At 67.4% G+C, this 112940-nt stretch carries 102 protein-coding genes and 1 other RNA gene (2 of these 103 only partly in view); 65 read left to right on the top strand and 38 right to left on the bottom strand.

Annotated elements, in window-relative coordinates; translation table 11 throughout:
• From C1932_RS15925 to C1932_RS15915, 3 genes are all read left to right on the top strand, one after another.
• A protein-coding gene (locus tag C1932_RS15925) for an NAD(P)-dependent oxidoreductase (protein ID WP_108763472.1) crosses the window boundary here: on the top strand, window positions 1-113 show its final stretch. The gene continues 706 nt to the left of window position 1, outside the view; only the last 113 of its 819 coding nucleotides appear in the window; its start codon lies beyond the left edge, outside the window; the stop codon is at window positions 111-113.
• A gap of 89 nt (window positions 114-202) precedes the next feature.
• Complete coding sequence (locus C1932_RS15920; RefSeq protein WP_108762814.1) at window positions 203-1192, top strand: YiiG family protein; 990 nt, start codon at window positions 203-205, stop codon at window positions 1190-1192.
• Window positions 1193-1227: 35 nt separating this feature from the next.
• Window positions 1228-2178 carry a YiiG family protein gene (locus C1932_RS15915; RefSeq protein ID WP_108762813.1) on the top strand — a complete coding sequence of 317 codons (951 nt, stop codon included), beginning with the start codon at window positions 1228-1230 and terminating at the stop codon, window positions 2176-2178.
• A gap of 63 nt (window positions 2179-2241) precedes the next feature.
• Here the strand turns inward: C1932_RS15915 and C1932_RS15910 are convergent, their stop codons facing one another.
• Window positions 2242-3114: an ion transporter gene (locus tag C1932_RS15910; protein WP_108762812.1), complete on the bottom strand. Its 873-nt coding sequence runs from the start codon at window positions 3112-3114 to the stop codon at window positions 2242-2244.
• Between the two features lie 63 nt (window positions 3115-3177).
• Here C1932_RS15910 and C1932_RS15905 point away from each other — a divergent pair, with 63 nt between their 5' ends.
• A complete protein-coding gene (locus C1932_RS15905) occupies window positions 3178-4404 on the top strand; it encodes an acetylornithine transaminase (RefSeq protein WP_108762811.1) in 1227 nt (408 codons plus the stop codon).
• Between the two features lie 114 nt (window positions 4405-4518).
• On the opposite strand, the gene C1932_RS15900 is transcribed toward C1932_RS15905, so the two are convergent.
• Entirely contained in the window at window positions 4519-5127 is a 609-nt protein-coding gene (locus C1932_RS15900; protein ID WP_108762810.1) for an HAD-IA family hydrolase, read from the bottom strand.
• A 103-nt stretch (window positions 5128-5230) separates the two neighbouring features.
• Here C1932_RS15900 and azu point away from each other — a divergent pair, with 103 nt between their 5' ends.
• Complete coding sequence (azu, locus tag C1932_RS15895) at window positions 5231-5680, top strand: azurin (protein ID WP_108750995.1); 450 nt, start codon at window positions 5231-5233, stop codon at window positions 5678-5680.
• Between the two features lie 123 nt (window positions 5681-5803).
• On the opposite strand, the gene hemL is transcribed toward azu, so the two are convergent.
• Both hemL and thiE read right to left on the bottom strand, forming a co-directional pair.
• Window positions 5804-7093 carry a glutamate-1-semialdehyde 2,1-aminomutase gene (gene hemL, locus C1932_RS15890; protein ID WP_108762809.1) on the bottom strand — a complete coding sequence of 430 codons (1290 nt, stop codon included), beginning with the start codon at window positions 7091-7093 and terminating at the stop codon, window positions 5804-5806.
• A gap of 16 nt (window positions 7094-7109) precedes the next feature.
• A complete protein-coding gene (gene thiE / locus C1932_RS15885; RefSeq protein ID WP_108754046.1) occupies window positions 7110-7736 on the bottom strand; it encodes a thiamine phosphate synthase in 627 nt (208 codons plus the stop codon).
• A gap of 34 nt (window positions 7737-7770) precedes the next feature.
• Here thiE and C1932_RS15880 point away from each other — a divergent pair, with 34 nt between their 5' ends.
• Window positions 7771-7995, top strand: coding sequence for a rubredoxin (locus C1932_RS15880; protein WP_108762808.1), 225 nt, complete (start codon window positions 7771-7773; stop codon window positions 7993-7995).
• Window positions 7996-8031: 36 nt separating this feature from the next.
• Here C1932_RS15880 and C1932_RS15875 read toward each other — a convergent pair whose 3' ends face one another.
• The 8 genes from C1932_RS15875 to C1932_RS15840 all read right to left on the bottom strand — a co-directional run bounded on the left by C1932_RS15875 (window position 8032) and on the right by C1932_RS15840 (window position 12338).
• Window positions 8032-8877 carry a SirB1 family protein gene (locus C1932_RS15875; protein ID WP_108762807.1) on the bottom strand — a complete coding sequence of 282 codons (846 nt, stop codon included), beginning with the start codon at window positions 8875-8877 and terminating at the stop codon, window positions 8032-8034.
• Between the two features lie 372 nt (window positions 8878-9249).
• Window positions 9250-9696 (bottom strand): DUF192 domain-containing protein, encoded by a 447-nt coding sequence (locus C1932_RS15870; protein WP_108750990.1) that lies wholly within the window; start codon window positions 9694-9696, stop codon window positions 9250-9252.
• 21 nt (window positions 9697-9717) lie between these two features.
• Window positions 9718-10365: a ribose-5-phosphate isomerase RpiA gene (rpiA, locus tag C1932_RS15865; RefSeq protein WP_108754044.1), complete on the bottom strand. Its 648-nt coding sequence runs from the start codon at window positions 10363-10365 to the stop codon at window positions 9718-9720.
• A gap of 22 nt (window positions 10366-10387) precedes the next feature.
• On the bottom strand, window positions 10388-10867 hold the full coding sequence (locus C1932_RS15860) for an EVE domain-containing protein (protein WP_108754043.1): 480 nt from the start codon (window positions 10865-10867) through the stop codon (window positions 10388-10390).
• The gene (locus tag C1932_RS15855) at window positions 10864-11457 is read right to left on the bottom strand and encodes a 5-formyltetrahydrofolate cyclo-ligase (protein ID WP_108762806.1); all 594 of its coding nucleotides are present in this window, start codon (window positions 11455-11457) and stop codon (window positions 10864-10866) included. The genes C1932_RS15860 and C1932_RS15855 overlap by 4 nt, the downstream gene beginning before the upstream one ends.
• An 83-nt stretch (window positions 11458-11540) precedes the next feature.
• Window positions 11541-11726: non-coding RNA, 6S RNA (gene ssrS / locus C1932_RS15850), on the bottom strand.
• A gap of 97 nt (window positions 11727-11823) precedes the next feature.
• Window positions 11824-12120 carry a cell division protein ZapA gene (locus C1932_RS15845; RefSeq protein ID WP_108750986.1) on the bottom strand — a complete coding sequence of 99 codons (297 nt, stop codon included), beginning with the start codon at window positions 12118-12120 and terminating at the stop codon, window positions 11824-11826.
• The gene (locus C1932_RS15840) at window positions 12117-12338 is read right to left on the bottom strand and encodes a TIGR02449 family protein (protein WP_079223080.1); all 222 of its coding nucleotides are present in this window, start codon (window positions 12336-12338) and stop codon (window positions 12117-12119) included. Before C1932_RS15840 ends, C1932_RS15845 begins: the two co-directional genes overlap by 4 nt.
• A gap of 151 nt (window positions 12339-12489) precedes the next feature.
• Here C1932_RS15840 and C1932_RS15835 point away from each other — a divergent pair, with 151 nt between their 5' ends.
• Entirely contained in the window at window positions 12490-13038 is a 549-nt protein-coding gene (locus C1932_RS15835) for a UPF0149 family protein (RefSeq protein WP_108750985.1), read from the top strand.
• A 5-nt stretch (window positions 13039-13043) separates the two neighbouring features.
• Window positions 13044-14366, top strand: coding sequence for an aminopeptidase P N-terminal domain-containing protein (locus C1932_RS15830; protein ID WP_108757791.1), 1323 nt, complete (start codon window positions 13044-13046; stop codon window positions 14364-14366).
• Between the two features lie 501 nt (window positions 14367-14867).
• Here C1932_RS15830 and pepQ read toward each other — a convergent pair.
• From pepQ to rph, 7 genes are all read right to left on the bottom strand, one after another.
• On the bottom strand, window positions 14868-16199 hold the full coding sequence (gene pepQ, locus C1932_RS15825; protein ID WP_108762805.1) for a Xaa-Pro dipeptidase: 1332 nt from the start codon (window positions 16197-16199) through the stop codon (window positions 14868-14870).
• A 75-nt stretch (window positions 16200-16274) separates the two neighbouring features.
• A complete protein-coding gene (locus tag C1932_RS15820) occupies window positions 16275-16649 on the bottom strand; it encodes a PilZ domain-containing protein (protein ID WP_108754040.1) in 375 nt (124 codons plus the stop codon).
• Complete coding sequence (locus C1932_RS15815) at window positions 16646-18931, bottom strand: DUF1631 family protein (protein WP_108762804.1); 2286 nt, start codon at window positions 18929-18931, stop codon at window positions 16646-16648. The genes C1932_RS15820 and C1932_RS15815 overlap by 4 nt, the downstream gene beginning before the upstream one ends.
• Before the next feature lie 105 nt (window positions 18932-19036).
• Complete coding sequence (gene hemW, locus C1932_RS15810) at window positions 19037-20269, bottom strand: radical SAM family heme chaperone HemW (RefSeq protein ID WP_108762803.1); 1233 nt, start codon at window positions 20267-20269, stop codon at window positions 19037-19039.
• A 27-nt stretch (window positions 20270-20296) separates the two neighbouring features.
• Entirely contained in the window at window positions 20297-20893 is a 597-nt protein-coding gene (gene rdgB, locus C1932_RS15805; RefSeq protein WP_108757066.1) for an RdgB/HAM1 family non-canonical purine NTP pyrophosphatase, read from the bottom strand.
• The gene (locus C1932_RS15800; RefSeq protein ID WP_108762802.1) at window positions 20890-21279 is read right to left on the bottom strand and encodes a VOC family protein; all 390 of its coding nucleotides are present in this window, start codon (window positions 21277-21279) and stop codon (window positions 20890-20892) included. Before C1932_RS15800 ends, rdgB begins: the two co-directional genes overlap by 4 nt.
• Entirely contained in the window at window positions 21276-22001 is a 726-nt protein-coding gene (gene rph / locus C1932_RS15795) for a ribonuclease PH (protein WP_108750979.1), read from the bottom strand. The genes C1932_RS15800 and rph overlap by 4 nt, the downstream gene beginning before the upstream one ends.
• A 128-nt stretch (window positions 22002-22129) precedes the next feature.
• Between rph and C1932_RS15790 the strand changes: the two genes are divergently transcribed.
• From C1932_RS15790 to recG, 6 genes are all read left to right on the top strand, one after another.
• Window positions 22130-22990, top strand: a complete 861-nt coding sequence (locus C1932_RS15790) for a YicC/YloC family endoribonuclease (RefSeq protein ID WP_108754035.1) — start codon at window positions 22130-22132, stop codon at window positions 22988-22990.
• Complete coding sequence (gmk, locus tag C1932_RS15785; RefSeq protein WP_108754034.1) at window positions 22987-23652, top strand: guanylate kinase; 666 nt, start codon at window positions 22987-22989, stop codon at window positions 23650-23652. Before C1932_RS15790 ends, gmk begins: the two co-directional genes overlap by 4 nt.
• A 110-nt stretch (window positions 23653-23762) precedes the next feature.
• Window positions 23763-24062, top strand: coding sequence for a DNA-directed RNA polymerase subunit omega (gene rpoZ / locus C1932_RS15780; RefSeq protein ID WP_108750976.1), 300 nt, complete (start codon window positions 23763-23765; stop codon window positions 24060-24062).
• 105 nt (window positions 24063-24167) lie between these two features.
• Window positions 24168-26324, top strand: a complete 2157-nt coding sequence (locus C1932_RS15775; RefSeq protein WP_108750975.1) for a bifunctional (p)ppGpp synthetase/guanosine-3',5'-bis(diphosphate) 3'-pyrophosphohydrolase — start codon at window positions 24168-24170, stop codon at window positions 26322-26324.
• Window positions 26325-26437: 113 nt separating this feature from the next.
• Complete coding sequence (locus tag C1932_RS15770) at window positions 26438-26824, top strand: RidA family protein (RefSeq protein WP_108750974.1); 387 nt, start codon at window positions 26438-26440, stop codon at window positions 26822-26824.
• A gap of 7 nt (window positions 26825-26831) precedes the next feature.
• The gene (gene recG / locus C1932_RS15765; RefSeq protein ID WP_108762801.1) at window positions 26832-28943 is read left to right on the top strand and encodes an ATP-dependent DNA helicase RecG; all 2112 of its coding nucleotides are present in this window, start codon (window positions 26832-26834) and stop codon (window positions 28941-28943) included.
• Between the two features lie 150 nt (window positions 28944-29093).
• Here the strand turns inward: recG and C1932_RS15760 are convergent, their stop codons facing one another.
• The gene (locus C1932_RS15760; RefSeq protein WP_108762800.1) at window positions 29094-29501 is read right to left on the bottom strand and encodes a hypothetical protein; all 408 of its coding nucleotides are present in this window, start codon (window positions 29499-29501) and stop codon (window positions 29094-29096) included.
• A 684-nt stretch (window positions 29502-30185) separates the two neighbouring features.
• Here C1932_RS15760 and C1932_RS15755 point away from each other — a divergent pair.
• The 11 genes from C1932_RS15755 to C1932_RS15705 all read left to right on the top strand — a co-directional run bounded on the left by C1932_RS15755 (window position 30186) and on the right by C1932_RS15705 (window position 45451).
• Window positions 30186-31124 (top strand): nucleoside hydrolase, encoded by a 939-nt coding sequence (locus tag C1932_RS15755; RefSeq protein WP_108762799.1) that lies wholly within the window; start codon window positions 30186-30188, stop codon window positions 31122-31124.
• An 88-nt stretch (window positions 31125-31212) separates the two neighbouring features.
• Window positions 31213-31455 carry a type B 50S ribosomal protein L31 gene (locus tag C1932_RS15750; RefSeq protein WP_079223041.1) on the top strand — a complete coding sequence of 81 codons (243 nt, stop codon included), beginning with the start codon at window positions 31213-31215 and terminating at the stop codon, window positions 31453-31455.
• Window positions 31456-31751: 296 nt separating this feature from the next.
• A complete protein-coding gene (locus C1932_RS15745; RefSeq protein ID WP_108754031.1) occupies window positions 31752-33029 on the top strand; it encodes a citrate synthase in 1278 nt (425 codons plus the stop codon).
• A gap of 177 nt (window positions 33030-33206) precedes the next feature.
• The gene (locus tag C1932_RS15740) at window positions 33207-33572 is read left to right on the top strand and encodes a NirD/YgiW/YdeI family stress tolerance protein (protein WP_108762798.1); all 366 of its coding nucleotides are present in this window, start codon (window positions 33207-33209) and stop codon (window positions 33570-33572) included.
• Between the two features lie 161 nt (window positions 33573-33733).
• On the top strand, window positions 33734-34798 hold the full coding sequence (locus C1932_RS15735; protein WP_108762797.1) for a hypothetical protein: 1065 nt from the start codon (window positions 33734-33736) through the stop codon (window positions 34796-34798).
• A gap of 424 nt (window positions 34799-35222) precedes the next feature.
• Entirely contained in the window at window positions 35223-35726 is a 504-nt protein-coding gene (locus tag C1932_RS15730) for a CS1 type fimbrial major subunit (protein ID WP_108762796.1), read from the top strand.
• A gap of 51 nt (window positions 35727-35777) precedes the next feature.
• Window positions 35778-38507, top strand: coding sequence for a TcfC E-set like domain-containing protein (locus C1932_RS15725; protein ID WP_108762795.1), 2730 nt, complete (start codon window positions 35778-35780; stop codon window positions 38505-38507).
• Window positions 38504-39637, top strand: a complete 1134-nt coding sequence (locus C1932_RS15720) for a CfaE/CblD family pilus tip adhesin (RefSeq protein ID WP_234412171.1) — start codon at window positions 38504-38506, stop codon at window positions 39635-39637. The genes C1932_RS15725 and C1932_RS15720 overlap by 4 nt, the downstream gene beginning before the upstream one ends.
• Window positions 39638-39651: 14 nt before the next feature.
• Window positions 39652-40356 (top strand): pilus assembly protein, encoded by a 705-nt coding sequence (locus tag C1932_RS15715; RefSeq protein ID WP_108762794.1) that lies wholly within the window; start codon window positions 39652-39654, stop codon window positions 40354-40356.
• A 58-nt stretch (window positions 40357-40414) separates the two neighbouring features.
• Complete coding sequence (locus C1932_RS15710; RefSeq protein WP_234412169.1) at window positions 40415-44644, top strand: YadA-like family protein; 4230 nt, start codon at window positions 40415-40417, stop codon at window positions 44642-44644.
• Window positions 44645-44647: 3 nt separating this feature from the next.
• Complete coding sequence (locus C1932_RS15705) at window positions 44648-45451, top strand: hypothetical protein (RefSeq protein WP_108762793.1); 804 nt, start codon at window positions 44648-44650, stop codon at window positions 45449-45451.
• Window positions 45452-45488: 37 nt separating this feature from the next.
• Here C1932_RS15705 and C1932_RS15700 read toward each other — a convergent pair whose 3' ends face one another.
• Both C1932_RS15700 and C1932_RS15690 read right to left on the bottom strand, forming a co-directional pair.
• Window positions 45489-46133 (bottom strand): hypothetical protein, encoded by a 645-nt coding sequence (locus tag C1932_RS15700; RefSeq protein ID WP_108762792.1) that lies wholly within the window; start codon window positions 46131-46133, stop codon window positions 45489-45491.
• 564 nt (window positions 46134-46697) lie between these two features.
• Window positions 46698-49118 carry a penicillin-binding protein 1A gene (locus C1932_RS15690; protein ID WP_108762791.1) on the bottom strand — a complete coding sequence of 807 codons (2421 nt, stop codon included), beginning with the start codon at window positions 49116-49118 and terminating at the stop codon, window positions 46698-46700.
• Between the two features lie 219 nt (window positions 49119-49337).
• Here C1932_RS15690 and C1932_RS15685 point away from each other — a divergent pair, with 219 nt between their 5' ends.
• The 16 genes from C1932_RS15685 to C1932_RS15610 all read left to right on the top strand — a co-directional run bounded on the left by C1932_RS15685 (window position 49338) and on the right by C1932_RS15610 (window position 66383).
• On the top strand, window positions 49338-50396 hold the full coding sequence (locus C1932_RS15685; protein WP_108754021.1) for a pilus assembly protein PilM: 1059 nt from the start codon (window positions 49338-49340) through the stop codon (window positions 50394-50396).
• Entirely contained in the window at window positions 50396-51298 is a 903-nt protein-coding gene (locus C1932_RS15680; RefSeq protein WP_108762790.1) for a PilN domain-containing protein, read from the top strand. Before C1932_RS15685 ends, C1932_RS15680 begins: the two co-directional genes overlap by 1 nt.
• On the top strand, window positions 51295-51960 hold the full coding sequence (pilO, locus tag C1932_RS15675; protein WP_108757055.1) for a type 4a pilus biogenesis protein PilO: 666 nt from the start codon (window positions 51295-51297) through the stop codon (window positions 51958-51960). Before C1932_RS15680 ends, pilO begins: the two co-directional genes overlap by 4 nt.
• Window positions 51957-52493, top strand: a complete 537-nt coding sequence (locus C1932_RS15670) for a pilus assembly protein PilP (protein WP_199911376.1) — start codon at window positions 51957-51959, stop codon at window positions 52491-52493. The genes pilO and C1932_RS15670 overlap by 4 nt, the downstream gene beginning before the upstream one ends.
• 21 nt (window positions 52494-52514) lie before the next feature.
• The gene (locus C1932_RS15665; protein ID WP_108762789.1) at window positions 52515-54491 is read left to right on the top strand and encodes a type IV pilus secretin PilQ family protein; all 1977 of its coding nucleotides are present in this window, start codon (window positions 52515-52517) and stop codon (window positions 54489-54491) included.
• Between the two features lie 165 nt (window positions 54492-54656).
• Entirely contained in the window at window positions 54657-55682 is a 1026-nt protein-coding gene (locus C1932_RS15660) for a MoxR family ATPase (RefSeq protein WP_108762788.1), read from the top strand.
• 8 nt (window positions 55683-55690) lie between these two features.
• Window positions 55691-56605, top strand: a complete 915-nt coding sequence (locus C1932_RS15655; RefSeq protein WP_108754016.1) for a DUF58 domain-containing protein — start codon at window positions 55691-55693, stop codon at window positions 56603-56605.
• Complete coding sequence (locus C1932_RS15650; RefSeq protein WP_108762787.1) at window positions 56602-57051, top strand: DUF4381 family protein; 450 nt, start codon at window positions 56602-56604, stop codon at window positions 57049-57051. Before C1932_RS15655 ends, C1932_RS15650 begins: the two co-directional genes overlap by 4 nt.
• Window positions 57048-58052 (top strand): VWA domain-containing protein, encoded by a 1005-nt coding sequence (locus C1932_RS15645; protein ID WP_108762786.1) that lies wholly within the window; start codon window positions 57048-57050, stop codon window positions 58050-58052. The genes C1932_RS15650 and C1932_RS15645 overlap by 4 nt, the downstream gene beginning before the upstream one ends.
• Complete coding sequence (locus C1932_RS15640; protein ID WP_108762785.1) at window positions 58049-59845, top strand: VWA domain-containing protein; 1797 nt, start codon at window positions 58049-58051, stop codon at window positions 59843-59845. Before C1932_RS15645 ends, C1932_RS15640 begins: the two co-directional genes overlap by 4 nt.
• On the top strand, window positions 59842-61542 hold the full coding sequence (locus C1932_RS15635) for a BatD family protein (protein ID WP_108762784.1): 1701 nt from the start codon (window positions 59842-59844) through the stop codon (window positions 61540-61542). The genes C1932_RS15640 and C1932_RS15635 overlap by 4 nt, the downstream gene beginning before the upstream one ends.
• A gap of 57 nt (window positions 61543-61599) precedes the next feature.
• Entirely contained in the window at window positions 61600-62919 is a 1320-nt protein-coding gene (locus tag C1932_RS15630; protein ID WP_108750951.1) for a dicarboxylate/amino acid:cation symporter, read from the top strand.
• Between the two features lie 77 nt (window positions 62920-62996).
• Window positions 62997-63419 carry a hypothetical protein gene (locus C1932_RS15625; RefSeq protein WP_233614725.1) on the top strand — a complete coding sequence of 141 codons (423 nt, stop codon included), beginning with the start codon at window positions 62997-62999 and terminating at the stop codon, window positions 63417-63419.
• Window positions 63420-63544: 125 nt separating this feature from the next.
• The gene (tkt, locus tag C1932_RS15620; RefSeq protein WP_108762783.1) at window positions 63545-65542 is read left to right on the top strand and encodes a transketolase; all 1998 of its coding nucleotides are present in this window, start codon (window positions 63545-63547) and stop codon (window positions 65540-65542) included.
• 245 nt (window positions 65543-65787) lie between these two features.
• A complete protein-coding gene (locus tag C1932_RS15615) occupies window positions 65788-66066 on the top strand; it encodes a type II toxin-antitoxin system RelE/ParE family toxin (protein WP_108757045.1) in 279 nt (92 codons plus the stop codon).
• Between the two features lie 11 nt (window positions 66067-66077).
• Window positions 66078-66383: a HigA family addiction module antitoxin gene (locus tag C1932_RS15610; RefSeq protein WP_108762782.1), complete on the top strand. Its 306-nt coding sequence runs from the start codon at window positions 66078-66080 to the stop codon at window positions 66381-66383.
• 24 nt (window positions 66384-66407) lie between these two features.
• On the opposite strand, the gene C1932_RS15605 is transcribed toward C1932_RS15610, so the two are convergent.
• From C1932_RS15605 to C1932_RS15595, 3 genes are all read right to left on the bottom strand, one after another.
• Window positions 66408-66956, bottom strand: coding sequence for an NADAR family protein (locus C1932_RS15605; RefSeq protein ID WP_108763469.1), 549 nt, complete (start codon window positions 66954-66956; stop codon window positions 66408-66410).
• A 151-nt stretch (window positions 66957-67107) separates the two neighbouring features.
• The gene (locus tag C1932_RS15600; RefSeq protein WP_108762781.1) at window positions 67108-69060 is read right to left on the bottom strand and encodes an acetyl-CoA hydrolase/transferase C-terminal domain-containing protein; all 1953 of its coding nucleotides are present in this window, start codon (window positions 69058-69060) and stop codon (window positions 67108-67110) included.
• Between the two features lie 34 nt (window positions 69061-69094).
• Entirely contained in the window at window positions 69095-69652 is a 558-nt protein-coding gene (locus tag C1932_RS15595; RefSeq protein ID WP_108762780.1) for a flavin reductase family protein, read from the bottom strand.
• Window positions 69653-69770: 118 nt separating this feature from the next.
• On the opposite strand from C1932_RS15595, the gene C1932_RS15590 reads away from it, so the two are divergent.
• From C1932_RS15590 to C1932_RS15580, 3 genes are read left to right on the top strand one after another with little or no spacing between them, the layout of a single operon-like run.
• Window positions 69771-70136: a BlaI/MecI/CopY family transcriptional regulator gene (locus tag C1932_RS15590; RefSeq protein WP_108762779.1), complete on the top strand. Its 366-nt coding sequence runs from the start codon at window positions 69771-69773 to the stop codon at window positions 70134-70136.
• Window positions 70129-71343: a TonB family protein gene (locus C1932_RS15585; RefSeq protein ID WP_108762778.1), complete on the top strand. Its 1215-nt coding sequence runs from the start codon at window positions 70129-70131 to the stop codon at window positions 71341-71343. Before C1932_RS15590 ends, C1932_RS15585 begins: the two co-directional genes overlap by 8 nt.
• Entirely contained in the window at window positions 71340-71903 is a 564-nt protein-coding gene (locus C1932_RS15580) for a hypothetical protein (RefSeq protein WP_108762777.1), read from the top strand. The genes C1932_RS15585 and C1932_RS15580 overlap by 4 nt, the downstream gene beginning before the upstream one ends.
• Before the next feature lie 57 nt (window positions 71904-71960).
• Here C1932_RS15580 and C1932_RS15575 read toward each other — a convergent pair whose 3' ends face one another.
• Complete coding sequence (locus C1932_RS15575) at window positions 71961-72761, bottom strand: MBL fold metallo-hydrolase (protein WP_108762776.1); 801 nt, start codon at window positions 72759-72761, stop codon at window positions 71961-71963.
• Between the two features lie 9 nt (window positions 72762-72770).
• Window positions 72771-73589, bottom strand: a complete 819-nt coding sequence (locus C1932_RS15570) for a S1/P1 nuclease (protein WP_108762775.1) — start codon at window positions 73587-73589, stop codon at window positions 72771-72773.
• 126 nt (window positions 73590-73715) lie between these two features.
• Between C1932_RS15570 and C1932_RS15565 the strand changes: the two genes are divergently transcribed.
• Window positions 73716-74843, top strand: a complete 1128-nt coding sequence (locus C1932_RS15565) for a GGDEF domain-containing protein (RefSeq protein WP_159094554.1) — start codon at window positions 73716-73718, stop codon at window positions 74841-74843.
• Between the two features lie 133 nt (window positions 74844-74976).
• On the opposite strand, the gene C1932_RS15560 is transcribed toward C1932_RS15565, so the two are convergent.
• Window positions 74977-75606: an OmpW family outer membrane protein gene (locus C1932_RS15560; RefSeq protein WP_108762773.1), complete on the bottom strand. Its 630-nt coding sequence runs from the start codon at window positions 75604-75606 to the stop codon at window positions 74977-74979.
• 193 nt (window positions 75607-75799) lie between these two features.
• Here C1932_RS15560 and gap point away from each other — a divergent pair, with 193 nt between their 5' ends.
• From gap to C1932_RS15520, 8 genes are all read left to right on the top strand, one after another.
• On the top strand, window positions 75800-76804 hold the full coding sequence (gene gap / locus C1932_RS15555) for a type I glyceraldehyde-3-phosphate dehydrogenase (RefSeq protein ID WP_108762772.1): 1005 nt from the start codon (window positions 75800-75802) through the stop codon (window positions 76802-76804).
• A 128-nt stretch (window positions 76805-76932) separates the two neighbouring features.
• Window positions 76933-79563, top strand: coding sequence for a DUF2339 domain-containing protein (locus C1932_RS15550; RefSeq protein ID WP_108762771.1), 2631 nt, complete (start codon window positions 76933-76935; stop codon window positions 79561-79563).
• The gene (locus C1932_RS15545) at window positions 79560-80936 is read left to right on the top strand and encodes a DUF3999 domain-containing protein (RefSeq protein WP_108762770.1); all 1377 of its coding nucleotides are present in this window, start codon (window positions 79560-79562) and stop codon (window positions 80934-80936) included. Before C1932_RS15550 ends, C1932_RS15545 begins: the two co-directional genes overlap by 4 nt.
• Before the next feature lie 636 nt (window positions 80937-81572).
• Entirely contained in the window at window positions 81573-82748 is a 1176-nt protein-coding gene (locus tag C1932_RS15540) for a phosphoglycerate kinase (RefSeq protein ID WP_108762769.1), read from the top strand.
• A complete protein-coding gene (locus C1932_RS15535; protein ID WP_108762768.1) occupies window positions 82748-83416 on the top strand; it encodes an HAD hydrolase-like protein in 669 nt (222 codons plus the stop codon). Before C1932_RS15540 ends, C1932_RS15535 begins: the two co-directional genes overlap by 1 nt.
• Window positions 83417-83628: 212 nt before the next feature.
• A complete protein-coding gene (gene pyk, locus C1932_RS15530; RefSeq protein WP_108753995.1) occupies window positions 83629-85095 on the top strand; it encodes a pyruvate kinase in 1467 nt (488 codons plus the stop codon).
• A gap of 188 nt (window positions 85096-85283) precedes the next feature.
• Entirely contained in the window at window positions 85284-86288 is a 1005-nt protein-coding gene (locus C1932_RS15525; RefSeq protein ID WP_108753994.1) for a class I fructose-bisphosphate aldolase, read from the top strand.
• A 124-nt stretch (window positions 86289-86412) separates the two neighbouring features.
• A complete protein-coding gene (locus tag C1932_RS15520) occupies window positions 86413-87453 on the top strand; it encodes an ABC transporter substrate-binding protein (RefSeq protein WP_108762767.1) in 1041 nt (346 codons plus the stop codon).
• Window positions 87454-87459: 6 nt separating this feature from the next.
• On the opposite strand, the gene C1932_RS15515 is transcribed toward C1932_RS15520, so the two are convergent.
• Together C1932_RS15515 and cysK are read right to left on the bottom strand one after the other, a co-directional pair.
• Window positions 87460-88056, bottom strand: a complete 597-nt coding sequence (locus tag C1932_RS15515; protein WP_108753992.1) for an O-acetyl-ADP-ribose deacetylase — start codon at window positions 88054-88056, stop codon at window positions 87460-87462.
• A gap of 395 nt (window positions 88057-88451) precedes the next feature.
• Window positions 88452-89411 carry a cysteine synthase A gene (cysK, locus tag C1932_RS15510; protein WP_108762766.1) on the bottom strand — a complete coding sequence of 320 codons (960 nt, stop codon included), beginning with the start codon at window positions 89409-89411 and terminating at the stop codon, window positions 88452-88454.
• Window positions 89412-89618: 207 nt separating this feature from the next.
• Between cysK and C1932_RS15505 the strand changes: the two genes are divergently transcribed.
• The 10 genes from C1932_RS15505 (at window position 89619) to C1932_RS15460 (ending at window position 104102) form a co-directional block, all read left to right on the top strand.
• The gene (locus C1932_RS15505) at window positions 89619-90602 is read left to right on the top strand and encodes a LysR family transcriptional regulator (protein WP_108762765.1); all 984 of its coding nucleotides are present in this window, start codon (window positions 89619-89621) and stop codon (window positions 90600-90602) included.
• Window positions 90603-91194: 592 nt separating this feature from the next.
• Window positions 91195-91632 carry a DUF2946 family protein gene (locus C1932_RS15500; protein ID WP_108762764.1) on the top strand — a complete coding sequence of 146 codons (438 nt, stop codon included), beginning with the start codon at window positions 91195-91197 and terminating at the stop codon, window positions 91630-91632.
• A gap of 71 nt (window positions 91633-91703) precedes the next feature.
• Window positions 91704-93770: a TonB-dependent copper receptor gene (locus C1932_RS15495; protein WP_108762763.1), complete on the top strand. Its 2067-nt coding sequence runs from the start codon at window positions 91704-91706 to the stop codon at window positions 93768-93770.
• Window positions 93771-94069: 299 nt separating this feature from the next.
• Window positions 94070-95176 (top strand): efflux RND transporter periplasmic adaptor subunit, encoded by a 1107-nt coding sequence (locus C1932_RS15490; protein WP_108762762.1) that lies wholly within the window; start codon window positions 94070-94072, stop codon window positions 95174-95176.
• Window positions 95173-98298 carry an efflux RND transporter permease subunit gene (locus C1932_RS15485; protein WP_108762761.1) on the top strand — a complete coding sequence of 1042 codons (3126 nt, stop codon included), beginning with the start codon at window positions 95173-95175 and terminating at the stop codon, window positions 98296-98298. Before C1932_RS15490 ends, C1932_RS15485 begins: the two co-directional genes overlap by 4 nt.
• Complete coding sequence (locus C1932_RS15480) at window positions 98291-98887, top strand: GNAT family protein (RefSeq protein WP_108762760.1); 597 nt, start codon at window positions 98291-98293, stop codon at window positions 98885-98887. The genes C1932_RS15485 and C1932_RS15480 overlap by 8 nt, the downstream gene beginning before the upstream one ends.
• 191 nt (window positions 98888-99078) lie before the next feature.
• The gene (locus tag C1932_RS15475) at window positions 99079-100587 is read left to right on the top strand and encodes an alanine/glycine:cation symporter family protein (RefSeq protein WP_108762759.1); all 1509 of its coding nucleotides are present in this window, start codon (window positions 99079-99081) and stop codon (window positions 100585-100587) included.
• The gene (locus tag C1932_RS15470; protein WP_108762758.1) at window positions 100588-101430 is read left to right on the top strand and encodes a TrmH family RNA methyltransferase; all 843 of its coding nucleotides are present in this window, start codon (window positions 100588-100590) and stop codon (window positions 101428-101430) included.
• A gap of 222 nt (window positions 101431-101652) precedes the next feature.
• Window positions 101653-102639 (top strand): hypothetical protein, encoded by a 987-nt coding sequence (locus C1932_RS15465; RefSeq protein ID WP_108762757.1) that lies wholly within the window; start codon window positions 101653-101655, stop codon window positions 102637-102639.
• An 11-nt stretch (window positions 102640-102650) separates the two neighbouring features.
• The gene (locus C1932_RS15460; RefSeq protein ID WP_108762756.1) at window positions 102651-104102 is read left to right on the top strand and encodes an alanine/glycine:cation symporter family protein; all 1452 of its coding nucleotides are present in this window, start codon (window positions 102651-102653) and stop codon (window positions 104100-104102) included.
• 107 nt (window positions 104103-104209) lie between these two features.
• On the opposite strand, the gene C1932_RS15455 is transcribed toward C1932_RS15460, so the two are convergent.
• The 4 genes from C1932_RS15455 to C1932_RS15440 form a co-directional block, all read right to left on the bottom strand.
• On the bottom strand, window positions 104210-105631 hold the full coding sequence (locus C1932_RS15455) for a M28 family peptidase (RefSeq protein ID WP_108757021.1): 1422 nt from the start codon (window positions 105629-105631) through the stop codon (window positions 104210-104212).
• Between the two features lie 257 nt (window positions 105632-105888).
• Entirely contained in the window at window positions 105889-106293 is a 405-nt protein-coding gene (mscL, locus tag C1932_RS15450) for a large-conductance mechanosensitive channel protein MscL (RefSeq protein WP_108762755.1), read from the bottom strand.
• A 53-nt stretch (window positions 106294-106346) separates the two neighbouring features.
• Window positions 106347-107063, bottom strand: a complete 717-nt coding sequence (locus tag C1932_RS15445) for a fumarylacetoacetate hydrolase family protein (RefSeq protein WP_108750915.1) — start codon at window positions 107061-107063, stop codon at window positions 106347-106349.
• 70 nt (window positions 107064-107133) lie between these two features.
• On the bottom strand, window positions 107134-107418 hold the full coding sequence (locus C1932_RS15440; RefSeq protein ID WP_108762754.1) for a hypothetical protein: 285 nt from the start codon (window positions 107416-107418) through the stop codon (window positions 107134-107136).
• A 180-nt stretch (window positions 107419-107598) separates the two neighbouring features.
• Here C1932_RS15440 and C1932_RS15435 point away from each other — a divergent pair, with 180 nt between their 5' ends.
• Complete coding sequence (locus C1932_RS15435) at window positions 107599-107934, top strand: Rieske (2Fe-2S) protein (RefSeq protein WP_108763468.1); 336 nt, start codon at window positions 107599-107601, stop codon at window positions 107932-107934.
• A 404-nt stretch (window positions 107935-108338) separates the two neighbouring features.
• Here the strand turns inward: C1932_RS15435 and C1932_RS15430 are convergent, their stop codons facing one another.
• From C1932_RS15430 to thiS, 4 genes are all read right to left on the bottom strand, one after another.
• Entirely contained in the window at window positions 108339-110186 is a 1848-nt protein-coding gene (locus C1932_RS15430) for an SLC13 family permease (protein ID WP_108762753.1), read from the bottom strand.
• A gap of 27 nt (window positions 110187-110213) precedes the next feature.
• Window positions 110214-110948 (bottom strand): tRNA (guanosine(46)-N7)-methyltransferase TrmB, encoded by a 735-nt coding sequence (trmB, locus tag C1932_RS15425; RefSeq protein WP_006387461.1) that lies wholly within the window; start codon window positions 110946-110948, stop codon window positions 110214-110216.
• Window positions 110948-111742 (bottom strand): thiazole synthase, encoded by a 795-nt coding sequence (locus C1932_RS15420; protein WP_108750910.1) that lies wholly within the window; start codon window positions 111740-111742, stop codon window positions 110948-110950. Before C1932_RS15420 ends, trmB begins: the two co-directional genes overlap by 1 nt.
• 134 nt (window positions 111743-111876) lie before the next feature.
• Window positions 111877-112077 (bottom strand): sulfur carrier protein ThiS, encoded by a 201-nt coding sequence (gene thiS, locus C1932_RS15415; protein ID WP_108753977.1) that lies wholly within the window; start codon window positions 112075-112077, stop codon window positions 111877-111879.
• Window positions 112078-112282: 205 nt separating this feature from the next.
• On the opposite strand from thiS, the gene C1932_RS15410 reads away from it, so the two are divergent.
• On the top strand, window positions 112283-112940 hold the beginning of the coding sequence (locus C1932_RS15410) for an autotransporter domain-containing protein (protein ID WP_108762752.1). The gene runs 1175 nt beyond the window's last position; the window shows 658 of its 1833 coding nt (coding positions 1-658); its start codon is at window positions 112283-112285; its stop codon lies beyond the right edge, outside the window.

Below are 112940 nucleotides of genomic sequence, written 5' to 3'. Positions count from 1 at the left end.
ACGGTCGCTTTCTGCTCGATGACGAGGTGCTGGCCGAAGCGGGCGTGACCGATCTGTCCGGCTATGCGGTCGATCCATCGCGCGCTCTGCTGCCGGACCTGTTCCTGGACTGACTGCGGTAGAAACACAGCGGGGTTGAGCCGGCCATCACGGCGGGCTCGGCTAGAATACGCGGCTGTAATCGTTTTCAAGGATGGTCCGCATGCCCCGTATTCTTTCTTCCACCGCGCTGGCTGCTGCGCTCGCGCTTGCCCTGTCTGCCTGCGGCAACACACCTGCTGGCGACCCGGCCACGACGGGCTCGGCCGAGCAGCGCGGTGCGACGGCTGCCGTGGACGCGCAGCAGCAGCTGACCGCCAAGCTCAACGCCTACATCGGCTGCTTCAACGCACTTGATTCAAAAACGCATGACAGCATCCAGTCCTACACGCGATGGATCAAAGATGTCGACGCAGGCCCCACCGGTCGCGAGTCGAGCATCTACGGGCCCTTCGAGATCAGCGATTACGACATCAAGCAGTGCGATGCGCCGCTGACGGAAGCGATCGCGGCCCAGCCTGCACTGGCCGAGCTCGATGACGCTGCCGGCCGCTACCAGCAGGCGCTGAAGGCGCTGGCGCCGGTCAGCAAGGAGGCCCACGACTATTACGAGCGGCAGGATTACGAAGACGACCAGTTTGCCAAGGGCAAGCAGATGCACGGCCCGCTGATGGCCGCGTTCAAGCAGTTTGTCGCAGCGAGCGAGCAGTTCAACGCTGAACTCGAACGCCAGAACGATGCCGCGCAGCGTGAGCAGCTGAAGGTGCTGGAGCAGGCCGAGGGCCGCACCCGCGAGTACTACCGCCTGGCGATGATGCTGGAAGCCAAGGCCATCGTGGAACTGATGACGCAGGACGCGTTCGACACGGCCAAGGCGCAGGAGCGTCTTGACGCCTTCAACCGTATTTCGGACGAAGCGCATGCCAAGGTGGCAGATCAGGAGCCCGGCAAATCCGATTGGGAAGGCTTCGAGCGCGAAGCGGAGAACTTCCGCCGCCAGGGCAAGGAACGACTGCAGCGTGTCAGCGAGAAAAGGGCCTACAGCAGGTTCGAACGCGGCATGCTCGATTCGCCGTCGATGGCGCCGCAGGGCTCGCCGGGCAAGCTGATGCAGGAATACAACGCGCTGGTCTTCCAGAGCAACCGCCAGTAAGGCGGCCTACTGTTTTTTGCAAGCAGGGAACTGAATTGAACGCTTCTGTAGGTGTACTGCCGGTGCTGCTGCTGGGCGCCGTGGCCGGTCTGGCCGGCTGCGACCAGTCCACCGGCCTGTCGCTGGCCGATCCCAGCCTGGCCAAGGTCAACGCCTATATCGAGTGCTACAACGGCGTCGAGCAGCCCATCCACGAGGGCTTCGAGAGGTACACCGGCTGGATCAAGGATATCGAGGCCGGCCCGACCGGCAAGGAAGCGCAGCCGCGCTCGCCGGGCAAGGTGCTGTCGCACCGCGTGGAGTACTGCGGCCAGCCGCTGACCGACGCGCTGGCGATAATGCCGGCGATGCCGATGGACGCGCCGGTGCGTGACTACCAGCAGGCCTTCCAGGCCCTGTACGCGAAGATCGAGCAGGCCGATGGCTACTTCAGCCGCGAGGAATTCCGCCGCGATGGTGGCGAAGGCATGCGCAGCCAGCACGCACCGCTGATGCAGGCCCATGCGGCCTTCTTCAAGGCCAGCGACGCACTGGACGTGGCACTGGAAAAGAACGAGGAAGACCGCCGTGCCGCGCAGCTGAAGCAGATCGAAGAGAGCGAGGGCCGTTCGCCGGCGTACTACCACCTGCGCCTGGTCGGCGACGGCAAGCAGCTTGCGGTGGCCTTCCAGGATGAAAAGCCGGACGTCGCCGCGCTGCGCACGCGCCTGGCGGATTACGAGGCGCTGGTTAAGGAAATGCAGGCCGCCGGCATCGGCAAGGACGACCCGATGTGGGGCCATGTGCAGCGCTCGGCCGACATGCTGATCCGCAAGGCCGGCCGTGGCATCGAACGCATCGAGCAGGGCAAGCCGATCAGCGCCGAAGGCCTGGCCGCCGAGCGCAAGGCTTCGGGCAGCTGGGTCACCTCGGCCCCGGAAGGCGCGCAGTCGGACATCCTGGACGCGTACAACGACCTGGTGACCACCAGCAACCGCATGCATTGACCGGCGCATCCACGCATGGCGTGGATCTACCGGGTAGCGCCGGGCCATGCCCGGCGTGTGCATTCAACGGTTGAACGTATCCGGCAACGGGCCGCCACATCTGCGGCAATGGCGCGCGTCGGGCTCGTGGCCTTCCAGCCCGCAGTGCGGGCAGCCGCGGCCGTCGCGGCGCGCGGCCAGTTCGGCTTCGCGCATGCTGCTGGCCAGTTCGGCGGTGTAGATGCCGGTGGGAACGGCGATGATGCTGTAGCCGATCAGGATCAGCACCGAGGTGACGAAACGTCCCAGCACGGTCTGCGGCACGATATCGCCGAAACCGACCGTGGCCATGGTCACCACCGCCCAGTACATGCTGGCCGGGATGTTGCTGAAGCCGTGCTCGGGGCCTTCGATCACGTACATCAGGGTGCCGGCGATGATCGTGATGGTGATGACCGTGAACAGGAACAGCAGGATCTTGCGCCGGCTGCGCCACAGCGACTGCAGCAGGATGCCGCTTTCTTCGATGTAGCGGGTCAGCTTCAGGATGCGGAACACGCGCAGGATGCGCAGCGCACGCACCACCAGCAGGCTCTGTGCGCCGGGCACGAACAGCGACAGGTAGGCGGGCAGGATCGAAAGCAGGTCGATGATTCCCCAGATGCTGACCGCATAGCGCAGCGGGCGCTTCACCACCGCCAGGCGCAATAGGTACTCGATCGTGAACAGGGCAGTGAAGACCCATTCGATCACGTACAGCCCATCGGACCAGGCCACGTGCAGGTGCTGCACGCTGTCGATCATCACCACCAGGATGCTGGCGATGATCGCCACCACCAGGATCAGGTCGAAATTGCGGGAGGGCCGGGTGTCGTGCCGGTAGATGATGTCGAACCAGGTGCGGCGCCAGCCGGACGCGGTGGCGGGGTTCAGTTGGGGGGCGGAAAACGGTCGCATCGGTGCATTGTGCCGCAGGGGCTGGGGGGCGAGAATGGGGGTTCCTGAATCCTGCCCACTGCCATGACCGCCGCTACCGATCCGCTGATCTCCCTTTCGCACTACTACCTGCCGGTCTACAAGCCCCGCCAGGTGGTGTTGGAGCGAGGCCAGGGCGCCCGCGTGTGGGACAGCCAGGGCCGTGAATTCATCGACCTGGCCGCCGGCATTGCCGTGTGCGGCCTGGGCCATAACGACCCTGACCTGACCGCCGCCCTGGTGGAACAGGCCAGCAAGCTCTGGCACACCAGCAACGTGTTCTACAGCGCACCGCCGCTGCACCTGGCCGAAGAACTGGTAAAGGCCAGCCGCTTCGCCGAGCGCGTGTTCCTGTGCAATTCCGGCGCCGAAGCCAATGAAGTGGCGATCAAGATGGTGCGCAAGTGGGCATCCAGCCAAGGCCGCCCGGCCGACAAGCGCGTCATCATCACCTTCCGCGGCAGCTTCCACGGCCGCACCCTGGGCGCGGTGACCGCCACCGCCCAGCCGAAGTACCAGGAAGGCTACGAGCCGCTGCCAGGTGGCTTCCGCTACATCGATTTCAACGATGAAGTTCAGTTGGAAACCGCGATGGCCGCCGGCGACGTGGCCGCGGTGATGCTCGAGCCGATCCAGGGCGAGGGCGGGGTGATGCCGGCCAAGTCCGGTTTCCTCAAGCGCGTGCGCGAGCTGTGCGACCAGCACAACGCGCTGCTGGTGCTGGACGAGATCCAGGCCGGCATGGGCCGCACCGGTACCCTGTTCGCGCATTGGCAGGACGATGTGGTGCCGGACATGGTCACCTTGGCCAAGGCCCTGGGCGGCGGCTTCCCGATCGGCGCCATGCTGGCCGGCCCGAAGGTGGCCGAAACCATGCAGTTCGGCGCCCACGGCACCACCTTCGGTGGCAACCCGCTGGCCGCTGCGGTGGCGCGGGTGGCGCTGCGCAAGCTGGGGTCGGCCGAGATCGCCGCCAACGTCAGCCGGCAGTCGAAGGCGCTGCGCGATGGGTTCGCCCGCATCAACGAAGAGTTCAACATCTTCAGCGATGTGCGCGGCCGTGGCCTGATGCTGGGCGCGGTGCTGAACACGGATTTCGCCGGCCAGGCCGGTGCCATCCTGGACCACGCCGCCGACCAAGGGCTGCTGACCCTGCAGGCCGGCCCGGACGTGCTGCGCTTCGTGCCGTCGCTGAACATCACCGATGAAGAAGTGGCCGAAGGCCTGAAGCGCCTGCGCGCGGCCATCGCCGCGTTCGTCGCCGCGCGCTGAGCTGCACGTCCTGATGATGGGGTCAGAGCCCTCTCGTACGAGAGGGATCTGACCCCGGATCATCGCAGTGCAGGGGTCGGATCCCTCTCCAGCGGAGAGGGCTCTGACCCCGGATCAGCGCACCCCGTAGCGCTTCAACACCTTCCCCAGGCCCCGCCCGTCGCGCACGGTTTCGGCATGCAGCCCGGCCGCGCGTGCGCCGCGCACGTTGACGAACAGGTCATCCACGAACAGGGTGTGGCCTGGATCGGCATCCAGCCGCTGCAATGCGCGCTTGAACACCGCCGGGTCCGGCTTGCGGCCGCCCAGCATGCCGCTGCACAGCACGCGCGGCTGCAGGCGCGCGTGCAGTTCCGGCAGCAGTTCCGGCAGCACCTGCGCCATCAGGGGGCCGTTATTGGTCAGCACCGCCAGCGGCAGGCCGTCGTCCAAGGCCAGCAAGCGCTGCACCACTGCCGCCTGCGGCCGGCACGCGGCCCGGCGTGCAGCGATCCAGGTCGGCACGTCGACGCTGACGTCCAGTGCGTGGCCGAGCTGTGCCAGATAGTCCTCGGTGCTGACCTGCCCGGCGTCGTAGGCGGTTTCCAGCCCACTGTCGAACAGTGCGGCCTGCACCTGCGCGGTACTGCGCTGCAGGGCCTGCGCCAGATACAGCACGCGCTGCGCGCGCTGGTACTGCAGCAGCACGCCATCCACATCCAGCAGCAACAGTCGTATCTCCATGCCTGCAGCATGCCTGAGCCTGCGCATCGCATGCGACACCCTGTCGCAGCACGTGCGCGCGGTCACTGCCTAGAATGAAGACGACTTGGCAGGAGATGCATTGATGAAGGCTTGGGGCGTGGCAATTGGACTGGGTGCGCTGCTGTTCGCACCGGCGGCAATGGCGCGGGTGTGTGCGGTGAGCATCGACAGCACCGACCAGATGACCTTCAGCAGCCGGCAGATCAAGGTGGCAGCCGACTGCAGCGAAGTGGACCTGACCCTGCGCCACACCGGCAAGCTGGCGGCCACCGCCATGGGCCACAACTGGGTGCTGACCCGCACGGCCGATTACCAGCCGGTGGCCCTGGCTGGCATGCGCATGAGCCTGGCCGACAGCTACCTGCCCAAGGCCGACAAGCGGGTGCTGGCGCATACCAAGGTGATCGGTGGCGGCGAGACGACGCGCGTGCGGTTTTCCACCAAGGGCCTGCAGAAGGGCGGTGATTACACCTTCTTCTGCTCGTTCCCGGGGCATTTCGCGATGATGAAGGGCAGCTTCGTCTTCGGTTGATGCCGTTTGTAGAGTCGAGCCATGCTCGACTGCGCGCGTGCCAACCAGGCCCAGGTAGATCCACGCCATGCGTGGATGGGTGCCCAAGGGTGCCAACCAAGGTCGGCACCCCCCGGAGGCCGCTTACCCCTTGGCGGCCTTGAACGCGATGCGTGCGGCGGCCAGCGTGGCCTCGATCACCGCATCGTCGTGCGCACTGGACATGAACCCGGCTTCGTACGCCGACGGCGCCAGGAATACGCCCTGGTCCAGCATGGCGTGGAAGAAGCGGTTGAACGCCGGAATATCGCAGGCGATGGCCTGGGCATAGGTCTCCACCTTTTCGCTGGTGAAGAACAGACCGAACATCGCGCCAACCTGGGTGGTGGTCACCGCCACGCCGGCTTCGGCGGCCGCTGCTTCCAGGCCGGCACACAGGCGCGCGGTGCGCTCGGCCAGGTCGGCATGGAAGCCCGGCTGCGATACCAGGTCGAGCATGGCCAGGCCGGCGGCCATCGCCACCGGATTGCCGCTGAGCGTGCCGGCCTGGTAGATCGGGCCGGCCGGTGCAATCTGCTGCATCAGGTCGCGGCGGCCACCATAGGCACCCACCGGCATGCCGCCGCCGATGATCTTGCCGAAGGTGGTCAGGTCCGGGGTGATGCCGTAGTGCGCCTGCGCGCCGCCCAGGGCCACGCGGAAACCGGTCATCACTTCGTCGAAGATCAGCAGCGCACCGTGCTGCGTGCACAGCGCGCGCAGGTGCTGCAGGTAGCCCTCGCGCGGCGGAATGCAGTTGGCGTTGCCCACCACCGGTTCGATGATGAGGCCGGCGATCTCGCTGCCCTGCGCCTCGAACAGCGCGGTGGCCGCTTCGAAATCGTTATAGGGCAGGGTCAGGGTCAGTTCGCTCAGGCCCGCCGGCACGCCCGGCGAGGTCGGCACGCCCAGGGTCAGCATGCCGCTGCCGGCCTTGACCAGGAACGAATCGCCGTGGCCGTGGTAGCAGCCTTCGAACTTCACGATACGGTTGCGGCCGGTGGCGCCGCGCGCCAGGCGGATGGCCGACAGCGTGGCTTCGGTGCCCGAATTGACCATGCGCACCATTTCGCACGACGGCACCAGCCGGGTGATGGTCTCGGCCATGGTCACTTCGGCCGCGCACGGCGCGCCGAAGGACAGGCCGTTGTCGATCGCCCGCTTCACCGCCTGGCGCACGGCCGGGTGGTTGTGGCCGACGATCATCGGGCCCCACGAGCCCACGTAGTCGATGTAGCGGTTGCCGTCCACGTCGTACAGGTAGGCGCCGTCGGCGCGTTCGACGAAGAACGGTTCGCCGCCCACCGACTTGAACGCGCGCACCGGCGAATTGACGCCGCCCGGCAGCAGCTGCTGGGCGCGGGAGAACAGGGCGTGGGACTGATCGTGGTTCATGGGGCTTTCCTGGGCATTACGCGAACTGGGCGAGGAAGGCGCGCTGGGTCGCGACCGGGTCCGGTGCGGCATAGATGCCGCTGACCACGGCCACCAGGTCGGCGCCGGCGTCGATGATGGGACCCACATTGTCCGGGGTCAGGCCACCAATGGCCACCCGCGGCACGCCCAGTGCGGCGGTTTGCCGCAGCAGGTCGGTGTGGGCGCGGCTGCTGGTGATCTTGGTGGTGGTGGGGAAGAAGGCGCCAAAGGCCACGTAGCTGGCGCCGGCGGCCACGGCCTTTTCGGCGTTAGCCACCTGGTCGTAGCAGGACGCACCGATGATGGCGGCCGGGCCGAGCAGGGCACGCGCGCTGGGAATGTCACCGTCGGTGCCGCCCAGGTGCACGCCGGCCGCGCCCACGGCCTGGGCCAGCGCCGGGTCGTCGTTGATGATCAGCGGCACGCCGTGTCCGGCGCACAGCGCCTGCAGGGCGGTGGCCTGTTCCAGGCGCAGCGCATCGCTGGCGGTCTTGTTGCGGTACTGCAGCCAGGTGGCGCCGGCGGCCAGCAGCGGCGCGGTGCGTGCCAGCAGGCGCGCAGTATCGGCCTCGTCCGGGGTGATCAGGTAGACGCCGCGGGGCGCCGGGGAAGCTGCGTTCATGGATGGCTACCGGTAGAAGGGCCGCGGTGGGACAATGACGGCCAGTGAATCCAGCGTTGATTATCCGATGAGCGATGCCACCCCCACCACCTTGCGCACCTGGATGTGCGTGGTCTGCGGCTTCATCTACCGTGAGGCGGACGGGCTGCCGGAGGAGGGCATTGTCCCGGGCACGCGCTGGCAGGACATTCCCGAGACCTGGACCTGCCCCGATTGCGGGGTGACCAAGGACGATTTCGAGATGGTCGAGATCGATTGAGTACAGAGGCCGCCGGGCATGGCCCGGCGCTACCGGTCAATGCAACCGCGGCATCGGCCCGCCCAGGTCGATCAGCTTCTCGCGCAGCCACTGCGCATCGCTGGCTTCCGGGTTGCGCTTCAGGTACTGCCCCAGGTCATGTCGGGCGCCGGCCAGGTACTCCAGCTGCAGATAGGCCAGGCCACGGTCGCGCAGGGCATCGTCCTGTTCCGGGGCCAGTTTCAGCAGGCGGTCGGCACTGCGCGCGGCACGGTCCCATTCGCCGGCTTCGGCATAGACCCCATGCAGGTTGCGCAGCATGCGGATCAGGATCGCCCGGCTCGGCGCCGGATCCAGGATCTGCGCCAGCACCTGGTCGTCCGGTGCCTGCCCGCCCAGGTGTGACTTGGCGCGTTCGCGCAGCTCGTCCACGTCCAGCGGGCGACCGCCATTGAACGGGTCCATCACCAGCACCCCGTCGTCTACGGGCAGGCGCACCAGGAAATGGCCGGGGAAGGACACCCCGTCCAGCGGAATGCCCAGCCGCCGGGCCACTTCCATCTGCACCAGGGCCAGCGAGATGGGATTGCCCAGGCGCCGTTCGAATACCTGGTTGAGGTAGCTGTTGCGGGGGTCGTAGTACTGCTGGTGGTCACCGCTGTAACCCAGCTCGTCGAACAGGTGGCGGTTCACCGCGGCCATCTTCATCGGCCAGCGCTCGATCGTGTCCACTTCGGCGCGCAGGTGATCGACATGGCTCTGCACCAGCGCCTCGTACACGCCGGGTTGAAGATCGGGGTATTCATCGCGCGCGATCAGCAGCGCGGTCGGCAACAGTGGCAGCGCCTCGTCATCGAGGTCGGCCAGTGCATCCCAGTCGGGGAGTGTGATCCGGTCCTGCATGGCCACAGACTGGCGGCAATCGCAGGCGGTTTCAAGCGGTGCGGCGTGAATTCCGCATGTCGTTGTTCCCCATCCACGCATGGCGTGGATCTACCGTCAGATATCGAAATCAATCTGGGGTCGGAGCCCGTTGCGCAGCAACGGGGTCCGACCCCGCGCCGTTCCAACAGATCGCGGCCAACCGTCGAAGGCGGGGTGGGTCGGGTGGCGGGGGTGTCCGCGGCATGGATGCCGCGGCCAAGGCTACAGGGACGTACTTGCGCCGTCCCCCGCCACCGGACCCACCCCGCCATTCCTCGAAATGCACGAATTTGACGTTGCCGTTGCCGTTGATGTTGATTCGGCGGGTGCCGGGCGCAGCCCGGCCGTCCCTCAGTTCTCGATGCCCGGGCCGAAGGTCAGTGCGGTGCCGTCCTTCAGCTTCAGCTTTTCCGCCTGGCCCGCATTGAGTTCCAGCACGTAGCGGGCCGGGCCGCTGCTGGGGTAGGGCGGGCACCGGTCGCCGGCCGAGCACGGCGGCACATCGCGCTGCTGGCTGACCAGCCGACGCTGGCTGTCGAAGTACAGGATGTCCAGCGCGATCCGGGTGTTCTTCATCCAGTACGCCTGCATCTCCTCCTGCTCGTGCACAAACAGCATGCCGTGGTCGGCCGGCATCTGGTCGCGGAACATCAGGCCGCGGGCGCGGGTGTCATCGTTGGTGGCCAGTTCGACCTTGTAACGGGCACCGTCCAGCTCAACCCAGTGGCGGGCGGCATCGGTGGCACAGCCGGTCAGGGCCAGCAGCGGAAGCATCAGCAGCGAACGCAACAGCGACATCGTCAGGGTCCTTCGCAGGGGTCAGAGCACGACCGGCGGTTCACCGCCGACAATCACCACATCGGCGCGGCGGCGCGCGAACAGGCCCACGCAGACCACGCCCGGCAGCTGGTTCAGCTCGCGCTCCAGCTTTTCCGGATCGGTGATCTGCAGGTTGTGGATGTCCAGGATCTGGTTGCCGTTGTCGGTCACCACACCCTCGCGCCAGGTCGGCTGGCCGCCGGTCATGTCGCGGATCTGTCGGGCCACCAGGCTGCGCGCCATCGGAATCACTTCCACCGGCAGCGGGAAGTTGCCCAGCACCGGCACCTGCTTGCTGGGATCGACGATGCAGACGAAACGCTCGCTGGCCTCGGCGATGATCTTCTCGCGGGTCAGCGCCGCGCCACCGCCCTTGATCAGGCACTTGCCCGGATCGCACTCATCGGCGCCGTCCACGTACAGCGACAGGTTGCCGGTGTGGTTCAGCTCGATCACCTCGATGCCGTGCTGCTTCAGGCGCGCGGTGCTCTGTTCCGAACTGGACACCGCGCCCTTGATGCGGTGCTGGATGCGGGCCAGCGCATCGATGAAGTAGGCCACGGTGGAACCGGTGCCGACCCCGACGATCATGCCGTCTTCGACGTATTCGATGGCTTTTTCAGCGGCCAGGCGCTTGGCTTCGGACATGGGAAAACTCTCAGGCAGGGAATCAGGATTTCTTTTCCAGCGACAGCAGCAGCTTCCACTGCGGGGCCGTCACCGGGAACACCGACAGGCGGTTGCCCTTGGCAACCAGCGGGAAACCTTCGCCAAGTTCGTCGGCGTGCAGCTTGATCTCGTCCAGCGCGATCACCTGCGGCAGCTTGCGGTCGAAGGCCACGTCCACCAGCATCCAGCGCGGATTCTCGCGCGTGCTCTTGGGGTCGTGGTAGTCGGATTCCGGGTCGAACTGGGTGTCGTCCGGGTAGGCCGGGCTGGCCACCGTGGCCAGGCCGACGATGCCGGGCACCTTGGTATTGGAGTGGTAGAACAGGATGCCGTCGCCTACCTGCATGCCGTCGCGCATGAAGTTGCGCGCCTGGTAGTTGCGCACGCCGTTCCAGGGCTCGACCTTCACCTTGGCCAGGTCATCGATGGAAAAAGCGTCCGGTTCGGACTTCATCAGCCAATAGCGCTTGCGGGCGGTCATGCGTTCACGGGGGCAGCGGAGGGGAACAGGGTGCCGTCTTCGGTGCAGATCGCATCCACCGGCACGTCCCACGACGCCACCGGCAAGGACTCGACCTGCTGCGCAGCGAACGCGGCACCCACCAGCCAGGGCGGTGCCGGCCGGTCGTGGCGGAAGGCGAAGCTGCGATCATACCAGCCGCCCCCCATGCCCAGCCGCCGGCACTGCGCGTCGAAGCCCACCAGCGGGGTCACCACCAGCGCCATCTGGCTGGCGTCCAGGGTGTCGGCCGCCGCCACATCGGGCTCGGGAATGCCGTAGCGGTTGCTGGTCAGGGGCTGGCCCGGCCGCCACGGCGCAAAGCGCAGCACATCGCCGGCCAGCACCGGCAGGCAATAGGCCACGGTGTCAGGCAACTGTAGTTGCCAGCGGTGCAGGGCGATCTCGCCATCCAGCGCCCAGTAGCCGGCCACGGCACCTTCGCGCGGGGCGAACGGCAGGGCCAGCAGGGCGTCGGCCAGCGATTCGGCAGCCGCAATGCGGATGGGCGCGGAAAGTGCGCGGCGGCGTTGCCGCAGGTCGTGGCGCAGGGCCTGGCGCGGGTCGGTCATGGCAGGTGGCGGCAGGAAACAGCGGCCATTGTGCCGGAAAGAACAAGGGCGACGCCCGAAGACGCCGCCCTTGCTGGAATATTGCATTCTCCGCAATGTCGATGCATGCGAAACGACCTTGAACCCGGGGGCTCAAGTGGGAACGCTGGAGAACCATCGGGCTTCCCGCTACAAGGCGGACCTGCACTCCCGGCGCTGTCGCGCTCCCGGTGTCGTTCTTAAGGGACAAGGCGAATGTTTGCACATGCCGTCGAGTACCGCAGAGAACGCGTGGCCATTATAGCCAGCGTGCACGATCTGGATAGGCCGTTCGTCGGCAACAGTCCGTGCCAATTCAGATATGAGAAGACGCGTTGTGCGCGTTGCTCACACGCTGCTATCGATCGCGCGGTCCAGGCGCCGGTTCAGATCGGCCAGCGTCTGCTGCAGGGCCACCGCCTGGCGCGCGTTCTCGTCGCGCAGCAGTTGCAGCTCGTGGGCCAGGTTCAGTGCGGCCAGCACCGCCACACGATCGACGGCGGCCATGCGGTTGCTGCCGCGGATTTCGCGCATGCGTGCATCCAGCAGGCGCGCGGCGGCCATCAGGCTGTCGCGTTCATCGCCGCCCACGCCCACGGTGTATTCACGATCGAGGATGCGGACACTGACCGGTTCTGCGCTCATGTGTGCTGCTCCAGGGATTTGAGCCGGCTGATCATCGCTTCCACCCGCGAGCGGGCCTGTTCGTTCTTGGCCAGCAGGGTGGACCGCTCGGCCACCAGTTGTTCCTGCTGGTGGCGCAGGCTGCGGTTCTCCTCGGCCAGGCGCTGGTTGCGCTCCAGCAGCGCTTCCACGCGGGCGGCAAAAGCCTGCAGCTGGGCAAGGGGGTCGGCGGGTTCCATGCCGCACGATAGGCAAGCCGGGTGATGGCGGTCAAGCGTTGTCGCAGCAGGGCCGGACTGCCACGAGGACGACCCGGTTGGGTTGCTACACTACAGGGATCACGGGCGCGCGCGTGCGCGCCCCGGGTTTCCCTTACGAACGAGCCGCACGATGACCGAACTTCCCTCCGTCGACGACGTTTCCCGCGCCAGCCAGGAACTGGGCCTGGGCGCCACCGCTGCCGAGCTGCATGGCGGCCTGTGCGGCTGGCTGGCCGCCGGCGGCGCCCCCGGCAACGACTGGCCGGCCCGGGTGCTGGCCGACGACAACCTGGCCCCGGTCGCCCCCGGCAGCGCGCTGGCGCAGCTGCTGGAAGCCACCATCAAGCAGCTGGAAGACCGTGATTTCGCCTTCGAGCTGCTGCTGACCGACAACGACGACGTGGCCGCGCAGGCCGATGCCATGTTCAGCTGGACCCGTTCGTTCCTGGGCGGCTTCGGCCTGGGCAGCGGCGGCCGCCGTCCCACCCTGTCCGAAGAGGGCGAGGAAGCGCTGACCGACATGGCCAGCCTGGCGCGTGCCTCCAGCGAGGATTTCGAGGCCGGCGGCGAGGACGATGACGAGGCGCTGTCGGAAATCGAGGAATTCATCCGCGTGGCGGTGCTGCTGCTGCACGGCGATGTGGTGCTGGCCGCGCGCCACCGCCAGCGCCTGAACTGATGGATATCAAGCAGCGCACCGGCATTGCCGCCGGCGAGTACAAGCGCCGCCGCCGCCAGCTGATGGACATGGCCGGCGACGATGCGATCCTGGTCCTGCCGGCGGCCTCGGAGAAGGTGCGCAGCCTGGATACCCATTTCCCGTTCCGCCAGGATTCGGATTTCCAGTACCTGAGCGGCTTCCCGGAACCGGAGGCCGTGCTGGTGCTGATTCCCGGCCGCCGCCACGGCGAAGCCATCCTGTTCTGCCGCGAACGCGATGCCGAGCGCGAGGCGTGGGATGGCAGCCGCGCGGGCCAGGACGGGGCGGTGGCGCACTACGGCATGGACGATGCCTACCCGATCGATGATCTGGACGACATCCTGCCGGGGCTGCTGGAAGGGCGCTCGCGCGTCTATTACCACTTCGGCCGCGAAGCGGATTTCGACCTGAAGCTGATCGGCTGGGTGAACCGCGTGCGTTCGCAGGTGCGCCACGGCGCGCAGCCGCCGCACGAGTTCCTGGAGCTGGGCCACCTGCTGCACGAGCAGCGCCTGTTCAAATCCGGTGCCGAAGTGGCGTTGATGCAGCATGCAGCGCAGATCAGCGTGCGTGCGCACCTGGCGGCGATGCACGCGGCCAAGGCGGGCATCCACGAGTATGAACTGCAGGCCGAACTGGAGCGGGTGTTCCGCGCCAGCGATGCCGTTCCCGCGTACTGCAGCATTGTCGGTGCCGGTCGCAACGGCTGCATCCTGCATTACCGCGACAACAACGCGCGTTCGCGCGACGGCGAACTGGTGCTGATCGATGCGGGTGCCGAGTACCGTGGCTACGCCAGCGACATCACCCGCACCTTCCCGGTGAACGGTCGCTTCACTGCCGAACAGCGTGCGCTGCACGATCTGGTCGGTCAGGCGCAGGCCGCCGCCATGGCGCAGGCGCGCCCGGGCGTGGCCTACGAGACCGGCCATCTGGCCGCCGTGCAGACCCTGACCGAGGGCCTGCTGCGGCTGGGCCTGCTGAAGGGCACGCTGGAAAAGAACCTGGCCGAAGGGCTGTACCAGCGCTTTTATCGGCACAAGACCGGGCACTGGATCGGCCTGGACGTACACGATGTGGGCGACTATCGGCTGGCCGGCGAATCGCGCCTGCTGGAACCGGGCATGGCCTTCACCATCGAGCCGGGCCTGTACATCGGCGTGGACGACACCACGGTGGAACCGCGCTGGCGCGGTATCGGCATCCGCACCGAGGATGACGTGCTGATCACCGACGACGGCCATCGCGTGCTGACCGAAGGCCTGGCGCGCAGCGCCGACGAGATCGAAGCGGTGATGGCGGGTTGAGCGGGACTGCGTAGAGTCGAGCTTGCTCGACTGAAGCAACGTCAACGTCAACGTCAAAAGCGTGCATTCCGTCGGATGGCGGGGCACTGCGGGTTTGCGGGGACGCCGTAAACCCGTCCATGGGGGCTTGGTCGCCGCATCCATGCGGCTCACACCCCGCAAACCCGCAGTGCCCCGCCTTCGACGGGTTCACGCGGCTGTTGGTAACGGCGATTCTTGGAACGTGCGGTGTTGGTTCACGCGGCTGTTGGTAGGTGTCGACCTTGGTCGACACAGAGCGAGCGCAGCGAGCGACCCGCTTTTGATTTTCTTCTTTCTTTTCCGTGGCTGGACGCGCACGGATATTGTCCGTGGCCGGGCGGATGGGTTGCGCTGGGGCGTGAGCCGCATGGATGCGGCGACCGAGCTTACATGGATGTACTTGCAGCGTCCCCTGCGCAGCCCATCCGCCCGGCCAGATATCAGTAATCCCACCGCACCCAGCGCCCAGCCACGAGGGGCTCAGCCGTTGGCTGCGGCAAACTCCGGGCGGGTCAGGTTGTCCGCGTCGCCTTCGGTGCACAGCACTTCGTCTTCGATGCGGATGCCACCGTAGGGGCGGAAGAAATCCACGCGGTCCCAGTTGATCGCATTGCCATGGCCGGCGGCCTTCACTTCGTTCAACAGCATGTCGATGAAGTACAGGCCCGGTTCGATGGTCACCACCATGCCCGGCTCCAGCACGCGGGTCAGGCGCAGGTAGGGGTGGCCGGCCGGGCGCTCGATGCGGCCGCCGTCTTCGCCAGCCGCGAAACCGGCTACGTCGTGCACCTGCAGGCCTATCAGATGGCCGATGCCGTGCGGGAAGAACGCGGCGCTGACGCCGGTTTCCAGTGCGGTCTGCGGCGAAACCTTGATCACGCCGAAGTCCTTCAGCACGCCCATCAGCGACAGGTGCGCGTCCACGTGCAGCTGCTTGTAGTCGAAGCCGGCACGCACGGCCGCGCACATCTGCTGCTGGGCCGCGTCCACCGCGTCGATCATCGCGGCGAACTCGTCGTGGCCGTGCGCGGCGTAGGTTCGAGTGATGTCGCTGGCGTAGCCGTGCGCGCTGGCGCCGGCATCGATCAGGAAGCTGCGCAGCGGCTGCGGTGCCTTGCGGCCCAGTTCGGTGTAATGCAGCACGGCGGCGTGTTCGTTCAGTGCCACGATGTTGCCGTAGGGCAGTTCGTTGGCATCCTGGCCGACGGCCTGGCAGTACGCCATGTGGATGTTGAATTCGTCGGCACCGTTGCGGAAGGCGGCCTCGGCGGCGCGGTGGCCGCGCACGCCCAGCACCTGCGCCTGGCGCATCAGGGCGATTTCATATGGCGTCTTGTAGGCGCGGTGCCATTCCAGATAGTTCAGCACCGGCGCCGGGTTGTTCGGCACGTAGGCGCCCAGCGCGCTCTGCGGCTCACCCAGGATCGCGCAGCGGGCCGGGTTGGCCGGCAGCAGGGCCAGCGCCTCGTCCGGCGTGCGGATGATGTGGATGTCGAAGTGCTCCACCCACCAGCCGCTGGGGGCATCGGGCACCACGTGCCAGTAGTCGAAGGGCTGGTGGAAGATCACCGCCGGGCGCTTGCCCGGGGTGAACACCACCCAGCTGTTGGGCACGCGGGTAAGCGGCAGCCAGGCCTTGAACTGCGGGTTCACCGCATACGGGTAGTCACGATCGTCGAACACCTGGTAATGCAGGGTGCCGCTGGGCACCACCAGATGGTCGAAACCGCCGCGCGCCAGCGCCTGCTCGGCGCGTCGGCACAGCACGGCCAGGTGGTCGGAATACAGGGCGCCGGGGTCTTGCTGGATCATTGCGGTGGCTCGACACGGAAAACGGCCTTAGATTCTGCCGCATACGGCGAAAAACCGCTGTGCCGGAACCGGCACTCAGCCTGTCGAAACCGGCGCCTGATCGTTGTCTTCGCCGATCCAGCCGCGCAGCAGCTGGCGGTGCTCGCGCGACAGGGTCAGGAAGCGGAAGCCGGCCCAGTGCTGGCCCGGCACGTGCGCCGGTTCGCTCCACAGCAGGTGCACGCCCACATCGATGGTTTCATTGCGGCCATCGCCCAGCGCCAACGGGAAGCGCAGCTGGTACAGCGCATCCTCGCGCAGGCCGGTGCTGGCCAGCATCAGCATGCCGGTTTCGGAAACATTGCCCAGCCGGCCGATCACGGCGTCGCGCATCTGATCGGTCACCGGCACCAGGTCGGCTACCTGCCGGCGCGGGGCGCGGCGGGTATCCACGGGCGGTTGCGTGCTCATGCCTTGGGCTCCGGGTTCAGGCGGCTGGCCAGCGAACGCAGCGCCGACAGGCTGGCCTGCCAGGCGCGGTCCACCAGGCGGCCCTTTTCTTCGGTGACCAGCTGGGCCTGGCCGCCGGCCATCTGCCGCGCCAGCGTATCCAACGTGGTTTCGCCGGTCTTCTGGCCACGGGCGTTCACCAGCAGCACGTGCCCGGTCAGCAGGCTGTACCAGGACAAGCGCTGGCGCCGTTGCGCACCGTCGCCCACGTCGATGTCGAACCAGCTGCCGAAGGGAAGGGTGACCAGCTGCTGGTAGCAGGCTTCCTCGCTGTCACTGCGCGCGCTGCGCCCGGCCTCGGCCTGGCTGTCGGCGCTGCCGTCGTTCTGTTCGCCCAGGCGGGCGCGCGCTTTCAGGCGCGCGCTCAGTTCCGTGCGCGAGGTGCTTTCGTCTTCGCCGCCCGGGGTCGCCAGGCGACGGGCCACGGCGGCCGCTTCGTCGGCGTGGTAGCCCACCTGCAGCAGCGCCGCTTCCACATCGGCGGCCAGCGGTGCGTCGATCATGCCGGCCGCGCTGGCCGGTGCGGCGGTGACCGTGGCGATGCGCTCGGTCTGCTGCAGGCGCTCGCGCCATTGCGGCGAATCTTCGCCGTGGCGCAGGCGGGTAAGGGTGAGGGCATCGGCCCAGGCCTGGCGCAGCAGGGTCTGCACGAAGCGCGGCGGCTGCGTGGCCTGGCACCACTGGTCGATATGGGTGGTGGCTTCGCGCCGCGCCAGTTCCAGCCGTTCCTTGCCGCGTGCGGCTTCCACGTGGCGGCGTTCGGCCAGTTCGGCGCGGTGTGCGGCGGCGCGCTGGTGCTGCTGGATTTCCTCGTTGGCGGCGGCAAACGCTTCCGGCGTGCGCGCATCCTGGCCCAGCAGGCCCTGCACGCTCTGCGCCAGCCGCTGCAGCAGCTGCGGGTCCACGTCGTCGTCGCCCAGCCAGCGTGCGCCGGCTTCGGCCACGGTGTTCAGCAGTTCGCGCGCCGGGTGTTCGTCGCGCACGAAGAAGGCCGGGTCGGCCATGGCCGCGCGGGCCAGCGGTACCTGCAGGCGCGCCAGCAGGGCCGCGGGCACCGGGTCGGGCCGCTGTTGCTGCTGCACCTGCTGCAGCAGCAGCCGCAGCAGGTCCAGGTTGTCTCGGTCGTGCCCGGCCAGTTGCGCCTGCGCGCCATGCTCGCTGCGAAGTTGTGCCAGCAGGGCGCCCTGCAGGTCGGTCACGCTGGTGGCGGCGCTGGCCTGGCCCTGCAGGCGCGCCAGCACGGCATCCACCGCGGCGGTGGGCAGCGCGGCCGGTTCCAGGGCCAGCGGCTGCGCTGGCAGGCGGCGGGCCTGCTGCAGCAGTTCGTGCAGTACGGTGTTGGCCGGTACGGTCAGCCCGGCGGCCGCTGCATCGGCGCCTGCAAAGGCGTCCTGCATCAGGTTCGACCACGAACCGGCCGGTGCCGAACCACCCCAGCCGGTCATCGGGGTCACCGTGCGCGGCGCGGGGCGTCCGCTGCGTTCGTGGCCGACCGAACGGGTGATCACCCGGCGGGTGGCCGACGAGCGTGCCAGATAGGGGGTGTAGACCAGCCCGGGCAGCACGCCGTGCTGGGCCAGCAGCGCGTTGGCGCGGTCCAGGGTATCGCCCAGGCGCTCCAGGCACTGGCGCTCGAAGCTGCGGTACAGCGCCAGCTGCACCTCCATGCTCAGGCCATCGCGTTCAGCCAGGCGGCGCACCATCGCGCACAGCGCCTGCGGTGCCAGCGGCAGCGTTTCCGCATCGAAGGCCGGCGCGGCGGCCAGCACGCCCATGCGCTGGCCCAGCAGGTTCAGCGCATTGGCCGAACGCAGGGTTTCCCTGCGTACCATTTCGACCAGCAGCAGGTCGCGGTCCACCTCATGTTCGGCAACCAGCGACAGGCCCATCATGGCCGGCAGCGGTGGCGGCGTTGCCGGCGCCGCGGGTGCTGCGGCCGGTTCGCGCAAGCGCACCAGTGCATCGGTCAGGGCATCGAGCATGCGCTCGCTGAAGTGCCCGGCGAAGGCGTGCAGTTGCCCGCGCTGGGCCAGCAGGTCGGCCTGCTGCTGCGGATTGCGCGCGTGGTCGGCGTCGTGCAGCAGGGTCTGTTCCAGCGCCTCCACCGTCAGGATCAACGGCGCGGTGAGGGTGTGGTGGCACAGGCCGATCAACGCGCCCAGCACCTCGCGTACCCGCGATGGCAGGTCGGCGGCGGCCAGGCGCGCGGTGTCCGCGCTGGACAATGAAAAAACGGCAGACATCGACGAGGGGTTCCGGATTCCCGCGGATCGTTACGGCAATCTACCGTGTCGGCAGGGCAGGGCGCCAGCCGCCGGGCACTGCCTGGCGCCATCCAGAGCGTCCGATCAATCTTCCAGGAACAGACTCACCACATCGTTGGTGAAGCGCCGGCCCAGCTCGGTGGGCTGCACATGGCCGTCGGCCACCTGCAGCCAGCCGCGCTGGCGGGCCTGGGCGAGCGGGGCGTCCAGTACGCTGCGTGGCAGGCCGGTGCGCGATTCGAAATCGCGCAGGCTGAAGCCTTCGTGCAGGCGCAGCAGGTTCAGCATGTACTCGAACGGCAGGCGCTCGGCAGCGATCACCTCGTCACCGCCGAACGAGGCCGGGGTGCCGGCGCTGTCCAGGTAGGCCTGCGGGTGCTTCACCTTCCAGCGCCGCAGCACGTGTTCTTCGGCGCCGGAACTGATCTTGCCGTGCGCGCCGGCACCGATGCCCAGGTAATCGCCGAAGCGCCAGTAGTTCAGGTTGTGCGCGCTTTGCCGGCCGGGGCGGGCATAGGCGCTGACCTCGTACTGGCCGTAACCGGCCTGGGCCAGCAAGGCCTGGCAGTGCTCCTGCATGTCCCAGGCGTTGTCTTCATCGGGAATGCCCTGCGGCGGCCGCGCGAAGAACACCGTGTTCGGTTCCAGGGTCAGCTGGTAGTGCGAGATGTGCGCCGGCTGCAGCGCGAACGCGCGTTCCAGGTCGGCCTCGGCACCGGCCAGGGTCTGTTCCGGCAGCGCGTACATCAGGTCGATGTTGTAGTTGTCGTAGCCCGCGTCCTGGGCCATCTTCACTGCGCGCTCGGCCTCGCCACTGTCGTGGATGCGGCCCAGCCGCTTCAGCGCGGCATCGTCGAAACTCTGGATGCCGAAGCTGAGCCGGTTCACGCCTGCCGCGCGGTAGCGGTCGAAGCGCCCGTGTTCGGCGGTGCCCGGGTTGGTTTCCAGGGTGATTTCGGCATTGGGCGCGAAACGCAGGCGCGCGCTGGCCTGCTGCAGGAAGCGGTCGATGGCCTCGGGCGGGAACAGGCTGGGCGTACCGCCGCCGAAGAACACGCTGTGCACCACCCGGCCCCAGACCAGCGGCAGATCCTGGTCCAGGTCGCGCAGCAGGGCGTCGATGTAGGCCTCGAACGGCAGCTCACCCTTGGCCTGGTGCGAGTTGAAATCGCAGTACGGGCATTTGCGCACGCACCAGGGCAGGTGCACGTACAGCGACAGCGGCGGCGGCACCAGCCGCACCGGTGCGGGGTGGCCGTGGTCGCCGTCGCAGGCTTCGCCGGGCAGGTGGTTGCAGTGATCGTGGGCGTGGGACATGACGGCGGAACTACGTGCGGGTGTGGGTCAGAGAGCGGCAGCCAGCTGCAGCTTCAGCTGCTGCAGGGCCAGTGCGCGGTGGCTGATCGCGTTCTTCAGCGCCGGCTCCATTTCCGCGGCGGTCAGGCCGTGGGTGGTGTCCAGGAACACCGGGTTGTAGCCAAAGCCATTCGTACCGCGCAGTTCGCGGATGATCTGCCCTTCCCAGCGGCCTTCGCAGATCAGCGGCTGCGGGTCGGTGGCGTGCCGCAGCAGCACGATCACCGCATAGAAACGCGCGCTGCGCTGGCCATCGGGCACCTCGGCCATGGCCTGCAGCAGCTTGGCATTGTTGGCCGCCGCGTTGGTCGGGTGGCCGGCATAGCGCGCGCTGTACAGGCCGGGCGCGCCGCCCAGGGCATCGACGATCAGGCCCGAATCATCGGCCAGCGCCGGCAGGCCGGTGGCCTCGCAGGCGGCGCGTGCCTTCAGCAGCGCGTTCTCGACGAAGGTCAGGCCGGTTTCGTCCACATCGCCCAGGCCCAGCTCGGCCGCCGAGGTGATCTGCAGCGGCAGGTCGGCCAGGATCTCCTGCATTTCCACCAGTTTGCCGGCGTTGTGGCTGGCAAGCACGAGCGTCTTCATGCGCGGGGCTCCAGCAGGTCCCAGGTGTTGCCGTACAGGTCGCGGAACACCGCAACGGTGGCATAGGGTTCTTCGCGCGGGGCCTCCAGGAATTCCACCCCGGCGGCCAGCATGGCGGTGTGGTCGCGGCGGAAATCGTCGGTGTTCAGGAAGAAGCCGACGCGGCCGCCGGTCTGGTTGCCGATGCGGCTGCGCTGCTCCTCGTTGCTGGCGCGGGCCAGCAGCAGGGCGGCGGCGCTGCCGTCGGTCGGGCCGACCACCACCCAGCGCTTGCTGCCCTGGTCGATGTCCTCAAGCAGGGCAAAGCCCAGCTTGCCGGTGTACCAGGCAATGGCTTCGTCGTAGTCGGCCACCACCAGGGTGGTCAGGGCGATGCGACGGTTCATGCCGACAGCGCCGCCTGCTGCGCGGCCAGCAGTTCGCCCACGCCCTTTTCGGCCAGGCCCAGCAGCGCATCCAGTTCATCGCGGCGGAAGGCATGGCCTTCGGCGGTGCCCTGCAGTTCGATGAAGCCGCCGCCATCGTTCATGACCACGTTCATGTCGGTGTCGCAGTCGCTGTCTTCGGCGTAATCCAAGTCCAGCACCGGGGTGCCGCGGTATACGCCCACCGACACGGCGGCCACCGCGCCCAGGATCGGGTTGCGCTTGATGTCGCCGCGCTTCATCAGCACGTTCACCGCGTCGACCAGGGCCACGTAGGCGCCGGTGATGGCCGCGGTGCGGGTGCCACCGTCGGCCTGCAGCACGTCGCAGTCCAGGGTGATGGTGCGTTCGCCCAGCGCATTGCGGTCCACGCAGGCACGCAGGCTGCGGCCGATCAGGCGCTGGATTTCCAGCGTGCGGCCGCCCTGCTTGCCGCGCGCGGCTTCACGGTCGCTGCGGGTGTGGGTGGCGCGCGGCAGCATGCCGTACTCGGCGGTCACCCAGCCTTCGCCCTTGCCGCGCAGGAAGCCGGGCACACGGTTTTCCACGCTGGCGGTGCACAGCACGCGGGTTTCACCGAAGCAGACCAGCACCGAGCCTTCGGCGTGGCGGGTGAAACCGCGTTGGATGACGACCGGACGGAGCTGGTCGGGCTGGCGGCCACTGGGGCGGGCATCGGACATGGTGCGAATTCCCTGGAGGGTAAGACAGGCAGGTACGCCGCCATGCCCGCACCCGTCAGGGGCAGGCAGGGAGGCTCGAATAGGGCCGCTAGGGTACCATTCCCCCTTTGAGAGCATCGGAAACGCTGATGATTCGAAGCATGACGGCCTATGCCGGTGGCGAGCGCGCCACGGCCTGGGGCACGCTGGGCTGCGAGCTGCGCTCGGTCAACCACCGCTTCCTGGAAGTGGGCACCCGCCTGCCCGAGGAACTGCGTGCGCTGGAACCGCAGCTGCGCGAACGCATCGCCGCGCGCCTTAGCCGCGGCAAGCTGGACCTGGTGATGCGCCTGCGCGCACCCGAAGCCGCCGCCAGCCTGCAGGTGAACGAAGCGCTGCTGGGCCAGCTGGGTCAGCTGGCGCACCGCCTCACCTCGGATTTCCCCAACCTGCAGGTCAGCTTCACCGAGCTGCTGCAGCTGCCGGGCGTGACCCAGGGCGAGGCCACCGATGCCGCCGCCCTGCAGCTGGAAGCGCTGGCCCTGCTGGAGCAGGTGCTGGACGGCTTCGTGGCCGCCCGTGAGCGCGAAGGCGACAAGCTGGCCACCGCCATTGCCGAGCGCGTGGACGCGATCGAGCGCATCGCCGCCGAAGTTCGCACGCTCATTCCGGCCATTCGCGACGGCCAGCGCGCCAAGCTCGCTGCCCGCCTGGCCGACCTGCCGCACCCGGTCGACCCCGGTCGCGCCGAGCAGGAACTGGTCATGTGGCTGCAGAAGCTGGACGTGGATGAAGAGCTGGACCGGCTGGGCAGCCACATCGTGGAAATCCGCCGCGTGCTGAAGCAGCGCGAGCCGGTCGGCCGCCGCCTGGATTTCCTGCTGCAGGAATTCAACCGCGAAGCCAACACCCTGGGTTCCAAGTCGGTGGACAGCCGCACGTCCAACGCGGCGGTGGAACTGAAGGTGCTGATCGACCAGATCCGCGAACAGGTGCAGAACATCGAATGAGCAGCCAGCCCACCCCCATCGGCGCGCCCGCGCGCGGCACCCTGTACATCGTGGCCGCGCCGTCCGGCGCCGGCAAAAGCAGCATCGTCAACGCCACCCTGGCGCGCGACCCGCAGATCGCGCTGTCGATCTCCTTTACCTCGCGCGCCATGCGCCCGGGCGAAGTGAACGGTGAGCACTACCATTTCGTCAGCGCGGAGAAGTTCGAGGAAATGATCGCCGCCGGCGATTTCTTCGAGCACGCCTGGGTGCACGGCGACTGGAAGGGTACCGCCCGGCAGTCGGTGGAACCACAGCTGGCCGCCGGCCAGGACGTGCTGCTGGAGATCGACTGGCAGGGTGCGCAGCAGGTGCGCCAGCTGGTGCCCGGCACGGTGACGGTGTTCATCCTGCCGCCGTCCAAGCAGGCCCTGCAGGACCGCATGCGCAAGCGCGGCCAGGACAGCGAGGCGGTGATCGCCCAGCGGCTGGGTGCGGCGCGCGAGGAAATGCTGCACTTCAACGACTTCGACTACGTGATCGTGAACGAAGTCTTCGATACTGCGGTGAACGAGCTGTGCGCCATCTTCACCGCCAGCCGCCTGCGCCGGGAAGCCCAGAAGGTCCGCCATGCCGGCCTGATCCAGGCTCTGCTGACCCCGGATTCGGGCGCAACTGACTGATTCCAAAAGGCTCCGCCAGGGGTTGGCTTGATTTTGTCCAGCCCCTGGCCGTACACTCCGTCCCCTTTCCCTCATTCGACTGAGCGGCCGACCGGTCGCCGGGAGCCCGTATGGCCCGCATTACCGTAGAAGATTGCCTGGAAGTCGTTAACAACCGTTTCGACCTGGTCATGATGGCCTCCAAGCGCGCCCGCCAGCTCGCCAATGGCGTGCAGGCCACGCTGGACAACAGCGAAACCGAAGACAAGCCGACCGTGCTGGCGCTGCGCGAAATCGCTGCCCGCAAGATCGACAACGCGCTGATCGACGAAGTCGAGAAGGCCGAGCGCGAGCGTGCCGAGCGCGAAGCGCTGGAATGGGCCGCCGCCGAAGTGGTTGCCGACGAAGACATGTCCAAGAACGACGATTGATCGCATCGATCAAGGTCATTGCTGGACAGCCGAACAGCCCGCTCCGTGCGGGCTGTTTCGCATTCAGGGTTTGCCGTAAACGTCGCGCTGGAATAGGCTTCGGGCATGAACCCAGGCCCCACTGCCAAGGTAGCCGCGCCCACCGCCGCGGCCGTACCTGATTACGTCCTCCAGCTTGAACGCGCCGCCCACTACCTGCCCCCCGAGCAGCTGCCGCTGCTGCGCCGGGCCTGGGAAGTCGGTGCGTCGGCACATGCTGGGCAGACGCGCAAGTCGGGCGAACCCTACATCACCCACCCGGTGGCCGTGGCCCAGGTGCTGGCCGAGCTGGGCCTGGATGTGGAAGCGCTGATCGCTGCGATCCTGCACGACACCATCGAAGACACCCCGCTGACCCGCGAGGAACTGGCCGCCGAGTTCGGCGAAGCCGTGGCCGAGCTGGTCGATGGCGTGACCAAGCTGGACAAGCTGAAGTTCCGCGACCGCCAGGAAGCGGCCGCCGAAAGCTTCCGCAAGATGCTGCTGGCGATGTCGCGCGACCTGCGCGTGATCATGATCAAGCTGGCCGATCGCCTGCACAACATGCGCACGCTGGGCGCGCAGAGCCGCGAAGCGCGCGGCCGCATCGCCCGCGAAACGCTGGAAATCTACGCGCCCATCGCCCAGCGCCTGGGCATGAGCCTGGTCAAGAGCGAGCTGCAGAACCTGGGCTTCAAGGCGCTGTACCCGTGGCGCCACGCGATCATCGAAAAACACATCCGCAGCCAGCCGGTGGTGCGCCGCGAGGCCATGGCGCAGGTGGAAGTGCAGCTGTCGCAGCGGCTGGCCAAAGAAGGCCTGGAACACCGCCTGGTCAGCCGCATCAAGACCCCGTGGAGCATCTACAACAAGATGCGCGACGAGAACAAATCCTTCGACCAGGTGATGGACGTGTTCGGCTTCCGCCTGGTCGTGCGCAGCGTGCCCAGCTGCTACCACTCGCTGGGCGCGGTGCACGCCACCTTCAAACCGCTGGACGGGCGCTTCCGCGATTTCATCGCCATTCCCAAGGCCAACGGCTACCAGTCGCTGCACACCGTGCTGTTCGGGCCGTACGGTTCGCCCATCGAAGTGCAGATCCGCACCGAGGAAATGGACCTGATCGCCGAACGCGGCGTGGCCGCGCACTGGACCTACAAGTTCGGCGGCGACACCCCCAACAGCGCGCAGAGCCGTGCCCATGCCTGGATCGTGGAACTGATCGATTCGCAGCGCGCCGCCGGTTCGTCGCTGGAATTCCTCGACAACGTGAAGGTCGACCTGTTCCCGGACGAGGTCTACCTGTTCACCCCGAAGGGCAAGATCCTGGCCCTGCCGCGCAACGCCACCGCGCTGGATTTCGCCTACGCCGTGCATACCGACGTGGGCAACATGGCCGTGGCTTCGCGCGTGGACAAGAAGCTGGTGCCGCTGCGCACCAAGCTGGTGTCGGGGCAGTCGGTGGAAATCATCACCGCGCGTTCGGCCACGCCCAAGCCGCAGTGGCTGGAATTCGTGGTGACCAGCAAGGCGCGCACCGCCATCCGCCACCAGCTGAAACAGCTGGAACACGAAGACGCCGTGCAGCTGGGCCACCGCATGCTGGACCGCGCGCTGGAAGCGATGGATTCGTCGCTGGAACGCCTGCCCAAGGGCCGTCTGGACGCCTTCCTGGCCGAGCACCGCTACCCGCGCCTGGAAGCGCTGCTGGCCGAAGTGGCACTGGGCAACTGGATGCCGACCCAGGCCGCGCAGGCGCTGATGTCCTACGCCGAACTGCGTGGCGGCCCGCGCCACCATTCGCAGGAAAAGATCCTGATCAACGGCAGCGAACGCGGCGTGGTCACCTTCGCCGGTTGCTGCCAGCCGATTCCCGGCGACGAGATCATGGGCTACCACACCGCCGGCAAGGGCATCGTGGTGCACCGCATGGATTGCCCGAACCTGGCCGAGCTGCGCAAGTCGCCCGAACGCTGGGTGCCGATCGGTTGGGACACCACCGTGTCCGGCGATTACGACACCGCGCTGGTGGTGGAAGTGGAGAACGGCACCGGCGTGCTGGCGCAATTGGCCGCCGCGATTGCCCAGAGCCACTCCAACATCGAACGCGTGGACTACCTGGACCGCGACTTCAACGCCGCCGTGCTGGCGTTCAACATCCAGGTACGCGACCGCAACCACCTGGCCGAAGTGATGCGTCGCCTGCGCCGCCTGTCGGTGGTGCAGTCGGTACGCCGCCAATAACGCACACCTGGGGTCGGAGCCGTTTCCCGTTGGGAAACGGCTCCGACCCCAAGCCGTTGCGGCGCCCACCCGGTACAATCACCGCTCTGTTTTCCCAAAGCACCGGAGCGACCATGTCCCGCCAGATCATCAACACCGAAAAGGCACCCGCCGCCATCGGCCCGTACTCGCAGGCCGTGCGCGCCGGCAACACCGTGTACTTCTCCGGCCAGATTCCGCTGGACCCGGCCACCGGTGACATCGTCGGTGCCGGCGATATCGAAGCGCAGGCCCGCCGCGCCTTCGACAACCTGAAGGCCGTGGCCGAAGCCGCCGGTGGTTCGCTGGACAAGGTCGTGCGTCTGGGCCTGTACCTGACCGACCTGGGCGAGTTCGCCAAGGTCAACGCGGTCATGCAGGACTACTTCCAGGCCCCGTTCCCGGCCCGTTCCACCATCGAAGTCTCGGGCCTGCCGAAGGGCGCCAACTTCGAGGTCGACGCGGTGATGGTCATCGACTGACCGCCACGTGGCACGCAAGGCGGCGGTCACCCCGGTACTGTCACCGTCCGGCGAAGCATCCCTGGCGATGCTGGCCGGCGTGGGTCCGGCCGTGGCCGCCAAACTGCAGGCGCGTGGTCTGGCCACCCTGCAGGATCTGTGGCTGCACCTGCCACTGCGCTATGAAGACCGTACCCGCCTGACCCTGATTGAAGACCTGCGCAACGGCGTGCCGGCGCAGGTGGACGTGCGCGTGGTAGCGGTCGAACGCGGCATGCGCCACCGGCCCATGCTGAAGGTGGCGGTGGAAGACGAAGGCCGCGGCACCCTGGTGCTGCGCTTCTTCCACTTCCGCCAGCAGCAGGTGGGCCAGTTCGCGGTGGGCAACCGGCTGCGCTGCTTCGGCACGCCAAAACCGGGCCACCTGGGCCTGGAAATCGTCCACCCCAGCTACCAGGTGCTGGGCCGCCATGACGATCCGGATCTGGGCGATCGCCTGGACCCGGTCTACCCCACCGTGGAAGGCGTGGGGCCGATGACGACGCGCAAGCTGATCGGCCAGGCGCTGGACCGCCTTCCCGAAGAAGACACGCTGGAGCTGCTGCCCACTGGCTGGCTCGATGGCCTGGGCCTGCCGTCGTTGCGCAGCGCGCTGCTGACCGTGCACCGGCCGCCGCCGGATGCCGATCTGGCCGCCCTGGCCGCTGGCACCCACCCGGCGCAGCGCCGGCTGGCGATGGAAGAACTGCTGGCCCACCACCTCAGCCTGCGTCGCCAGCGCATTGCCCTGCAGGCGCACCACGCGCCGCCGCTGGCAGGCCCGGGCAAGCTGGCCAAGGCCCTGCTGAAGCAGCTGCCGTTCGCCCTCACCGGCGCGCAGGCACGGGTGTTCAAGCAGATCCGCGAAGACCTGGCGCGGCCCAGCCCGATGCTGCGGCTGGTGCAGGGCGATGTGGGTTCGGGCAAGACCGTGGTGGCGGCGCTGGCCGCCATGCTGGCGGTGGAGCAGGGCAAGCAGGTCGCGCTGGCCGCGCCCACCGAGCTGCTGGCCGAACAGCACCTCAACAATCTGCGCGGCTGGCTGGAACCGCTGGGCGTGCGCATTGCCTGGCTGGCCGGCAAGGTGACCGGCAAGGCGCGCGCCAAGGTGATCGAGCAGGTGGCCAACGGCGAGGCGCAGGTGGTAGTCGGCACCCACGCTTTGATGCAGGAGGCGGTGGTGTTCCAGGATCTGGCATTGGCCATCGTGGACGAACAGCACCGCTTCGGCGTGCACCAGCGCCTGGCCCTGCGTGACAAGGGGGCCGGCGCGCACAGCGTGCCGCACCAGCTGGTGATGACCGCCACGCCGATTCCGCGCACGCTGGCCATGTCCGAATATGCCGATCTGGATGTGTCGGCCATCGACGAACTGCCGCCCGGCCGCACCCCGGTGCAGACCGTGGCGCTGAACAACGACCGCCGCCCGGAACTGATCGAGCGCATCGCCCTGGCCTGCCAGGAAGGGCGCCAGGTGTACTGGGTCTGCACGCTCATCGAGGAAAGCGAAGAGCTGGATGCCACGCCCGCGCAGGCCACCTACGAGTCGCTGCAGGCGCTGCTGCCGGGCGTGCGCGTGGGGCTGGTGCATGGCCGGCTGAAGGCCGCGGAAAAGCTGGCGACGATGGTCGCGTTCAAGGCCGGCGAGATCGACCTGCTGGTGGCGACCACCGTCATTGAAGTGGGCGTGGACGTGCCCAACGCTTCGCTGATGGTGATCGAGAATGCCGAGCGTCTTGGTCTGGCCCAGCTGCACCAGCTGCGCGGGCGGGTCGGGCGTGGCTCGGCCGTGTCGCGCTGCGTGCTGCTGTACCAGGCGCCGCTTTCGCAGATGGCGCGCGAGCGCCTGCAGACCATGCGCGAAACCAACGATGGCTTTGTCATTGCCGAAAAGGACCTGGAACTGCGCGGCCCTGGCGAACTGCTGGGCACCCGGCAGACCGGCCTGGCCGGTTTCCGCATTGCCGACCTGGCCCGCGACGCCGGCCTGCTGCCGGGCGTGCACGACCTGGCCGAACGCCTGCTGGCCCAGCAGCCCGCGCTGGCCGACCGCGTGGTGCAGCGCTGGATCGGCACCGCCGTTCGCTACGCCTCGGCGTAAGCCCCGGGGTCAGATCCCTTTGCGCAGCAAAGGGCTCTGACCCCCAACGCTCGCGATGCCCATCCACACACGGCGTGGATCTATCAAATAGCGCCGGGCCATGCCCGGCGGCGGTTCCCGCGGCGCGCGTCAGTCGAGCATGGCTCGACGCTATAACGGCGTATGTGTGCCCATGTACTCGCACAGGCTGCGGCAGGCCAGCAGCAGGCCTTCGCGCACATCGTCACCCACCTGCTGGTCCGGCTCGCCGTCCACACGCACGCGCTCTGCGGCATGCAGCACTTCCAGCAGAACACCCATGCCGGCCGTAGCGCGGTCCAACCGTCCCAGCGCCGCACGCTGGCTGGCAGAACGGCCCCGGCCCCGCACGGGCTGGCCATCGGCGCCGTCCCCCTGGCGAATGTGGCGCAGGCACGCGAGAAGGGTAGGGCCATCGCTGGTGTTGGCCGATTGCGTGGCGGCCAAGGTGGATTCCAGCGTACGCGCCAGATCATCCGGCAACCGACCCGCCGCGTCACCCAGCGTGGCGACAAGAAACGGGTAGTGGGTAGTGCTCATCGTGGTGTCCTCAATGGATGACCACCGACGCGGCAGCGCAGGTGGCAGGCGGTGCGTGGCTCCAATACCGGTGATCTGAAGAAAGCCGGTGGGCATGACGCCCTCCACGCACCGCCCGCCGTAGCGCACAGACGGATTGCCTGCCGACGTCGTCCGGACCAGAACGAACGACGCCGACAGGCAAGCGTAAACAACCCTCAGATCAATCGGGATTGGAGTCCCGTGCCATCCGTTGTCGATGGCGCCCCATGTTCTCCACGAAGACCTTGCCGCCTCAATGAGGAAAGTTGGAAACCTCGAATTCCGTGCAAGCGCACGACGCCCATTCCAACGAAGGCATTTGCGACACATCGAATGGCTCCAAACCGGGGTCGGAGCCCGTTGCAACGCAACGGGATCCGACCCCACTGCCGTTCCGGCAGATCGCAGGAAACCGTCGAAGGCGGGGTGGGTCCGGTTGCGGGGGCGTGAGCGCCATGGATGGCGCGACCGCGCCTCCATGGACGGATTCACGGCGTCCCCCGTAACCGGACCCACCCCGCCATCCCACGGAATGTCCGCTGTTGCCGTTGCCGTTGCCCGTAGCAGGTGCAGGGCGCAGCCCTGCCAGACACCCCCCATCCCCGTACTTGCAACGGTCATCAACCCGGTCCACACTTCGTTGCCGATCTGAAGACGGCAACGATGACCCACAAGATCCCGCTGTTGATCGACACCGACCCCGGTGTGGACGACGCTCTGGCCCTGCTGATGGCCTTCGCCGACGAACGGCATGACGTGGTCGCCCTGACCATCGCCGCCGGCAATGTCGGCCTCGACTACACCGTCCGCAACGCCCTCAAGCTCTGCGACATCGTCGGCCGCACCGATGTGCCGGTGTTCGCCGGCAGCCCCGATCCGCTGATCCACCCCTCGATGGACGCTGCCCACGTGCACGGCCGTGATGGCTATGGCGACGTGGACCTGCCGCCGCCCAGCCGCCAGGCCGAAACCGAGCACGCCGCGCTGGCCATCCTGCGCCTGTCGCACCAGTACGCCGGCGAGCTGATGCTGGTCATGCTGGGCCCGCTGACCAATCTGGCCTTGGCGCTGAAGCTCGACCCGACCCTGCCCCAGCGCATCAAGCGCATCGTGGTGATGGGCGGGGCGGTCACCTGCCACGGCAACATCACCCCGGCAGCCGAATTCAACATCGCCTTCGACCCGGAAGCGGCGCACGTGGTGTTCACCTCGTTCAAGCATCTGCTGGTGTCGGATTGGGAAGCCACCGTTGCCCACGGCCTGCCGCTGGAACAGGCGGAACAGTGGCTGCAGGCCGATTCCGACCGCGCGCGCTTCTACGAACTGATCTCGCGCAAGACCCGCGCCCTGTCCGAAGACGCCAAGGGCGGCCGCTGGTACACCGCCGATGCGGTGGCCATGGCCTGGGCGCTGAACCCGGAAGGGCAGCTGCAGGTGGAATCGCGTCCGCTGAACGTGGAACTGAACGGTACGTTCAGCCGCGGCGCCACCATCGTCGACTGGAACCGCCAGACCGGCCAGCCGGACAACTGCGATCTGCTGATGGCCTACGACCAGGCCCGTTTCGAGGCCCTGGTACGCCAGGCCCTGGGCGCGGTCTAAGGCCAATGCCGACGCACCGGTTGCCCCGCGCGGCAACCGGTGCTTATAATGCCGCTCTTGACCACCAGCCCATTTACGGTGTGAGCCCATGAAGGCCGATATCCATCCGAACTACCGCGACGTCGTCTTCGAAGACGTCACCTCCGATTTCAAGATCCTGACCCGCTCGACCATGGCGACCAAGGAAACCACCACCTGGACCGACGGTAACGAGTACCCGCTGGTCAAGGTCGAAATTTCCTCGGCTTCGCACCCGTTCTACACGGGCAAGCACAAGGTCATCGACACCTCGGGCCGTATCGACAAGTTCCAGAAGCGCTACGCGCGCTGATACGTCGTTACTGCTTGGAACCGACGGCCGCGCATTGCGCGGCCGTTTGTTTTTGTCCGGCGCCTGCCCAACGGGCGTTTGGATGGACGGAACAGTGCGTTCAGCCCCTGGCCGCTTTGCCCATCCGGGCCGCTTGTCGGCAGGCCTGCGGCTGCCTGTCGTCTACGACTTCTGTCTAGCACCCGGCAAATGCTGCTGTGCGATAATGGCGTGATCCCCGGCACAGGCCGAGGACGTCATTCACGTGCCTGACCAATGCGCTTGGGCAGGCGCCTTCCCATGAAGGAGCGCACACAGTGTCCGATCTTGATCAGGTCACGCTCAACGCCGGCGACAAGTCGGTCGTTCTGCCCGTCATCAAACCCACTCTTGGCAACGACTGCGTCGACATCGCGAAGCTGACCAAGGAAACGGGGTTCTTCACCTACGATTCCGGCTTCACCGCCACCGCCAGCTGCAAGTCGGCCATCACTTACATCGATGGCGACAAGGGCGTGCTGCTGTACCGCGGCTACCCGATCGAACAGCTGTCGGAAAAGTCGAGCTACGTCGAAGTGGCCTACCTGCTGATCAACGGCGAGCGTCCCAGCGCCGAGCAGCTGAAGGCCTTCACCGATGAGCTGACCGCCGAAGCCAACGTCGACGATTCGGTCAACGCGCTGATCGCCAGCTTCGCCAAGGATGCCCACCCGATGGCCATCCTGGCAGCAGCCATCGCGCAGCTGTCGGCCATCTACCACGACTCGCTGGACCTGTCCGACGCCGAACAGCGCCGCCAGGCCGCCGTGCGCCTGATCGCCAAGGTGCCGACCCTGTCGGCGCTGATCTACCGCCACGGCAAGGGCCTGCCGGCCAACAAGCCGGACACCTCGCTGGATTACGTCAGCCGCTTCCTGAAGCAGACCTTCGAGTCGGCCGATGGCCAGTACGATCTGAACCCGGACGTGGTGAAGGCGCTGGACCTGCTGTTCATCCTGCACGCCGACCACGAGCAGAACGCCTCGACCTCGACCGTGCGCCTGGTGGGTTCGACCGGTGCCAACCCGTACGCGTCGGTCGCCGCTGGCGTGACCGCGCTGTGGGGTCCGGCCCACGGCGGCGCCAACGAAGCCGTGCTGAAGATGCTGGAAGAGATCGGTTCGGCCGACAACGTCGAATCGGCCGTGGTGAAGGCCAAGGACAAGACCTCCGGCTTCCGCCTGATGGGCTTCGGCCACCGCGTGTACAAGAACTTCGACCCGCGCGCCAAGGTCATCGGTGAAATGACCAGCAAGGTGCTCAAGCAGCTGGGCGTGCAGGATCCGCTGCTGGACGTGGCCGTGAAGCTGGAACAGGCCGCGCTGCAGGACGAGTACTTCGTGGCCCGCAAGCTGTACCCGAACGTCGATTTCTACAGCGGCATCATCTACAAGGCGCTGCAGATCCCGACCGAAATGTTCACCGTCATGTTCGCCCTGGGCCGTACCTCCGGCTGGGTGGCGCATTGGCTGGAACAGCAGGTTGACCCGGAAATGAAGATCGGCCGTCCGCGCCAGGTCTACACCGGCAGCGACGTGCGCGACTACCAGGGCTGATCGCCCCGGCAGGTTGCCGTAAAGACGCCCCGCCTTTGAGCGGGGCGTTTTTTGTTGATCCCGATGAACGGGGCTTGAGCGGCGCGCTTACGGCGCGCGCTTTCGTAGTAATTGCATGGGCGTCACGGCAGCCGGGGTAAACAATGGCGGCACCTTCCCGCTTACCCGGAGCCTGCCATGCATCGTCTATTGGCCATCGCCCTTATTGCTACCCCCCTGGCGATCGTCAGCAGCACTGCCCATGCCCAATACACCGGCCCTGGCGCCACCCGCGCCGTCACGACCGTGGCCGAGGCGCGTACCCAGCACGACGACCAGCCCGTTGTCCTGCAGGGCACTCTGGTGGCCAAGATTGGCCATGAGCGTTATCGCTTCAAGGACGCCACGGGTGAAATCGATGTCGAGATTGATGACAAGGACCTTCCCAGTCACCAGGCCGTGAGCGCCACGACCGTGGTGGAACTGCATGGCGAGGTCGATACGCATCGGTTCAAGCCGACCGATATCGATGTGGACCACGTTCGCGTTCTCACCGGGCGGTGATTACAGGGGCGTCTGCCTGACAAGGCGGCGGGAGGATGAACGCGCGCCCGCCGCCGGATGCCAACGCCGCGTGACAGGAGAGTCTCACCCGCTTCACGACGGCTCGCGCAGGCTGAGGACGCCAGCTGCACCCGCAGCACTTGATACGGAGCGTCCGCCCCATGAATACCCGTTTCGACCCGCCCGACCGCGGCCACCCCGGTCCTGATGTAGCCACCGTTGTCACGGCACCCCTTGTCGCGCCGCCCAGCGAGAGTGCAGTGTCTTGGGGGGCGATCTTCGCCGGTGCCGCTGCGGCCGCCGCGCTCTCGCTCATCCTGCTGATCCTCGGTGTCGGCCTGGGCCTGTCCTCGGTGTCGCCGTGGTCGTTTGAAGGCGTCAGCAAGGAAACCTTTGGCTGGTCCAGTATTGTCTGGCTCACCTTCACCGCGCTCGCAGCTTCCGGCCTGGGCGGCTACCTGGCCGGGCGCCTTCGCACAAAGTGGACGCAGATTCATGGCGATGAGACCTATTTCCGCGATACCGCGCATGGCTTCGTGTCATGGGCGGTGGCCACGCTGCTTACCGCGGGCCTGCTGACGTCTGCCATAGGCGGCGTGCTTGGCACGGGCGCCAAGGTGGCCGGCGCCACCGCAGGTGCCGCTGCATCCACGGCGGGTGTTGCCGCCGCGGGTGCCGGTAGCGCTGCTGCGGCCGCTCCGGAAGGCGACCTCAACTACTGGGTGGATTCACTGTTTCGCAGCGCCACCAACGCCGGTGCCGCCGATCCCTCGGCGCCGCCACCGCCGGGTGCGCCTGCGGATCCGAACGCTGCTCCGCCGCAGGCACCGAATGCGGGCCCGCGCGAGGCCGGCATGGCGCCGCCGCGCCCCCTGCCGGGCCGTGGCCCGATGGGCGACCGCCGCGAAGTGCGTGCCGAGGTGAACCGCATCATCGTCAACAGCCTGCAGGGCGACGGCCTCGACCCGGCCGATACCCAGTACCTGTCGCAGCTCATTGCGCGTGAAACCGGCATGAGCCCGGCCGAAGCGCAGGCCCGTGTCACCGATGTGCAGACGCGCATGCGCGCCGCGCTGGAAAAGGCAAAAAACACCGCCAAGCAGGCGGCCGACGATGCTCGCAAGGCAACGGCCTATGCTGCGCTTTGGCTGTTCATCACCCTGCTGATCGGCGCGTTCTTCGCAAGTCTCAGTGCCACCTGGGGTGGCCGTCGCCGCGATCTCTGACCTGGATATTGTGCAAGGAGAACTACCATGAAAATGATTCTGCTCTGGATGTTGGGCGTGCCGATTCCGCTGTTGATCCTGTACGCGATCTTCTTCTGACAGCGCACGTTGATACCCTTCCAAACGCCCCGCAACCGCGGGGCGTTTCCTTGCGCGTTACTCGCGCTTTGCCTCGCCGCTGCGCCATTGCAATGAGGATTCTTGCAAACACGGCCTGAGGAAACTTGCATAACTCTCGAACATTGAGCTAATTCAAAAATTCCACTTAACGTTCAACGTTTTAGGAATGCTTGAATAGCCGCCGGGCGTAGGGATTCCTACCATTCTCTCCGTCGCCCACCCCCACCCGGCGGGCGGCGCTCCCCTCCCTTATCTCCGTTCGGGAGGGGAGCTGTCCCTATTCCATTGTCCGAGAGAGACATCCATGCATATCCTCCAGAAAGCCGCGCTCGGTGCAGCGCTGGCCACCGCTTCGCTGTCCGCGCATGCGGCGGAAACCCACATCACGGTGTGGGCCGACGTCGACCCGACCCTGGCCCTGCTGCAGGCCGACGGCAGCGTGCTGCCCGATTCGGTGGCGCTTACCCACAACCCCACCAGCGGTCTGGTGCCGTGGGAGCGCATGGTGCGTATCTACTCCAACGATGAAGATGCCGATGTCGAAGTACGCCTGCTGAGCGCGCCTTCGCTGGTCCACCAGGATGGCACCGGTGCAGCCGTGCCCATGCAGGTTCTGCTCAATCGCCGCGTGCTGGGTACCGTGGCCGAGGATTTCCTGGCAGGTGATCTGTTCGATGGGGCAATGCCCGGTGCCTCGGTGGCGATGCCGCTCACCATCAAGCAGACCACGCAGACGCCGATTACTGCCAAGGGCCGCTACACCGGCCTGGTCAGCATTGCGATGGTTCAGAAGGCCGGCGCTCCGTAAGTTCCCCCGTGCCGGCCCGTGCGCGGGCCGGCCGCTTCTGGTTTTTCCCCCATGATCATCTCTGCACCCGCCCTCACCCGGCTGGCGGTGGCGCTCGCCCTGTCGTTGGCCAGCCCGCTGGCCAGCGCACGGGGCGTCCCCGCCGGTTTCGAAGATCTGGTTGAAGGCCAGGTCGAACAGCTGGACATCCGCCTGTTCGGTCGCTCGGCCGGTCTTTCGCCGGTACGTGTGACGCTGGAGCACGTGCAGCTGGAAGACCCTGCAGCCGTGCTGCAGGCATTGGATCTGTCACCGGACGCGCAGTCGGCACTGTTGCCGGCGCTGTCGCAGCCGATGCCACGCAACAGCCATCTGGCCTGCCGCTACGGTGGTGCCGCCGCAGGCTGCGGCTACCTCGATCCGCCCGAGGATCCTGCCGCCGTGCAAGCGCTGTACGACGAAGGCGAAGGTGCGGTGCGCCTGTTCGTGGCCCGTCAATGGCTGCCCGGTGAACCCATCGTCAAGCGTTTCCACGAAGTCAGCGCCAACGCCGAAAATGCGTTCCTGCACCGGCAGATGATCAATGCCAGCGGCAGCCGTAACGCGCTGACCGTCAGCGCGCAGGGCGGCGGCGTGCTGGGTCTGTTCGAGCGCGGCCATGCCGCCGTCGACTGGACATTCAACCACCAGCGCCATCGTGGCAGCCGCACGCGCGACCAGTTCCAGTTCGACAATGCGTATTACCGGCACGACCTCGGCCAGCAGCATTACCTGCAGGCCGGGCGCATGGACCGCCGCAACCTGTCCAGCCCGCAGGGCGGCACCTTCAGCTTCAGCATGCTGCCGCTGGATCGCTTCCAGGGCGTGCGCGCTGGCACCACCCAGGCTTACGTGGACAGCGCCGGTGCGGTGCAGGCCTCGCCGCTGACCGTGCTGCTGGCGCGCGATGCGCGGGTGGATGCGTTCGACGGCCAACGCCTGCTGCAGACCTACTACCTGCAGGGCGGCGTCAACCAGCTGGACACGCGCAGCTTCCCGTTCGGCAACTATCTGGTCACCCTGCGCATCTATGAAGACGGCGTGCTGGTGCGCAGCGAGGACGCGCCGTTCGACAAGGGCGGCGACTGGACCAATACGCGCTGGCAATGGTTCGTACAGGGTGGCCAGCGCGACGAGCGCTACCGCGACCGCTTCCAGGGCGAGGGCATGGCGATGGCCGGTGCGCGGGTGCCGCTGGGCCGCGATGCCGCGCTGACCGGCGGCATTGCCAGCCTGGGCGGCGTGACCTATGGCGAACTGCGCGTGGACCTGCGCCACATGTTCACCCAGCAGGATGTGCGTGCCTCCTTCAGCGGCATGCGCGGGAGCGATGGCAGTCACGGCCAGCAGCATCAGCTGTCCTACCGGCGCCGGGCGGCCTGGAACCTGTACCAGCAACGCATGCGCGGCAACGCCTGCCGATTCCTGGATGACGCCCGTGACCGCCTGGGCTGCGCCGATTCCCTCAGCGCCTCGGTGTCGCTGCCTTTGGCTCGCGGCAGCGCCTACGTGGCCTACACGCGCCGGCAGACCTGGCGCAGCGGCCGCGGCCTGCCGGGGGCGCAGGACGATCCGCTGGGGGCGCTTGAACCGCTGTTGCCGCCGCTGTTGCCCGAGCCGCGGCGACAGCCCCGGCTCAGCCGTACCTGGCAGGCCAGCTACAGCCGCACCCAGCGTTGGGGCGAATTCACGGCATCGACGCGCGTGGGCGCGTGGATGCAACGCAGTGATGAACTGTTGGCCGGTGGCCGCCAGCACGATCGCGGCGTCTACCTCAACGTCAGCCTGAGCCGCCTGCAGCGTGGCCTGCAGGGCACGGCGCAGCGCCGCTACGCGGTGGACGCGCGGCAGCCGCAGCATGCGCGCCCGGAGCTGACCTACAGCGTGGCGCAGAGCGTGCGGCAGGAAGCAGACAGCCACTACCGCGAGGCAACCGCCGAACTGCGCGGCAGCAATGCCGATGCCTACAGCGCCTCGCTCAGTGGCCAAGTGCAGAATTCCATGGGCCAGACCAGTGCCGCACTGGCGCGCTATCACCAGTCGGGGCGCGATGAGTTGTCCTACAGCGCCACCCATAGTTCCGGGTTCGCCTTGGGCCGTCGCGGTTTCTACTGGGGCGGTGGCCCGGGGGCCGAGGCCGGCGTAGCAGTGCAGGTGCAGGACACCGACGACCACGAACTGCGTGGCGTCGCCGCCGAAGTACACCTGGGCGGCCTGCACCGGCAGCGCCTGCAGCTGGGCGAGCGCCGCCTGCTGCCAATGCCGGCCTACCAATCGCACCGCGCCGAAGTACAGGACGCCAGCACGCTGGACAGCAGCGCGTCGGTGCGCGTGAGCGGTGCAGGTGGCGTGCGGCCGCTGTACCTGCCGCCGGGCCGCCTGCTGCGCATGCCGGTACCGATCGAGGTGACCTACACCTTCATCGGCAACGCGCGCGACCTGGCCGGTGCGCCACTGGGTGGCGCCCGCATCCTCAACGCGCCCGTGCCGGGCACCGGTCGCAACGGCGGTTTCGTGGCCGAGTTCCCGCGCCGCGAACGCACGCTCTACCTGCTGCAGGACGAGCACCTGCTGCAGTGCCCATTGCAGGTGCGCGAGCGCCGCCACGTGGTGCTGCTGGTCGGTGCAGTGCAGTGCGAACCATTGACGGTGGCACAGCTGCCGGTCGACATCCGCCAGCAGGCGCGGGTGACCCGCCTGCTGCAGGAACAGGCATTGATTGCTGGCACCACCCACACCCCTGCGGCAGGAGGTACCCCGTGAACTACCGTGATCTGTGGAAGTGGATGCTGGCCGGCGCGCTGGCGGCAGTGCTGCCGAAAGCCGGGGCGCAGCAGCCCCCGGAAACGCATCCGGCCAGCGCGCACCAGGACATCGTGATGAGCTGGGACCGCTCGGCCATCCCGGCGGAGATCGTGCTGTGGGCGCCGAAGACAGTGCTGGCCTATTCGGCGGCCGACCCCAATGCCTACGGGACGGCGCATCTGGTGTGCAGGTCGGAGACGGATGCTTCGGAGGGGCGGTGCCCGGCTTCGGGAATTGATAGTCCCCTGAGCGGTGCCAGAGAAATCGGGGCTACTGCTATTGAAAGCCGCAGTGGAACGACCGTCGAGTTTCAGTTGGTCGGGAGCTTGTCGCGCATCTACTCAGGTCCCGCATGCTACTCGACCTTTTGGGAGCCGTTTCAACGAGCGATGTGGTCTGCGCACTTGCTCAAGTGCCTGCCGCACCAAGCAGCAGGCCTCGGCGTTCAGTTGCAAATTTCACGTGCGGAACTCGAGCGTCTGGTCGCCGGCCGCTGGACCGCGCGGCTGACGCTGGAGATGCCTGCGCATGAGGGCGGTCCCAGCCTCGCCACCTACACCTTCAACCTCGACTTCACCATCACCGACCACGACGCGGTCGCGATCCATTTTCCGCTGTTCAACCATGTCACGCCGCATGTGGGTCTGAACCTGCGCTACGACCCCATCGCCAAAGTGATCGGGGGCCGCAACGAACTGGACATGTGCCTGTACGACGGGCTCGGTTCGCAATCCACCTATCTGGGCGTGACCGTGCGCGACAACAGCGGTCGTGCGCCCGGGGGAAGTGGCTACTCGGCATGGCATGTCGATGGTGGCACCGATGACAGCCAGCGGCTGGATTTTACCGTCACCCTCGACCACAACGGCACGCCGGTACCCATGCGCAACGGCGTCGAACAGCAACTGCACGGCATCGACAGCGCGCGGCTGCGCATGGTGCTGCTGCCGGGCATGAACCAGCCGGTGTTCTGCGTGCCTACCCCACTGACGTTCGAGACACCGCGCGTACCCGTTGCCGGCAAGCGTAACGGCCATTACGACGGCGCGCTGCAGATCGAGCTGCGCGTCCCCACCACCACCCCTTGAATCCCGGAGGCCCCATGAAGCCCGTCATCCGTTGCCTGTTGCCGCTGTCGCTCCTGCTGGCCTCGCAGGCGCAGGCCAACCTCACCATCCATCCCATGCGCACCTCGGTGGATGGCAAGCGCCCCACCCAGATCCGGGTGTACTCGCAGTCCACCCAGCCGCAGTACGTGCAGGTATCGCTGCGCCGCATCGTCAACCCGGCCGAGCAAACCGAGCACGAAGTGGAACTGGACCCCGAGGAGGCGGCCATTGCTGTTACCCCGGCCAAATTCGCGCTGGCCGGTGGCGGCAACCGCCTCATCCGCATCGTGCCATTGCGGCCGCCCGAAGTAGAGACCGCCTATCGCGTGTATTTCGAAGGCGTCGCCGGCCCCGACGAGGCGGCCCCGGATGCCAGCGAGGGGGCCGAGGCGCAGGTCGGTGTCAGCCTGGTGTGGGGCGCCTTGGTCAACGTGCTGCCGGTGGACGCGCACGTCGATCTGCGGGTGAAAAGCAACGCGTTGTTGAACCTGGGCACGCTGCGGGTCGGCATCACCAGCGTGGCCGACTGTGTGGGCAGCCGATGCACAGCGCACGACATTTCTCGCGCGCTCTATCCGGGCGGCGTGCTGCACCTGCCTTTCGACGCGCAGCCAGGCCATACCGTGCAACTGCGCTACCGCCTTACCCGCGATGGCCATCGCGAGCACGTGCAGACCCTGACCCCGGCCGTCATTTGAACCCCCGCTCCGCGTACCGCGCGGAGCTGCTCTTGTCCTGATTGTTAAGGAGAACGCCATGAACGACCCACGTGCACCGCGACGCAATGACACCGGCACTTGCTCGCTGCCACGTACTCCGCTGGTGATCGCGCTGCTGCTGGCATTGCCCGCGGCTTGGGCTGGCACGCCCGACGCTGGCCATGCGCATGAAGATGCAGACGTGCTGTCCTTGGCGATGCAATACCGAGCGCTGTGGACAGCGTTCGGTTCCGCTTGGGCGCCACATGCGGCCGGCCTACCTGCCTCGACCGATGCACTGCTCGCACCTGCACCGCATGGCCAGTTGACCCTGACCACCGACATGGCTTACCGGGACTCGACCGTGGACGGCAATCACCTGGTCGTCGTCGGCTCGCGATCCTCGCTGCGCGGGTCCACATCGGTCGGCTACGGCAACCTGATCGACGCCAACGGCGAGCGCAATGTCGCGGTTGGCTACAACGTCAAGGTCCGGCGCGGCTACAGCACCGCCATCGGCGGCGATGCCTACTCCGATGGCGTCGGTACGGTTGCGTTGGGTCACTCCGCTCGCGCCTACTCGGAAAACTCCATAGCCATCGGCAGCGGTTCCAGCACGGTCGACAGCAGTGCGGGCGATTCGCGCATTGCAATTGGTGGAAACGCGTATGCGGGCACCGCCGGCTACACGGGGGCGATCGCGCTCGGAGGTGAGAGTCGTGCCGAATACGACGCCATTGCAGTAGGCAAGAGCAGCCAGGCCAAGGCCAGCGGGGCGCTGGCAGCGGGACGGTCCGCACATGCAACAGGCGCAGGCAGCCTGGCCTTGGGCATGGACAGCCGCAGTACGGGAAAGCAGGCCATTGCGCTGGGGCAGGGGGCCAACGCCTCCGCATATTCGGCGTTTGCCATCGGCGCGGGTGCCAAGGCGGTGGCCGAAGGCGCGGTCGCATTCGGCTATGGCGCACAGGTCAACAGCAGCAGCGCCCGTTTTGCCGTGGCACTGGGCGAAAAATCAAGTGCATCGCACCTGGACTCGGTGGCCTTGGGCGCGCGCTCAACGACCTCGGCGACCAACCAGGTATCGGTCGGCAACAGCTCGATGAAGCGCAAGATCGTGAACGTTGCAGATGGCGCGCTGGGCACGTCCAGCAGTGACGCAGTCACCGGCAAGCAGCTGCATGCCACCAACCAGAACGTCACCGCGGCCACCAGCACTGCCAACACGGCACGGACCACCGCCAACAGTGCCAAGACCGCGGCCGACAGCGCGCTGTCGAAAGCGAACGTGCTTGGCGGCCTGTTGGGCCAGACCGGCAGCACGGGCACCGTGCGGTTGGGCGAGGCCAACGGCGGCAGTGTGCTGGATATCCGTAACAGCGCCAGCGGCAATCGACGCCTCAGTGGTGTGGCCGACGGCACGATCAGCACCACCAGTTCCGACGCGATCAGCGGCAGGCAGCTGCACGCGACCAACCAGACCCTGGCTGCCACCACCAGCACTGCCAATGCAGCAAAGTCCAGCGCCGACAGTGCATTGTCCAAGGCCAACACGCTGGCGGGCCTGCTCAGCCAGACCAGCAGCAGTGGCAGCGTGCGACTGGGCGCGGCCAACAGCGGTGGGGTGTTGGATGTGCGCAACAGCGGCAACAGCAGCCGGCGCATCACGGGCGTTGCCGACGGCGCGCTTACTGCCACCAGCATTGAGGCGGTGAACGGGCGCCAGCTGCATGCCACCAACGAAGCCGTCAACGTGCAGGATGGGCGCCTTGATGGACAGGATGGTCTGATTGCGGACAATCGCGATGGACTGGAGCGGTTGCGCGAGGCGTTCGAGGATTTCGATCCGGATCTCGACGGCGTGGTCATGTTCAGTGCCGACCGCAGCCGCGTGGACATGGACGGCGCGCTGGTCACCGGCGTGGGCGCAGGCGATATCGATTCGGCCACGAGCACCGATGCAGTAAATGGCGGGCAGCTGCACGCCACCAACCAGCGTATCGGCCGGGTGGAATCGGTGGGGCGGCTGATGGCGTTTGGCGACGAGGCGGGCAGTGTGGACGCTACCGCCGGCATCTATGGCGTCGCGATTGGCAATGGTGCTTCTGCTTCGCCGGATTCCGAAGGCGGTACAGCGGTGGGTACGTATGCATCCGCGCTTGCTCTGAACTCTGTTGCACTAGGGAGAGCCGCGTACGTAAGCAGAAACTCCGTGAGCGGCTTTGCTTTGGGCGCAGGGAGCAATGTAGACGCCCACGAGGCAGTTGCCATGGGTGTGAACTCAAAGGTACTGGAAGGAGCACATCAATCCATTGCGCTAGGTGCTGATTCAGTCGCAGTCGAGGAGAACACTCTTTCCATCGGTGGCATAGGACTCGAGCGCCGAATCGCCAATGTTGCTCGTGGCACTACCGGCCACAATGCGGTTACGGTCATTCAGCTGGATGAAGCCATCCAGATTCTGGGTGGTGGGGCAGCTGTGGATGCCGAGGGGTTTGTCGTCGCGCCAAGCTACAGGGTTCAAGGAGGGGTGCAGCATACGGTCGGCGACGCCCTGAACGTCCTCGACGGCGCGGTGGTCGCGCAAGCGGAAAAGACCGGGCGCGTAGAACAGCAACTGGATGACATGTTCCAGGCGGGTGCCGCAATGCGTGCCGACGGCATTGGTCAGCTGAACCTGGCCGGCGCTCAGGGCATGGTCCTGTCCAACCTGGCTGACGGGCGGATCGCCGCCGGCAGCCGCGACGCGGTGACTGGCAGCCAGTTGTTCGAGGCCAAGGCTGATATCGCACGCAACCGCGATGAAATTGACAGGCTGCAGGACAAGCGCGAGGGCCGGGTGGCACAGAACGCCGCTGCCTCCGTCGCTGCTGGAAATCCGATTGATTTCGGTGGCGCGACGCTGACCGGTGTCAGCGACGGCCGGATCGCCGCGGACAGCAGCGATGTGGTCACTGGCGGGCAGCTTCATGCCACCCACCAGCGCATCGGCCAGATTGAATCGGTGGGCCGGTTGATGGCGTTTGGCGACGAGGCCGGCAGTGTCGGTGCCGGCGCTGGCATCTATGGCGTGGCGCTGGGCAATGGTGCCTCTGCTTCGCCGGATTCCGAAGGCGGAACGGCGGTAGGAGCGTACTCATTTGCGCTGGGAATGAACTCGGTTGCGCTGGGGCGCGGTTCTTACGTTTCGGAAGCGTCGACGGATGGAATCGCGATAGGACTAGGCGCTCGTGTTAATGCGGTAGGTGGCTTGGCTATTGGCAAGTATTCGTTGATAGAAAATGGGGCAGATAATGCGGTGGCGTTGGGGCGATATTCTATAGCTGATGAGAGCAATACCGTGTCCATCGGCCACGCATCCCTGAAACGTCGCCTTACAAATCTCGCCCGTGGCACCGCCTCCCACAACGCCGTGACGGTCGGCCAGCTTTCGGACAGCCTGGCCGTTCTCGGCGGTGGTGCCGGCCTGGATGCGAACGGCAATGTCATTCGCCCAACCTACACTCTGCAAGGGCGCTTGCAGAACTCACTGGGCGAAGCACTCAGCGCCCTTGATGGTGCGGTGATCGAGCAGGCAGGCCGCACCGAGCGCGTGGAACAGCAACTGAACTCCGTGTTCCAGGACGGCACCACGGTGCGTGCCGATGGCCTCGGCCAGCTGAATCTGGCGGGCGCCAATGGCATGGTCCTGGGCAACGTGGCCAACGGCCTGGTCGCGGCCGGCAGCCGCGATGCAGTGAACGGTGGGCAGCTGCACGCCATGCAGCAGCAGCTCAATACCCGCATCGACGGGGTCGAGCAGCGTATCGACGGGCGGCCGGAGGTCAGCCCGCGCACCGCGTCGACGTTGGCCGACACGCCGCAGGACGCGACGGGTGGCGACCGCGGCGTGATCGCGGCGGCCCCGCCGAAGGCCGAGGCACCGGCGCCGGAGGCGCCCACCCCCCAGGTGGATACCGCTGAGCTGGAGAAAATGCTGGCCCGCGCCAACGAGTACAGCGATGGCATCTCCCGCCAGGTGGATGCGCGCCTGGACAAGATGGACAAGCGCTTCAACCGCATGGCCGCGATGAGCAGCGCGCAGAGTGCAATGGCCATGAACACCGCTGGCCTGAACACCTACAACCGACTGGGTGCGGGCGTGGGCTACAGCGATGGTGAATCGGCCATGGCGGTGGGCTACCAGCGCGTCCTCAACGAAAAGGGCTCAGCCACCTTCAGTCTCAATGGCGCCTTCACCAACAGCGGTGAACGCACCATGGGCGTGGGTCTGGGCATTGGGTGGTGAATCATGGGCACTGACAAGCAGAAGCCAGAACCCGCGCGGCGCTCACGCCTGCTGGAAGACGAAATGCGCAGCTATCGCTACGTACGCCGCTTCATCAGCTATCGGCGCTACTACACGTTGCGCGCGAAATTCCACTACTACAGGCGTTACGTCAATTCGGTCACGCTGATGATGGCTTTCCTCGCAATGTGTGCAGTGGCGACCCTGTGGGTAGGCTGGCGCGCAATGAACCCCACGGTGCCCCGCATCCACCCGCAGGCAGCGCAGGTGCGCATGGAGATGCTGTCCTACGAGGCGCATCGCCGGATGGGTGCCGTGCGCCATGCCGATGGCCACGGGCTGACGCCGTTCACCACCCACGCGCGCATCGTAGCCGGTGCGCAGCGGGCCATGCAGGCGCGGCAGGCGCTGCAAGTGCCGGTGTCACTGCAACTGCAGTCGGACATGCTGTCCGACATTGCCGACTACATCGGCATGGCCGGCGTGTGCGCACCGTACCCCTGCGAGAAGGTGAGCGAGTACATCCACACCCTGCACGAGGCAAGCGAACGCAGCAAGCAGGTGTACCAGGCACTGCAGCCGGTACTGGAGGTGCCGGAAGACGTGGTGCCGGCGCTGGAGGGCGAACGCCGGCGCCTGGCTGACGGCTGGGCCGACGACTTCGGCGATGTGCACGCACACCTGTGGATACTGCATGACCTGCGGCGCATGCACGCCAACATGATGCACCAGTCCAGCTATCGCGAGCCGTGGCCGCTGATGGGGCGGGTAATGTTCCGCGACCAGCAGCCGCCCAGCCAGTGGTAGGTGGTGCAGGGCAGCGCAGGTTGAGGCCGGCGCTGCCTCACATGCCGAAGTAGCTGCGGGCTTCCTCTTCGGCCAGCAACTGCCGGACCTGCGCCGCCGAGGCGCGCCGCATCGGCTTTTCATCCACCGGTGACAGCGGCGCCTGGCGCAGGGCGTCGTAGGGCAGTACGGCCAGGTCGAAGGTCAGTTCTTCGGCGCTGAACACCCACACCGGCACGTCCAGGCTGCGCTCGCGGTCCAGCCGCAGGCGGCGCGTGCGCGATTCGGCGGGAATGCGGTGTTCGTCCAGGAAGCGGTGCACGGCCTCAGCATCATCGCTGTGCAGGTGCAGCTGTACGGGGCTGTTGGCATCGGCGGTGCCGTCCAGCACGGGGCCGACCAGGCGCGGGGCGAAGCCGTGCAGGAAATCCAGGGCGTTTACCGCAGCCTCGCGGCGGCGCTGCAGCTGGCTGCTGTGCTGGGGGCCGGCGAACAGCCGCTGGTGCTCGCGCAGGGCGTCTTCGATCTCGGAATTGCGGGGCAGGGAGGCATCGTCGTGGATGCCGAGCCGGCTGGCGGCCTTCAACTTGGCCTGGTGGTAGTCGCGGATACCGCCTTCGGCCATCAGGCGGGCGGCTTCGTGGGCGAGGCGATGGCGGCGCTCGCGGGTCTGGCTGGCAGCATGCTGGCGTGCGCGATGCATGCGATGACTCCTCTTGCGACCTGGGTACAGAGTAGCGCAGGGATGTGACATGCGCGTGCTTGGTCGTCACTTGCTCTGGCGGGTGCCGACCAAGATCGGCCCTTGCTCTGGTAGGTGCCGACCTTGGTCGGCACTTGCTTTGGTAGGTGCCGACCTTGGTGGGCACGAAAGGGCCAACCAAGGTTGGCCCGCTACCGGGCTGCGTGGGGCCAACCAAGGTTGGCCCGCTACCGGGCTGCGTGGGGCCAACCAAGGTTGGCCCGCTACCGGGCTGCGTGGGGCCAACCAAGGTTGGCCCGCTACCGGGCTGTGTGGGGCCAACCAAGGTTGGCCCGCTACTGGGCTGCGTGGGGCCAACCAAGGTTGGCCCGCTACCGGGCTGTGTGGGGCCAACCAAGGTTGGCCCGCTACCGGCCTGCGTGGGGCCAACCAAGGTTGGCCCCCTACTGGGCTGCGTGGGGCCAACCAAGGTTGGCCCGCTACTGGGCTGCGTGGGGCCAACCAAGGTTGGCCCGCTACCGGGCTGCGTGGGGCCAACCAAGGTTGGCCCCACCCATGCGTGCCTTAGAAGATATCGAACGCGGCGGCGTCGGCCTGCGGGGTGCTCTGCAGGTCCAGGTCGTAGTCGGTCAGGCGGTCCATATCTTCCACCTTCACCCACTCGGTGGCACCGTTCAACGTGGTCTGCACCATGCCCGCCGGCGGCTCGTTCTGGGCGATCGGGGTGTCCTTCAGCGCAACGCGCATGTAGTCGATCCAGATCGGCAGGGCGGCCTTGCCGCCGTACTCACGGTAGCCCAGCGAACGGAAGTCGTCGCGGCCCACCCAGACGGTGGTGGCGTAAGGACCGCCGAAGCCGGAGAACCAGGCGTCGCGGTGGTCGTTGGTGGAACCGGTCTTGCCACCCACGTCCTCACGGCCCAACACCTTGGCGGCGGTGCCGGTGCCGCGCTGCACGACGTCGCGCATCATCGACACCAGCTGGTAGGCGGTGCGGGCGTCGATCGCGCGCGGGGCGGTGCGGGCATCCGGGTTGGCCGGTGCGGCCGGGGTTTCGGTGGCCGGCTTGGCGGCCGCGGTCGGGTCCACCTTCGGTGCCGGGGCGCCGAAGTTGAAGCCGTCCACCACCTGGTTCACCGGCTGGTCGCTGCTGCCGGCGCACTCGCGGCAGGCCAGCGCCGGGTTTTCCTTGAACACCAGGTTGCCGTCGCGGTCGTTCACCTGGTCGATCAGCCAGGTGTCCACGCGCGAGCCGCCGTTGGCGAACACGGCGTAGCCACGGGCCACCGACAGCGGGGTGAGTGAGGCGGTACCCAGCGACATCGACAGGTTCGGCGGCAGCTCCGATTCGGCGAAGCCAAACTCGCTGATGTATTTGCGTGCGTAGTCCACGCCCATGCCGTCCAGCAGGCGCACCGACACCAGGTTGCGCGACTGCACCAGCGCTTCACGCAGGCGCATCGGGCCGCGGAAACCGCCACCGTCGTTCTGCGGCGCCCAGGTCTTGCCGCGGCGGTCGCGGAACACCACTGGGGCGTCCAGCACGATCGAGGCCGGGTTGTAGCCCTTGTCGAAGGCGGCGGCATAGACGAACGGCTTGAAGCTGGAACCGGGCTGGCGGCGGGCCTGGGTGGCACGGTTGAACTTGTTGCCCGAGAAGCTGAAGCCACCCACCAGCGCCTTCAGCGCGCCGCTGTGGGCGTCCAGAGAGACCAGCGCGGACTGGCCGCGCGGAATCTGGTCAAGCAGCCACTCGCCTTCCTTGGCGCCGGCGCGCACGCGCACGATGTCACCGCGCTGCACCAGCTTGCCGGGGGTCTTGTTGGTCCACTTGGCGGCACCGGCCGGCAGCACGATCTCGCTGCGGTTGGCCAGCACCACCGTGGCGCTGCCATCGGCGCCGGTGTTGGCCACGATGGCCGGCAGCAGGCCGGCCTGGCCGTACATGCCGCGCAGGTGCTCGGCCAGGGCCGCAGCATCGTCGCCGGCGCCCAGCGTCACCTGCTTTTCCACGCCGTGCCAGCCGTGGCGGTGGTCGTACAGCAGCAGGCCGTCACGCACGGCCAGGTTGGCCGCGGTCTGCAGGGTGGCATCGATGGTGGTGGTGACGTGGTACCCCTTGTTGACCACGTCGCCGCCGAAGCGGGCGATCATTTCCTGGCGCACCAGCTCGGCCACGTAAGGCGCTTCCACCTGCACCGGCGGTTCGTGCGCGGTGGCGTGCATCGGCACGGCCTTGGCTGCGTCGGCCTCGGCCTGGGTGACGAACTTCAGGTCGGCCATGCGCTGCAGCACGTAGTTGTCGCGGCGCTGGCGGGCACGTTCCGGGTTGGAGATCGGGTTGCCCGACGAGGGGAACTTGGGGATGCCGGCCAGCGAGGCCATTTCATCCAGGTCCAGCTCGTTCAGCTTCTTGCCGTAGTAGAACTCGGCCGCGGCGGCCACGCCGTAGGCGCGGTTGCCGAAAAAGCTCTTGTTCAGGTACAGCTCGAAGATCTCGTCCTTGCTCAGCTCCGACTCGATCTTGCGGGCCAGCAGGATCTCGGCCAGCTTGCGGGTGTAGCTGTATTCGGAACTGAGGAAGAACTGGCGGGCCACCTGCTGGGTGATGGTGGAACCACCGGGCACGCGCTTGTCGTTGGTGGTGGCCAGCAGCCACACCGCACGGCCGATGCCCTTGTAGTCCACGCCCCCGTGTTCATAGAAGCGGGCGTCTTCGGTGGCCAGGAAGGCCTTCTTCAGCTTGTCCGGCACGTCCTTCATGGTGATGGGGGTGCGCCGGGTCTCGCCGAACACCGCCATCAGCTTGCCATCGGCAGCGTAGACGTACATGGGCTCCTGCATTTCCACGTCGCGCAGGGTCTGCACGTCGGGAAGCTTGGAGGACACAGCGTAGTACAGGCCGCCCACGGCGGCCGCTCCGACCAGCGCCAGGACCAGTACAACAAGGAAGATCCAGCGCAGCCAGCGGCGGAGTCGAGTCATCGGGTTCAGATTCCGATTGCGAATTTCGTGGTCGCAGAGTATAGATTACGCACGGTGGCGGCTGGGGTCGCTGCCAGGGGACGCAACGACAAACGCCAGGGGCTGCATCGTGAACCTGTGAGGGACTTCACAGCAGGGTGGTTGCCATTTGCTAAAAATACGTTATTAATGCGCGGACACAGCTCTTGTGTCCAAGTGCCCGTCGGCAGGGGAGAAACCGTGGGGCTTATCCCAAAAAGTCAGTCGCCACTCATAGGCGTCGACATCAGTTCGACTGCGGTGAAGCTCTTGCAGCTTTCCCGCAGCGGTAGCCGTTTCCGCGTGGAACATTACGCTGTGGAACCTCTTCCGCCGAATGCGGTGGTGGAGAAGAACATCGTGGAAGTGGAGGCCGTGGGTGAGGCCATCCGCCGCGCGATGAACCGCTCCGGCAGCAAGGCCAAGCTGGCCGCCGCTGCCGTGGCCGGATCGGCGGTGATCACCAAGGTGATCCCGATGCCGGCCGATCTGGACGAAAACGACATGGAAGCCCAGATCGAGCTGGAAGCGGTCAACTACATTCCGTACCCGATCGAGGAAGTGAACCTGGACTTCGAGGTGATCGGGGCGATCCCGAACAACCCGGAAATGGTCCAGGTGCTGCTGGCCGCGTCGCGTTCCGAGAACGTGGAACTGCGCCAGTCGGCGCTGGAACTGGGCGGCCTGCAGGCCAAGGTGATGGACGTGGAGGCCTTCGCGGTCGAGAACGCCTTCGCCCTGGTGGCCAGCGAACTGCCGGTGTCCAGCGATGGCGTGGTGGCCCTGGTTGACATCGGCGCGACCATGACCACCCTGAACGTCCTGCGCGGTGGCCGCAGCCTGTACAGCCGCGAACAGGTGTTCGGCGGCAAGCAGCTGACCGATGAGATCATGCGCCGCTACGGCCTGAGCTACGAGGAAGCGGGTCTGGCCAAGCGCCAGGGCGGGCTGCCGGAAAGCTATGAAATGGAAGTGCTGGAGCCGTTCAAGGAAGCCACGGTGCAGCAGATCAGCCGCCTGCTGCAGTTCTTCTACGCGGGCAGCGAATTCAACCGGGTTGATCACATCGTGCTGGCCGGCGGCTGCGCTGCGCTGGCAGGCCTGCCGGAAATGGTCGAAGAACAGCTGGGCGTGCCGACCGTGGTCGCCAACCCGCTGGCACAGATGACCCTGGGCCCGAAGGTACAGGCCCAGGCGCTGGCCCAGGATGCCCCGGCGCTGATGATCGCCACCGGTCTGGCACTGAGGAGCTTCGACTGATGGCACGCATCAATCTATTGCCCTGGCGCGCCGAACGGCGCAAGCAACGCCAGCGCGAGTTCGGGGTCATGCTGGGCATGGCCGCACTCGGCGGTGTGCTGCTGTCGCTGTTGGTGTGGTTCTACTACGACATGCAGGTGAGCGGCCAGATGGACCGCAATGCCTACCTGCAGGCCGAGATCACCAAGGTGAAGGCGCAGAACGCCGAGATCGACCGTCTGGACGAGCAGAAGAACCGTCTGCTGGCCCGCAAGGCGGTGATCGAACAGCTGCAGGCCAAGCGCTCGCAGATGGTTCACCTGTTCGACGCCCTGGTCCGCACCATTCCCGATGGCGTGGTGCTGACCGCCCTGCAGCAGGATGGCGACACCCTCACCCTGGAAGGCCGCACGCAGTCCAATGCGCGCGTGTCCGCCTACATGCGCAACCTGGAAGTGTCCGGCTGGATGACCAACCCGGAACTGTCGATCATCAAGGCCAGCGAGCCTGAGAAAGACAAGGACGCCGCACCGGTGGGTCCGGTGGCTGACATCAAGGCCCTGCCGTATGTGTTCAAGGTGACGGTGAAGCTGCCGGCACAGAGCGAGGAGTCGACCACTCCCGGCCTGAACGCCGACGGCAGCGTGGCAACTGGCGCACCGGCTGCACCCACCGTGGCCCCGCTCAGTGCGGGCCCGGATGCCGCCACACCGGCTGCTCCGGCCGCACCGGGCGCAGCCCCGGCGCCGGCCAATGCACCGGCCCCGGGCAACGCACCGGCACCTGCACCGCAGGCCCCGGCCGCACCGGCCACCCCCGCAGCGCAACCGGCACCGCCGGCCGCCGCACCGAAGAACGAGGGTAGCCGCCTGGCCCAGCCGCCGCAGGCCTTCCATGCCCTGCCGCAGGGGGACCGCGCATGAGCAAGAAAGTCGAACTGAAGAACCTGGATTTCAACGACATCGGCAACTGGCCGCGCAACGCCAAGATTGTCTTCTGCTCGTTGATCGCCCTGGTCATCATCTTCGTGCTGTGGATGCTGCTGATCAGCGGCAAGCGCGAAGAGCTGCAGACCCTGGAAAGCCAGGAAACCACCCTGCGCCAGGAATTCACCAAGGAACAGGAACGCGCGGTCAACCTGGAACCGCTGAAGCAGCAGCTGGCCCAGATGGAGCAGGTGCTGCAGCAGATGCTGCGCCAGCTGCCCAGCAAGACCGAGATGCCCGATCTGATCATCGACATCTCGCAGACCGCGCTGTCCAGCGGCCTGGCCAACCAGCTGTTCGAGCCGGAAGAAGAGCAGGTCAAGGAGTTCTACGCCGAGAAGCCGATCAAGCTGAGCATGGTGGGCAGCTACCACCAGTTCGGTGCGTTCGTCAGTGGCGTGGCCTCGCTGCCGCGCGTGGTCATCCTGACCATGCACGACATCAACCTGAAGCCGGCCGACAAGACCAACGGCAACATCCGCGCCGGTGCGCTGGTGCTGTCCGGTACGGTCAAGACCTACCGTTACCTGGATGAAACCGAGGTGGCGGAACAGCAGAAGGCCGAAGCAGGCGAAGCAGGCAAGGAGGCGCAGAAGTGATCCGTTCCTTCATTGCACGTGGTGGCATGGCGATGGCGGTACTGCTGCTGGCGGCCTGCGGCCGAGGTGTGACCAGCACGCCGGGCGATGCCCCCAACCTTGAGAAGTGGGTCGAGAGCGAACGCGCCCGACCGGCGCAGCCGCTGGAGCCGCTGCCCGTCATGCAGCAGTTCGAGACCTTCGAATATTCCGCGCAGGGCATGCGCGATCCGTTCACCGATGCCTGGACCAATCCGCAGCAGGGGACTGGCGGATTGCGCCCGGATCCGAACCGGCGCAAGGAACCCCTGGAAGGGTTCCCGCTGGATGCACTGGACATGGTCGGCACCATCGGCACCGGCGGCGGTACCGTCGCGCTGGTGATGGGGCCGGACAAGGTGACTTACCGGGTACGCCCGGGCGGTTACCTGGGGCAGAGCGACGGGCGGGTCACCGCGGTCTTCGAAGACCGCGTGGAGCTGATCGAACTGGTGCCGGATGGCGCGGGTGGCTGGCTGGAACGTCCGGCTACGCTCGCGCTGGAAGATCAATGATCGTTTACTGGGGATAGCACGATGACTTTTCACCAAGCCAAGGGGCTGCGACCCATCCGGCGCTCTACCTTGAACCGCATCAGCGCGCTGGGAGTCGCGTTGATGCTGGCCTGCGCTCCGGCGCTGGCTGCCGCACCGGCTGCAAAGCCGGCCAGCACCACCGTTGCTGCACCGGCCACCGCGCCGGCCAGCCTGGCGGTGTCGCGCATCGACTTCAAGCGCGGTGATGACGGCAGCGGCCGCCTGATCGTGCAGTTCGATGGCCAGGGCGCCATCCCGGATCTGCGCACGCAGGACAACAGCGTGATCGTGGATGTGGGCAACGCACGCCTGCCGGCGAACCTGCAGAAGCCGATGAACGTGACCGACTTCGCCACGCCGGTGCAGCGCATCGACGCCAAGCCGTCCGGTGCCGGCACCCAGCTGGTGCTCAGCACCGGCGGTGCGGTCGAATCGCTGGCCTACCAGAGCGGCAACGAATACGTGGTCGAGATCACCCCGCGCAAGGCTCCGGCCGCGGTGGGTGCGGTCAGTGCCGGCAGCGTCAGCCAGGCCGCCAAGGGCGTGCCGCAGCGCGGCTACAGCGGCAAGCCGGTCACCTTCAACTTCCAGGACGTGCCGGTGCGCACCGTGCTGCAGTTGATCGCCGAAGAATCCAACCTGAACGTGGTGGCCTCCGATTCGGTGCAGGGCAACGTGACCCTGCGCCTGGTCAACGTGCCGTGGGACCAGGCACTGGACATCGTGCTGCGTGCCAAGGGCCTGGACAAGCGTCGCGACGGCAGCGTGATCTGGGTTGCGCCGCAGGCCGAACTGGCCAAGTTCGAGCAGGAAAAGGAAGACGCGCGCATTGCGATCGAGAACCGCGAAGACCTGGTGACCGATTACGTGCAGATCAACTACCACAGCGCCACGCAGATCTTCAAAGCGCTGACCGAAGCCAAGGGCATCGGCGGCGGCGGTAGTGGTGGCCAGGGTGGTGGCGGCAGTGGTTCGTCGTCGCAGGAAGAGAGTGGTTTCCTGTCCTCGCGCGGCCGCATCGTGGCCGACGAGCGCACCAACACGCTGATGATCAGCGACATTCCGAAGAAGATCGCGCGCATGCGTGAGCTGATCGGGGTGATCGACCGCCCGGTCGACCAGGTGCTGATCGAAAGCCGCATCGTGATCGCCACCGATACCTTCGCCCGCGAACTGGGTGCGAAGTTCGGCATCAGCGGCAGCCGCGACAACGTGTACTTCAGTGGCGATCTGGATGCCAATGCCGCGACCCGCAAGTCGCAGGTTGACGCAGCGGAAACCAATGCCAAGGCCGTGCGTGATTGGATCGCGGGCGGAAGCGTGGGTCCCCGTCCTGTCGCGGTCGGTTCGTCCATCACCCGCGGCCTGAACTGGAACCTGCCGGTGGCCTCCACCAGCAACCCCGGTTCGCTGGCACTGTCGATCCTCAACGCCGGCTACCTGCTGGACGTGGAACTGTCGGCCATGCAGGAAGAGTCGCGTGGTGAAGTCATTTCCAACCCGCGCGTGGTCACCACCAACCAGCGCGAAGCCCTGATCAAGCAGGGTAAGGAAATCGGCTACGTCACCATCAGCGGTGGTGGTGTCGGTGCTGCGGCCACGCCGAACGTGCAGTTCAAGGAAGTGGTGCTGGAGCTGAAGGTCACCCCGACCATCACCGACGACAACCGCGTGTTCCTGAACATGGCAGTGAAGAAGGACGAGGTCGAAAGCTACATCGTGCTGGAAGGCTACGGCCAGGTGCCGAACATCAACCGTCGCGAGGTCAACACCGCCGTGCTGGTGGAAGACGGCCAGACCGTGGTGATCGGCGGCGTGTACGAGTTCACCGACCGCAACAGCGTCAGCAAGGTGCCGTTCCTGGGCGACGTGCCGTTCCTGGGCAATCTGTTCAAGAAGCGCGGCCGCAACAAGGACAAGGCGGAACTGCTGGTGTTCGTGACCCCGAAGGTGCTGCGCGTAGCCAAGCGCAGCTGATCGGTGCCACCGGATGTACGAGAAGGGGCCGCCACGTGCGGCCCCTTTTTCGTTGTGGATGCACGCCCTGCGTGCAGGGCCATTCATCCATTCTTGATCCAATCCCAGGACCAGCCTGCGATGATGTGGGGAACCCGTGCCGTCCTGCGCCGGTCAAAGGCCCCCATGAACCTGCCACCGCCGATGCCCGAATCCATCTCCCCGCCGCCTGCGCCGGCCACCTCGCGGCTGCATGCCGCCTTCACCGCCCTGCGCGACGCGCTGTCGGCGGAGATCGTCGGCCAGGCCGCACTGGTCGAGCGCCTGTTGATCGCGCTGTTGGCTGACGGCCACCTGCTGGTGGAAGGCGCGCCCGGCCTGGCCAAGACCACCGCCATCCGCGCGCTGGCCGCACGCCTGGAAACCGAGTTCGCGCGCGTGCAGTTCACCCCCGACCTGCTGCCGGCCGACCTGACCGGCACCGAGATCTGGCGCCCGCAGGAAGGCCGTTTCGAATTCGTGCCCGGCCCGATCTTCCATCCCATCCTGCTGGCCGACGAGATCAACCGTGCCCCGGCCAAGGTGCAGTCGGCGCTGCTGGAAGCGATGGGCGAACGCCAGGTGACCGTCGGCCGGCACACCTATGCGCTGCCGTCGCTGTTCCTGGTGATGGCCACGCAGAACCCGATCGAGCAGGAAGGCACCTTCCCGCTGCCAGAAGCGCAGCTGGACCGGTTCCTGATGCACGTGCGCATCGGCTACCCCGACCAGGCCGCCGAAGCGGAGATCCTGCGGCTGGCGCGCGAGCGTCCGCGTGGTGCGCTGGGTGAAGCGGCGCCGGCACCGGACAAGCTGCCGTTGCAGGATGTCTTCGATGCGCGCCGGCAGGTGCTGGATCTGCACATGGCGCCGGCACTGGAACGCTACCTGGTGGAACTGGTGCTGGCCTCGCGCGATCCCGGCCGTTACGACCCGGCACTGGGCCGCCGCATCGCCTGGGGTGCCAGCCCGCGCGGGTCCATCGCCCTGGAACGCTGCGCGCGTGCGCGCGCCTGGCTGGCCGGTCGCGATTTCGTCACCCCCGACGACGTGCGGGCGGTGGCCGCCGACGTGCTGCGCCACCGGGTGCTGCCCAGCTATGAAGCCACTGCCGAAGGCTGGGACGGCGAGCGCCTGGTACAGGAACTGCTGGCCCGCGTGCCCGCGCCCTGAGCCTGCGCATGACCGATCTTCCCACGCCCAGCGCCGGCGACGGCCTGCGACCGCAGTTGGCCGAACTGGTGGCCCTGCGTGGCCTGGCGCAACGCCCGCCGGCACCGCGTCGCGGTCGCACCGGTCTTGCCGGGCAGGCACCGTCGCCGCTGCGCGGCCGTGGCATGGAATACGCCGAATCGCGCGAGTACGTGGCCGGCGATGACGCGCGCCATATCGACTGGCGGGTGACCGCGCGCAGCGGCCGTGCGCATACCAAGCTGTTCCAGGCCGAGCGCGAACGGGTGACGCTGATCGTGGCCGATACCGCGCCGGCGCTGTATTTCGGCACCCGCGTGCGCTTCAAGTCGGTGCAGGCCGCGCGTGCCGGCGCCATTGCGGCGTGGTCGGCGCAGCGCCGTGGCGACCGCATCGGGGCGTTGCGCGGCAGCGACCGCGAACCGCCGGTAGCCCCTGCTGGCGGGCCGCGCGGCGTGCTGCGCGTGCTCGACGCGCTTACCCGCTGGTACGCGCAGCCGCCCGCCGACGATCTGGGCCTGGAGCGCGCGCTGGACCACGCCAGCCGCGTGCTGCGCCCCGGTGCGCGGCTGCTGGTGCTGGCCGATCCGCAGCAGGCCCTGCGCATCGCCCCTGCGCGCTGGGGCGCGTTGGCCCAACACCACGACGTGACGCTGCTGCTGCTGGTTGATCCGCTGGAAATGCAGCCGCCATCGGCCGCGCTGCAGTTCCTGTCGCCACAGCAGCGGGTCAGTCTGGACCTGCGCCGCAGCGATGTGCAGGCGCACTGGCATGCCCATTTCGTCGCGCCGGTGGACGCGCTGCGACGGCACCTGGTGGCGCGCCGCATCGATGTGCAGCTGCTCTCCACCGATGCCGCCAGCGATGCCTGGTTGGCGCCGGCCGCCACCGAGGTGCCGGCATGAGCGCTGCACTGCCGCTGCGCGACGTCACGCTGCCGCCTGCACCGGCCTGGTGGCCGCCTGCGCCGGGCTGGCTGATGGTGATCGCCGCCGTGGTGCTGGTGCTGGCGGTCATCGTGGTGATCGTGGTCCGGCGTCGCCGTCGCCGCCAGCGCTGGTTGCACGCCTTCGACCAGGAACTGCAGGCCGCCGGCACCGGTCCGGCCGAGCTGGCCGCGATTGCCGGTCTGTTGCGGCGTGCGGCACGCCAGGCACAGCCGGGCAGCGAAGCGCTGCAGGATGCGGCCTGGTGGGCGCGCATCGATCCGCAGGACGCGTTGCCCGATGCGCAGCGCACCCTGCTGGCCGAAGGCCCGTACCGCCCGCAGATAGAGAGCTCGCAGCTGGACGACATTCGCGCGTGGGCGCGGCAGCGCTATCTGCAGCTGCTGCAGGAGCCCCGCCGATGAACCTGCTGGCCTCCTACTGGCCCTGGCCGGATCTGCAGCTGGCGTGGCCGCTGGCGTTGCTGGCACTGCCGCTGCCGCTGCTGATGCATTTCTGGCCGCGCCGCGCATTGCCGGGCGCGGCGCTGCGCGTGCCGTATGCCGCCGCCGAACTGCAGGCTCTGGCCGGTGAAGGGCGGGTGGATGCGTCGTGGCTGCGCACCCTGCTGTTGTGGCTGGGCTGGGCCGCGTTGTGCGTGGCGATGGCCCGCCCGCAGCAGCTGGGCGAAGCCATCACCCCGCCGCAGCAGGGCCGGCAGATGATGCTGGCCATGGACGTATCGGGCAGCATGAGCGAGCCGGACATGGTGCTGGGCCCGCAGGCGGTGGAACGCCTGACCGCGGCCAAGGCGGTGCTGGCCGACTTCCTGGACCGCCGTGCCGGCGACCGCGTGGGCCTGCTGGTGTTCGGCGACCGCGCGTACACGCTTACGCCCATCACTGCCGACCTGGCCAGCGTGCGCGACCAGTTGCGCGACAGCGTGGTCGGCCTGGCGGGCCGTGAAACGGCCATCGGCGATGCCATCGCACTGGCCGTCAAACGCCTGCGCGCGCAGCCGGAAGGACAGCGGGTACTGATCCTGCTGACCGACGGTGTCAGCAATGCCGGCGTGCTGGAACCACTGCGCGCCGCCGAGCTGGCCAAGGCCGAAGGCGTGCGGGTACACACCGTGGCCTTCGGTGGCGACGGCAGCATGCGCCTGTTCGGTATTCCCATCGCCGCCGATCGTGACCCGGTGGACGAGGCCACGCTGCGGCGGATCGCCGAGCAGACCGGTGGGCGCTTCTTCCGTGCGCGCGATACCGACGAACTGGTGGGCATCTATGCCGAGCTGGACCGGTTGGAGCCGATCGCCGGCAAGGGCCCCAGCACGCGCCCGCGCGACGAACGCTACGCCTGGCCGCTGGCACTGGCCCTGTTGCTGGGTTCGCTGGCCTGGCTGTGGCCGGAGCGACGCCGATGATCGCCCTGTTGCTGGCCCTGCCGGACTGGAACGCGCTGCATTTCCTGCGGCCTGATTGGCTGTGGGCGTTGCTGGCGCTGCCGGTGATCATCGCCTTCGCCCTGTGGCGGCAGCGCCGCAGCGAGGGCTGGCGGCAGGCGGTGGATGCGCATCTGCTGCCGCACCTGCTGGCGGCCGAGGGGCGCCGGCGGCTGCGGTTGCCGTGGGCCATCGTGCTGGGCTGGGCGTTGGCCGTGCTGGCCCTGGCCGGGCCCAGTTGGCGGCAACAGGCGCAGCCCTTGTTCCAGTCCAGCGCGCCCTTGGTGGTGGTGCTGGATCTGTCCAGCCGCATCACTGCGACCGATCTGCCGCCGTCGCGCCTGCTGCAGGCGCGGGCCAAGATCGGCGCGTTGCTGCGGGCGCGACAGGGCGGGCAGGTGGGCCTGGTGGTCTACGCCGACGATGCCTATACGGTGGCGCCGTTGACCGACGATGTGGCCAACGTGGCGCTGTACCTGGATGCGCTGGCGCCGGATGTGATGCCACGCGATGGCCAGCGTGCCGACCGCGGCATCGATTGGGCCACGCAGTTGCTGCGGCAGACCGGTGCGCTGCGCGGGCGCATCCTGCTGATCAGCGACCAGGCCAACGGCGAAGCAGCACTGGCCGCGGCGCAGGCGCGCGCACTCGGCCTGCAGGTGTCGGTGCTGGGCCTGGGCACGCCCGCCGGTGCCGCTTACCGCGACAGCAGCGGCCAGATCGCGCAGGCCGCGTTGGACGAAACCGGGCTGCGCGCAGTGGCCACAGCCGGCGGCGGTCGCTACCAGCGCATTGCCGCCGATGATCGTGACCTGCAGACGCTGGATGTGCTGGACGGCAGCGGTGCGCAGGCGCAGGCGCGTCCCGGCCAGAGCCGGCAGTGGCAGGACGAAGGCTACTGGCTGCTGCCGCCGGTGATGCTGCTGGCGCTGCTGGCGTTCCGTCGCCGCGCGCTGCTGGCCGCCGTGCTGGCCGTGGGCCTGTTGCCGCTGAGCGGGCAGGTGCAGGCCGCGCCGCCAGCCGCGGCCACCAGCCCAGCACACGGTACGCTGTGGCAACGCGGTGACCAGCGCGAACACGAGCGCCTGGCCGAAGGCGTGCAGGCGTACCACAACGGCGATTTCGCCGCGGCCCGACAGAAGTTCGAAGGCATCGACAGCGATGCCGGTTGGTACAACCTGGGTAACGCGCTGGCACGCCAGGGCGACTATGACGGCGCCATCGCCGCCTATGACAAGGCGCTGGCCAAGCACCCGGGCATGGCCGATGCCGTGGCCAACCGCGCAGTGGTCGATGCCGCGCGCAAGCGCAAGCCGCCGCCGGGCAAAAACGAGGGGCAGGGCAAACAGCCGCCGAAGTCGCAGAACCCATCGCAGCCGTCCAAGCCGTCGCAGGGCCAGCAGGGGCAGCAGGGTCAACAAGGGCAACAGGGCCAGCAGGGCCAACCGCAACGTCCGCAGGACGGCAAGCCGGGTGAGCAGCAGGACGGTTCGGGCGCGGGCGATTCGCAGCAACCGCCGCAGTCGGCCGACGCCAAGGCGCAGGCGCAGGCCGATGCACAGCAGCGCCAGCGCATGCAGCAGTCCCTGCAGCAGGCGCAGCGCGCCGACCAGGCCGGCAAGGTCGCCGCACGCAGCGACGGCCGTACCCCGCAGCAGCGCGAGGAACAACAGGCCGTGGAAGCGTGGATGCGCCGTGTTCCCGATGATCCGGGAGCGCTGCTGCGCACCAAGTTCCAATTGGAAAATGAACGCAGAAAGAGGGAAGGGCGATGAAGCGCAGGGCACGCGTGCATGAACGTTGGGCGTTGCCGGCGCTGGCCCTGTGGCTGTTGTGGCTGCCGCTGGCTGCCATGGCACAGACCCGTGCGTGGCTGGAACCGGACACCATCGCCGCCGGCGACTCGGTCACCCTGAATGTAGAAACCGACCAGGGCACGCCGGACTACACGCCGCTGAACGTCGATTTCGCGCTGGGCGCACAGAGCAGTAGCCGCCAGGTGCAGTGGAGCAATGGCGGCATGCAGCGCCGCGATGTATACACGGTGCTGCTGACGCCGCGCCGCACCGGCGCGTTGCAGGTCCCCTCGCTGCAGGTCGGCGCCGCACGCACGGTGCCGCTCACCCTGCAGGTGAATGCCGCGGCGGTAGCGACGGCGCAGACCAATGCCGCCGCCTTCGTCGAAACCGAGGTGGACGATGACACGCCCTACGTGCAGCAGAGCGTAGGCGTGGTGGTGCGGCTGTATTTCGCCTCGCAGCTGGCCTCGGGCGAGCTGGTGCTCGATACGCCGCAGGGTGCATCGCTGCAACGGGTGGGCGAGGACCGCACCGACGTGCGGCAGATCAATGGCCGTCGCTACAACGTGGTTGAACGGCGCTTCCTGCTCATTCCCGAACGCAGTGGTGCGCTGCGCCTGCCGGGCGCACGCTTCAGCGGCCGCAGTGCCGGCGGTTTCTTCGACGATTTCTTCGGCAACGGGGGCGGTGGCCGCATGAATGCCGTCGCGCCCGAACGCACCCTGCAGGTGCGCGAGCAACCGGCGCAGGCGCCACAGCCTTGGCTGCCGCTGCACGGCCTGCAGCTGCGCTATACCAGTGCGCCGACCACCGCGCGTACCGGCGAGGCCGCCACCGTTGTCGTTGAAGCGGTGGCCAACGGGGCCACGCGCGCGCAGTTCACCGACCTGCCGGTGCCCGACCTGGGCGATGCCGCGCAGGTGTTCGCCGAACCGGCGCAATACGATGAAACCTTCACCGGCAGCACGCCGCGGCTGAAGATCACCCGCCGCTATTCGATCGTGCCGCGCACGCCGGGCGACCTGGTGGTGCCCGGGCCCAGCGTGGCCTGGTGGGACGTGGACAGTGGCACGGCGCAGCAGGCGCGCTTGCCCGAACTGCGCCTGGCGGTCAGCGCCGGGCGTGGCGGGGTGCCTGCACCGCAGCCGATCGACACGCAATCGGCCCTGCCCGGCCAGGATGCGACCCCGGCGCCCCAGACGGCCCTGGCCGCGACGGCACGCGCGGTGCCGGCATGGCCGTGGGTGGCCGCCGTGGTGGGGCTGGTCGTGCTGTGGCTGCTGACCCTGCTGTGGGGCTGGCGCCGTGGCCGCAGGGCAGCGGCGCCTGCCGGTGCCCCGGCGGGCGCGGCGGCGTCGCCGGTCCGACGTGGTGGCGGCAGCACGGCCGACCTGCGCCGCGCGCTGGATGCCGACGGCTTCGACCAAGTAGAGGAACAGCTGTGCAAGATGGCCGGCGTGGACCGCCTGGAGCAGGTGATCGAACGCCTGGCCGACGCCGAACAGCGCCAGGTGCTGCGCGACCTGCAGCAGGCACGCTGGGGCGGGCAGGGCGAACTGGGCGCGCTGCGGGCGCGCCTGCGGGTGGCCTTCCGTGACGGACCGCACTGGTCGGCCCCGCAGGCGGCCGGCGACACTGGGCTGGCGCCGCTGTACCCCACGCGGCAACCCTGAACCAGCGCGGCCTGCGCGCTTTGTTAGAGTAGATTCATTTTTCGAGGAACCCCGCATATGACAGCAGCTGCTGCCGGCAAGAAGAAGTTGCCCCTGCACTGGAAGATGGGCATCGGCTTCGCGATCGGCCTGGTCCTGGGACTGATCGTGCACGCCCTGGGTGGCAGCGTGGAAGGCCTGCAGACCGGCGCCAAGTGGGTGATGGACTACATCACCACGCCCGCTTCGGGCCTGTTCCTCAACCTGATCTTCATGCTGATCGTGCCGCTGATCTTCTCGGCACTCATCATGGGTGTGTCGGAAATGGGCGATATCCGCGCCCTCGGCCGCATCGGCTGGAAGACCCTGGCCTATACCGTGCTGCTGTCCGGCATTGCCGTGGGCATCGGCCTGGTGCTGGTGAACGTGCTCAAGCCCGGCGCCGGCGTGGACCCGCAGACAGCCGCGCTGATGCTTTCGGAAAACGCCGAGCGCAGCAAGGAAATCGTGGCCGGCATCCATGGCACGCCCAAGGGCATGGACATGCTGCTGTCGATCGTGCCCAGCAACGTGCTGCAGGCCGCATCGGACAACGGCGCCATCCTGTCGCTGATGTTCTTCGCGCTGATGTTCGGCATCGGCATGGTGCTGACCGACGATGAGAAGGTCGCGCCGCTGCGCCGTGCCATCGAGGGCGTGTTCGAAATCTCGATGACCCTGATCAACCTGGTCATCCGCCTGGCCCCGTACGCGGTGGCCTGCTTCATGTTCAACCTGGCGGCACTGTTCGGCTTCGAACTGATCATCCGCCTGGGCGCCTACGTGGGCGTGGTGGTGTTGGCCCTGGGCCTGCACATGGTGGTGACCTACGGTACCGCTGTGTGGCTGTCGGGCCGTTCGCCGCTGTCGTTCTTCCGCGATACCCAGGAAGCGACGGTGATGGCCTTCTCCACCGCCTCCAGCAACGCGACCCTGCCCACCGCCCTGCGCGTGGCCGACCAGATGGGCCTGCCGCAGCGCGTGTCGCGCTTCGTGCTGACCGTGGGCGCCACCGCCAACCAGAACGGCACCGCGCTGTTCGAGGGTGTGACGGTCATCTTCCTGGCCCAGTTCTTCGGCGTGGACCTGAGCATCGGCCAGCAGATCATGGTCATGGCCGTGTGCATCCTGGGCGGCATCGGTACGGCCGGCGTGCCGTCCGGCTCGCTGCCGGTGGTGGCCATGATCTGTGCCATGGTCGGGGTGAACCCGCTGGGCATCGGCCTGATCCTGGGCGTGAACCACTTCCTGGACATGTGCCGCACCGCCCTGAACGTGACCGGCGACCTGGCCCTGACCACCCTGGTGGCCAAGGGTGAAGCGCACGATGGCCCGGAGCCGGCTGCGCCGCGCGATTGAACGCGCCCTGAATGCCATGGATACTATCCCGACGCATGGAAGGCGTCGGGATTGGCGCCGTGCGAACGGGAGCAGAAATGAGGATTTCGTACGTGATGGTCGCCGCCCTGGGCCTGCTGGCCTTCGACGCCAGTGCCCAGAAGGCCTGTGAAACCAACTACACCAAGACCGGCAGCTTCTTCGCCGGGCGCACCTTCACCACCTGGGACGTAGTGCCCAACGCGACGCCGGCTGACGCGCTCAAGCGCATCCAGATCGAAGGCGTGAAGTCGGGCCTGAAGGTGGCCACCGTGGACAAGGACCTGGGCATGCTCACCATGGAGCAGAACGTCCAGTTCAACGGCGGCCAGACCACCCTGCCGTGGAACGTGTTGATCGAGGCCGAGGGCAAGGGCTCGAAGATCACCGTGACCAAGACCACCCCGGCCACCTACGCCACCGGCGAGGACTTCCAGAAGAAGTCGATGTGCGCCGTGATCGAGGCCGCCGCCCCGAAGTAAGCGGCGGGCGGGGCCAGATCCTCTCTCTGGCAAGGGATCTGGCCCTACGCCTGAACCCGGCCCCGGGTCTGTGGGACAATGGGGGGCCCGCACGTCCGCGGCCGCCTCCCGATTCCGACAGAACCATGACGCAGCCTACCCGTCGCCAGTTGGCCAACGCCATCCGCTTCCTTGCCGCCGATGCGGTTGAAACCGCAAAGTCCGGCCACCCCGGCATGCCCATGGGCATGGCCGATATCGCCGAAGTCCTCTGGAACGACTATCTCCGGCACAACCCGAACAACCCGCAGTGGTTCAACCGTGACCGCTTCGTGCTGTCCAACGGCCACGGCTCGATGCTGCAGTACGCCCTGCTGCACCTGAGCGGCTACGACCTGCCGATCGAACAGCTCAAGCAGTTCCGCCAGCTGGGCAGCCACACCGCCGGCCACCCGGAACGCCACGAGACCCCGGGCGTGGAAACCACCACCGGCCCGCTGGGCCAGGGTTTTGCCAACGCCGTGGGCTTCGCCCTGGCCGAGAAGCTGCTGGCACAGCGCTTCAACCGCCCGGAGCTGGAAATCGTCGACCACCGCACCTGGGTGTTCATGGGCGATGGCTGCCTGATGGAAGGCGTTTCGCATGAAGCCGCTTCGCTGGCCGGCACCTGGGGCCTGCACAAGCTGGTCTGCTTCTGGGACAACAACCACATCTCCATCGACGGCAACGTCGAAGGCTGGTTCACCGACAACACCCCCGAGCGTTTCGAGGCCTACGGCTGGAACGTGGTGCGCGATGTCGATGGCCACGATCCGGAAAGCATCAAGGCCGGCATCGAAGCGGCCCTGTCGCAGGACGACAAGCCGACCCTGATCTGCTGCCGCACCACGATTGGTTTTGGTTCGCCGAACAAGGCCGGCAAGGAATCCAGCCACGGCGCGCCGCTGGGCAAGGACGAACTGGAAGCCACGCGCAAGCAGCTGGGCTGGAACTACGGTCCGTTCGAGATTCCCGAAGAGATCTACGCCGGCTGGCGTGCCGGCGGTACCGGCACCCTGCGCCAGGCCGAATGGGAACAGCAGTTCGACAAGTACGCCGCGCAGTTCCCGGCCGAGGCCGCCGAACTGACCCGTCGCTCGCACGGCGAACTGCCGGCCGACTTTGTCGCCAAGGCCGATGCCTACATCGCCCAGGTGGCCGCTGAAGGCCCGACGATCGCTTCGCGCAAGGCCTCGCAGCTGGCCATCGAAGCCTTCGCCCCGCTGCTGCCGGAAATCGTCGGCGGCTCGGCTGACCTGGCGCATTCCAACCTGACCCTGTGGAAGGGCAGCACGTCGGTCGCCAGCGACGACGCCAACGCCAACTACGTGTACTACGGCGTGCGCGAGTTCGGCATGACCGCCATTGCCAACGGCCTGGCCCTGCACGGTGGCTTCATTCCGTTCGATGCCACCTTCCTGGTGTTCAGCGACTACGCCCGCAATGGTGTGCGCATGAGCGCGCTGATCCCGGCCCATGCCATCCACGTCTACACCCACGACTCGATCGGCCTGGGCGAAGACGGCCCGACCCACCAGCCGGTGGAACATCTGGCCTCGCTGCGCTACATCCCGAACAACGATGTGTGGCGCCCCTGCGATGCGGTGGAATCGGCAGTGAGCTGGAAGGCTGCGATCACCCGTCAGGACGGCCCGAGCTGCCTGGTGTTCAGCCGCCAGAACCTGCCGCACCAGCCGCGTGATGCCGAGCAGATCGCGCAGATCGAACGCGGCGGCTACGTGCTGGCCGACGCGGCCGGCACCCCGGACGTGATCCTGATCGCCACCGGTTCGGAAGTGTCGTTGGCCACTGAAGCCAAGGCGCAGCTGGATGCCGCCGGCCTGAAGACCCGCGTGGTCTCCATGCCGTCCACCGACGTGTTCCTGCGCCAGGATGCGGCCTACCGTGAATCGGTGCTGCCCAACGCCGTGCGCAAGCGCGTGGCGGTGGAAGCCGGCGTGACCGGCTTCTGGCGCCAGTTCGTCGGCCTGGACGGTGCGGTGATCGGCATCGACACCTTCGGCGCCTCGGCCCCGGCCGACAAGCTGTACCAGCACTTCGGCATCACCGCCACGCACGTGGTGGAAGCAGCCAAGGCGCTGTAAGCCGCCTCGCGAAGCAGGAAAGGGAAAGGCCGGCGCAAGCCGGCCTTTCCTGTTTTCCGATCGGCACTGACCGCCGTGTCGATGACGATGACGCGATGGCCTCTTCCGCCGGTACCGCATTCCCTGCGACAACAGGATCCTCGGGTGGCCGCAGCAAGAGCCAGCCAGCTTCTGGGCCTGGAGGTGCGCGTGCACACTGATTGCGCAATTGCAGGGTGTAAGGTGATGCCTTACAGTGTACTGGGGTGATCGTCAGCTTCCAGCACAAAGGACTGAGGACACTTTATGAGCGTGGGGACGCATCGGGTGTCCGCGCCGATCATGTTGCACGCTTGCGGCGCCTGCTTCACCAGTTGGACCAGGCCCATACGCCTGGAGACATGGGGCTGCCAGGCAATCGCCTGCACCCCTTGCGTGGCAGCTACAAGGGATACTGGTCGGTAAGCGTGTCAGCGCATTGGCGACTGGTTTTTCGCTTCCGCGGTCTTGATGTTGAACTGGTCGACTACCTCGATTATCACTAGGAAGCTATCCGATGCCGCTGCATGATCCGCCCCATCCTGGAGAAGCGCTACGCGAAGACATCCTGCCGACGATCAAGATGTCCATCAGTGCGCTCGCTCACCACCTCGGGTACTCACGTGGGCAATTGTCGACGGTCATCAACGGCCATGCAGGCATTTCTGCCGAGCTGGCGTACCGCTTGGAACTGGCCGGTCTGGGAAATGCCCGGATGTGGTTGGCGATGCAAGCGGCCTACGATCTCTGGCAGGCAGAACATCGCGAGCATCCTGCGATCGCGCGTCTCGATCTTCCCGAAGCCTTGAACCGCCAGCAGTAGATCCACGCCATGCGTGGATAAGCGCTACATCGCCTCGCGCACATCCATCAATGCAAACCCCAGCAGGTTCAGCCCGCGCCATTGCGCCGGGTTGTGCGCGTCGGCGTGGTCCTTGGCCAGCCCGATGCCCCAGATGAAATCCACCGGACTGGCTTCCACCAGCACCCAACCCGCCGTGGCGCGCAGGAAGGCGCCCAGTTCCGGGTTCTGGCTGAATTTGGCGCGGTTGCCGGCCACCACCAGGTCGTAGCGCGCCTGCACCCAGCGCGCTTCATCGAAGCCTTCGATCTGGCGGCCCAGCGCCTTGGCCTTGTCCGGCGTGGCGCTGGCGATGATCCTGTCGAGCAGCACGCTTGCGCCGAACAGCCGCGCCTTGCCGGCCATCATGTAGTGCTCGGCGGTGCGGTAGTGCACGCCATCAATGTCGAAGCCGGCGTCGTACCACTGGCTGAAGCAGGACGCAGACACACCGCTGCGCGGCGGCTGGTGGCCCCAGAAACACAGATAGCGCAGGTCTTCGCCTGCGGCCTGGCGTTGCTGAAGGTCGTGCAGGAAACGGGAATCGTCGTTCATCGGCACAGCATAGCGTGCCGCCGCAGCCTGGTAGGTGCCAACCGTCGTGCTCTGGTAGGTGCCAACCTTGGTTGGCACTGAAGCTGTTCCGCCGGGCATGGCCCGGCGCTACCGTTCTGCCGGGCATGTCCCGGCGCCACCGTACGCGCGATTACGCGGTGCGCGCCAATGCCAGCCGCAGCAACCGCGCGTTCAATCGCTCGCCGAAATCCTTCGGCGCCTGCAGACCCATGCGCTGCAGGTACACCGCATCCCCATCGCCGGCCGGCTGGCGCAGCGCGGCCCACGCCGTGCGCAGCGTCGCGCCGCGTGTCTGCGTATTCGCCTTCAGCCAGCCCAGTGCCTTCACCAGCACCTGTTCGATCTCGTTGAAGTCACTGCCCAGCGGGTAGTCGGGCAGGGTGCCATCACTGCGGAAGGGCGCCAGCGCCGCCGCCAACGCGGCAGGCGTGTTGCGCTGCAGCCGCTGCGGATCCGGCTGCTGCGCGGCACGCAGTTTGCGCGCCGCGTGCGCGTGCTCCAGCAGTGCGGCCTGGAACGGCGCTTCCGTGATCGCCGTCATCGCCTGCACGCAGCCCTCGTCGGTCAAGCCGCGCAGATCGGCAATGCCGTACTCGTTCAGATAGATATCGCGCAGGTGCCGCGGAATGGTGGTGTGGCCGTAGTTCCAGCGCACGTTCGAGGCGCGCTGGCCCTTGTCGTCGCGTGCGGCGCGGAACATCAGCACGCTGCGTGCTTCCGGCAGGGCATGGGCCATGGCCACGAAGTTGTACTGGCCACCCACGCCCGAGACCACGCGCCCATCATCCAGCGCGTCCGACACTGCCGCGCCCAGCGCGGTGGCCATCATGCAGGAATTGAAGAAGCGCGCATGGCGGCGCTGCAGGCGCTCCAGCGTCTCGTTGCCACCATAGAGCTGGTTGATCTCGCTGATGCGGCGCATGCCGATCGCGCGGCATTCGTCTTCGGGCAGCGTGCGCAGCCATTCGTAGAATTCCGGCGAACCCAGGTAGAACGCGCCGTGCAGGTATTCGCCCTCGGCGGCCAGCGTGGCGTGGTCGATCGACAGCGTGCTGCCGTTCTCGATGCGTTGCATCAGGGCCAGATCGTCGTGCACCTTGCGCTTGATCACACCGGTCTGCACCAGCCGGCGGAAGCCTTCGTTGAGCATTTCGCTGCAGCCGTACAGGCCGACCTCGAACGGCTCCAGCCCGCCGATTTCCTGCACCAGCGGATGGCTGGCCAGCTGCGGGTCCAGCGCATGCAGCACGCGGCGGTAGCGCGCGTTGTCGGTATGGCGCAGCACCAGCGCGTGGCTGAGCGCATCGGCCAGGGTGCCGATGCCGATCTGCAGCGTGCCGCCATCGCGCACCAGGGTGCTGGCGTACAGGCCGATGGCGTAGTCGGCGTCGGCCACCGGCTGCCGCGGCAGGCCGAACAGCGCAGGGTAGGGCGGCGGCGGGGTGATCACCAGGTCGAAGAAGGACACATCCACCGTGGCCGAACCGCCCAGGTAGGGCAGCTGTGGATCGATCTCGGCCACCAGCAACGGGCGCGGCAGGCCGCGTGCGGCAATGGCATCCAGCGTGTCCTGGGTGATGTCGTTGTTGCAGGACAACGACAGCCGGCGATCATCCGGGCGCATGGCCACTTTCTGCACGATCACCTGCGGCGCGCGTTGGGCCACCGCATCGGCCGCGTGCGTGTAGTTCAGGCTGGTATAGCTGGACTGCGCCTGCCGCGACCCCAGCAGCGCGCCGGACTGCATATAGAACTCTTCCACCTGCACATGCGCCGGCAGCGCATCGCGGGCGATGGCATCGGCATAGGCCAAGCGCGGGAAATCCTCGCCGAAATGGCGCTGCACGAACGGCGCCATGAAGCGCGCCTCCAGGCCATCGCCGCGCGCCTTGGGCGGGTTCAGCGACAGCGCGGTGTACAGCTGCAGTGGTCGCGACGGATCTGCTTCCACCCGCGCATACAAGGCATTCAACAGCCGGTGCGGCTTGCCCAGCGCCAGCGGCGCACCCACCCGCAGCGGCCCGTCCACGCGCGCGAACAGCCAGTCAACGGCGGCGTCCAGGTCGGTCAGGTGTTCGGTCATGCGGCAAGGTCCTGCGTACGGGGGAGTGCGGGCATTACAGCATGTCGGGCTTGAACCGCCGTCGACGCGAGACTTCGGCGCCGGACAGCATGAACTGGCCATCGCCGCGATAGTGGAACGTGCGCGGCAGTTTCGGCCGCGGCGCCACGTGTGCGCGCACGATTTCCCAGATGAAAAGATTGCTCGACTGGACCTGGCTGTCGTCGTACAGGCGGCACTCAAAGCAGGCATGGCACTGGCCCACCCGCGGCGCGGCCACGTCGCGCGCCGGCTGCGCGTCCAGGGCGAAGTGGGCGAACTTGTCGAGGTCGCGGCCGCTGCAGTTGCCGATATCCACCACCGTATCCAGCAGCTCCACGCCGGGCACGTTGATCACGCATTCGCCGCTGTCCCGGGCCAGGGCGAAGCTGTGGTTCTCGCTCCACAGGTAGGTGGCCACCAGCGAAGGCGAGAAGCCCATCACCATGTGCCAGCCCATCGTCATCAGGTTGCGCTGGCCCTGCGCCGCCGTGCTGACCAGCACGATCGGGCCCGGTTCCAGGAACCGGCGTGCGTCCTCGACGGGGTAGTCGTTCTTACGCAGCGGCTTCATGCAGGCTCCGTGGGCGGTGGCTTCGATGCTGGTCCGGCGCAGATGAACCGCATGTCGAGGGGCTTGACAGCGGGTTCGATTACGCGCGTAATCGAATTGTCGATTACGGATGTAAACAATGAGCCCGATCAGTGAAGCCGAAGCCATCGTGATGGAGGTGCTGTGGCAGCAGTCGCCGCGCAGCGCAGACGACGTGGTCGCCGCGCTGGCCCACCGCAACTGGGCCGAGCCGACCATCAAGACCCTGCTCAACCGCCTGCTGACCAAGGGCGCCATTGCCGCCGAACGCGACGGCCGTCGCTACCTGTACCTGCCGCTGCTGCAGCGCCAGGCATGGGTGGACACGCAGAGCCAGGATTTCATCGGCCGCGTGTTCGATGGCCGGGTGGCACCGCTGGTGGCCCACTTCAGCGAGCGGGGGCAGCTGACGGCACAGGACATTGCCGAACTGAAGAAGCTGATCCAGGAGATGGACGATGAATGAGCTGCGCGATGGACTGTGGCAGGCCAGCCTGGGGCTGGCGTTGGGCGTGCTGCTGCTGGCGGCCGTGCGGCCCGTGCTGGTAGCGCTGGGCGGTGCGGAACTGGCCTATCGCAGCTGGTGGTTGTTGCCGCTGCTGTTGCTGGCCCTGCTGCTGCCCGTACCGGCCTTGCCAGTGCTGCAGCACGTGCCCATGTTGCCATTCAAGGTGGTGCCGGGCACCGTGGAAGGGCCTGCCGCGCAGTTGCCGCTGTGGCCGTGGCTGCTGGCCGTGGCCTGGGCGCTGGGTGCCGGCCTGCAGCTGCTGCGCGCGCTGCGTGCGCAACGCCGTTTCGAGCAGGCGCTGGGCCCGCTGCAGGCGCGTGCCGATGGCAGCTGGCAGGCCAGCGCCGACCCCGGCCTGCCCGCGCTGGTGGGGCTGTGGCGGCCGCGCATCGTGGTCGGCCCGCACTTCGACCAGCAGTTCGATGCCCATGAGCAGGCCCTGATCCTGCTGCACGAACGCAGCCATCGCCGCAACGGCGATCACTGGGCCAATGGCGGCCTGCTGCTGGCACGCACGGTGTTCTGGTTCCACCCGTTGCTGTCCTGGGCCACGCGCCGTTTCCTGCGCGACCAGGAACTGGCCTGCGATGCACGCACCGTTGCCGCCCAGCCCTCGCAGCGCCGTCTCTACGCCAGCACGCTACTGAAGGCGCAGCTGGTCCACCCGGTTGCGCCGATGGCCTGCCATTGGCGCAGCCAACCCGTGTTGAAGGAGCGTATCGCCATGTTGAAGCAGTCGAAACGGAAGGCATTGCCGAAACTGTCGGGCCAGCTGTTGCTGGTGGGTCTGTGCATGGGTGGGGCGGCGTTGGCGTGGGCCAGTCAGGGGGCCGGTGGTGTAGAGCGCGGTGCGGCAGCGAGCGCCGGAAATCGCGATATCCAGATCGACAAGATGCCCCCGCCCAGCTATCCGCGCTCGGCGTTTGAAAACGGCCAGACCGGCGTGGTCACGCTGCGCCTGGAGGTGGATGCACAGGGCCAGCTGACCGATGTGCGGATCCTCAGCGCCACCAATCCGGGCGTGTTCGACGAAGTATCCAAGGCTGCCGCGCGCAACTGGACCTACCGTCCGGCACTGAAGGACGGCGTGCCCGTGGCGGCCGCGGTGAAGGTGCCGATCACCTTCGCCATGGATGACGATGAGGCCGACGGTGGCCGGAAGTGAGAGGCGTGCCGCTGTGCCTGCTGGTCGCGCTGCTGGCCGGTTGTGCCAGCCATGAACGCCTGACCACGGTCGATACGCGCAATGAAAGCGTTGGCCACCAGCGCCTGCAGCCCGATGCGGCCGGTGGCGCGGGGCAGGTCCAGCCCTACACCCTGGCCGCCAGCGAGGGCTACCGGATGCCACAGTTGTATGCGGCACCGGACCCGGTGGTGGGCGAGCACGATCCACGCACCGCGCTGCCGCCCACCACGGTCTGTCTGCAGGTGGTGGTGGACGCGCAGGGCGGGGTTGAACGCAGCATGCCGCTGACCGACCGCACGGAATGCAGCGCGGGTGCAGCGACGGAAAATGCCCCGCTGCTGCAGGCCGCGCAGGACGCGGTCGCGCAGTGGAAGTATTCCCCGGCGGCGGTCTGTCGTTTCGCCGCCGGCAAGACGCCCGAAGACCGTAGCGACTGCAAAGGCGCCGACAGCATCGAACCGGTGGCGGTCACCCTGCAGTACGCCTTCACCTTTGAGATCGTGAAGGGCCAGCACGTGGTGCGCACTCAGGGCCGCTAGCGCCGGGCACGTGAACGGTAGCGCCGGGCCATGCCCGGCGGACTCTGGCCGCTGCTCTCAGGCCCCGCCCTGGATATTGGCCTTCACCGCAGGCTGCATCAGCTTCGGCTCGGCCAGGGTGGCATCGCGTGCCTGCCGCACGCTGACAAACGCGGCTTCATCCACGCCGTCATGCACGTGGATGTTGTGCGCACGCTGCGCGCCGATGGTGGTCTCATTGGCAATCGCACGGCCACCCGGGCCGTAGTCGTGGCAGACGAACACGCGGGTGGCATCGGGCAGCGCCAGCAGGCGCTGGATGGAGCGGTACAGCTGCGCCGCGTCACCGCCCGGGAAGTCACAGCGGGCGGTGCCGCCATCGGGCATGAACAGCGAGTCGCCGGTGAACAGAGCGTCGTCGATCAGGTAGGCGATGCTGTCGCTGGTGTGGCCCGGCACCGCGATGATGCGGCCCTGCAGCGTGCCCAGCGCGAAGGTTTCGCCATCGCTGAACAGATGGTCGAAGTGCGCGTGCTGCGCCGCCATGTCCAGGCCGTAGCGCGGCGCGAAGGTGGCCTGCACGGCGCGGATGCCTTCGCCGATGGCCAGCGTGGCCTGCGGGAACCGTGCCTTCAACCGGCGCCCGGCCGACACGTGGTCGGCGTGGGCGTGGGTTTCCAGCAGCCAGCGCAGCTGCAGGCCCTGCTGTTCGATGGCCTGCAGCAGCGGGCGCACGGGCGCGTCGCTGCTGGCGTCGGTGTCCGGGTCGTAATCCAGGACCGGATCGATCAACGCCGCCTCGCCACTGGCCGGATCACTGACCAGATAGCTGAAGGTATTGCTGTCGCGGTGGAAGAAGGATTGGACCTGGACCGACATGGAACCTCCTCAGCGTGTGCCCAGCACGCGGTTCAGCAGCTGGGCCAGGTTTTCACCGGCCAGCCGCAGCTGCGCCTCGGCCACCGGGCGGTAGCGCGCGGTGTATTCATCGCCGATCTTGCGCGAAGCGGGGTAAACGCCGGGTTGCACCGAAATGCGGCAGCTGGCTTCGGCCCAGCGCTGCGGATCCTGCTGCGGGTTGGACTGGCGTGCCAGCTTCGGCGCCGGCAGTGCGCGCAGCACCGGCAGGTAGCCGCTGTCATCCAGCTTGCGGGTGTTGAGCATGCCGCTGTCCCACAGCGAATGCAGGTTGGTACCGCGGTTGCCGAACTGCAGCTGGAAATCGTTGCCGCCCTTGTCGTGGCCATAACCGGCGTGCATCGGTTGGTGCACATCACCCACCAGGTGCACCACGAACTTCAGCGCCTGCAGGCGCTCGCCATCGGTCAGCTGGCGGTCGCCCAGGATCGCGCTCTGCGCCTTCAGGGCTTCGACGATGCAGGTGCCGCTTTTGCAGTGCTTGGGGGCTTCGTAATGGCAGCCGTCTTCGGCGATGTTCACGTAGTGCCAGCCGGCCGAGCGGCGGCCCAGGCCGGGGTCCTTGGCGCGCAGCTGGTCGGCCCAGGGCGCGATGCTGGCCAGGGTGGCGCCCGGTTCGGTGGCCAGCAGGCGGTCCACTTCGGCACGGGCCGTGGGGTTCAGGCGGGTTTCGGCCACCTCGGCCACCAGGCGGTGGCCTTGTGCGCCCCAGGCATGGGCGGGCGCGGACAGGGTCAGCAGGGCCGGGGCGAGCGCGGCGGCGAGGAACAGGGAGTGCAGGGCTTTCATCCGCCCATTCTAGCGGCGCCGCCGGGCAGGGAATTGACGCAACGCGGCGCGTCGCCAGCGGCCCGCTGCCGACGTCGCGTTGATCTGCTTGCCGCTAGGCTGGCGCGGCCACGCATGGGGATGGCGATGACCAGCACCGACAGGCGCGTTACCGCAGTACCGATCGACGAATCCGGGTTTGCCGTTGCCTTCGACGCACAGGTGCTGTGGCGCATGCGCTGGGCCTGCGCCGTGGCGGCCTGCTTCTCGCTGCTGTTCATCGCGCTGGACCAGCAGTGGTTGCCGCCCGACATCGGCGCCGTGGTGCTGCGCTGGCGCTTGGGCGTGCTGCTGCCGGCACTGCTGGTGGGCGTGGTGATGACCTATCTGCCGGCGTGGCGCCGCTACCAACAGTACATCGGCGGGGCCATGGTGCTGTGCAGCGGGCTGGCCCTGGTGGCCATGGTGTGGACCGCGCACCACGCCGAAACCGGCTACCCCTACGAAGGGGTCAGCCTGTTCCTGCTGTTCAACTATTTCCTGTGCGGGTTGCGCTTCAAGGTGGCCACCTTCAACGGCACGGTCATCAGCGCCGCCTTCGTGCTGGCCGAAGTGAACGTGCTGCCGGCCGGGCCGGCCCTGGCCGAGGCGTTGATGTTCGTACTGGCCACCCACGTGGCGGGCATGGTGGGCTGTTACATCTCCGAACGCCAGGCACGTGCCACCTTCATTGCCGAACAGCGGCTGGACGCACTGGCCAACCACGATGGCCTGACCGGCCTGCTGAACCGCCGCGCCTTCGACCGCCGTGCACGGCAGATCTTCCAGCACTACCTGCGCACGCCGCACCCACGCGGCGCGCTGCGCATCGCCATGATCGACATCGATTACTTCAAGCGCTACAACGACCACCACGGCCACCCTGCCGGCGACACCGTGCTGCATGCCGTGGCCGCGGCGTTGTCGGCGCAACTGCACGACAGGGATTCGGTGGTGGCGCGCTATGGTGGCGAAGAGTTCGTGGCGCTGGGCCATTGGCAGCCGGGCCAGCCGCAGTCGGCGCCGTTCGAACAGCTGCGCCAGCAGGTGCAGGCGCTGGCGATCGCCCATGCCGATTCCGATGCGGCGCCAGTGGTCAGCGTCAGCATTGGCGTGGCGCGCTGGCATGACGACGGCGGCGACACCCTGGAACAGGCGCTGGCCAGGGCCGACCAGGCGCTCTACCGCGCCAAGGCCGCCGGCCGCAACCGGGTGGAAGTGGCCGCAGACCAATGAAATCCACCCGCCCCGCCCAATCAAAAAAGCCCCGGCACACACACCGGGGCAACATGCTGCGAGCGTCTTTGCTTGGTGGGTTGCTGCTTGAGACGGGGGAGCGGGGGCGTAGCCCCCGCACTCAGCACATTCCTTAGAACTTGAAGACGTACGACACGCCGTACACCAGCGGATCGATGTTCACCGTGCCGATCTTCTCGCCGTCCAGCTTCACCTTGCTGTCGATGTCGATCCAGCGCATGTCCACGCGCAGGGCGCCCTTTTCGCCAATGGCGAAGTCCACGCCGGCATGCGCGGCCAGGCCCCAGGAGTCTTCCAGCTTCAACTTGCTGCCGGCCAGCGCGCCGGTGGTGTCTTCGCTGAAGAAGGTGGTGTAGTTCAGGCCGGCACCCACGAACGGGGACACCTTGCCCTTGCTGTTGAAGTGGTACTGCAGGGTGACCACCGGCGGCAGCTGCTTGCTGCTGCCCACACGGCCCAGGCCGTTGATGTTGATGTCGTGCTTGAATGGCAGCGCGGCCAGCACTTCAATGCCCAGGTTGTCGGCAATGAAGTATTCGCCGGTAATGGTCGGCTTCACATCATTGTCCACGTCCACCTTCAGGGTGCCGCCGGCCAGCGAGCCGTTGTTGGACTTCGGCGCGACCTGGTGGACGCCGGCCGAAACGGTCCAGTCGCCCTTGGACTGGGCCATGGCCGGGACGGCAGCCAGTGACAGGGCGGCGGCCAGGCTGGCCAGGATCAGGGGGGAATGCGTGCGCATGGGGGTGTTCTCGTTGCGGGGTTGATGGGGCCAGTGTCGGCCTCACGCCGCGCTAACGCTTTGATCCGAATCAAATCCCCCCGGCGGCCCCTGCCAGCAGGGGGTCTGGCCCACGGTGGTCAGGCCCGGTTTGCTAGACTTGTGGGCCCTATCCATCCCGCCGCACCTGTCGCGGCCGCAGGAGCTTGAGAACATGGCAATCAAGGTTGGTATCAACGGTTTCGGTCGCATCGGTCGCAACGTCCTGCGCTCGGCGGTGCTGAACTTCGGCGACGACATCGAAATCGTGGCCATCAACGATCTGCTGGAGCCGGACTACCTGGCGTACATGCTCAAGTACGACTCCGTGCACGGCCGCTTCAAGGCCGACGTGGCCGTGCAGGGCAACGACCTGCTGGTGAACGGCAAGAAGATCCGCCTGACCCAGGAACGCGATCCGGCCAACCTGAAGTGGGATGAAGTCGGCGCCGACGTGGTGCTGGAAGCCACCGGCCTGTTCCTGACCAAGGAAACCGCGCAGAAGCACATCGATGCGGGCGCGAAGAAGGTGATCATGTCGGCCCCGTCCAAGGACGACACGCCGATGTTCGTGTTCGGCGTGAACGACAAGACCTACGCCGGCCAGGCCATCATTTCCAACGCGTCGTGCACCACCAACTGCCTGGCCCCGCTGGCCAAGGTCATCAACGACAAGTGGGGCATCAAGCGTGGCCTGATGACCACCGTGCACGCGGCAACCGCCACCCAGAAGACCGTTGACGGCCCGTCCAACAAGGACTGGCGCGGCGGCCGTGGCATCCTGGAAAACATCATTCCCTCGTCCACCGGTGCGGCCAAGGCCGTGGGCGTGGTCATTCCGGAACTGAACAAGAAGCTGACCGGCATGAGCTTCCGCGTGCCGACTTCGGACGTGTCGGTGGTCGATCTGACCGTCGAACTGGAAAAGGAAGCCACCTACGCCGAGATCTGCGCCGAAGTGAAGGCACAGAGCGAAGGCGCGCTGAAGGGCATCCTGGGCTACACCGAAGACAAGGTGGTGGCCACCGATTTCGTCGGTGAAACCCACACCTCGGTGTTCGATGCCGATGCCGGTATTGCCCTGGACGGCACCTTCGTCAAGCTCGTGTCGTGGTACGACAACGAGTGGGGCTATTCCAACAAGTGCCTGGAAATGGCCAAGGTCGTCGCGGCCAATTAAGGCCTGCGAAGATCGCCGCACGAACCCCGGCCTGGCCGGGGTTTGTCGTTTATGGGGGATGGGCATGCCGTAGCATGGGCGGGGTCGACCGCTGCCGTTGGGGCGCGGGTGCGGAGGAAAGACACGCAATGGAAGCCTTGATTGTTCTGGCGGTACTGGCCCTGCTGGCCGTTCCGCTGCTGCTGGTGGTGGCCCTGGTGATGATTGCCGGGCTGCGCCGCCGCGTGGCAGCACTGGAACAGGCCGTGGCCGCGGCACCTGCGGTGTCGCCTACGGCCCCGCCGGTGGCCGCCCCCGTCGCCGTGCCGCCGCGTACGCCCGCGGCCGATCCGGCCGTGCCGGTGCCCGCGCCTGTGGCCGCTGCCACGCCCGTGCCGCCGCCGCGCAGACCCGCACCGCCGCCGCCGCTGCCCCCTGAACCCGTGCTGCCGCCACTGCCAGCCGAGCCTGCGCTGCCGAACGTCATCGAGCGCGCGGCCGCCGCCGTCAAACGCTGGTTCACCGAAGGCAACGTGCCGGTGAAGATCGGCATGCTGGTGCTGATGGCCGGCGTTGCCGCGCTGCTGAAGTACGTCAGCGACCAAGGCTGGCTGGTGGTGCCGATCGAACTGCGCCTGGCCGGCATCACCGTGGCCGCGCTGGGCCTGCTGGGCTTCGGCTGGCAGCAGCGCGAACGGCGGCGCATGTTCGCCTTGGCGCTGCAGGGCGGGGCGATCGGCGTACTGCTGCTGACCGTGTTCGCCGCATTCAAGCGCTACGAACTGCTCAACGCAGGGTTTGCCTTCGGCAGCTCCATCGCCCTGGTGGCCGGGCTGTGCGTGCTGGCCGTGCTGCAGAATTCGCGCACGTTGGCGGTGCTGGGCATCCTGGCCGGCTTCATGGCGCCGCTGTGGCTGTCCACCGGCAGCGGCAACCACGTGGGCTTGTTCAGTTACTACGCGGTGCTCAATGCCGGCATCTTCGCCATTGCCTGGTTCCGCCCCTGGCGCGCGCTGAACCTGCTTGGCTTCGCTTTCACCTTCGGCATCGGCACGTTCTGGGGCGTGCTGCAGTACCGGCCGGAGCAGTTCGCCAGTACCGAACCCTTCCTGCTGCTGTTCTTCGCCTTTTACCTGCTGATTCCGCTGCTGTACGCGCGGCGCCAGCCGGCGGCGCGGCGTGACCTGGTCGATGGCAGCCTGGTGTTCGGCACGCCGCTGGTGGCGTTCTCGCTGCAGGCCGGCATGCTGCACACCCAGCCGATGACCCTGGCCCTGTGTGCGCTGGGCCTGGCAGCGATCTATGCGGTGCTGGCCCGCGCGTTGCTGGCGCGGGCGTCGTACACGGTGTTGGCGCAGTCGCACGCGGTGTTGGCGGTGGGCTTTGCCACGCTGGCAGTGCCGCTGGCGCTGTCGGCGCGTGCCACCGGCGCGGTGTTCGCGCTGGAAGGGGCGGGCTTGGCCTGGCTGGGCCTGCGCCAGCAGCGTTGGTTGCCGCAGGTGGCCGGCGCGCTGCTGCAGCTGGGCGCGGCCTTCGCCTTCGTGGTGGGCGCCGATTACTGGCACGCCGATGGCCGCTTCCTGCTGAACCCCACGGCCATTGGCGCGCTGTTGCTGGCGTTGGCCGGGTTTGCCTCGGCATGGAGCTACCAGCAGCACAGCCGCCATGACGTGGCCCTGGTGTATTACCTGTGGGGCCTGCTGTGGTGGTTTGGCGGGTTTGCCCATGACATCGCGCGCTTCCTGCCGCTGCTGTCGCAGGCCGATGCGCTGCTGGTGCTGGTGGCCGTGACCGGCTGGCTGGCCGCCGAACTGCAGCACCGTCGTCCTGCGCGCGCGCTGGGGCTGACGGCGCTGGGCATGCTGGCGTTGGCCTTCCCGGTGGCGCTGTGGCAGAACGATGCCCATGCCCAGCCGTTCGCCGGTTACGGGGCGCTGGCCTGGGCGGTGTTTGCGCTGCTGGGCGTGCGTAGCCTGCTGTGCCTGCGCCGCAGCAATGGCTGGGTGGCCAGCATCGCGCAGTTCCTGTGGCTGCTGCTGTGGCCCTGCCTGCTGTCCCTCCTGGCCCTGTGGGGCGGCGATGCCGCCGCGCTGGCGCAGGGCTGGACCACCTTGCTGGTGACCCTGCCGTGGCTGCTGCTGGCGGCGCTGTCGCTGTGGCGCTGGAACGCGGTGAGCTGGCCGCTGGGCGAGCGCTTCGCGGCCGCACGCGCGCCGTTGCAGACCACGCTGTTCGCAGCACTGGCCCTGGCCTGGCTGGCCGCACTGCTGCAGCCGGGCGATGCCGTGCCGTTGGCTTGGCTGCCGGTGCTGAACCCGGCCGAGCTGACCCAATGGCTGGCACTGCTGCTGGGGGCTTGCTGGCTGTACAGCGCCGAAGGGCCAATCGAACTGCGCAGACTGCGGGTTCCGCTGCTGGCCGTGGTCGGCTTCGTCACGCTTACCAGCACCGTGCTGCACGCCGTGCATCACTGGGGTGGCCTGCCGTGGAATGCCGGCATGGCCCGTTCCAGCCTGGCGCAGACCAGCTTGACCGTGCTGTGGAGCGTGCTGGGCGTGATCGCCTGGGTGTGGGGCTCCAAGCGCGGCCAGCGCGTGCTGTGGATGGTGGGCGCGGTGCTGATGGGCGTTGTGCTGGCCAAGCTGGTACTGATCGACCGCCAGCACCTGGGCAACCTGCTGGGCATCGCATCGTTCATTGCCTACGGCCTGCTGTGCACGGTCGTGGGCTATCTGGCGCCGGCCCCGCCGGCGGCGCCAACCGTGGAGAAAAGCGCATGAAAACCTGGAGCGCGGTGGTCCTGCCGCTGCTGATGGCCGTCACCGGCAGCGTTGCCGCACAGGCAACCGATTACCGCCAGCACTACGCCGAACAATGGCCGTTGAGCCTGTCCAGCGCGCAGTCCGGTGCGTACCGGGTGGTGCTGGAGCCGGCCATCTATCGCCGTGCAGGAACGGCCGACCTGGCCGACCTGCAGGTGTTCAACGCCGCCGGCCAGGCGCTGCCGTCGGCGCTGCTGGCGCCGGACCAGCCGCTGGCGCAGGCGCCGGTGCAGCGCGAGCTGCCCTGGTTCGCACTGCCGCCGCTGGCCGACGCACAGCGCAACGATCTGCAGCTGCTGACCGAGCGCGACACCGATGGCCGCGTGCGTCGGGTGGAAGCGCGCGTGGGCGCTGGCGCGACTGCGAGCGGGCAGGGCGGCTGGCTGGTCGATGCCAGCGTGCTGGGCCAGCAGCCGCTGGCGGCGCTGGTGCTGGACTGGGCCGACAGCGGCCAGCCGCTGCAGGCGCAGGTGCAGGTCGATGCCAGCGACGATCTGCAGCATTGGCGTGCGGTCGCCCGTGACGTGCCCCTGGTGGACCTGCAACGCGCCGGCAAGCGCCTGCTGCAGCGTCGCCTGCAGATTGATGGCACCACCCGCTACCTGCGCATCCTGCCGCAGGGCAGTGCCGCACTCCCGGCGCTGCGCAGCGTGCTGGCCGAACTGCCGCCGGCACCGGCCACCGTGCCCTGGGAATGGGTGCCGCTGCAGCCGCGCACGCAGGGCAAGGGCGAATTCACCTTTGAACTGGATGGCCGTTTCCCGGTGTCGCGCGCCGATGTCGCCAGCACCGGCAACAGTCTGGTGCGGTGGACCCTGTACAGCCGCGACGATGCCAATGCCGAATGGCAGCGGCGCAGCGCGCCGTGGATCGCCTATCAGTTGCAGCAGGGCGCGGCAGGCCAGCGCCAGCAGTCGGCCTCGCAGCCGCTGGCGGGCACCTGGCGCGATCGCTACTGGAAGCTGGTGGCCGACCCCGCGCAGACCGGCGGCACGCCGACGCTGCGCCTGGGCTATCAGCCCGAAGTGATGGTGTTCCTGAGCCAGGGTGCAGCGCCGTATGCGCTGGCCGTGGGCAGTGCGACGGCGCGTCGGGCCGAAGCGCCGATCACCGTGCTGATCGAGGAGCTACGGCAGCGCAACGACCCGGCCTGGCAGCCCACCCTGGCGCGTTTCGAAGGCAGCCCGGAAGTGCTGGCCGGAGACGCGGCACTGCAGCCGCAGCGCGACTGGAAGGCATGGCTGCTGTGGGCGTTGCTGGGGCTGGGCGTGCTGGTGGTCGGTGGTCTGGCGATCAGCCTGCTGAAGCAGAAGCCCGCGCCTTCGGCGTAGTGTCCTGCGAACGGCGCAGCCCCTCGTGGGTGGTCGGTTGGTCGGGTAAAAGCCGCGCTTGGCCGGGCGGGTGGGCTGGGCAGGGGACGCCGTGAACCCGTCCCTGGGGGCTTAGCCGCGCCATCCATGGCGCGGATACCCCTGCCCAGCCCACCCGCCCGGCCTCTGACAGTTTCCGGGGGCGGCCACCCACGGAAAAGAAAAAAGAAGAGCAAAAGCAAAAGCCGGTCGCACGCTGCGCGCGCTCGCTGCGGGGTCGGATCCGTTTTCCACAGGAAAACGGCTCTGACCCCTTCTTTCCCCACCCGACATCAGAAACCGCTCTTGCTTCGGCCGTTGCCGTCCGCTCCGCCCATGAACCTGTCCAGGCCGGGGCGGTGTGGGTGGGCGGGACCGCAGGCGCCATGGATGGCGCCTACGAGCCCCCATGGACGGGTTTACGGCGTGTCCCGCCCACCCACACCACCCCGGCCCACCCACAGCACCAAGAAGCGCCATCGCTTCGGCTCTTGCTCTGGCTCTGGCAGTTGCAGTTGCCGTGCGCTTCTGCCTGCCGCAGGCATCGGCCCCCCACCAGCCGATACAATGCCCGTCTGCCGTACACCGGCATCCCGTCCCTGAGCCAAAGAGTTGCCCATGTCCATCGTCCGCATGACCGACCTCGACCTCTCCGGCAAGCGCGTGCTGATCCGCCAGGATCTGAACGTGCCGATCGAGAATGGCCGCATCACCTCCGAACAGCGCATCACCGCCTCGCTGCCGACGCTCAAGCGCGCGCTGGAACAGGGCGCCGCGGTGATGGTCACCTCGCACCTGGGCCGTCCGAAGGAGGGCGTGTGGAGCGAAGCCGATTCGCTGGCACCGGTTGCTGCGCGCCTGTCCGAGCTGCTGGGCCGTGAAGTGCCGCTGGTGCGCGACTGGGTGGACGGTGTGGACGTGCAGCCGGGCCAGCTGGTGCTGCTGGAAAACTGCCGCATGAACGTCGGCGAAGGCAAGGATGACGAAGCCCTGTCCAAGCAGTACGCCGCCCTGTGCGACGTGTTCGTGATGGATGCCTTCGGTACCGCGCACCGCGCGCAGGCTTCCACCCACGGCGTGATCCGCTTCGCCCCGGTGGCCGCCGGCGGCCCGCTGCTGATGGCCGAACTGGACGCGCTGGCCAAGGCGCTGGATGCCCCGGCCAAGCCGCTGCTGGCCATCGTGGCCGGCAGCAAGGTCAGCACCAAGCTGGAACTGCTGGCCAACCTGGTCAACAAGGTGGACCAGCTGATCGTGGGCGGCGGCATCGCCAACACCTTCATCGCCGCGGCCGGCCACAAGGTCGGCAAGTCGCTGTACGAACCGGACCTGCTGGATACCGCCAGGAAGATCGTGGCCGACGCGCAGGCCCGTGGCGCAGCCATTCCGCTGCCGGTGGACGTGGTCACCGCCAAGCAGTTCCTGCCCGACGCCGCGGCGGAAGTGAAGGCTGTCGATGCCGTGGCCGAAGACGATCTGATCCTGGACATCGGCCCGCAGACGGCCGCGCAGTACGCGCAGCTGATCGAGCAGGCCGGCACCGTGGTCTGGAACGGCCCGGTGGGTGTGTTCGAATTCGAAGCCTTCAGCAAGGGCACCGAAGCACTGGCCCGCGCCATCGCCCGCTCCAAGGCGTTCTCCATCGCCGGTGGTGGTGACACCCTGGCGGCGGTGGACAAGTTCGATATCGCCGGCGATGTCAGCTACATTTCGACCGGCGGCGGTGCGTTCCTGGAATTCCTGGAAGGCAAGACCCTGCCTGCCGTGGCCGCGCTGGCTGCGCGCGGCAACTGATGTCGGTCCAGCCGCAACAGATCGAGGAAGGGCGTGCCACGCTCTTCTTCGACATGGATGGCACGCTCATCGATTCGGAAGTGGGCATCACCACCTGTATTGCCTATGCGCTGCAGAAGATGGACCAGCCGGTTCCGCCGCAGGAAACCCTGCTGGGGTGGATCGGCCCATCGCTGCGCACCACCTTCACCCCGCTGTTCGGCGACGCGCAGCGGGTGGAGCAGGCGGTGGCGCTGTACCGCGAGCGCTTCGATGTGCAGGGCTGGCGTGAGCACACGGTCTATCCGGACATCGAAGACACCGTGCGTGCGCTGCATGCGCGGGGCCATCGCCTGGCCGTGGTGACCGCCAAGAACGAAGTACATGCCCGCCGTATTGCCGAACATCTGCCGTTTGGTCATCTGTTCGACGATGTGATCGGCTCCACCCCCGATGGCTCGCGCAGCAGCAAGCCACAACTGGTGGGTGAGGCCCTGCAGCGGCTGCAGCTGGACCCGGCGCGGTGCTGGATGATCGGCGACCGCCGCATGGACATCGAGGGCGCACGCTTCCACGGCGTGCGCAACGTGGGCGTGCTGTGGGGATTCGGCGGCGAAGCCGAGCTGACCGAGGCCGGCGCCGGACATCTGGCCAGCGAACCGGCGCAGCTGCTCACCCTGCTGGCCTGACCCACCCAGGGGTCGGATCCCTCTCCAAGGGAGAGGGCTCTGACCCCGCTGTCCGGGCCCGTGCAAGGGCGGGAACCGATTACATCCGCCCCCTGTCCGGAGCATGTCCGCTTCATGTCCCGAAGAGTCAGGCGCCACAAGGGTGTAACCGTATACATGGGGCGTGAAGGATGTGCTAATTTCCCCCCTTTCACGGGAGAGGCCCATTCACCATGTTCGAGCGTCAGCGTCGCACCAAGATCCTTGCCACCCTCGGTCCGGCGACCGACCCGCCGGGCGTGCTGGAGGATCTGTTCCGCGCCGGCGTGAACGTGGTGCGCCTCAACTTCAGCCACGGTGACCCGTCCGGCCAGGCCAAGCGCGCCGCCGACGTGCGCGCCGCCGCCGCCCGCGTGGGCGTGGAAGTGGGCATCCTGGCCGACCTGCCGGGCCCGAAGATCCGCATCGAGCGCTTTGCCGAAGGCAAGGTGTTCCTGAAGGCCGGTGACCGTTTCGACCTGATCGCCAATGAAAACGCCGGCCCCGGCGATGCCAGCCAGGTGGGCGTGAGCTACCTGGGCCTGCCGCAGGACGTGGGCCCCGGCGACGTGCTGCTGCTCGATGACGGCCTGATGCAGCTGCAGGTGGTGGAAGTGCAGGGCGAGCGCATCATCAACACCGTGCTCAACGACGGCGCCCTGTCCGACCGCAAGGGCCTGAACAAGCAGGGTGGCGGCCTGTCGCTGGGCGCGCTGACCGAGCGCGACAAGGAACTGATCGGCATCGTTGCCAAGATCGGCGTGGATTTCATCGCGGTCTCGTTCTGCCGCAACGCGCAGGACATGAACGACGCCCGTGACATCGCCCGTTCGCACGGCTGCGATGCTGCCCTGGTGTCGAAGATCGAGCGCACCGAAGCCATCGAGAACCTGGAAGAAATCGTCGAGGCCAGCGACGTGGTGATGGTGGCCCGTGGCGACCTGGGCGTGGAAATCGGCGATGCCGAACTGCCGGGCCTGCAGAAGAAGATCATCAAGGCCTCGCTGGCGCAGAACAAGGTGGTGATCACCGCCACGCAGATGCTGCAGTCGATGGTGGAAAGCCCCATTCCGACCCGCGCCGAAGTGCTGGACGTGGCCAACTCGGTCATCGACGGTACCGATGCGGTGATGCTGTCGGCCGAAACCGCCGCCGGTGCCTACCCGGTGAAGGCCGTGGAGGCCATGGCGCGCATCTGCCTGGGTGCCGAACGCCAGTTCCAGACCGAAACCGACTTCAATGCCTCGCCGCGCAACCTGGAACGTGCCGACCAGGCCATCGCCATGGCCACCATGTTCCTGTCCCAGCACGTGGGCGTGCGCGCCATCGTGGCGATGACCGAATCCGGTGGCACCGCCCGTTACCTGTCGCGTTTCCGCGCCAAGGCGCCGGTGTTCGCGGTCACCCGCCACGACGGCGCCCGCCGCCAGATGGCGCTGATGCGCGATGTCTACCCGATCAACTTCGACAGCCGCGGCCTGACCCCGCGCGAAGCCGCGCGTGGCAGCATCCGCCTGCTGGTGGAATCGGAACTGCTGCAGGCCGGTGATCGTGTCGTGTTCACCAGTGGCGAGCACATGGAAACCCTGGGTGCCACCAACACCCTGCGTCTGCTGGAAGTGGGCGAAGACGGCCGCGCCAGCGGTCTGGGCGACCTGTAAGCGCAGCCGCCGGGCCACGCCACACAGGGTCAGATCCCCGCAGGGGCTCTGACCCCGCTCTGCCCCGAGGTCGCAGGACAGAAATTGTCCTGCGCACATCTGGAATCGTTTCCATCCTGTCCTCCACGTCGGGGCAACGGGTGGCGGGGCTATAATTGCGTTTTTCCCGCACCCGCCACAGGAAATACATGAGCATCGAACAGCTGGCCGAAACCGCCCAGGCCATGGTCGCCCCGGGCAAGGGCATCATCGCGATCGACGAATCCACCGCTACCATCGCCAAGCGTTTCGCCGGCGTGGGTATCGAGAACACCGAGGAAAACCGTCGCGCCTACCGCGAGCTGCTGCTGACCACGCCGAAGCTCAACGAGCACATTTCCGGCGCCATCCTGTACGACGAAACCATCCGCCAGGCCACCAAGGACGGCGTGCCGTTCGCCAAGTACATGGCCGACCACGGCATGATTCCGGGCATCAAGGTGGACAAGGGTGCGCACCCGCTGGCCGGCTGCCCGGGCGAGCTGGTCACCGAAGGCCTGGACGGCCTGCGCGAGCGCCTGCAGGAGTACTACAAGCTGGGTGCCCGTTTCGCCAAGTGGCGCGCGGTCATCAACATCGGTGACAACACCCCGTCGGGCACCTGCATCGAATCCAACGCCCACGCGCTGGCCCGCTACGCCGCCCTGTGCCAGGAATGCGGCCTGGTGCCGATGGTCGAGCCGGAAGTGATCATGGACGGCGACCATGACATCGAAACCTGCTACGAAGTGACCGAAGCCACCCTGCGCTCGCTGTTCGACGCGCTGTACCAGCAGAACGTGCTGCTGGAAGGCACCATCCTGAAGGCCTCGATGGTCATCTCGGGCAAGGGTTGCGACGAGCAGGCCGACGTGGAAGAAGTGGCCGAATCGACCGTGATGTGCCTGAAGAGCACCGTGCCGGCCATCCTGCCGGGCGTGGTGTTCCTGTCCGGCGGCCAGAGCGACGAGCAGTCCACCGAGCATCTGAACGCGATGAACCAGCTGGGCAACCTGCCGTGGCCGCTCAGCTTCTCCTACGGCCGTGCCATGCAGCAGGCCGCGCTGAAGCTGTGGGCCAAGGATATGAAGGGCAACTACGCCGCTGCACAGAAGACCGTGTACGAGCGCGCCAAGGACAACGGCCTGGCCGCCCTGGGCAAGTGGAACGGCTGAGCCGCGCCATCGCCTGAGCAGTAATGGACGCCGGCCCTGTGCCGGCGTCTTCATTTGCGGGTATCGTTGCGCTGCAGCGGGTGCCGTGCCGGTACCCGGTTTCCAGGGAAAGGAGCAGCAGCACATGCGCAAGGCCGCCATCGTGATCGCCATTGCCACCGTCGTGGCCGTGGCCGGCTGCAACCGTCTTCCCGGCAGCAGTGTGGAGGCCGGCAAGGCCCCGCCGCTGGCGCTGGACAAGCCGCTGTCCGGTGAAATCACCGCACGCAGCGCACTCAACTACAACGATGGCAGCCACTACCAGGTCTACGCGCTGGCCCTGCAGGACAAGCAGCGGGTGGGCATCAAGCTGACCGGGACGCTCAACGGCTCCATCAGCGTGTTCGACAACGGCACCCTGGTGGCCAGCAGCCGCAGCGGCTATGAAAGTGGCGACGAAGTCTCGGTGGCGTTCCGCGCCGACGGCAGCGGCACCTACCAGGTGGCGGTGAACGCCGAAGGTCCCGATGCGTTCGGGCCGTTCCGGCTGCGCGCCGAAACCCTGCAGCCCTATGACGGCACGCCGATCGTCGGCGCCGGCCGCATCAACGACCTGCTGCTGGACGAAACACAGGACTACACGCTGAAGGTGGACAGCCCCGGCCTGTACGAGATCCAGCTGCGTTCGGACGCCTTCGATACCCTGTTGTCGCTGAAGGGCAATGGCCAGGAAAGCGAAAACGATGACGGCGGCGAAGGCACCGATTCGCGCATCACCCTGCCGCTGCAGCCCGGCGAGTACACGCTTACCGTGCGCGGGCTGGGCGACGGCGACCAGGGCGCCTTCAGCCTGGAGGCCACGCGCAGCGTCATGCCGGACAACCTGGTCGATACCGATGGCACCACGCTGCCTCGCAACGGCAGCGTCTACACGCTGCTGGAAGGCGAAGGCCGCCGCCGTTTCCTGCTGACTCTGGACGAACCGGCCGAGGTGCAGCTGGATGCGGTGTCCAGCCAGGTCGACACCGTGCTGCGCCTGGTCGGTGGTGAGATCGAGCGCAGCGATGACGACGGTGGCAACGGAACCGACGCGCACCTGCAGGAAACCCTGCCGGCCGGCCACTACACGGTGGACGTGAGCAACCTGAGCGAAACCAGCGGCCTGGTGGAAATCAAGGTGCGCTGATCGCGCTCAGTGCGCGGCCGCGAAGCCGGCATCACCCACCGGCGGCAGCGGCAGGATGCGCTCGGCCTCCACCGCCTGGCCGGCGGCGGCCAGCGCCTGCTGGTAGGCCTTGGCGGTGGCGGTGTTGAAGGCCACCAGCACGATGCGCATCGGCTGTGCGTGGCTGCGCTGCCACGCCAGCGTTTCAGTCACGGCTACCTGCGCGGCCTGGTACAGCGGGTAGCCGTACACGCCGCAGCTGATGGCGGGAAACGCAATGGACTGCACGCCCAGCGATTCGGCCATCTGCAGCGATTTCCAGTAGCAGTTGGCCAGCAGCGCCGGTTCGTCGCGCTGGCCGTCGTGCCAGACCGGGCCCACGGTGTGCAGCACATGCTTGGCCGGCAGTGCATGGCCGGCGGTGGCGCGCACTTCGCCGGTGGGGCAGCGCACGCCGGGCCGCAGCTGCGGCAGCTGCTCGCATTCCTGCAGCAGGCCCGGGCCTGCCGCGCGGTGGATCGCACCATCCACGCCGCCGCCGCCCAGCAGCGATTCATTGGCCGCGTTGACGATCGCATCCACCGCCAGGGTCGTGATGTCGCCCTGCCACACTTCGATCTTCATGCGTCCGTCTCCTGCCTGTCGGTTGTTCCGCGCATCCTCCGCGCTGGCTGTGCCCACGGTAGGGCACAGGGCATGGATGCTGCGTCATGACCGTCTCACAACCTGCGATCCGGTCTTCACGCACGATGGCGGCAATTACCTTCACGCAGGCTGAAGCAGAAAGGGGTCAGATCCTCTTCCGCATGGAAAAGGCGCTGCCCCCCATCATTGCGCCACGCCGGTGGGGTCAGAGCCCTGTCCCTGCGGGAAAGGGATCCGACCCCGTGCGTGGTTACGGTAGTAGAAAGGGGTCAGATCCTTTTCCGCATGGAAAAGGCTCTGACCCCCATCATTGCGCCACGCCGGTGGGGTCAGAGCCCTGTCCCTGCGGGAAAGGGATCCGACCCCGTGTGTGGTTACGGCAGGCCGGCCAGCCAGTCGTCGTCGGAACCTTCGTTCACATCGGCAAACAGCGGCGTGGAGAAGTAGCGTTCACCGGTATCGGGCAGCATCGCCAGAATGACCGAGCCCGCTTCGGCGCGGCTGGCCACGTCCAGCGCGCTGGCCACGGTGGCGCCGGCCGAGATACCCACGAACAGACCTTCCTCGGCGGCCAGGCGGCGCGCGGTGGCGATGGCGCGTTCGTCTTCCACGGTCAGCAGTTCATCCACCACATCGCGGTTCAGCACATCGGGCACGAAATCCGGGGTCCAGCCCTGGATCTTGTGCGGCTTCCAGTCATCGCCCTTCAGCAACGCGGCGCCGGCCGGTTCGGTGGCCACGATGCGCGTCTGCGGGCGTGCCACCTTCAGCACTTCGCCCACACCGGTGAGCGTGCCGCCGGTGCCCCAGCCGCTTACGAAGTAATCCAGGCGCTTGCCGGCGAAATCGCGCAGGATCTCCGCGGCGGTGGTGTTGCGGTGGTAGGCCGGGTTGGCCGGGTTGGCGAACTGGCTGGCGAGGAACCAGCCATGCTGTTCGGCCAGCTCGCGCGCTTTGCGCACCATGCCGCTGCCGCGTTCGGCGGCCGGGGTCAGGATCACCTTGGCACCGTAGGCACGCATCAGCTTGCGGCGTTCGATGGAGAAGGTTTCCACCATGGTGGCCACGAACTTGTAGCCGCGGGCGGCGGCGACCATGGCCAGGGCCACGCCGGTATTGCCCGAGGTGGCCTCCACGATGGTGTCGCCGGGCTTGAGCAGGCCGCGCGCTTCGGCGTCCAGGATGATGGCCAGGGCCAGGCGGTCCTTCACCGAACCGCCCGGATTGAACGATTCGACCTTGGCGTACAGGGCCACGCCCTGCGGCGCCAGGCGCTGCAGCTTGACGATGGGGGTATTGCCGATGGTGTCCAGGATGGAGTCGTACAGGGCCATGGAAGCGCTCCAGAAGCAGGCCGCGCCGGGCTGCGGCGGGCGGAAGAGGGGAGGGCTGGCCGTCCAGGCCAGCGGCTGCCGGCTGACCGTAGCGCCGGCATATGACACCCGGAAATGACCAGATACCTTTCTTAAACAACCTTTGGTTATAAGCTGGTGACGGGAATTGACCCTAGAGTGGACCTCCGCCCCCGCCGCCCGCCCGCCATGACGCTCACCCAGCTGCGCTACCTGGTCGCCATCGCCGATGCCGAGCTGAACATCACGCTCGCCGCCTCGCGCGTGCACGCCACCCAGCCCGGCCTGTCCAAACAGCTCAAGCAGCTGGAGGACGAGCTGGGTTTCCTGTTGTTCGTGCGCAAGGGGCGCAGCCTGGAATCGGTCACCCCGGCCGGGACCGAGGTCATCACCCGCGCCCGCGCGGTGCTGGCCGAGGCCAACAACATCCGCACCTATGCCGCCAACCAGCGGCGCGAAAGCCAGGGCCAGCTGATCCTGACCACCACCCACACCCAGGCGCGCTTCGTGCTGCCGCCGGCGGTGGCGGCGATCAAGCAGGCGTACCCGCAGGTAAGCGTGCATCTGCAGCAGGCCGGCGAAGCCGATGCGCTGGACCGGCTCAACCAGGGCGATGCCGATATCGCCATCATCAGTACCGCCGGCAGCGAACCGACCGACGGTATTGCCGTGCCGTTGTTCCGCTGGCGCCGGTTGGTGGTGGTGCCCAAGGGCCACCCGCTGGACCGCGCCGGCCGCGCGCCGGACCTGGCCGCGTTGGCGCGCCAACCGTTGATCAGCTACGAGTCGTCCACGCGTCCAAATTCGTCGCTGCAGCGTGCGTTCGCCGCGCAGGGGCTGGTGCCTGATCTGGCCCTGACGGCGCTGGATGCGGACCTGATCAAGACCTATGTGCGCACCGGTCTGGGCGTGGGCCTGCTGGCGGAGATGGCGGTCAGTGCCTACGACGAAGATCTGAAATCGTGGCCGGCGCCGCAGCCGATCACCGAATGCATTGCGTGGGCGGTGCTGCCGCGTGATCGCGTGCTGCGTGACTACGCGTTGGAACTGGTGCACGTGCTGGCCCCACAGATCGACCCGCGCGACCTGCGCCGGGTCCTGGACGGCAACCAGGCCGCCGCATGGCCGCAGCCCCCCACCTGGGAATCACTGACCCAGACCATCACGGTCTAAGGGGAGGGGCGTTGCAGGGCTGCGCCCTGCACCCGCTCAACGTCAACTTCAACGTCAAAAGCGGCATTCCGTGGGATGGCGGGGCGGTGTGGGTGGGCAGGACACGCCGTAAACCCGTCCATGGGGGCTCGTAGGCGCCATCCATGGCGCCTGCGGTCCTGCCCATCCACACCGCCCCGCCTCTGACAGGTTCCTGCGATCTGCCGGAACCGCATTTTGCTCTGGTAAGTGTCGACCTTGGTCGACACATCTGTCAGATATCGAATGGATTCATCCGTGTCGACCAAGGTCGACACCTACCGGGGCAGAGCGCCGTGCCGTTCCGCCAGATCGCGGCCAACTGTCGAAGGCGGGGGGGCCGGTTGCGGGGGTATCCGCGCCATGGATGGCGCGGCTAAGCCCCCATGGACGGGTTTACGGCGTCCCCCGCAACCGGACCCACCCCGCCATCCCACGGAATGCACGCTTTTGACGTTGACGTTGACGTTGCCGTTGCATTGAGCAGGTGCAGGGCGCAGCCCTGCCAAAAACCCCCAACCCCTGCGACGGTTCGTCGCACGGCCAACTCTGGACCGGGCTCTACACTAGCGCGGTGAACCGCCTGTCGCGCCCGCAACGCCTCCTGCTGCAGCTTGCCTTCGTGGCAACGCTGCTGATGGTGCTTGCGCCGCTGGTCAGCCGCGCGCTGCAGGCGCCGGAGCATCATGCGCCTGCGCATGCGCAGATCGATCAGATGTCGCCGGCCATGCATGCCCACATGCACCACGGCAGCATGGCTGAAGAACACGGCGCGCTGCATGCACAACCGGATTCAACTCCACCGGCCGATCCGCATGCCATGCACGGCGAGGCCTGCGAGTACTGCGTGCTGGCCATGCGTCTGCTGCCGTGGCTGGCGGTGGCGCTGCTGCTGGTGCCACTGCTGTGGCGGCCGAGTGTACTGTTCGCGCCGCTGCTGCCCCTGCTGCCCCCCCAACACTGGCCCGCGCATGCCGCGCGCGGCCCGCCGCTGCGCTCCATCGTCCGCTGAGTTCCCATTCAATCCGCCGCACGACGCCTGACCGGGCGCCGTGCGCGCGTGCGTACCCTGGAGTTGTCTGCATGAAAAACCTGTCCCGCCCCGCGGGCGCGTCCGCGCGCCTGCCGGTTGCCCTCGGCCTCGCCGTGGCCGCTTCGCTGGCCCATGCCGCGCCCGCTGACGAAGCGCGCACCCTCGATACCCTGGTGGTGACTGCCGCCGCCCCGTCTTCTCCACTGCACTGGGTGACCGATCCGCGGCTGCCGCGGCAGCCGGTGCCGGCCAGTGATGGCGCCGATTACCTGAAGACCGTTCCTGGTTTTTCCGCCATCCGCAACGGCGGCACCAATGGCGACCCGGTGCTGCGCGGCATGTTCGGGTCGCGCCTGAACATCCTCAGCAACGATGGCAACCTGATCGGCGCGTGCCCCTCGCGCATGGACAACCCGCTGTCGTACATCGCGCCGGAAAGCTTCGACCGTCTGACCATCATCAAGGGCCCGCAGAGCGTGCGCTGGGGCGCGGGTGCCTCGGCCGGCACCATCCGTTTCGAACGTGATACGCCGCGCTTCGACCAGCCCGGCCTGCGCGCCGATGCCAGTGCGCTGGTCGGCTCGCGCAACCGCAACGACCAGGTGCTGGACCTGACCGTGGGCAATCCCAGCGGCTATGTGCGCGCCAGCGGCAACCGTTCCGAAGCCGATGACTACAAGGATGGCCATGGTGCCGTGGTGCCTTCGAAGTGGCGCAAGTGGAACGGCGATGTGGCGCTGGGCTGGACGCCCGATGCCGATACGCTGCTGGAAGTGTCCGCCGGCGCTGGCGATGCCATCGCGCGCTATGCCGGCCGTGGCATGGACGGTGCGGCCTTCGAACGCACCACCTTCGGCGCGCGCTTCGAGAAGCGCAACCTGCCCGGTGCATGGGACACGTTGCAGGCCAACGTGTACTACAACGAAGCCGACCACGTGATGGACAACTACACGCTGCGCACGCCCAACCCCGACAGCAGCATGCCCATGCCGATGGCCTCCAATGTCGACCGGCGCACCCAGGGCGGCCGCATCAGTTCCGAATGGCGCTGGCAGGACGTGCAGCTGGTGGCCGGCGTGGATGCTGAAGACGGCCGCCACCGCGGTCGCGTGGGCATGGGCCGCAACACCTACCAGAACGCGGCCTGGAGCCGTGATGCCGACTTCGCACGGCAGGGCGTATTCACCGAACTGACTCTGGGCGCCGACACCGCGCAGCGCTGGATCAGCGGGCTGCGCATCGACCGTGCGCGCGTGCGCGATACGCGCGCGCAGATCAGCGGCATGATGATGGACATGCCCAACCCCACGGCCGGGCAGCAGCGCCGGCAGTGGCTGGGCAGCGGCTTCCTGCGCTACGAACAGGACCTGGCCCAGGGCCTGACCGCCTACGCGGGCCTGGGCCACAGCGAGCGCATGCCGGATTACTGGGAGCTGTTTTCGCCCGATGCCGGACCGGACGGCAGCGTGAATGCTTTCGCCGGCATCCAGCCCGAACGCACTACCCAGCTCGACGTGGGCCTGCAGTACAACGGGCCGCGGGTGCAGGCCTGGGTGTCGGCCTACGCCGGGCAGATCCAGGACTACATCCTGTTCACCTATCGCAGCGGCGGCATGATGGGCAGCAGCAGCCAGGCCGACAACATCGACGCGCGCATCGCCGGTGCCGAAGCCGGGCTGAAACTGCAGTTGGACCAGCAGTGGTCGTTGGGCAGTACCCTGGCGTATGCCTGGGGCGAAAACCGCGATGCACACCGCCCGCTGCCGCAGATGCCGCCGCTGGAAGCGCGCCTGAGCGCCGATTGGCAGGGCCAGCGCTGGAGTGCCGGTGCCCTGCTGCGCGCGGTCACCGCCCAACATCGGGTGGCCGCAGGGCAGGGCAATGTGGTGGCGCAGGATCTGGGCCCCAGCGCGGGTTTTGCCACCTTAGCGCTCAATGCAGCTTATCGCTTCAGCGCGCAACTGCAGCTCAGTGCCGGCGTGGACAATCTGTTTGATCGCGCCTACAGCGAACACCTGAACCTGGCCGGCAGCGCCGACTTCGGTTTCCCGGCCGATCCGGTACGCATCAACGAGCCCGGGCGCAGCCTGTGGATGAAGGTGAACTACCGGTATTGATCCGCCGGGCAGGGCCCGGCGCTACCCATGCACCGGGCAAAAAAACGGGGTCGGACCCCGCCAGGGCCGACCCCTGCCTGGCGCCCTCAGCCTGGCAGGTTTGACTGTACGATGGCACCGGCACGCGCGGGCGCGCTGGATACATCCCGACATACACCGACACCACGGCGGCAAACCTTGCATGGAACGGGTTCCCGGCGCTATCGCGCGGCAGGTTCCACGCCGGTAAACGCTTGGCACATACCGATTTCATGGGGCGGTGCCTACACTCGGCGGCCGTGGATCAATCAGGACTGTGCATGTTGGCTCGTATCGCTTCCCCCCTGGCCCTTGGCCTCGGCCTGGCCCTTCTGGCCGGCTGTGCAGGCAAGCCGGAGGCTGCCGCACGCCGGCAGGGTGAAGCCGTACCGGTCACTGCACAGGTTGTGCAGCCCACCCAGTGGAACGACACGCTGCAGGCACTGGGCACGGCCAAGGCGCGCGAATCGATCAGCGTGACCGCCAAGGTCAGCGAGATCGTGGACCGCGTGCATTTCGAAAGCGGCCAGCAGGTGGCCGCCGGCGCGCCCATCGTCACCCTGCGCGGCCAGGCCCAGCAGGCTGCGCTCAGCCAGGCCCAGGCCACGTTTGCCGAAGCCGACCAGCTGTACAAGCGCCAGCGCGAACTGGCCACCCAGCGCCTGGTGTCCAGTGCCACGCTGGATACGCAGAAAGCGATCCGCGATGCGGCCGAAGCGCGCGTGGCGGAAATGCAGTCGGAAATCGGTGACCGCCGCGTGCGCGCACCGTTTGCCGGCGTGCTCGGCATCCGCCAGGTCAGCCCCGGCTCGCTGGTCACGCCCACCACGGTCATCGCCACGCTGGATGACATCGAGCGCATGCACGTCGATTTCCAGGTGCCGGAAGTGGAGCTGGCCGCGCTGTCCACGGGTGACAAGGTCAGCGCCACCAGCGTGGCCTGGCCGGGCCGCACCTTCGAAGGCGAGGTGAGCACCATCGATGCGCGCATCGATCCGGCCACCCGTGCGGTGACCGTGCGCGCCGATTTCGCCAATGCCGACCACGCGCTGCGTCCCGGCATGCTGCTGGATGTGCGCCTGTTCCGCCCCGAGCGCCCGGCACTGGTGGTGCCGGAAATCGCGGTGGTGCAGGTCGGGCGCGATTCGTATGTGTACCGCCTGAAGAACGACGACACGGTGGAGCGCGCCGACGTGGTGATTGGTGCGCGCCGCTCGGGCGTGGTGGAAATCCGCCAGGGCCTGGAGCCTGGGCAGCGCATCGTGGTTGATGGCACCGGCAAGCTGCGCCCGGGTCTGAAGGTGGCGGCATCCAACGCGGCCGCCGCCAACGATGCGCAGGCGCCGTCTGAAACCACCCCGGCCGCCGCCGAGGGCCAGGGCGGATGAAGCTTTCGGACATCTCCATCCAGCGGCCGGTGTTTGCCGTGGTGATGAGCCTGCTGCTGCTGGTGCTGGGCATCATGTCCTTCACTCGCCTGACCCTGCGCGAACTGCCGGCCATCGATCCGCCCATCGTCTCGGTGTCGGTGGATTACACTGGCGCGTCGGCGGCGGTCATCGAAAGCCGCATCACCCAGGTGCTGGAAGACGCGCTGGCCGGTATCGAAGGTATCGACACCATCAACGCGCGCAGCACCAACGGGCGCTCGCAGGTCAGCATCGAATTCACTTCCAACCGCGATATCGAAGCGGCCGCCAACGACGTGCGCGACGCCGTCAGCCGCGTGGCCGACCGCATGCCCGAAGAGGCGCGCCCGCCGGAAATCGCCAAGGTGGAAAGCGATGCCGATCCGATCATCTGGTTCAACATGTCCTCCACCACCATGGACACGCTGGAACTGAGCGATTACGCCGATCGCTACGTGGTTGATCGCTTTTCCAGCCTGGACGGCGTGGCCCAGGTGCGTATCGGTGGCCGCCAGCGCTATGCCATGCGCATCTGGCTGGACCGCGACCAGCTGGCCGCGCGCGGGCTGACCACCGGCGATGTGGAAACCGCCCTGCGCAACGAGAACGTGGAACTGCCCGCTGGCCGCATCGAATCGGCCGACCGCGATTTCACCCTGCGCGTAGAGCGCAACTACGTCAAACCCGAAGACTTCGCCACCATTCCCCTGGGCAAGGGCGCCGACGGCTACGTGGTGCGCATGGGCGACGTGGCCAAGATCGAACTGGCCTCGGCCGAACGCCGCGCCTATTTCCGCAGCAACGGCGAACCGGGCGTGGGCCTGGGCATCGTCAAGACCTCCACCGCCAACTCGCTGGACGTGGCCCGTGCCGCGCGCGCTGAAGCAGAAAAGGTCGCCGCCACGCTGCCTGAAGGCACGCAGATCGTGGTCACCTTCGACAACACCACCTTCATCGAAGCGGCGGTGGACCGCGTGTACGCCACGCTGGTGGAAGCGATGCTGCTGGTGCTGGCGGTCATCTGGCTGTTCCTGGGCAGCTTCCGTGCCGCATTGATTCCGGCGGTGACGGTGCCGGTGTGTCTGGTCGCAGCGTTCATCGCGCTGTACGCCTTCGATTTCTCCATCAACCTGCTCACCCTGCTGGCGCTGGTGCTGTGTATCGGTCTGGTGGTGGACGATGCGATCGTGGTGGTGGAAAACGTGCAGCGCCGCATCGACCTGGGCGAACCACCGCTGGTGGCATCCAAGCGCGGCACCACCCAGGTCGCCTTCGCGGTCATCGCCACCACCGCTGTGCTGGTGGCCGTGTTCCTGCCGGTGGGCTTCCTGGAAGGCAATACCGGGCGCCTGTTCCGCGAACTGGCGGTGGCGCTGGCCGCGGCGGTGGCGCTGTCGGCGTTCGTGGCCCTCACGCTTACCCCGATGATGGCCTCCAAGCTGCTGAAGCCGCATACCGGGCAGGCACCGCGCGGCCTGCATGGCTTCATCAACCGCAACCTGGACCGCCTGGCCGCCGGCTATGGCCGCGTGCTGGACCACCACGTTGATCGCACCTGGATCTACCTGGTGGTGATGGCCGCTGCGCTGCTGGCCACCTGGGGGCTGATGAAGATCCTGCCCTCGGAACTGGCCCCGGCCGAAGACCGCGGTTCGTTCCAGATCATGATCGACGGCCCCGAAGGCGCCGGCTACGACTACACCGTGCAGCAGGTGCAGCAGGTGGAAGCGCTGCTGGCCCCGCACGTGGGTGCCGACAAGACCATCGCCCGTGCCAACCCGCGCGTGCCCGGCGGCTTCGGTGCCAGCGAGGAAATGCACACCGGCCGCGTAAGCGTGTTCCTGCAGCCGTGGCGCCAGCGCAGCGAAAACACCGTGGACGTGGCCAACGAACTGCAGAAGGAACTGGACACCCTGCGTGGCGTGCGCGTGCGCACCCAGGTCGGTGGCGGCCTGGTGCGCAGTGGCGGGCAGCCGTTCCAGATCGTGCTGGGCGGGCCGGAATACGCGGAAATCGCCCAGTGGCGCGACCGCATCCTGCTGCGCATGGCCGACAACCCCGGTCTGGTCGGCCCCGATTCGGACTACAAGGAAACCCGCCCGCAGATGCGGGTGAACATCGACCGCCAGCGTGCGGCCGACCTGGGTGTGCCGGTTACCGCCATTGGTTCGGCGCTGGAAACCATGATGGGTTCGCGCCGCGTCACCACCTTCGTTGACAACGGCGAAGAGTACGACGTGCTGGTGCAGGCCGGCCGCGAGGGCCGCGCCAGCCCGGCCGACCTGGCCGCCATCCGCGTGCGCGCCAACTCCGGCGAACTGGTGCCGCTGTCCAACCTGGTCACGCTGAGCGAAGTGGCCGAAGCGGGCACGCTGAACCGCTTCAACCGCCTGCGCTCGATCACCATCAGCGCCGGTCTGGCGCCCGGCTACCCGCTGGGTGAAGCCATCGCCTGGGCGCAGCAGGTCAGCCGCGAAGAACTGCCGCAGTACGCGCAGATCAACTGGAAGGGCGAATCGCGCGAGTACCAGAGCGCCGGTGGCGCGGTGCTGCTCACCTTCGCCATGGCCCTGCTGGTGGTGTACCTGGTGTTGGCCGCGCAGTTTGAAAGTTTCATTCATCCGCTCACCATCATGCTGACCGTGCCGCTGGGCGTGCTCGGTGCACTGGTCGGCCTGTGGGTGAGTAGCGGCACGGTGAACCTGTTCAGTCAGATCGGCATCGTCATGCTGGTCGGCCTGGCCGCGAAGAACGGCATCCTGATCGTGGAATTCGCCAACCAGCTGCGCGATGACGGGCGCACCGTGCGCCAGGCCATCATCGAATCGGCCATGGTGCGCCTGCGCCCGATCCTGATGACCTCGATCGCCACCGTGGTCGGTGCCATTCCGCTGGTGGTGGCCGGTGGCCCCGGCTCGGCCAGCCGAGGCACCATCGGCATCGTGATCATCTTCGGCGTCACCCTGTCCACCTTCCTGTCGCTGTTCGTGGTGCCGGCGTTCTACGCGCGCCTGGCCCCGTACACCCGTTCGCCCGAAGCGGTGAAGCGCGAACTGGAAAAGCAGGAAGCCGAATCGCCCTCGGTCGGCGGTCATGCCTGACCGGCACGCCGACGGGGTGCCGGACGGGGGCGGATCCCTTTCCCAACGGGAAAGGGCGCTGCCCCCCAGGCTCCAAGGCGAAGGCTTCATCCTTCGCCCTTGGCACCCCAACGACCTGGACTCGCTGCTGCAGCACGCCAACGACCCCGAGGTATCGCGCGGCCTGCGCGACCGCTTCCCGTACCCGTACACCCGCGACGACGGCCTGGCCTTCCTGGCCGGGCGCGTATTGGCGGCCAGCACGCTGAACCTGGCCATTGAAATCGACGGCCAGGCCTGTGGCAGCGTGGGCGCCCAGCCGGGCAGCGCAGAACGCGGGCACAGCGCCGAATTGGGGTATTGGTTGGGCAGGGCGCATTGGGGGCAGGGCGTGATGACCCGCGTGGTGGCCCTGTTCGCGCCCTGGGTGATGGACGAGCTGCGCCTGTTCAGACTGCAGGCCGAAGTCCTGGATTTCAACGAAGGTTCGGCCCGCGTGCTGCTGGCCAACGGCTTCAGCGAAGAGGGCACGGCCCGCTGCGCGGTGTACAAGCGCGGCCAGCTGCACGACCTGCGTCGTTTCGCCCGGGTGCGCACCCAGCTGCCCTGAACGGCCAGGGGTCAGATCCCTTTTCGCCAGAAAAGGGCTCTGACCCCATTCCACGGTTACCGCCTGGTGGGTGCGAACCTTGGTTCGCACCGCTCCTGCCGCTATCGCCCCGGTCCGCGATCAGGGAGAATCGGTGCCGTCCCTTCCAGCCGACGGGACGTCCCCCAACCCGCCGACTGGAGAGAGCGCGCGTGGAAGCAACCGTACATTTCATCAACAGCATCATCTGGAGCAAGGCACTGATCGTGGTGTGCCTGGGCGCCGGCCTGTTCTTCAGCCTGCGCACGCGCTTCATGCAGCTGCGCGGCTTCTTCGAGATGTGCCGCCTGACCGTGAAGGGTGAGAAATCCGACGCCGGCGTGTCGTCCTTCCAGGCCCTGGCCATGTCCATGGCCGGCCGCATGGGCATCGGCAACATCGCCGGCGTGGCCACCGCCATCGCCTTCGGCGGCCCCGGTGCGATCTTCTGGATGTGGGTGATGGGCTTCCTCGGCGCGTCCACCTCGTACGTGGAATGCACCCTGGCGCAGATCTACAAGACCAAGGACGCCGAAGGCCGCTACCGCGGTGGCCCGGCCTACTACATCGAAAAGGCGATGGGCCTGAAGTGGTACGCCCTGGCCTTCGCCGGTGCCACGATCATCGCGGCCGGCTTCCTGATGCCGGGCGTGCAGGCCAATGCCATCGCTGACAGCGTCATCAACGCCTGCCGCGGCACCGCGCTGTGCGGTCCGCTGGATGGCCAGGCCTTCGGCATGGACCAGGTGCAGGCGCTGAAGCTGGGCATCGGCATCGTGGTGGCCCTGCTGCTGGGCGTGGTCATCTTCGGTGGCGTCAAGCGCATCGCCAACTTCGCCGAAGTGGTGGTGCCGTTCATGGCCGCCGGCTTCATCCTGATGGCCATCGTCATCATGATCATCAATGCCGACCGCGTGCCGGAAATGTTCGGCATCATCTTCGACAGCGCCTTCGGTACCCATGCAGCTTTCGGCGCCATGATGGGCCTGGCCATCGAGTGGGGCATCAAGCGCGGCATCTACGCCAACGAAGCCGGTCAGGGTTCGGGCCCGCACGCCGCAGCAGCCTCGGAAGTGTCGCACCCGGCCAAGCAGGGCTACGTGCAGGCCTTCGCCATCTACTTCGACACCATGATGGTGTGCACCGCCACCGCCTTCCTGATCCTGGCCAGCGGTACCTACAACGTCTATTCGCCGGTGGAAGGCGCTGCGCCGATCTTCCAGGGCCTGGCCGGCATTCCCGAAGGCGCCGGCTATGCGCAGGCGGGCGTGGAAGCGGTGCTGCCGGGCTGGGGTTCGGCCTTCGTGTCCATCGCCATCTTCTTCTTCGCCTTCACCACGATCATGGCCTATTACTACATGGCCGAAACCAACCTGACCTACGTCAACCACAACAAGAAGCGCCCGTTCACCGTGCTGGTGCTGCGCCTGGGCATCCTGGCCATGGTCGTGTTCGGTGCCTTCCACAACGCCACCCTGGCCTGGGCGCTGGGTGACATCGGCGTGGGCCTGATGGCCTGGCTGAACATCATCGCCATCCTCATCATCCAGAAGCCGGCCATGCTGGCCCTGCGTGATTACGAACGACAGAAGAAGCTGGGCCTGGACCCGGTGTTCGACCCCGATGCACTGGGGATCAAGAACGCCGATTTCTGGCGCCAGCGCAAGCAGGAGACCGTGTAAGTGAACAACCCCTGGAACAACCGCCGCCCGTCCGCCCGTCCGCCGCGCGCCACACCGTTGCCGCGCCAGGAAGGGCAGGGCAGTGGCGGTGGTGCAGGCGCCGGTGGGCGTGGCAATGACGAACTGCGCCTGTACGGCCTGAATGCCGTGCTGGCCGCGTTCGACGCCCGCCCGCAGGCATTGCGCAAGCTGTACCTGCTGGAGGCGCGCATTCCGCGCCTGCAGCCGCTGCTGAAGTGGTGCGTGGCCAACCGCGTGGGCTACCGCGTGGTGGAAGACGGCGATCTGAACAAGCTGGCCGGCACCACCCACCACGAAGGCGTGGTGGCCGACGTGCTGCGCGCACCTGCGCTGGAACTGGCGCAGTGGCTGCAGCAGGCGGGCGATGGCCCGGCGCTGGCGCTGTGGCTGGATGGCGTGGGCAACCCGCACAACCTGGGCGCGATTCTGCGTTCGGCCGCGCACTTCGGGGTGAAGGCCCTGCTGCTGCCGGCCGGCAGCACGCTGGCCCTGTCCGGCGCCGCCGCGCGCGTGGCCGAAGGCGGTGCCGAAGCCGTGCCGCTGGTGCAGTTGCCCGACGATGCGCAGGCCATGGCGCAGCTGCGTGCGGCCGGTTTCGGCCTGGCCGCCACCCTGGTGGACGGCGGCGAAGACGTGTTCCGTGCCACGTTGCCGGCGCGCCTGGTGTACGTGATGGGCGCCGAAGGCGAGGGCATGGACCGCGAACTGGCCGGTCTGTGTGACCAGCAGGTGTCGATTCCGGGCAGCGGCGCGGTGGAAAGCCTGAATGTCGCATCTGCCACGGCAGTGCTGCTGGCGCAGTGGGCCAGCCGTCGCATGTGATGCTGTGGCGGGGTCGTAGCCCTTGCCCATGGCAAGGGATACGACCCCTTCGCGCAGGGTCGGATCCCTCGCCGCAGGCGGGGGCTCTGACCCCAGGCCGCAGACTTGCCTCACACGCCAATGCGTAAAGCGCGCATGACGTTTTGAAAGTTTCCTTATTGGTCCGCCGTTCCCGGCGACGCAGGGTGGAAGTCCAACCCACGTTGTCCAGGAGTGGCTGTCATGCATCACCCGCGTTCTACCCTTGCCGTTGCCCTGCTGCTGGCCTGCACGCTGCACAGTGCCAGTGCGCTGGCCCAGCAACACAGCCTGGAAGGCGTCAACTTCACCGGCCCGCTGATCACCCCCAATCCCGCCGGCATGGCGGCCGGGCACTGGTACATCGAACCCTATCTGGTGCGCGTGGACAGCCGCGCGTACTTCGACGACAGCGGCGATCGCCACCGCAGCGATGAACGCAGCGGCGCCTGGGCAGTGGTGGTGCCCATTGCCTACGGCTTCAGCGAACGGGTCACCGGCCAGGTCAACCTGAGCGCCTCGCGCGCCGAATCGGGCAGCACCCACAGCAGCGGCTTCCGCGCCGGCGATACCACCGCGCGCCTGCAGTACCTGCTGCAGGCCCCGAGTGCCGATGGCACCACCCCGGCCGTTTCGCTGGCCTTGGTGCAGCGCTTCAGCACCGGCAGCCACGACCGCATCACCGGCAATGCGCTGGATGCGCAGGGTGATGGCGTGCAGCGCACCACCCTGGCGCTGGGCATGCAGAAGGTGGAATGGATGGCCAACGACCGACCGCTGCGCTGGCGCGCGCAGTTCAGTGCCGGCCCTGCACCGTCGCGCACGGCCATTTCCGGCGCCAGCGTGTATGGCACTGAACGTGGCTTCCAGGGCCACATCGCGCGCGGCTCGGTGCTGGGGCTGTCGGTCGGTGCCGAGTACAGCTTCAATTCGCGCTGGGTCGGGGTCATGGAGTTCGCGGCCAGCCGCGAATCGGGCCAGCGCCTGACCGGCTTTGCGCCGGGCGCAGATGGTCAGGTGCGGCGCATCGACGAGCGACGCCCTGCCAGTCACAGCCTCACCCTGGCGCCGGCGGTGGAATACCACTTCAGCCCCTCGCTGGGGTTGATCGCCGGCGTGGAAGTGACCGTGGCCGGGCGCAACAGCGGCCGCATCATCAGCCCCCAGGTCGCCCTGGGCATGTTCTTCTAAGGGGGCGCGCCATGACTGTCGAATCCATCGTCAACAGTGTGCTGGGCGTGGTCTGGAGCCCTCTGCTGGTGGTGTTGTGCCTGCTGGCCGGGCTGTACTTCAGCATCCGCACCCGTTTCATCCAGCTGCGCGCGCTGCCGGACATGCTGCGCCTGATGTTCCGCCATGAACGTTCCGAGGCGGGCGTATCGCCGTTCCAGGCCTTGTCGTTGTCGCTGTCCAGCCGGGTGGGCGTGGGCAACATCGCCGGCGTGGCCATGGCCATCGCGTTCGGCGGCCCGGGCGCCATTTTCTGGATGTGGATCGTGGCGTTCCTCGGCGCCTCCAGCGCCTTCATCGAATCCACCCTGGCGCAGATCTACAAGGACCGCGATGGCAAGGGCCAGTATCGCGGCGGGCCGGCGTACTACATCGAAAAGGGCCTGGGCCAGCGCTGGTATGCGGTGCTGTTTGCGGTGGTCACGGTGATGGCCGGGGCGATGCTGGCCGGTACCCAGTCCAACGCCATCACCAGCGCGGTGAACGAAGCCTGGAATGTGCCGGTGGCGGCGACCACGGGCGTACTGCTGGTGGTGCTGGCCGTGGTGCTGTTCGGCGGCGTGCGCCGCATTGCCCGCGTGGCCGAATGGGTGGTGCCGATCATGGCCGTGGCCTATCTGGGCGTGACCGCGGTGGTCATGGTCATCAATGCGGACAAGCTGCCCGAGGTCATCCTGCTGGTGGTGCGCAGCGCCTTCGGCGTGGATGCGGCCTTCGGCGCGATGATCGGCACGGCCATCCAGTGGGGCGTGCGCCGTGGCGTGCTGTCCAACGAAGCGGGCATGGGCAGTGGCGCGCATCCGGCCGCTGCCGCAGAGGTCTCGCATCCGGTGAAGCAGGGCTTGGTGCAGTCGTTCTCGGTCTACATCGACACCCTGGTGGTGTGCAGCGCCACCGCCTTCCTGATCCTGTCCACCGGCCTGTACAACGTGTACGACCCAGCCGTGAACGGCATTCCCGATGAGGCGCGGCTGCTGCTGGGCAATCTGCCGGGCGTGGAGGCTGGGCCGCGCTTCGTGCAGCACGCGGTGGAATCGGCATTGCCGGGCTTCGGTCGCTCGTTCGTGGCGCTGGCGATCCTGCCGTTCGCGTTCACCACCATCCTGGCGCTGTACTACATGGCCGAAACCAACGTCAGCTACCTGTGCCGCGACCGCCCCCGCCCGTGGGTGATGGGGGTGTTCCAGCTGCTGTTCCTGGCCGCCACCGGCTATTCGGCCATGAACAGCGCCACCGTGGCCTGGTCGCTGGGCGATATCGGCGTGGGCATGATGAGCTGGTTGAACATCATCGCCATCGTACTGCTGCAGAAACCCGCGCTGGCCGCGCTGCGCGATTACGAGCAGCAGAAGCGCAACAAGCGCGATCCGTTGTTCAACCCGCAGAAGATCGGCGTACGCAACACGCGGGTCTGGGAGGGCTGACGCGATCAGGGTCAGAGCCCTCGCCATGGGCGAGGGATCTGACCCCACGCAATCGCCTGGTGGGTGCGAACCTTGGTTCGCACCGCTCTTGCCCCGGCGCTACCGCATCACTCGTTCGGCGGAACCGTCGCCTTGGCCTCACTGCCAAAGCTGCCATCGGCTTCGGCGGCCAGATACGCAAACACGGTGTACGCGGCCACGTTCTGCGCCAGCGCCTTCGGGTCGATCTTGTCCAGGGTGTCGTCGGCGGTGTGGTGCAGGTGGAAATAGTCCGACCCATCCTGTGCCAGCCACGCCCATGCGCCGCCCTTGGCCGCCAGCGGGCCCACGTCCGGGCCCGGGCCGCCCTTGTCGGCCTGGTACTCGATGCCCAGCGGCTTCATCACCTCGGCAATCTGCTTGGTCGCCTCGCGCGACCCTTCCGGGTTCGGCGAACCGGTGTTGAACGCATAGATGCGCCCGGCACCGAAGTCGCTCTCGGCAGCCAGCTGGTGCAGGGCCACGTCCTTGGCGTGTGCTTCGGCATAGGCCTTGCCGCCGTACAGACCCTGTTCCTCGTTGGCGAAGGCAATCACCCGGATCGTGCGCTTCGGCGCTTGCTTCAGCTGGCCGATCAGATGGCCAGCGGCCATGGTGATGCCCACGCCGGCGCCATCATCCACTGCGCCGGTACCCAGGTCCCACGAATCCAGGTGGCCGCCAATCACCACCACTTCCTTGGGCAGGCTGCGCCCGGTGATCTCACCGATCACGTTGTACGAGGTGGCGGTGCCATCCCAGCCGCAGTCCAGCGCCACCTTCACCGTGGTGCTGCCACGGGCCAGCAGGCGGGCCAGCTGGTCGGCATCGGGCACCGACAGCGCGGCAGACGGCACCGGGGTCAGGCCATCGTCGAAACGGGTGATGCCGGTGTGCGGCACGCGGTGCGAATCGGTACCGGCCGAGCGCATCAGGAAGCCGACCGCTCCCTTGCGGATGGCCTCGGACGGGCCCTTGCTGCGGATCGCGCCGCCACGGCCGTAGTCGCGGCCATCGCGGAACGGCAGCATCTGGTAATCGACGAAGGCGATCTTGCCCTTCAGCGAACCGGCTGGCGCGGCCTGCAGGGCGGCCAGGTCGGCAAAGCGCACCACCTCGGCTTCCACGGTGCCGCCGGGGCTGCCGCCCAGCGCGGTGATCTGCAGCGGCTGCGGGTTCTTGCCGGTCACCGCGGCGTGTTCACTGCGGCGTTCCCACTTGGGGAAAGTGACCGGTTCCTTCCAGACCTTGTCAAAGCCCAGTGCCTTGAACTTGGCTTCGGCCCAGGCCACGGCGCGGGCATCGGCCTCGCTGCCAGCAATACGCGGGCCGATTTCGGTGGTCAGCGATTCGACCACCTTCCAGCCGGTGTCATCGGCCAGCGCCTGGTCGCGCAGCTGCGCAGCCGTGGCCAGCGAGGCCGGGGGCAGGGTGGTGGTGCGGGGCGCCGCAAACGCAGGCGCGGCCAACAGGGCGAGGGACGATGCGATGGCAAGAATGCGGCGACGCATGGACAGCTCCGGGAAGGGTGTAAGCCTTGGAGCTTAACAGTCGTTCAGCGCCGCGCATGGGTGGGAGGTCACGGTGGCGGCGAACGCTGTTTTCCGGCCATGAGCGGCAAAGCGGTAGCGCCGGGCCATGCCCGGCGGAGGTCCACGATCCGCTTCGCTCGCCGGGCATGGCCCGGCGCTACCTTGATTATCGTCCCGCCCAGTCGAGCATGGTTCGACTCTGCAGGTACGCGGGGCGCGCGATGGCGCCCGGCACGTTATTTCTTCAGGCTGTCGCGGATTTCGCGCAGCAGCAACACGTCTTCCGGCGTGGCGGCCGGGGCGGCTTCCTTTTTGCGCGACAGGCGGTTGATCACCTTGATCACCAGGAAGATGGCGAAGGCCACGATGATGAACTGCACCAGGGTGTTGAGGAAATCGCCGTAGCCGATCACCACCGCTGGAATTTCCTTGCCATCCGGACCGATGCTGGCCGGTGACAGCACCCACGCCAGGTCAGAGAAATCCACCTTGCCGATCAGCATGCCCAACGGCGGCATGATGATTTTTTCCACCAGCGCGGTGACGATCTTGCCGAAGGCTGCGCCAATCACCACGCCCACGGCGAGGTCGATGACGTTGCCGCGCATCGCGAATTCCTTGAACTCGGTAAGCATTCCCATTGTTGTTCTTCTCCAGAGGGCGAGGGGACAGGCGCAGGGTAACGCAGCAGATGTCAGCCAGCGATGACGCCGTGGCGCTCGGCCACGTTTTCCAGGCGTGCGCTGAAACGGTCGCCCGGCTTCAGTGCGGCCACGCCCGACGGCGTGCCCATGAACACCAGATCGCCCGCGCGCAGCTGCCACAGCTTGGACAGCTCATGCAGGATCTCCGGCACGTTCCAGATCATCTGGTCCAGCAGCGATTGCTGGCGCACTTCGCCGTTCACTTCCAGCGAAAGATTCAGGGCGGCCAGATCACCGACTTCGCCGGCGTGCACGATTTCGCTGATCGGCGCGGAGGCATCAAAGCCCTTGGCCGAATCCCACGGGTGGCCCTTTTCCTTGGCGGCGGCCTGCAGGTCGCGGCGGGTCAGGTCCAGGCCCACGGCATAGCCGTACACCAGTGCGTCGGCATCGGCCACGGCCAGCTCACCGGCCGGCGCGTCGCGGCCGATCGCCACCACCAGCTCCACCTCGTGGTGCAGGTTGGCAGTGGCCGGCGGGTAAGGAATCACATCGTCATGGCCGACCACGATGGCATCGGCGGGCTTGGTGAAGAACATCGGCCGGCCGCGATCATCGGCGGCCGGAACCGCGGCCCCCATTTCGCGCGCGTGGTCGGCGAAGTTGCGGCCCACGCAGTACACACGGTGCACGGGGAAGCTGCCACCGCCCACCACGGGAACGCGGGGCACGGCGGGGGCGGCAATCACATCGGAAACATCGGACATGCGGACATCCAGGAAGGGCGTGCCCGCAGTCTAGAACTTAACGATACCCGCCGTCAGCGGGTGCGCGCCTTCAACGCGGCGAGGACAGCGCCGATTTGCGCACCACGCGGTACTCACCTTCCACCACGTTGGGGTCGGCGGCACGGCCAGCGCTGGCCGGCTTGCGCGAGGCCAGCAGCTTCCACGCCAGGCCGATCAAAATCATCGCTGCACCCACGAAAACGCCCACGAAAACCATGGCGGCCAGGATGGCCAAGCCCAGCAGGCCCACGGCAATGCGCACCAGCGGGTTACGCGGCTTGCGCGGCGCGAACAGGGTACGGAAGTGGTGGACGGCGGATGCGCGAGTAAACATGGCGGCTCGATAGGCTGAAATCAGCGAACCGTCAGTATCGGGAGGCGCCACTGTCATTGAGTGAAAAAGTCGTTAAACATAGCCTTGGCTTATTACCAATCAATGACTTGTGTTCATGTGGGAGCCAGTGAGCTAAGCGCGCGTGCGACAATGCCGCTTTACGTTCGAGCCTTCGCCATGATGACCCCTGCTGCCGCCCTCATTGCTCTGGAAGCCCTTGCCGATGGGGCCTTTGCCGAGGTTGAGGCGCTGGTGGACGGCGATGCCGAATCGGTGGTGCTGTACCGCGACGGCAGCCAGGTGCGCGCCTTCCTGAACATCTGCCCGCATGCCGGCCGCCGCCTGGACTGGGCGCCGGGACAGTTCCTGAAAAGCCGCGAAGGCCATCTGGTGTGCGCCGCGCATGGCGCATCGTTCGCGCTGGACAGCGGCGATTGCGTGGCGGGCCCGTGCAAGGGCGATCGTCTGCGCGCGGTGCCGGTGAATGTGCGCGACGGGCAGGTTTACCTGGCCTGAGGCCAGGTCCGGGGTCGGATCCGTTTTCCGCAGGAAAACGGCTCTGACCCCATCGGGCCGGAAGCAGTCGAGCATGGCTCGACGCTACAAAAGCTGTGTCGACCAAGGTCGACACCTACCAGAGCCGCGTGCGGCCTCAGGTCCGGGGTCGGATCCGTTTTCCGCAGGAAAACGGCTCTGACCCCATCGGGCCGGAAGCAGTCGAGCATGGCTCGACTCTACATAAGCTGTGTCGAGCAAGGTCGACACCTACCAGAGCCGGGTGCGGCCTCAGGTCCGGGGTCGGATCCGTTTTCCGCAGGAAAGCGGCTCTGACCCCATCGGGCCGGAAGCAGTCGAGCATGGCTCGACTCTACATAAGCTGTGTCGAGCAAGGTCGACACCTACCAGAGCCGGGTGCGATCTCAGAACATCAGGTTGATCATCAGCACCACCACACAGGTGTAGATCAGTGACAGCGGTCCGCCCACGCGCCACATCTCGCGCGGGGTGTAGTTGGCCGGGCCGGTGATCATCGAAATGACCGGGTTGGAGGCCGTCATTAGGTTGTTGGACGCCGACAGCGCCACGATCAGCGCGAATGCGGTCGGGTTGCCGCCGGCCGCCAGTGCCAGGTTCACCGCAATGGGCACCATCACGATGGTCGCGCCCACATGGCTGATCACCAGCGAGAACGCGGTCGTCAGCAGTGCCAATGCCACCTCCAGCACCCACAGCGGAATGCCGGTGGGCAGCTTGTCGATGGTGTGCCCGGCCACCCACGCGGCCGCACCACTGGAATCCATCGCCCAGCCGAGCGGAATCAGCCCGGCCATCATGAACACCGTCTTCCAGTTGATCGAGGCATAGGCCTCGTCCATGCGCAGCACGCCGGTCAGCAGCATGCCGGCCACGCCGGTCATCAGGGTCAGCGCCACCGGCAGCTTGCTGGTCAGCGCAATCAGGATGGTCAGCGCGAAGATCGCCATGGCGATCTTGAACTTGTGCGGGCGCTGTTCGCCGGTGGGGTAGTCGGTCACCACCACGAAGTCGCGGCTGCGCGCGGCCTGCGCCAGGTCGGTCCAGATGCTGTGGAAGACCAGCATGTCGCCGGCGCGCAGCTGCACATCGCGCACGTCCTCGCGGATCACCTGCTTGTCGCGGTTGATCGCCAGCAGGCTGATGCCGCGTTCCTTGCGCAGGCGCAGATCGGCCGCGCTCTTGCCGATCACGTTCGAGGTGGGCGGCACCACCGCTTCGGAAATACCGGCGCGGCTGGGATTGAACAGGTCGCCCAGGTGCTTCAGGCGCGAGGACATGCGCAGGAACTGGTTCTGCGCGAAATCGCTGATCTGCCCGCGCGGGCCCATCGCGCCCAGCACGCTGCCCACCCAGATGCGCATTTCCGCCGGCGGCGCCAGACGCGTGTCATTGCCCGTCTTCAGCGCCAGCAGCAGCGGTGCGTCGTGCAGGTTCTCGGCCTCGCCCAGGGTCATGCCCACCAGCGGGCTCTCGGCGGTCACCACCAGTTCGAAGACATCGCCTTCAATGCCGTAGGTCTTGGCGAAGTAGCTTTCGGTGCGCGCCGGGGTCACCCCGTCGTTCACCAGGTTCTCTTCCTCGATCAGCTTGCGGTCGCCGTAATAACGGAAGTACAGCAGCGAGGCCACCAGCAGGGCCACGCCGATCGGCAGCGGCGCGAACATGCGCAGCGGCTCGATGGTGGCCAGGCCGGAGGGAAGATTGTTGTTGGCCGAGGCCAGCAGATCGTTCAGCAGGATCAGCGGCGAATTGCCGACCATGGTCAGCGCGCCGCCCATCACGATCGCCGCGGAAATGGGCAGCAGCAGGCGCTGCAGGGTCAGCCCGGTGCGCGCGGCCAGGCGCGACGCCACCGGCAGGTACAGGGCCATCACCGACGGGTTCTGCATGAACGAGGAGTTCAAGCCGGCAATGGCGGTGGTCATCATCAGCAGGCGCTGCTCGACGCCGTGGCCGCGCCGCAGCAGCCACGCCGCCAGCCGGTTCAGTGCGCCGGTGCGGTCCAGGCCCGCGCCCAGGATGGTGGTGGCGATGATGCTCATCACCGCGTTACCGGAAAAACCCCCGAAGATTTCTTCAGGGGCGATCAGGCCGGTCACGCCCAGCACCACCAGCACCACCAGCGCCACCACGTCGGCGCGGATGCGCTCGAACAGGAACATCGCCATCGTGAAACCAACCAGCCCGAGCACGAGCTTCATGTCGTTGGTCAGCGTCAGCGCGGTATCCATGTGGGGCGCAGGGTCCTCGGTGGGCGGTCAGGTGCGGTCGTACAGCAGATCCCAGACGCCGTGGCCCAACTTCTGGCCGCGGGTCTCGAAATGGGTCTGCGGGCGCCAGTCCGGGCGCGGCACGCTGCCACGCGGGCCGGCACGGTTCACCAGCCCGGCGGTGGCGTCCAGCACGTCCCACATCTGCTCGGCGTAGTCTTCCCAGTCGGTGGCGCAGTGCAGGCGGCCACCGGGGCGCAGCTTGCGCACGATCAGCTCAGCAAACGCCGGCTGCAGCAGGCGGCGCTTGTTGTGGCGCTTCTTGTGCCACGGGTCGGGGAAGTAGATGCGCACTTCGTCCAGCGCACCGTCGGCAATCTCGTTCTGCAGCACTTCCACCGCGTCGTGGTGGTACAGGCGCACGTGGTCGGCGTTGTCATCGGCCAGCGCGTTCAGCAGGCGGCCCACGCCGGGGGCGTGCACTTCAATGCCGATGTAATCGCGCGACGGGTCGTGCTGGGCGGCGAAGCGCATGGCCGCACCGTTGCCGAAGCCGATTTCCAGCACCTTGTGCGCCGGGCGGCCGAAGGTGGCATCCAGGTCGCGCGGCTGGCCGTTGTAGTCGATGCCGAAGCGCGGCCAGCGTTCATCGAACGCGCGCTGCTGGGCCGGGGTGAAGCGGCCTTGGCGCAGCACGAAGCTGCGCACCTCGCGGCGGCCCTCGCTCACGGTGAAGGGCTTGGGCGGGGCCTTGGAACCGGCACTGTCGAAGGGATTGGTCATCAGCCGATCACCCCTTCCACCGGCGAAGACGCACTGGCATAGCGCTTGCGCGGAATGCGCCCGGCCAGGAAGGCCTCGCGGCCGGCTTCCACGGCCTTGCGCATGGCGCTGGCCATCAGCACCGGGTTGCGCGCGCCGGCAATGGCGGTGTTCATCAGCACGCCGTCGCAGCCCAGTTCCATGGCAATGGCCGCATCGGAGGCGGTGCCCACGCCGGCGTCGACAATGATCGGCACCTTGGCGTCTTCGATGATCTGCAGCAGGTTGTACTTGTTCTGGATACCCAGGCCCGAACCGATCGGCGCGGCCAGCGGCATCACCGCCGCGCAGCCGATCTCTTCCAGGCGCTTGGCCAGGATCGGGTCGTCGGAGGTATAGACCATCACCTCGAAGCCATCCTTCACCAGCTGCTCGGCGGCCTTCAGGGTCTGCACCACGTCCGGGTACAGGGTCTTCTGGTCGCCCAGCACTTCCAGTTTGGTCAGGTTGTGGCCGTCCAGCAGCTCGCGCGCCAGGCGGCAGGTGCGCACGGCGTCCTCGGCGGTGTAGCAGCCGGCGGTGTTGGGCAGGATGGTGAAGCGGTCCGGCGGCAGCACGTCCAGCAGGTTCGGTTCACCGGGGTTCTGCCCGATGTTGGTACGGCGGATGGCCACGGTGACGATCTGGGCGCCAGCGGCCTCGGTGGCCAGGCGGGTTTCCTGCAGATCCTTGAACTTGCCGGTGCCGGTGAGCAGCCGCGAGCCATAGGTCTTGCCGGCGATCACCAGCGAATCGGGGGAGACATGAACGTTCATGCCGCGATTATCGCCTATCCGCCTGAAGATGGGGTCACGCAGAGGACTCGCCGGGCATGGCCCGGCGCTACCACGGGTACGCAGCGGTAGCGCCGGGCCATGCCCGGCGAGCGCGCAGCGCGGCGTCCGCTGCCTCAGCCACCGCCCAGGGCGTGCACGATCTCCACCACGTCGCCTTCGGCCAAGGCGTGTTCGCCATGGCGGCTGCGGCTGACAATCTGGCCATTCACTTCCACCGCCACCCGGCGCTGAAGCAGCTGCTCGGCAGCAAGCAGATCGTGGACGGTGGCCGGGGCGGGCAGGGTGCGGGGTTCGCCATTGAGCTGGATGTTCATGCCGGCATTGTCGCTTATGGCCAGGTTGGATCGGAACCGTTGCAAATCCAGCGCAACGCCACCTCCGGCACAGTTATCAACGGGTGGTACGGGCGACAATTCATGCGGCGGCGCAGCGTGAGCAATCGGCGGTACGGTGAAACCATTCACCGTGCGCCGGCGTACGTGTGCCGGGTCCCCAACATCTTCCCCCAGGAGTTTTTACATGCTGCTCAGCAAACGCCCGATCCGCTCCCTCATGGCGGCCGCGATCGCGCTGGCCGCGCTGCCGGCCATGGCAGGCGAATCCACCTTCACCCGCACCGTCTTCATTGGTGACAGCCTGACCGACAGCGGGTACTTCCGGCCGTTGCTGCCGGCCGACGTCCGCCCGGTCACCGGCCAGTCCACCACCAACCCTGGCTGGGAATGGGCCCAGTGGGTGGCTGATTACTACGGCACCAACGCCAGCCCCAACGGCAATGGCCAGACCGGTGACAACTACGCCGTCGGCGGCGCACGGGTCGGCACCGATTTCCGCAATCCCCAGCTGGGCAATGTGCTGGTGCCTTCGCTGAAGACCCAGACGGCCAACTACCTGGCGGCCAACGGCGGCAAGGCCGATCCGCGTGCCCTCTACACCGTATGGGGCGGTGCCAACGATCTGTTCCAGATCACCAATCCGGCCCAGGCCCCGACGGTGATCGGCGCGGCCGTGACCGACCAGATCGGCATCGTGGCCAGCCTGAAGCAGGCCGGTGCCGAATACGTGCTGGTCCCGAACCTGCCCGACATCGGCTCCACCCCGGGCTTCATCGACCGCGGCGCCGCTGCGCGTGCCCAGGGCACGGCCCTGTCCAATGCCTACAACAGTGCGCTGTACG

The organism is Stenotrophomonas sp. YAU14D1_LEIMI4_1 (assembly GCF_003086815.1).
In the GTDB taxonomy this organism is placed as follows: Bacteria; Pseudomonadota; Gammaproteobacteria; order Xanthomonadales; family Xanthomonadaceae; genus Stenotrophomonas.
The sequence above is the reverse complement of the archived record's forward strand: the minus strand, read 5'-3'. Positions and strand labels throughout refer to the sequence as shown.

What these genes read in the sequence shown, in the direction of transcription:
- C1932_RS15420 (WP_108750910.1), bottom strand. Translation starts at nt 111,742, where the DNA reads ATGAACGTTCATGTCTCCCCCGATTCGCTGGTGATCGCCGGCAAGACC.
- gmk (WP_108754034.1), top strand. Translation starts at nt 22,987, where the DNA reads ATGAGCAGCCAGCCCACCCCCATCGGCGCGCCCGCGCGCGGCACCCTG.
- C1932_RS15665 (WP_108762789.1), top strand. Translation starts at nt 52,515, where the DNA reads ATGACTTTTCACCAAGCCAAGGGGCTGCGACCCATCCGGCGCTCTACC.
- C1932_RS15835 (WP_108750985.1), top strand. Translation starts at nt 12,490, where the DNA reads ATGACCGAACTTCCCTCCGTCGACGACGTTTCCCGCGCCAGCCAGGAA.
- C1932_RS15630 (WP_108750951.1), top strand. Translation starts at nt 61,600, where the DNA reads ATGACAGCAGCTGCTGCCGGCAAGAAGAAGTTGCCCCTGCACTGGAAG.
- rph (WP_108750979.1), bottom strand. Translation starts at nt 22,001, where the DNA reads ATGTCCGATGCCCGCCCCAGTGGCCGCCAGCCCGACCAGCTCCGTCCG.
- C1932_RS15905 (WP_108762811.1), top strand. Translation starts at nt 3,178, where the DNA reads ATGACCGCCGCTACCGATCCGCTGATCTCCCTTTCGCACTACTACCTG.
- hemL (WP_108762809.1), bottom strand. Translation starts at nt 7,093, where the DNA reads ATGAACCACGATCAGTCCCACGCCCTGTTCTCCCGCGCCCAGCAGCTG.
- C1932_RS15800 (WP_108762802.1), bottom strand. Translation starts at nt 21,279, where the DNA reads ATGAACCGTCGCATCGCCCTGACCACCCTGGTGGTGGCCGACTACGAC.
- C1932_RS15455 (WP_108757021.1), bottom strand. Translation starts at nt 105,631, where the DNA reads ATGCGTCGCCGCATTCTTGCCATCGCATCGTCCCTCGCCCTGTTGGCC.
- C1932_RS15740 (WP_108762798.1), top strand. Translation starts at nt 33,207, where the DNA reads ATGCATCGTCTATTGGCCATCGCCCTTATTGCTACCCCCCTGGCGATC.
- C1932_RS15605 (WP_108763469.1), bottom strand. Translation starts at nt 66,956, where the DNA reads ATGAACGACGATTCCCGTTTCCTGCACGACCTTCAGCAACGCCAGGCC.
- thiE (WP_108754046.1), bottom strand. Translation starts at nt 7,736, where the DNA reads ATGAACGCAGCTTCCCCGGCGCCCCGCGGCGTCTACCTGATCACCCCG.
- C1932_RS15440 (WP_108762754.1), bottom strand. Translation starts at nt 107,418, where the DNA reads ATGTTTACTCGCGCATCCGCCGTCCACCACTTCCGTACCCTGTTCGCG.
- C1932_RS15845 (WP_108750986.1), bottom strand. Translation starts at nt 12,120, where the DNA reads ATGAGCGCAGAACCGGTCAGTGTCCGCATCCTCGATCGTGAATACACC.
- C1932_RS15860 (WP_108754043.1), bottom strand. Translation starts at nt 10,867, where the DNA reads ATGACCGCCCGCAAGCGCTATTGGCTGATGAAGTCCGAACCGGACGCT.
- C1932_RS15435 (WP_108763468.1), top strand. Translation starts at nt 107,599, where the DNA reads ATGACCCCTGCTGCCGCCCTCATTGCTCTGGAAGCCCTTGCCGATGGG.
- C1932_RS15560 (WP_108762773.1), bottom strand. Translation starts at nt 75,606, where the DNA reads ATGCGCACGCATTCCCCCCTGATCCTGGCCAGCCTGGCCGCCGCCCTG.
- C1932_RS15430 (WP_108762753.1), bottom strand. Translation starts at nt 110,186, where the DNA reads ATGGATACCGCGCTGACGCTGACCAACGACATGAAGCTCGTGCTCGGG.
- pilO (WP_108757055.1), top strand. Translation starts at nt 51,295, where the DNA reads ATGAGCAAGAAAGTCGAACTGAAGAACCTGGATTTCAACGACATCGGC.
- C1932_RS15480 (WP_108762760.1), top strand. Translation starts at nt 98,291, where the DNA reads ATGCCTGACCGGCACGCCGACGGGGTGCCGGACGGGGGCGGATCCCTT.
- C1932_RS15710 (WP_234412169.1), top strand. Translation starts at nt 40,415, where the DNA reads ATGAACGACCCACGTGCACCGCGACGCAATGACACCGGCACTTGCTCG.
- C1932_RS15750 (WP_079223041.1), top strand. Translation starts at nt 31,213, where the DNA reads ATGAAGGCCGATATCCATCCGAACTACCGCGACGTCGTCTTCGAAGAC.
- C1932_RS15730 (WP_108762796.1), top strand. Translation starts at nt 35,223, where the DNA reads ATGCATATCCTCCAGAAAGCCGCGCTCGGTGCAGCGCTGGCCACCGCT.
- C1932_RS15680 (WP_108762790.1), top strand. Translation starts at nt 50,396, where the DNA reads ATGGCACGCATCAATCTATTGCCCTGGCGCGCCGAACGGCGCAAGCAA.
- C1932_RS15910 (WP_108762812.1), bottom strand. Translation starts at nt 3,114, where the DNA reads ATGCGACCGTTTTCCGCCCCCCAACTGAACCCCGCCACCGCGTCCGGC.
- C1932_RS15875 (WP_108762807.1), bottom strand. Translation starts at nt 8,877, where the DNA reads ATGCAGGACCGGATCACACTCCCCGACTGGGATGCACTGGCCGACCTC.
- C1932_RS15790 (WP_108754035.1), top strand. Translation starts at nt 22,130, where the DNA reads ATGATTCGAAGCATGACGGCCTATGCCGGTGGCGAGCGCGCCACGGCC.
- C1932_RS15690 (WP_108762791.1), bottom strand. Translation starts at nt 49,118, where the DNA reads ATGACTCGACTCCGCCGCTGGCTGCGCTGGATCTTCCTTGTTGTACTG.
- C1932_RS15460 (WP_108762756.1), top strand. Translation starts at nt 102,651, where the DNA reads ATGACTGTCGAATCCATCGTCAACAGTGTGCTGGGCGTGGTCTGGAGC.
- azu (WP_108750995.1), top strand. Translation starts at nt 5,231, where the DNA reads ATGAAGGCTTGGGGCGTGGCAATTGGACTGGGTGCGCTGCTGTTCGCA.
- C1932_RS15525 (WP_108753994.1), top strand. Translation starts at nt 85,284, where the DNA reads ATGAGCATCGAACAGCTGGCCGAAACCGCCCAGGCCATGGTCGCCCCG.
- C1932_RS15610 (WP_108762782.1), top strand. Translation starts at nt 66,078, where the DNA reads ATGCCGCTGCATGATCCGCCCCATCCTGGAGAAGCGCTACGCGAAGAC.
- C1932_RS15920 (WP_108762814.1), top strand. Translation starts at nt 203, where the DNA reads ATGCCCCGTATTCTTTCTTCCACCGCGCTGGCTGCTGCGCTCGCGCTT.
- C1932_RS15495 (WP_108762763.1), top strand. Translation starts at nt 91,704, where the DNA reads ATGAAAAACCTGTCCCGCCCCGCGGGCGCGTCCGCGCGCCTGCCGGTT.
- rdgB (WP_108757066.1), bottom strand. Translation starts at nt 20,893, where the DNA reads ATGAAGACGCTCGTGCTTGCCAGCCACAACGCCGGCAAACTGGTGGAA.
- C1932_RS15465 (WP_108762757.1), top strand. Translation starts at nt 101,653, where the DNA reads ATGCATCACCCGCGTTCTACCCTTGCCGTTGCCCTGCTGCTGGCCTGC.
- C1932_RS15755 (WP_108762799.1), top strand. Translation starts at nt 30,186, where the DNA reads ATGACCCACAAGATCCCGCTGTTGATCGACACCGACCCCGGTGTGGAC.
- C1932_RS15515 (WP_108753992.1), bottom strand. Translation starts at nt 88,056, where the DNA reads ATGAAGATCGAAGTGTGGCAGGGCGACATCACGACCCTGGCGGTGGAT.
- thiS (WP_108753977.1), bottom strand. Translation starts at nt 112,077, where the DNA reads ATGAACATCCAGCTCAATGGCGAACCCCGCACCCTGCCCGCCCCGGCC.
- C1932_RS15540 (WP_108762769.1), top strand. Translation starts at nt 81,573, where the DNA reads ATGTCCATCGTCCGCATGACCGACCTCGACCTCTCCGGCAAGCGCGTG.
- tkt (WP_108762783.1), top strand. Translation starts at nt 63,545, where the DNA reads ATGACGCAGCCTACCCGTCGCCAGTTGGCCAACGCCATCCGCTTCCTT.
- C1932_RS15595 (WP_108762780.1), bottom strand. Translation starts at nt 69,652, where the DNA reads ATGAAGCCGCTGCGTAAGAACGACTACCCCGTCGAGGACGCACGCCGG.
- C1932_RS15585 (WP_108762778.1), top strand. Translation starts at nt 70,129, where the DNA reads ATGAATGAGCTGCGCGATGGACTGTGGCAGGCCAGCCTGGGGCTGGCG.
- pepQ (WP_108762805.1), bottom strand. Translation starts at nt 16,199, where the DNA reads ATGATCCAGCAAGACCCCGGCGCCCTGTATTCCGACCACCTGGCCGTG.
- rpoZ (WP_108750976.1), top strand. Translation starts at nt 23,763, where the DNA reads ATGGCCCGCATTACCGTAGAAGATTGCCTGGAAGTCGTTAACAACCGT.
- C1932_RS15760 (WP_108762800.1), bottom strand. Translation starts at nt 29,501, where the DNA reads ATGAGCACTACCCACTACCCGTTTCTTGTCGCCACGCTGGGTGACGCG.
- C1932_RS15700 (WP_108762792.1), bottom strand. Translation starts at nt 46,133, where the DNA reads ATGCATCGCGCACGCCAGCATGCTGCCAGCCAGACCCGCGAGCGCCGC.
- C1932_RS15600 (WP_108762781.1), bottom strand. Translation starts at nt 69,060, where the DNA reads ATGACCGAACACCTGACCGACCTGGACGCCGCCGTTGACTGGCTGTTC.
- C1932_RS15505 (WP_108762765.1), top strand. Translation starts at nt 89,619, where the DNA reads ATGACGCTCACCCAGCTGCGCTACCTGGTCGCCATCGCCGATGCCGAG.
- C1932_RS15715 (WP_108762794.1), top strand. Translation starts at nt 39,652, where the DNA reads ATGAAGCCCGTCATCCGTTGCCTGTTGCCGCTGTCGCTCCTGCTGGCC.
- C1932_RS15900 (WP_108762810.1), bottom strand. Translation starts at nt 5,127, where the DNA reads ATGGAGATACGACTGTTGCTGCTGGATGTGGATGGCGTGCTGCTGCAG.
- C1932_RS15545 (WP_108762770.1), top strand. Translation starts at nt 79,560, where the DNA reads ATGAAAACCTGGAGCGCGGTGGTCCTGCCGCTGCTGATGGCCGTCACC.
- C1932_RS15705 (WP_108762793.1), top strand. Translation starts at nt 44,648, where the DNA reads ATGGGCACTGACAAGCAGAAGCCAGAACCCGCGCGGCGCTCACGCCTG.
- C1932_RS15590 (WP_108762779.1), top strand. Translation starts at nt 69,771, where the DNA reads ATGAGCCCGATCAGTGAAGCCGAAGCCATCGTGATGGAGGTGCTGTGG.
- C1932_RS15535 (WP_108762768.1), top strand. Translation starts at nt 82,748, where the DNA reads ATGTCGGTCCAGCCGCAACAGATCGAGGAAGGGCGTGCCACGCTCTTC.
- C1932_RS15485 (WP_108762761.1), top strand. Translation starts at nt 95,173, where the DNA reads ATGAAGCTTTCGGACATCTCCATCCAGCGGCCGGTGTTTGCCGTGGTG.
- C1932_RS15840 (WP_079223080.1), bottom strand. Translation starts at nt 12,338, where the DNA reads ATGGAACCCGCCGACCCCCTTGCCCAGCTGCAGGCTTTTGCCGCCCGC.
- C1932_RS15520 (WP_108762767.1), top strand. Translation starts at nt 86,413, where the DNA reads ATGCGCAAGGCCGCCATCGTGATCGCCATTGCCACCGTCGTGGCCGTG.
- C1932_RS15815 (WP_108762804.1), bottom strand. Translation starts at nt 18,931, where the DNA reads ATGTCTGCCGTTTTTTCATTGTCCAGCGCGGACACCGCGCGCCTGGCC.
- rpiA (WP_108754044.1), bottom strand. Translation starts at nt 10,365, where the DNA reads ATGTCCGAAGCCAAGCGCCTGGCCGCTGAAAAAGCCATCGAATACGTC.
- C1932_RS15880 (WP_108762808.1), top strand. Translation starts at nt 7,771, where the DNA reads ATGACGGCCAGTGAATCCAGCGTTGATTATCCGATGAGCGATGCCACC.
- C1932_RS15640 (WP_108762785.1), top strand. Translation starts at nt 58,049, where the DNA reads ATGATCGCCCTGTTGCTGGCCCTGCCGGACTGGAACGCGCTGCATTTC.
- C1932_RS15770 (WP_108750974.1), top strand. Translation starts at nt 26,438, where the DNA reads ATGTCCCGCCAGATCATCAACACCGAAAAGGCACCCGCCGCCATCGGC.
- pyk (WP_108753995.1), top strand. Translation starts at nt 83,629, where the DNA reads ATGTTCGAGCGTCAGCGTCGCACCAAGATCCTTGCCACCCTCGGTCCG.
- C1932_RS15660 (WP_108762788.1), top strand. Translation starts at nt 54,657, where the DNA reads ATGAACCTGCCACCGCCGATGCCCGAATCCATCTCCCCGCCGCCTGCG.
- C1932_RS15775 (WP_108750975.1), top strand. Translation starts at nt 24,168, where the DNA reads ATGAACCCAGGCCCCACTGCCAAGGTAGCCGCGCCCACCGCCGCGGCC.
- C1932_RS15645 (WP_108762786.1), top strand. Translation starts at nt 57,048, where the DNA reads ATGAACCTGCTGGCCTCCTACTGGCCCTGGCCGGATCTGCAGCTGGCG.
- C1932_RS15820 (WP_108754040.1), bottom strand. Translation starts at nt 16,649, where the DNA reads ATGAGCACGCAACCGCCCGTGGATACCCGCCGCGCCCCGCGCCGGCAG.
- C1932_RS15635 (WP_108762784.1), top strand. Translation starts at nt 59,842, where the DNA reads ATGAAGCGCAGGGCACGCGTGCATGAACGTTGGGCGTTGCCGGCGCTG.
- C1932_RS15650 (WP_108762787.1), top strand. Translation starts at nt 56,602, where the DNA reads ATGAGCGCTGCACTGCCGCTGCGCGACGTCACGCTGCCGCCTGCACCG.
- cysK (WP_108762766.1), bottom strand. Translation starts at nt 89,411, where the DNA reads ATGGCCCTGTACGACTCCATCCTGGACACCATCGGCAATACCCCCATC.
- C1932_RS15570 (WP_108762775.1), bottom strand. Translation starts at nt 73,589, where the DNA reads ATGAAAGCCCTGCACTCCCTGTTCCTCGCCGCCGCGCTCGCCCCGGCC.
- C1932_RS15655 (WP_108754016.1), top strand. Translation starts at nt 55,691, where the DNA reads ATGACCGATCTTCCCACGCCCAGCGCCGGCGACGGCCTGCGACCGCAG.
- trmB (WP_006387461.1), bottom strand. Translation starts at nt 110,948, where the DNA reads ATGACCAATCCCTTCGACAGTGCCGGTTCCAAGGCCCCGCCCAAGCCC.
- C1932_RS15870 (WP_108750990.1), bottom strand. Translation starts at nt 9,696, where the DNA reads ATGTCGCTGTTGCGTTCGCTGCTGATGCTTCCGCTGCTGGCCCTGACC.
- C1932_RS15575 (WP_108762776.1), bottom strand. Translation starts at nt 72,761, where the DNA reads ATGTCGGTCCAGGTCCAATCCTTCTTCCACCGCGACAGCAATACCTTC.
- hemW (WP_108762803.1), bottom strand. Translation starts at nt 20,269, where the DNA reads ATGTCCCACGCCCACGATCACTGCAACCACCTGCCCGGCGAAGCCTGC.
- C1932_RS15550 (WP_108762771.1), top strand. Translation starts at nt 76,933, where the DNA reads ATGGAAGCCTTGATTGTTCTGGCGGTACTGGCCCTGCTGGCCGTTCCG.
- C1932_RS15565 (WP_159094554.1), top strand. Translation starts at nt 73,716, where the DNA reads ATGACCAGCACCGACAGGCGCGTTACCGCAGTACCGATCGACGAATCC.
- gap (WP_108762772.1), top strand. Translation starts at nt 75,800, where the DNA reads ATGGCAATCAAGGTTGGTATCAACGGTTTCGGTCGCATCGGTCGCAAC.
- C1932_RS15490 (WP_108762762.1), top strand. Translation starts at nt 94,070, where the DNA reads ATGTTGGCTCGTATCGCTTCCCCCCTGGCCCTTGGCCTCGGCCTGGCC.
- C1932_RS15625 (WP_233614725.1), top strand. Translation starts at nt 62,997, where the DNA reads ATGAGGATTTCGTACGTGATGGTCGCCGCCCTGGGCCTGCTGGCCTTC.
- C1932_RS15725 (WP_108762795.1), top strand. Translation starts at nt 35,778, where the DNA reads ATGATCATCTCTGCACCCGCCCTCACCCGGCTGGCGGTGGCGCTCGCC.
- mscL (WP_108762755.1), bottom strand. Translation starts at nt 106,293, where the DNA reads ATGGGAATGCTTACCGAGTTCAAGGAATTCGCGATGCGCGGCAACGTC.
- C1932_RS15855 (WP_108762806.1), bottom strand. Translation starts at nt 11,457, where the DNA reads ATGACCGACCCGCGCCAGGCCCTGCGCCACGACCTGCGGCAACGCCGC.
- C1932_RS15735 (WP_108762797.1), top strand. Translation starts at nt 33,734, where the DNA reads ATGAATACCCGTTTCGACCCGCCCGACCGCGGCCACCCCGGTCCTGAT.
- C1932_RS15445 (WP_108750915.1), bottom strand. Translation starts at nt 107,063, where the DNA reads ATGTCCGATGTTTCCGATGTGATTGCCGCCCCCGCCGTGCCCCGCGTT.